At 65.1% G+C, this 112673-nt stretch carries 112 protein-coding genes and 1 pseudogene (1 of these 113 cut by a window edge); 65 read left to right on the forward strand and 48 right to left on the reverse strand.

Annotation, left to right across the window (positions count from 1 at the left end):
- Nucleotides 1–97 precede the first annotated feature (97 nt).
- From EI171_RS40080 to EI171_RS40120, 10 genes are all read left to right on the forward strand, one after another.
- Nucleotides 98–304 carry a hypothetical protein gene (locus tag EI171_RS40080; protein WP_028173097.1) on the forward strand — a complete coding sequence of 69 codons (207 nt, stop codon included), beginning with the start codon at nt 98–100 and terminating at the stop codon, nt 302–304.
- Nucleotides 301–459, forward strand: a complete 159-nt coding sequence (locus EI171_RS45150) for a hypothetical protein (RefSeq protein ID WP_202633070.1) — start codon at nt 301–303, stop codon at nt 457–459. Before EI171_RS40080 ends, EI171_RS45150 begins: the two co-directional genes overlap by 4 nt.
- 18 nt (nt 460–477) lie before the next feature.
- Nucleotides 478–696: a hypothetical protein gene (locus EI171_RS40085; protein ID WP_028173096.1), complete on the forward strand. Its 219-nt coding sequence runs from the start codon at nt 478–480 to the stop codon at nt 694–696.
- A gap of 37 nt (nt 697–733) precedes the next feature.
- The gene (locus EI171_RS40090) at nt 734–1273 is read left to right on the forward strand and encodes a hypothetical protein (RefSeq protein WP_161536500.1); all 540 of its coding nucleotides are present in this window, start codon (nt 734–736) and stop codon (nt 1271–1273) included.
- 37 nt (nt 1274–1310) lie between these two features.
- On the forward strand, nt 1311–1910 hold the full coding sequence (locus EI171_RS40095; protein WP_060910308.1) for a PepSY domain-containing protein: 600 nt from the start codon (nt 1311–1313) through the stop codon (nt 1908–1910).
- A 156-nt stretch (nt 1911–2066) separates the two neighbouring features.
- Nucleotides 2067–3236 carry a DUF3734 domain-containing protein gene (locus EI171_RS40100; protein WP_161536501.1) on the forward strand — a complete coding sequence of 390 codons (1170 nt, stop codon included), beginning with the start codon at nt 2067–2069 and terminating at the stop codon, nt 3234–3236.
- Nucleotides 3237–3264: 28 nt separating this feature from the next.
- Nucleotides 3265–4056 carry an acetoacetate decarboxylase gene (locus EI171_RS40105; RefSeq protein ID WP_011089765.1) on the forward strand — a complete coding sequence of 264 codons (792 nt, stop codon included), beginning with the start codon at nt 3265–3267 and terminating at the stop codon, nt 4054–4056.
- Nucleotides 4057–4135: 79 nt separating this feature from the next.
- Nucleotides 4136–4921, forward strand: a complete 786-nt coding sequence (locus EI171_RS40110; RefSeq protein WP_039186968.1) for a 3-hydroxybutyrate dehydrogenase — start codon at nt 4136–4138, stop codon at nt 4919–4921.
- 72 nt (nt 4922–4993) lie between these two features.
- A complete protein-coding gene (locus EI171_RS40115; RefSeq protein ID WP_161536502.1) occupies nt 4994–5323 on the forward strand; it encodes a hypothetical protein in 330 nt (109 codons plus the stop codon).
- Between the two features lie 114 nt (nt 5324–5437).
- Nucleotides 5438–6046, forward strand: a complete 609-nt coding sequence (locus tag EI171_RS40120) for a hypothetical protein (RefSeq protein WP_161536503.1) — start codon at nt 5438–5440, stop codon at nt 6044–6046.
- 181 nt (nt 6047–6227) lie between these two features.
- Here the strand turns inward: EI171_RS40120 and EI171_RS40125 are convergent, their stop codons facing one another.
- The 4 genes from EI171_RS40125 to EI171_RS40140 form a co-directional block, all read right to left on the reverse strand.
- A complete protein-coding gene (locus tag EI171_RS40125) occupies nt 6228–7052 on the reverse strand; it encodes a Crp/Fnr family transcriptional regulator (RefSeq protein ID WP_028173088.1) in 825 nt (274 codons plus the stop codon).
- A gap of 301 nt (nt 7053–7353) precedes the next feature.
- Nucleotides 7354–8562: an LLM class flavin-dependent oxidoreductase gene (locus EI171_RS40130; protein WP_028173087.1), complete on the reverse strand. Its 1209-nt coding sequence runs from the start codon at nt 8560–8562 to the stop codon at nt 7354–7356.
- A 115-nt stretch (nt 8563–8677) separates the two neighbouring features.
- The gene (locus tag EI171_RS40135; RefSeq protein ID WP_161536504.1) at nt 8678–9925 is read right to left on the reverse strand and encodes an acyltransferase family protein; all 1248 of its coding nucleotides are present in this window, start codon (nt 9923–9925) and stop codon (nt 8678–8680) included.
- An 87-nt stretch (nt 9926–10012) separates the two neighbouring features.
- Nucleotides 10013–11152, reverse strand: coding sequence for a helix-turn-helix domain-containing protein (locus tag EI171_RS40140; RefSeq protein ID WP_371740352.1), 1140 nt, complete (start codon nt 11150–11152; stop codon nt 10013–10015).
- Between the two features lie 199 nt (nt 11153–11351).
- Here EI171_RS40140 and napE point away from each other — a divergent pair, with 199 nt between their 5' ends.
- From napE to EI171_RS40170, 6 genes are all read left to right on the forward strand, one after another.
- Nucleotides 11352–11537 carry a periplasmic nitrate reductase, NapE protein gene (gene napE, locus EI171_RS40145; protein ID WP_011089773.1) on the forward strand — a complete coding sequence of 62 codons (186 nt, stop codon included), beginning with the start codon at nt 11352–11354 and terminating at the stop codon, nt 11535–11537.
- Between the two features lie 35 nt (nt 11538–11572).
- A complete protein-coding gene (locus EI171_RS40150) occupies nt 11573–11905 on the forward strand; it encodes a chaperone NapD (protein WP_161536505.1) in 333 nt (110 codons plus the stop codon).
- A 16-nt stretch (nt 11906–11921) separates the two neighbouring features.
- Nucleotides 11922–14435, forward strand: coding sequence for a nitrate reductase catalytic subunit NapA (gene napA / locus EI171_RS40155; protein ID WP_011089775.1), 2514 nt, complete (start codon nt 11922–11924; stop codon nt 14433–14435).
- A complete protein-coding gene (locus tag EI171_RS40160) occupies nt 14432–14902 on the forward strand; it encodes a nitrate reductase cytochrome c-type subunit (protein WP_028173083.1) in 471 nt (156 codons plus the stop codon). The genes napA and EI171_RS40160 overlap by 4 nt, the downstream gene beginning before the upstream one ends.
- Nucleotides 14899–15540, forward strand: a complete 642-nt coding sequence (locus EI171_RS40165; protein WP_028173082.1) for a NapC/NirT family cytochrome c — start codon at nt 14899–14901, stop codon at nt 15538–15540. The genes EI171_RS40160 and EI171_RS40165 overlap by 4 nt, the downstream gene beginning before the upstream one ends.
- A gap of 88 nt (nt 15541–15628) precedes the next feature.
- Nucleotides 15629–16744 carry an ATP-dependent RecD-like DNA helicase gene (locus tag EI171_RS40170; protein WP_028173081.1) on the forward strand — a complete coding sequence of 372 codons (1116 nt, stop codon included), beginning with the start codon at nt 15629–15631 and terminating at the stop codon, nt 16742–16744.
- A gap of 214 nt (nt 16745–16958) precedes the next feature.
- Here the strand turns inward: EI171_RS40170 and EI171_RS40175 are convergent, their stop codons facing one another.
- Nucleotides 16959–18644 (reverse strand): tetratricopeptide repeat protein, encoded by a 1686-nt coding sequence (locus EI171_RS40175; RefSeq protein ID WP_161536506.1) that lies wholly within the window; start codon nt 18642–18644, stop codon nt 16959–16961.
- Nucleotides 18645–18893: 249 nt separating this feature from the next.
- Here EI171_RS40175 and msrA point away from each other — a divergent pair, with 249 nt between their 5' ends.
- From msrA to EI171_RS40195, 4 genes are all read left to right on the forward strand, one after another.
- A complete protein-coding gene (gene msrA / locus EI171_RS40180) occupies nt 18894–19598 on the forward strand; it encodes a peptide-methionine (S)-S-oxide reductase MsrA (protein WP_011089780.1) in 705 nt (234 codons plus the stop codon).
- A gap of 29 nt (nt 19599–19627) precedes the next feature.
- Nucleotides 19628–20047 carry a peptide-methionine (R)-S-oxide reductase MsrB gene (gene msrB, locus EI171_RS40185; RefSeq protein ID WP_028173078.1) on the forward strand — a complete coding sequence of 140 codons (420 nt, stop codon included), beginning with the start codon at nt 19628–19630 and terminating at the stop codon, nt 20045–20047.
- A gap of 108 nt (nt 20048–20155) precedes the next feature.
- Complete coding sequence (locus tag EI171_RS40190) at nt 20156–20320, forward strand: DUF3309 family protein (RefSeq protein WP_053815155.1); 165 nt, start codon at nt 20156–20158, stop codon at nt 20318–20320.
- A 212-nt stretch (nt 20321–20532) separates the two neighbouring features.
- Nucleotides 20533–20826, forward strand: coding sequence for a hypothetical protein (locus EI171_RS40195; RefSeq protein WP_028173077.1), 294 nt, complete (start codon nt 20533–20535; stop codon nt 20824–20826).
- 243 nt (nt 20827–21069) lie between these two features.
- On the opposite strand, the gene EI171_RS40200 is transcribed toward EI171_RS40195, so the two are convergent.
- Nucleotides 21070–21627, reverse strand: a complete 558-nt coding sequence (locus tag EI171_RS40200) for a DUF4112 domain-containing protein (RefSeq protein ID WP_161536507.1) — start codon at nt 21625–21627, stop codon at nt 21070–21072.
- Nucleotides 21628–21689: 62 nt separating this feature from the next.
- Nucleotides 21690–22115 (reverse strand): DUF5413 family protein, encoded by a 426-nt coding sequence (locus EI171_RS40205; protein ID WP_011089784.1) that lies wholly within the window; start codon nt 22113–22115, stop codon nt 21690–21692.
- Between the two features lie 143 nt (nt 22116–22258).
- On the opposite strand from EI171_RS40205, the gene EI171_RS40210 reads away from it, so the two are divergent.
- The 3 genes from EI171_RS40210 to EI171_RS40220 all read left to right on the forward strand — a co-directional run bounded on the left by EI171_RS40210 (nt 22259) and on the right by EI171_RS40220 (nt 23298).
- Nucleotides 22259–22501 (forward strand): hypothetical protein, encoded by a 243-nt coding sequence (locus EI171_RS40210; protein WP_028173075.1) that lies wholly within the window; start codon nt 22259–22261, stop codon nt 22499–22501.
- A 38-nt stretch (nt 22502–22539) separates the two neighbouring features.
- Complete coding sequence (locus EI171_RS40215; protein WP_028173074.1) at nt 22540–22764, forward strand: hypothetical protein; 225 nt, start codon at nt 22540–22542, stop codon at nt 22762–22764.
- A gap of 171 nt (nt 22765–22935) precedes the next feature.
- Nucleotides 22936–23298 (forward strand): hypothetical protein, encoded by a 363-nt coding sequence (locus EI171_RS40220; protein ID WP_161537174.1) that lies wholly within the window; start codon nt 22936–22938, stop codon nt 23296–23298.
- 47 nt (nt 23299–23345) lie between these two features.
- On the opposite strand, the gene EI171_RS40225 is transcribed toward EI171_RS40220, so the two are convergent.
- A complete protein-coding gene (locus EI171_RS40225; protein ID WP_011089788.1) occupies nt 23346–24971 on the reverse strand; it encodes a hypothetical protein in 1626 nt (541 codons plus the stop codon).
- A gap of 37 nt (nt 24972–25008) precedes the next feature.
- Nucleotides 25009–26301 carry an adenylosuccinate synthase gene (locus tag EI171_RS40230; RefSeq protein WP_028173071.1) on the reverse strand — a complete coding sequence of 431 codons (1293 nt, stop codon included), beginning with the start codon at nt 26299–26301 and terminating at the stop codon, nt 25009–25011.
- 360 nt (nt 26302–26661) lie between these two features.
- On the opposite strand from EI171_RS40230, the gene mgtA reads away from it, so the two are divergent.
- From mgtA to EI171_RS40245, 3 genes are all read left to right on the forward strand, one after another.
- Nucleotides 26662–29160, forward strand: coding sequence for a magnesium-translocating P-type ATPase (mgtA, locus tag EI171_RS40235; RefSeq protein WP_161536508.1), 2499 nt, complete (start codon nt 26662–26664; stop codon nt 29158–29160).
- Nucleotides 29161–29327: 167 nt separating this feature from the next.
- Nucleotides 29328–30890 carry an NAD(P)/FAD-dependent oxidoreductase gene (locus EI171_RS40240; protein ID WP_051000248.1) on the forward strand — a complete coding sequence of 521 codons (1563 nt, stop codon included), beginning with the start codon at nt 29328–29330 and terminating at the stop codon, nt 30888–30890.
- 155 nt (nt 30891–31045) lie between these two features.
- Nucleotides 31046–31978 carry a DMT family transporter gene (locus EI171_RS40245; RefSeq protein ID WP_011089792.1) on the forward strand — a complete coding sequence of 311 codons (933 nt, stop codon included), beginning with the start codon at nt 31046–31048 and terminating at the stop codon, nt 31976–31978.
- Nucleotides 31979–32013: 35 nt separating this feature from the next.
- Here the strand turns inward: EI171_RS40245 and EI171_RS40250 are convergent, their stop codons facing one another.
- Nucleotides 32014–32418, reverse strand: coding sequence for a VOC family protein (locus EI171_RS40250; protein ID WP_011089793.1), 405 nt, complete (start codon nt 32416–32418; stop codon nt 32014–32016).
- Between the two features lie 123 nt (nt 32419–32541).
- A complete protein-coding gene (locus EI171_RS40255; RefSeq protein ID WP_011089794.1) occupies nt 32542–32946 on the reverse strand; it encodes a hypothetical protein in 405 nt (134 codons plus the stop codon).
- A gap of 73 nt (nt 32947–33019) precedes the next feature.
- Between EI171_RS40255 and EI171_RS40260 the strand changes: the two genes are divergently transcribed.
- The gene (locus tag EI171_RS40260) at nt 33020–33652 is read left to right on the forward strand and encodes a TetR/AcrR family transcriptional regulator (protein WP_028173067.1); all 633 of its coding nucleotides are present in this window, start codon (nt 33020–33022) and stop codon (nt 33650–33652) included.
- A 46-nt stretch (nt 33653–33698) separates the two neighbouring features.
- Here EI171_RS40260 and EI171_RS40265 read toward each other — a convergent pair whose 3' ends face one another.
- A complete protein-coding gene (locus EI171_RS40265) occupies nt 33699–34088 on the reverse strand; it encodes a DUF1330 domain-containing protein (RefSeq protein WP_202633228.1) in 390 nt (129 codons plus the stop codon).
- Between the two features lie 105 nt (nt 34089–34193).
- Between EI171_RS40265 and EI171_RS40270 the strand changes: the two genes are divergently transcribed.
- Together EI171_RS40270 and EI171_RS40275 are read left to right on the forward strand one after the other, a co-directional pair.
- On the forward strand, nt 34194–35129 hold the full coding sequence (locus tag EI171_RS40270) for a DMT family transporter (RefSeq protein ID WP_028173065.1): 936 nt from the start codon (nt 34194–34196) through the stop codon (nt 35127–35129).
- Nucleotides 35130–35227: 98 nt separating this feature from the next.
- Complete coding sequence (locus tag EI171_RS40275) at nt 35228–36205, forward strand: tripartite tricarboxylate transporter substrate binding protein (RefSeq protein ID WP_161536510.1); 978 nt, start codon at nt 35228–35230, stop codon at nt 36203–36205.
- A 123-nt stretch (nt 36206–36328) separates the two neighbouring features.
- Here the strand turns inward: EI171_RS40275 and EI171_RS40280 are convergent, their stop codons facing one another.
- Nucleotides 36329–38014: a methyl-accepting chemotaxis protein gene (locus tag EI171_RS40280; RefSeq protein ID WP_161536511.1), complete on the reverse strand. Its 1686-nt coding sequence runs from the start codon at nt 38012–38014 to the stop codon at nt 36329–36331.
- A gap of 251 nt (nt 38015–38265) precedes the next feature.
- Between EI171_RS40280 and EI171_RS40285 the strand changes: the two genes are divergently transcribed.
- From EI171_RS40285 to EI171_RS40325, 9 genes are all read left to right on the forward strand, one after another.
- Nucleotides 38266–39309 (forward strand): C-terminal binding protein, encoded by a 1044-nt coding sequence (locus EI171_RS40285; RefSeq protein ID WP_161536512.1) that lies wholly within the window; start codon nt 38266–38268, stop codon nt 39307–39309.
- Between the two features lie 84 nt (nt 39310–39393).
- On the forward strand, nt 39394–40740 hold the full coding sequence (locus EI171_RS40290) for an ABC transporter substrate-binding protein (RefSeq protein ID WP_011089801.1): 1347 nt from the start codon (nt 39394–39396) through the stop codon (nt 40738–40740).
- Nucleotides 40741–40907: 167 nt separating this feature from the next.
- Complete coding sequence (locus EI171_RS40295) at nt 40908–41864, forward strand: carbohydrate ABC transporter permease (RefSeq protein WP_011089802.1); 957 nt, start codon at nt 40908–40910, stop codon at nt 41862–41864.
- Complete coding sequence (locus tag EI171_RS40300) at nt 41857–42753, forward strand: carbohydrate ABC transporter permease (RefSeq protein WP_161536513.1); 897 nt, start codon at nt 41857–41859, stop codon at nt 42751–42753. The genes EI171_RS40295 and EI171_RS40300 overlap by 8 nt, the downstream gene beginning before the upstream one ends.
- Nucleotides 42754–42880: 127 nt before the next feature.
- The gene (locus EI171_RS40305) at nt 42881–43846 is read left to right on the forward strand and encodes an MBL fold metallo-hydrolase (protein WP_161536514.1); all 966 of its coding nucleotides are present in this window, start codon (nt 42881–42883) and stop codon (nt 43844–43846) included.
- A 48-nt stretch (nt 43847–43894) separates the two neighbouring features.
- A complete protein-coding gene (locus tag EI171_RS40310; protein WP_011089805.1) occupies nt 43895–44896 on the forward strand; it encodes an alpha/beta fold hydrolase in 1002 nt (333 codons plus the stop codon).
- A 20-nt stretch (nt 44897–44916) separates the two neighbouring features.
- Nucleotides 44917–45381, forward strand: a complete 465-nt coding sequence (locus EI171_RS40315; protein ID WP_060910289.1) for a DUF6130 family protein — start codon at nt 44917–44919, stop codon at nt 45379–45381.
- Nucleotides 45382–45512: 131 nt separating this feature from the next.
- Nucleotides 45513–45695 carry a hypothetical protein gene (locus EI171_RS40320; RefSeq protein ID WP_028173058.1) on the forward strand — a complete coding sequence of 61 codons (183 nt, stop codon included), beginning with the start codon at nt 45513–45515 and terminating at the stop codon, nt 45693–45695.
- A gap of 125 nt (nt 45696–45820) precedes the next feature.
- Entirely contained in the window at nt 45821–47176 is a 1356-nt protein-coding gene (locus EI171_RS40325; protein WP_161536515.1) for an esterase-like activity of phytase family protein, read from the forward strand.
- Nucleotides 47177–47304: 128 nt separating this feature from the next.
- Here EI171_RS40325 and EI171_RS40330 read toward each other — a convergent pair whose 3' ends face one another.
- The 6 genes from EI171_RS40330 to EI171_RS40355 form a co-directional block, all read right to left on the reverse strand.
- Nucleotides 47305–48135 (reverse strand): energy transducer TonB, encoded by an 831-nt coding sequence (locus tag EI171_RS40330; RefSeq protein ID WP_161536516.1) that lies wholly within the window; start codon nt 48133–48135, stop codon nt 47305–47307.
- On the reverse strand, nt 48135–48581 hold the full coding sequence (gene exbD / locus EI171_RS40335) for a TonB system transport protein ExbD (protein WP_161536517.1): 447 nt from the start codon (nt 48579–48581) through the stop codon (nt 48135–48137). Before exbD ends, EI171_RS40330 begins: the two co-directional genes overlap by 1 nt.
- Before the next feature lie 3 nt (nt 48582–48584).
- On the reverse strand, nt 48585–49361 hold the full coding sequence (exbB, locus tag EI171_RS40340; protein ID WP_161536518.1) for a tonB-system energizer ExbB: 777 nt from the start codon (nt 49359–49361) through the stop codon (nt 48585–48587).
- A gap of 27 nt (nt 49362–49388) precedes the next feature.
- Entirely contained in the window at nt 49389–49892 is a 504-nt protein-coding gene (hutX, locus tag EI171_RS40345) for a heme utilization cystosolic carrier protein HutX (protein WP_161536519.1), read from the reverse strand.
- Between the two features lie 27 nt (nt 49893–49919).
- A complete protein-coding gene (locus tag EI171_RS40350) occupies nt 49920–50252 on the reverse strand; it encodes an antibiotic biosynthesis monooxygenase (RefSeq protein ID WP_161536520.1) in 333 nt (110 codons plus the stop codon).
- A 99-nt stretch (nt 50253–50351) separates the two neighbouring features.
- On the reverse strand, nt 50352–52691 hold the full coding sequence (locus EI171_RS40355; protein WP_202633071.1) for a TonB-dependent hemoglobin/transferrin/lactoferrin family receptor: 2340 nt from the start codon (nt 52689–52691) through the stop codon (nt 50352–50354).
- Nucleotides 52692–52953: 262 nt separating this feature from the next.
- Between EI171_RS40355 and EI171_RS46265 the strand changes: the two genes are divergently transcribed.
- Genes EI171_RS46265 through EI171_RS40375 form a run of 4 tightly spaced genes read left to right on the forward strand, consistent with a single transcriptional unit; the run spans nt 52954 to nt 56017 of the window.
- Entirely contained in the window at nt 52954–53160 is a 207-nt protein-coding gene (locus EI171_RS46265; protein WP_246740395.1) for a hemin uptake protein HemP, read from the forward strand.
- Nucleotides 53161–53166: 6 nt separating this feature from the next.
- Complete coding sequence (locus tag EI171_RS40365; RefSeq protein ID WP_161536522.1) at nt 53167–54120, forward strand: hemin ABC transporter substrate-binding protein; 954 nt, start codon at nt 53167–53169, stop codon at nt 54118–54120.
- Entirely contained in the window at nt 54117–55214 is a 1098-nt protein-coding gene (locus EI171_RS40370) for an iron ABC transporter permease (protein ID WP_161536523.1), read from the forward strand. Before EI171_RS40365 ends, EI171_RS40370 begins: the two co-directional genes overlap by 4 nt.
- Nucleotides 55211–56017, forward strand: a complete 807-nt coding sequence (locus tag EI171_RS40375; RefSeq protein WP_161536524.1) for a heme ABC transporter ATP-binding protein — start codon at nt 55211–55213, stop codon at nt 56015–56017. Before EI171_RS40370 ends, EI171_RS40375 begins: the two co-directional genes overlap by 4 nt.
- Here the strand turns inward: EI171_RS40375 and EI171_RS40380 are convergent.
- Nucleotides 56014–57696: a mucoidy inhibitor MuiA family protein gene (locus tag EI171_RS40380; RefSeq protein WP_161536525.1), complete on the reverse strand. Its 1683-nt coding sequence runs from the start codon at nt 57694–57696 to the stop codon at nt 56014–56016. The genes EI171_RS40375 and EI171_RS40380 overlap by 4 nt on opposite strands.
- Before the next feature lie 162 nt (nt 57697–57858).
- On the reverse strand, nt 57859–58479 hold the full coding sequence (locus EI171_RS40385; protein WP_161536526.1) for a response regulator transcription factor: 621 nt from the start codon (nt 58477–58479) through the stop codon (nt 57859–57861).
- Between the two features lie 199 nt (nt 58480–58678).
- Between EI171_RS40385 and EI171_RS40390 the strand changes: the two genes are divergently transcribed.
- Complete coding sequence (locus EI171_RS40390) at nt 58679–59716, forward strand: AraC family transcriptional regulator (RefSeq protein ID WP_060910280.1); 1038 nt, start codon at nt 58679–58681, stop codon at nt 59714–59716.
- Between the two features lie 2 nt (nt 59717–59718).
- Here EI171_RS40390 and EI171_RS40395 read toward each other — a convergent pair whose 3' ends face one another.
- A complete protein-coding gene (locus EI171_RS40395; RefSeq protein WP_161536527.1) occupies nt 59719–60930 on the reverse strand; it encodes an NnrS family protein in 1212 nt (403 codons plus the stop codon).
- Between the two features lie 130 nt (nt 60931–61060).
- Between EI171_RS40395 and EI171_RS40400 the strand changes: the two genes are divergently transcribed.
- A complete protein-coding gene (locus tag EI171_RS40400; protein WP_011089821.1) occupies nt 61061–61771 on the forward strand; it encodes a Crp/Fnr family transcriptional regulator in 711 nt (236 codons plus the stop codon).
- Nucleotides 61772–61891: 120 nt separating this feature from the next.
- Here the strand turns inward: EI171_RS40400 and EI171_RS40405 are convergent, their stop codons facing one another.
- Nucleotides 61892–62089, reverse strand: coding sequence for a DUF1858 domain-containing protein (locus EI171_RS40405; protein ID WP_011089822.1), 198 nt, complete (start codon nt 62087–62089; stop codon nt 61892–61894).
- Between the two features lie 257 nt (nt 62090–62346).
- Nucleotides 62347–63699, reverse strand: a complete 1353-nt coding sequence (hemN, locus tag EI171_RS40410) for an oxygen-independent coproporphyrinogen III oxidase (protein ID WP_028173044.1) — start codon at nt 63697–63699, stop codon at nt 62347–62349.
- A gap of 203 nt (nt 63700–63902) precedes the next feature.
- Between hemN and EI171_RS40415 the strand changes: the two genes are divergently transcribed.
- The 4 genes and pseudogenes from EI171_RS40415 (at nt 63903) to EI171_RS40430 (ending at nt 67154) form a co-directional block, all read left to right on the forward strand.
- Nucleotides 63903–64103 (forward strand): hypothetical protein, encoded by a 201-nt coding sequence (locus EI171_RS40415; protein ID WP_161536528.1) that lies wholly within the window; start codon nt 63903–63905, stop codon nt 64101–64103.
- 25 nt (nt 64104–64128) lie between these two features.
- A pseudogene (locus EI171_RS46270) lies at nt 64129–64593 on the forward strand (copper chaperone PCu(A)C); the annotation flags it as partial.
- 534 nt (nt 64594–65127) lie between these two features.
- Nucleotides 65128–66222: a copper-containing nitrite reductase gene (nirK, locus tag EI171_RS40425; protein ID WP_028173042.1), complete on the forward strand. Its 1095-nt coding sequence runs from the start codon at nt 65128–65130 to the stop codon at nt 66220–66222.
- Between the two features lie 53 nt (nt 66223–66275).
- Nucleotides 66276–67154, forward strand: coding sequence for an SUMF1/EgtB/PvdO family nonheme iron enzyme (locus EI171_RS40430; RefSeq protein ID WP_161536530.1), 879 nt, complete (start codon nt 66276–66278; stop codon nt 67152–67154).
- 141 nt (nt 67155–67295) lie between these two features.
- On the opposite strand, the gene EI171_RS40435 is transcribed toward EI171_RS40430, so the two are convergent.
- From EI171_RS40435 to EI171_RS40445, 3 genes are read right to left on the reverse strand one after another with little or no spacing between them, the layout of a single operon-like run.
- Nucleotides 67296–67931: a GNAT family N-acetyltransferase gene (locus EI171_RS40435; RefSeq protein ID WP_161536531.1), complete on the reverse strand. Its 636-nt coding sequence runs from the start codon at nt 67929–67931 to the stop codon at nt 67296–67298.
- Between the two features lie 22 nt (nt 67932–67953).
- Complete coding sequence (locus EI171_RS40440) at nt 67954–68604, reverse strand: 3-oxoacid CoA-transferase subunit B (RefSeq protein ID WP_011089829.1); 651 nt, start codon at nt 68602–68604, stop codon at nt 67954–67956.
- A 16-nt stretch (nt 68605–68620) separates the two neighbouring features.
- On the reverse strand, nt 68621–69328 hold the full coding sequence (locus EI171_RS40445) for a CoA transferase subunit A (RefSeq protein WP_011089830.1): 708 nt from the start codon (nt 69326–69328) through the stop codon (nt 68621–68623).
- Nucleotides 69329–69631: 303 nt separating this feature from the next.
- Between EI171_RS40445 and EI171_RS40450 the strand changes: the two genes are divergently transcribed.
- Nucleotides 69632–71560 carry an AsmA family protein gene (locus tag EI171_RS40450; RefSeq protein ID WP_161537175.1) on the forward strand — a complete coding sequence of 643 codons (1929 nt, stop codon included), beginning with the start codon at nt 69632–69634 and terminating at the stop codon, nt 71558–71560.
- Between the two features lie 26 nt (nt 71561–71586).
- Here EI171_RS40450 and dctA read toward each other — a convergent pair whose 3' ends face one another.
- Both dctA and EI171_RS40460 read right to left on the reverse strand, forming a co-directional pair.
- Nucleotides 71587–72966, reverse strand: a complete 1380-nt coding sequence (dctA, locus tag EI171_RS40455; protein WP_129557651.1) for a C4-dicarboxylate transporter DctA — start codon at nt 72964–72966, stop codon at nt 71587–71589.
- 54 nt (nt 72967–73020) lie between these two features.
- On the reverse strand, nt 73021–74094 hold the full coding sequence (locus EI171_RS40460; RefSeq protein ID WP_028173037.1) for a 4-oxalomesaconate tautomerase: 1074 nt from the start codon (nt 74092–74094) through the stop codon (nt 73021–73023).
- A gap of 116 nt (nt 74095–74210) precedes the next feature.
- Between EI171_RS40460 and EI171_RS40465 the strand changes: the two genes are divergently transcribed.
- The 5 genes from EI171_RS40465 (at nt 74211) to EI171_RS40485 (ending at nt 79889) form a co-directional block, all read left to right on the forward strand.
- Nucleotides 74211–75170, forward strand: a complete 960-nt coding sequence (locus EI171_RS40465) for a LysR family transcriptional regulator (protein ID WP_246740396.1) — start codon at nt 74211–74213, stop codon at nt 75168–75170.
- Between the two features lie 412 nt (nt 75171–75582).
- Nucleotides 75583–76968 carry an ABC transporter substrate-binding protein gene (locus EI171_RS40470; protein WP_011089836.1) on the forward strand — a complete coding sequence of 462 codons (1386 nt, stop codon included), beginning with the start codon at nt 75583–75585 and terminating at the stop codon, nt 76966–76968.
- A 95-nt stretch (nt 76969–77063) separates the two neighbouring features.
- Complete coding sequence (locus EI171_RS40475; RefSeq protein WP_092186871.1) at nt 77064–77936, forward strand: carbohydrate ABC transporter permease; 873 nt, start codon at nt 77064–77066, stop codon at nt 77934–77936.
- Nucleotides 77933–78784 carry a carbohydrate ABC transporter permease gene (locus EI171_RS40480; protein ID WP_011089838.1) on the forward strand — a complete coding sequence of 284 codons (852 nt, stop codon included), beginning with the start codon at nt 77933–77935 and terminating at the stop codon, nt 78782–78784. The genes EI171_RS40475 and EI171_RS40480 overlap by 4 nt, the downstream gene beginning before the upstream one ends.
- 64 nt (nt 78785–78848) lie before the next feature.
- Complete coding sequence (locus EI171_RS40485; protein WP_236842130.1) at nt 78849–79889, forward strand: hypothetical protein; 1041 nt, start codon at nt 78849–78851, stop codon at nt 79887–79889.
- Here EI171_RS40485 and EI171_RS40490 read toward each other — a convergent pair.
- From EI171_RS40490 to EI171_RS40510, 5 genes are read right to left on the reverse strand one after another with little or no spacing between them, the layout of a single operon-like run.
- Nucleotides 79822–80634, reverse strand: a complete 813-nt coding sequence (locus EI171_RS40490) for an ABC transporter permease (RefSeq protein ID WP_161536533.1) — start codon at nt 80632–80634, stop codon at nt 79822–79824. The genes EI171_RS40485 and EI171_RS40490 overlap by 68 nt on opposite strands.
- A gap of 4 nt (nt 80635–80638) precedes the next feature.
- Nucleotides 80639–81553 carry an ABC transporter permease gene (locus EI171_RS40495; RefSeq protein ID WP_028173032.1) on the reverse strand — a complete coding sequence of 305 codons (915 nt, stop codon included), beginning with the start codon at nt 81551–81553 and terminating at the stop codon, nt 80639–80641.
- Entirely contained in the window at nt 81550–82722 is a 1173-nt protein-coding gene (locus tag EI171_RS40500) for an ABC transporter ATP-binding protein (RefSeq protein WP_060910269.1), read from the reverse strand. Before EI171_RS40500 ends, EI171_RS40495 begins: the two co-directional genes overlap by 4 nt.
- 30 nt (nt 82723–82752) lie before the next feature.
- Nucleotides 82753–84252 (reverse strand): glycerol-3-phosphate dehydrogenase, encoded by a 1500-nt coding sequence (locus tag EI171_RS40505; RefSeq protein ID WP_161536534.1) that lies wholly within the window; start codon nt 84250–84252, stop codon nt 82753–82755.
- Nucleotides 84253–84291: 39 nt separating this feature from the next.
- Entirely contained in the window at nt 84292–86979 is a 2688-nt protein-coding gene (locus EI171_RS40510; protein ID WP_011089844.1) for an EAL domain-containing protein, read from the reverse strand.
- Nucleotides 86980–87181: 202 nt separating this feature from the next.
- On the opposite strand from EI171_RS40510, the gene EI171_RS40515 reads away from it, so the two are divergent.
- Nucleotides 87182–88285 (forward strand): NAD(P)/FAD-dependent oxidoreductase, encoded by a 1104-nt coding sequence (locus tag EI171_RS40515; protein WP_028173029.1) that lies wholly within the window; start codon nt 87182–87184, stop codon nt 88283–88285.
- A gap of 222 nt (nt 88286–88507) precedes the next feature.
- On the opposite strand, the gene EI171_RS40520 is transcribed toward EI171_RS40515, so the two are convergent.
- Nucleotides 88508–88690, reverse strand: a complete 183-nt coding sequence (locus tag EI171_RS40520; protein WP_008131172.1) for a YdcH family protein — start codon at nt 88688–88690, stop codon at nt 88508–88510.
- A gap of 328 nt (nt 88691–89018) precedes the next feature.
- Here EI171_RS40520 and EI171_RS40525 point away from each other — a divergent pair, with 328 nt between their 5' ends.
- The 3 genes from EI171_RS40525 to EI171_RS40535 all read left to right on the forward strand — a co-directional run bounded on the left by EI171_RS40525 (nt 89019) and on the right by EI171_RS40535 (nt 89853).
- Entirely contained in the window at nt 89019–89225 is a 207-nt protein-coding gene (locus EI171_RS40525) for a YdcH family protein (RefSeq protein WP_011089847.1), read from the forward strand.
- A gap of 141 nt (nt 89226–89366) precedes the next feature.
- A complete protein-coding gene (locus EI171_RS40530) occupies nt 89367–89579 on the forward strand; it encodes a hypothetical protein (protein WP_027545542.1) in 213 nt (70 codons plus the stop codon).
- Nucleotides 89580–89601: 22 nt separating this feature from the next.
- A complete protein-coding gene (locus EI171_RS40535; protein ID WP_161536535.1) occupies nt 89602–89853 on the forward strand; it encodes a hypothetical protein in 252 nt (83 codons plus the stop codon).
- A 108-nt stretch (nt 89854–89961) separates the two neighbouring features.
- On the opposite strand, the gene EI171_RS40540 is transcribed toward EI171_RS40535, so the two are convergent.
- Nucleotides 89962–90669, reverse strand: a complete 708-nt coding sequence (locus EI171_RS40540; RefSeq protein WP_161536536.1) for a GGDEF domain-containing protein — start codon at nt 90667–90669, stop codon at nt 89962–89964.
- A gap of 142 nt (nt 90670–90811) precedes the next feature.
- Between EI171_RS40540 and purE the strand changes: the two genes are divergently transcribed.
- Together purE and EI171_RS40550 are read left to right on the forward strand one after the other, a co-directional pair.
- Complete coding sequence (purE, locus tag EI171_RS40545; protein ID WP_011089851.1) at nt 90812–91300, forward strand: 5-(carboxyamino)imidazole ribonucleotide mutase; 489 nt, start codon at nt 90812–90814, stop codon at nt 91298–91300.
- Nucleotides 91297–92403 (forward strand): 5-(carboxyamino)imidazole ribonucleotide synthase, encoded by a 1107-nt coding sequence (locus tag EI171_RS40550; protein ID WP_011089852.1) that lies wholly within the window; start codon nt 91297–91299, stop codon nt 92401–92403. Before purE ends, EI171_RS40550 begins: the two co-directional genes overlap by 4 nt.
- A gap of 96 nt (nt 92404–92499) precedes the next feature.
- Here the strand turns inward: EI171_RS40550 and aqpZ are convergent, their stop codons facing one another.
- Complete coding sequence (gene aqpZ / locus EI171_RS40555; RefSeq protein ID WP_011089853.1) at nt 92500–93222, reverse strand: aquaporin Z; 723 nt, start codon at nt 93220–93222, stop codon at nt 92500–92502.
- A gap of 261 nt (nt 93223–93483) precedes the next feature.
- Between aqpZ and rpsU the strand changes: the two genes are divergently transcribed.
- Complete coding sequence (rpsU, locus tag EI171_RS40560; RefSeq protein ID WP_011089854.1) at nt 93484–93780, forward strand: 30S ribosomal protein S21; 297 nt, start codon at nt 93484–93486, stop codon at nt 93778–93780.
- 237 nt (nt 93781–94017) lie between these two features.
- On the forward strand, nt 94018–94668 hold the full coding sequence (locus tag EI171_RS40565) for a tetratricopeptide repeat protein (protein ID WP_028173026.1): 651 nt from the start codon (nt 94018–94020) through the stop codon (nt 94666–94668).
- 21 nt (nt 94669–94689) lie between these two features.
- On the opposite strand, the gene EI171_RS40570 is transcribed toward EI171_RS40565, so the two are convergent.
- The 11 genes from EI171_RS40570 to EI171_RS40620 form a co-directional block, all read right to left on the reverse strand.
- On the reverse strand, nt 94690–95604 hold the full coding sequence (locus EI171_RS40570; RefSeq protein ID WP_161536537.1) for a hypothetical protein: 915 nt from the start codon (nt 95602–95604) through the stop codon (nt 94690–94692).
- Nucleotides 95605–95698: 94 nt separating this feature from the next.
- Nucleotides 95699–95983 (reverse strand): cupin domain-containing protein, encoded by a 285-nt coding sequence (locus tag EI171_RS40575; protein WP_028173024.1) that lies wholly within the window; start codon nt 95981–95983, stop codon nt 95699–95701.
- A gap of 90 nt (nt 95984–96073) precedes the next feature.
- On the reverse strand, nt 96074–97171 hold the full coding sequence (locus EI171_RS40580; RefSeq protein ID WP_011089858.1) for a calcium:proton antiporter: 1098 nt from the start codon (nt 97169–97171) through the stop codon (nt 96074–96076).
- A gap of 49 nt (nt 97172–97220) precedes the next feature.
- Nucleotides 97221–98642, reverse strand: a complete 1422-nt coding sequence (locus EI171_RS40585) for a sodium:proton antiporter (RefSeq protein WP_371740356.1) — start codon at nt 98640–98642, stop codon at nt 97221–97223.
- 10 nt (nt 98643–98652) lie between these two features.
- The gene (locus EI171_RS40590) at nt 98653–99450 is read right to left on the reverse strand and encodes an alpha/beta hydrolase (RefSeq protein ID WP_161536539.1); all 798 of its coding nucleotides are present in this window, start codon (nt 99448–99450) and stop codon (nt 98653–98655) included.
- Between the two features lie 212 nt (nt 99451–99662).
- Nucleotides 99663–101060 (reverse strand): NAD(P)(+) transhydrogenase (Re/Si-specific) subunit beta, encoded by a 1398-nt coding sequence (locus tag EI171_RS40595; RefSeq protein WP_011089861.1) that lies wholly within the window; start codon nt 101058–101060, stop codon nt 99663–99665.
- Between the two features lie 39 nt (nt 101061–101099).
- On the reverse strand, nt 101100–101417 hold the full coding sequence (locus EI171_RS40600) for a proton-translocating transhydrogenase family protein (protein WP_011089862.1): 318 nt from the start codon (nt 101415–101417) through the stop codon (nt 101100–101102).
- An 11-nt stretch (nt 101418–101428) separates the two neighbouring features.
- Nucleotides 101429–102556, reverse strand: a complete 1128-nt coding sequence (locus EI171_RS40605) for a Re/Si-specific NAD(P)(+) transhydrogenase subunit alpha (protein WP_161536540.1) — start codon at nt 102554–102556, stop codon at nt 101429–101431.
- Between the two features lie 137 nt (nt 102557–102693).
- Nucleotides 102694–102846, reverse strand: coding sequence for an aa3-type cytochrome c oxidase subunit IV (locus EI171_RS40610; protein WP_008136857.1), 153 nt, complete (start codon nt 102844–102846; stop codon nt 102694–102696).
- 141 nt (nt 102847–102987) lie between these two features.
- A complete protein-coding gene (locus EI171_RS40615; RefSeq protein ID WP_161536541.1) occupies nt 102988–105954 on the reverse strand; it encodes a cell division protein in 2967 nt (988 codons plus the stop codon).
- 149 nt (nt 105955–106103) lie between these two features.
- Nucleotides 106104–108071, reverse strand: coding sequence for a M3 family oligoendopeptidase (locus tag EI171_RS40620; RefSeq protein ID WP_161536542.1), 1968 nt, complete (start codon nt 108069–108071; stop codon nt 106104–106106).
- Nucleotides 108072–108198: 127 nt separating this feature from the next.
- Here EI171_RS40620 and EI171_RS40625 point away from each other — a divergent pair, with 127 nt between their 5' ends.
- The 3 genes from EI171_RS40625 to EI171_RS40635 form a co-directional block, all read left to right on the forward strand.
- Complete coding sequence (locus EI171_RS40625) at nt 108199–109698, forward strand: sigma-54 dependent transcriptional regulator (protein WP_011089866.1); 1500 nt, start codon at nt 108199–108201, stop codon at nt 109696–109698.
- A gap of 347 nt (nt 109699–110045) precedes the next feature.
- Complete coding sequence (locus EI171_RS40630; RefSeq protein ID WP_161536543.1) at nt 110046–112253, forward strand: murein L,D-transpeptidase; 2208 nt, start codon at nt 110046–110048, stop codon at nt 112251–112253.
- 272 nt (nt 112254–112525) lie between these two features.
- A protein-coding gene (locus EI171_RS40635; RefSeq protein WP_161536544.1) for a DUF882 domain-containing protein crosses the window boundary here: on the forward strand, nt 112526–112673 show its 5' portion. It continues 1469 nt past the right edge of the window; the window shows 148 of its 1617 coding nt (coding positions 1–148); the start codon lies at nt 112526–112528; the stop codon falls past the right edge of the window.

Here is a 112673-nt window from a genome sequence, read left to right on the forward strand (position 1 = left end):
CAGGACGAACACGGGCTTGTGAGTCTCGGCTCTTGACACATCCCGCGATCCGCGCTGTATATGAAATATACGGTGTAGTTTATTTAGGAGACCGAAGATGTCAAGCCTGTTCCTGGCGCTCGTGCGGGAAAATCCCTGGCCCGGGATTGCCGTCGCCTCGCTCAATCTGATGGTGGCCGTGTCGCTCGTGGGCGTGAGCCTGCTGCTGGGTCTCACCATTTCGGTGCTCGCCTGGGTGCACGCGCTCGCCGTCGGCGAACCCGCGCCGGTGCGGCATGCGGCCAGCCGGAGGGGCCGCGCATGACGTCAGGGCTGTTGCTTGCTCGCGATTGCATCATCTGCTGGGTCACGGTGGGGCTCGCGCCGGTCGAGTCCATCTTCGACGCGATCGAATCCGAACTCGTCCGCAGAGGCGTCGCGCTTGAAGGCGTCGAGCCCCCTTCCCCGCCCGCCGCGTGAGCATCCTGGACGTTCGACATGCTCAACTTCATCGAAGTGTTCGACGTCATGGACGTGGAGCCGGCCACCGGCTCTTCGGTCTGGAGCGGACGCACCGGCACGCGAGCGGCCCTCAAGCGCGACGGGCACGTGATCGACCCGAAGGCGATGGCCTACTGCCCGATCGAATGGCTCGACGAGCGCGGCTATCTCGACGCCGAACGCGCGTGCCGGCACCCGCGGCCCACGAGCTTCTGAAAACGAGACGGAATCATTTCATGTCTGGGAACAGGCCGTGAGCAGGAAGTCTGTCCTTTCGCGACGTGCGAGCGCCGCCGTCGAGCCCGAGATGCCCCTGCGGGCGTATTTTCTCTCCGCTGGAGGGGCGCTGCTCCTGCTGCTTCTGGCGGCCGACTGGGGGTTGCCCGCACCTTCGCCGAGCCGGCTCACGGAGCAGCATTCTGCGTTGCCGCCGATCCGGATCCACTCGGAGCGGAGGGGACCCGAAGCGGCCGTCATCGACACCAACGGGTTCGGACTGCGTCCCGCGCCCGCCGAGCACGATATCGCCCAGGCTCCACCGCAGTTGCCCGAAACTGAAGTCGGCGGCGCCGTTGTGCGCGACGATGACGGTAACGCGGCGGCGGCCGATCTACGCGTTCGCGAGAGCCTGGCCCAGTTACAGCCCGCCCTTCATGACCAAGCAGGGCGGGGGAGCCCGCATCGGATCGCGGCGCGACGGCACAAGCTCGCTCCGGCGCGGCCTCGAAAGTTGTGGCGATCGGCTCGGCATCCGGGCTTCCAGATCAGCCGGTACGCCTTCGTGCCGAACTAGACCACCGATCATGAAGAACACCACAGGATTATGCGCGATGCCAAAGAAGCAGCTGTTTGCCCTCATCGTTTGTTCCGCGGCCCTCGCCGGCACCGGTGCTCTGGCCGGCGTCACGCAGGTCCCTACCGACGCCGAACAGCAAAGCGCGACCGCGCAGGGCAACGTCGAGGAGGCGGCCATTCGCCGCGTGTTGGAGCAGTTCCACACCACGAAGGTCCCGATCGGACAGGCCATGGCGATTGCGGAGGGTCTGCACGATGGGTCGAGGACCGCAGACATCAGCTTCGAGATATCCGGTCCGCCGGTCTACCGCGTGCGCACGATCAAGAACGAGCGGGTCTTTGAGAATGTCATAGATGCGAACACCGGAAGGGTATCGCAAAGGGAGATCGCGTCATCGCTCAAGGAGCTCGATCGCGCGGATCTCGCCAACATCATAGCCCTGAAGTGGATCAAGCAGGAGTTGTCGGACGCGGTGCGGGTCGCGGAAAGCGCGGCGGACGGACAGGCGCTCGCTGGCGGGTTGATGAAACAGGATGGCAAGCTCAACTTCGTGGTCGTCATCGCTACCGGCGATCACCTGAAGGAAGTGATGCTCGAGCCACCCAAGGTCGGACAGCGGTCAACTCAGCGCTAGCCACGAACGTGACAGCGCGCCACTGAAGCACGATCTCGTGAGTTGCACATTAACGCGCAATATATACACTATACCGTATAGTTTGTTTTAGCGAACGGTCATCGCGGCTTCCGCAACGCCGGCTCGATCATCCCACACCCGAGAGCAAGACCAGTCATGAATTTCCAGCCCCGATCACACCTGCCGGCCACCCAACGGCGGCTGCCATTCGATTGCATAGCCCTGCTGTTGCAAGGCGGCGGCGCTCTCGGCGCCTACCAGGCAGGGGTGTACGAGGCGCTGGCGGAAGCTGGCATCCACCCCGATTGGGTTGCCGGCATTTCCATCGGCGCGATCAATGCCGCGATCATCGCGGGCAACCCGGCCGAGTCACGTGTTGATCGGCTGCGCGATTTCTGGACGCAGGTAACTTCGACTGCACCTTGGGACTGGACCGGAAACCCGTTTCTCGATGCGCGCAACGAGAATGCGCGCAATATCCTCAACCAGATGAGCGCGGGCCTTGCCGCGGCATGCGGCGCAAACGGGTTCTTCTCCGCGCGCCCCCTCCTGCCATGGCTCCACGCCGGCGGCACGACCGAAGCAACCAGCTTCTACGACACCGGCGCGTTGAAGAGCACGCTGGAGCGCCTGATTGACTTCGATCGCATCAACGCGGGGATGACGCGGTTCAGTGCAGGAGCAGTCAACGTGAGAACGGGCAATTTCGTCTATTTCGACAACAGCACCCACACGATTCGCCCAGAGCACATCATGGCAAGCGGCGCGCTGCCACCGGGCTTTCCCGCCGTGGAGATCGAGGGCGAGCATTACTGGGACGGCGGCCTTGTCTCCAATACGCCGCTGCAATGGGTGATCGATGGGGGTGTGCCGCAGGACATGTTGGCGTTTCAGGTCGATCTCTGGAGCGCGAAGGGGCAGCTTCCGGGCAATCTGCCCGAGGTCGTCACGCGTCAGAAGGAAATTCAATATTCCAGTCGCACGCGCGCGAGCACCGACCAGTTCAAGCACGTGCAGCGCCTGCGACGTGCGCTCACGACGCTCCTGGACCGGATTCCCGAAGAACTCAGGGAGCACGAGGATGTGAAGCTCCTGAACACCGCGGTGTCTCCCAACGTCTACAACATCGTTCACCTGATCTATCGGGCGCGCAACCACGAAGGCCACTCCAAGGACTACGAGTTCTCCCGCCTTTCGATGCAAGACCATTGGCGCGCCGGCTACCACGATGCGCTTCGCACCTTGCGTCATCCCGAGGTGCTCGCACGCCCGGTCACCCCGGACGGAGTTTTCACATTCGATCTAGAGCACGATGGCCGTGAATAGAGCGCTGATTTGATGCACGGAGAACCCCATGCGTGAGAACGATGTGCGCAAGCGCGCCTTTGCGATGCCGCTCACCAGCCCGGCCTATCCGCCGGGCCCTTACCGGTTTGTGGATCGCGAGTACCTGATCATCACCTATCGCACCGACCCGGCAAGGCTGCGCGCTGTGGTGCCCGAACCGCTGGAACTCGATGACCGCAACCCGCTCGTCAAGTATGAATTCATCCGCATGCCAGATTCGAATGGCTTCGGCGACTACACGGAAAGCGGCCAGGTCATTCCGGTCTCGTTCCGTGGCCACACGGGCGGCTACAACCACTGCATGTTCCTCAACGACGAAGGACCGATTGCCGGGGGACGCGAGCTCTGGGGCTTTCCGAAAAAGCTCGGCCAGCCGACATTGCGGACCGAGATCGACACGCTGATCGGTACGCTCGACTACGGGCCCTTGCGGGTGGCGACGGGCACGATGGGCTACAAGCACCGCGAAGCCGATCTTGGCCAGGTCAAGGCCGCGCTCGAGGAGCCGAATTTTCTGCTCAAGATCATCCCGCATGTCGATGGCAGCCCGCGCATCTGCGAGCTCGTTGAATATCGCCTCGAGCAGATCGCGTTGAAGGGCGCCTGGACCGGACCCGCGGCTCTCTCCCTGACACCGCACGCCTTGGCGCCGGTCGCTGATCTGCCCGTTCTGGAGATCGTCTCGGCGCTTCACATCCGTGCAGACCTCACGCTGGGACTGGGCAGAGTGGCCCATGACTATCTGCAAGAGCCAGCGCGGCGTCCGTTCCGGGCTTCAGAACGAAGTCTGGTCACCTGATCGGAAATCCACAAACCAACTCGCGCCTGAACCGCGAGGCTTCGCCAGCTGGCGCAACACACGGAGCAAAGTGACTGAGATGGTTATTAAGGGCAAAACTGCGATCGTGACCGGCTCGACGAGCGGCATCGGCCTCGCATGTGCGCGTGCCTTCGCAGGTGCCGGCGCAAACATCGTGCTAAACGGAATGGGCGAGGCGGCCGATGTCGAGAAGGAGCGCTTGGCAATCGAAAGCGAGTTCGCCGTCAAGGCGATCTATTCGCCCGCGGACATGGCGAAGCCAAGCGAAATCGCCGGGCTGATCGCGCTGGGTGAAGCGACGTTCGGGGCCGTGGATATCCTCGTCAACAATGCCGGCGTCCAGCACGTCTCTCCAATCGAAGAGTTTCCGCTCGAGAAATGGGATGCGGTCATCGCCATCAATCTATCCGCCGCATTCCATGCAATCCGTGCGGCGGTGCCGGGCATGAAGAAGCGTGGCTGGGGCCGGATCATCACGACGGCTTCGGCGCATTCGCGTGTAGCTTCGCCGTTCAAGTCAGCCTACGTCGCAGCCAAGCACGGGATCGCCGGCCTGACCAAGACCGTCGCGCTGGAGCTTGCGCGTTCGAAGATCACCTGCAACTGCATCAGCCCCGGGTATGTTTGGACCCCGCTGGTGGAAAAGCAGATCCCGAACACGATGAATGCACGCAAGATGAGAAGAGATGAGGTCATCAGCGACGTGCTGCTCGCGGCCCAACCCACCAAGGAATTTGTCACTGTCGAACAGGTGGCTTCGCTCGCACTTTTTCTGTGCAGTAACGAGGCCGCGCAGATCACCGGCGCCAATCTCGCGATCGATGGCGGCTGGACGGCGGCGTAGGCCTGCGGCGGTCGACTCATCGCTGTCCGCGCAGTGAGGCGATCCGCGCGCGCAACACGGAAAGTGCACGACATGGCATCAGACGCAATCGACGGTGACATCGACGAATCCAGCGGCCTGGCCGTCCAGCATATCGGCGTGCGCGGACGCACTCTGCAGCATGGTATGAGAAATGGCAGGCCACTTGATCTTGGCGGAGACCGGAAAATGTCCGTCGCTCTGCGCAAGTGCGAGCACGCGTTCAACGAGGACGTATTGCCGCCTCATGCCAAGGTGGCAGAGCCACTCGAGTTCTACGCGGCGTCCAAGTTGGATAACCCGTCCCGCAGTCTCAGGGACGCGATAGGCAAGAAATCAGCTTCATCTGGAACGTCAATGCTCCTTCCTCATGTCGCTGCTTGAGATGACGTCGCTTCGGACGCAGACGCAACGAGTCGCTTGACGCAGGTTCAAAGTCGAGAACGATGAAGCCATGTGATGATCGCCAGCGCATCCGCTAATCAATGGAGATGGGTCATGTCAGAGCACAGCAGCATGCATTTTTACCTCAATTCGGCCAAGGAGCGAATCGACGAGATGGATGCCGCATTGGCTTCGTTTGAGGTGAAGGCGACGGAGGCCAAGGCGGAGTCCAAGGTGAAGGCAGAGCAGCTCATCGTCGATCTCAAAAAGAGGCGGGATGAATTTCAGGCGCACCTCAAGACGCAAGCGGAAGCCGGCGAAGCAGCCTGGGCGCGCACCAAACCCGATCTCGAAGAGCACTGGATCGGCTTCGAAGCGCAGATGAAGACCTATTTTGAGAGCGCCGGCAAGCAGATCGAGCAGCAGCAGGCCACGTTCAAAGACATCGCAGCGGCGCAGGGCAAGGCGTGGCACGAGGCCGCGAATCGATTCCGTGAGGCGGCCGGCAAAGTGGCCGGAGCGCGGATCACCGATCTCGATGCCGCGCTCAAGCAGCTGAAGTCTGACGCGTCCCAAGCGGAAGCACGTCTCCAGAAGCTGAAGCAGGCGGGCAGCGAGTCCTGGTCCGTGCTAAGCGCGGCGTTGGCAGAGTCCCGCAAGTCGTTCGATCAAGCAAGTCGGGCCGCGTGGGACACCCTGAGGGGCTCTGGCGCGAAGGGCTGATTCCATCCGGTCACAAGAAACCGCAGAAAGGCGCAGATTGCGTGTAAATCGGCACGGGGTCTGGCCCAGTTGCAGCCCGCCGTTCATGGTCAACTAGGCCGGGGGAGCCCGCATGAGATCGCCGCGCGACGGCGCAAGCTCGCTCCGGCGTGGTAGACGCCGAACCGTCCAGAGCGTGTCCTCATTGACGGGGCGCAGCGGACCTCATCTGCGCCTTGACTGCCGCGGTTGTTTCCGGGAATGGCGCAAGGGCAGGCTGCGGCGCCGCCAATTCCTGGCAATACATCCGATCGATCTTGTCCTGCATCAGCGCATAACAATCGCATGCAACGCGCTCGAGCCGCGCCCGGTCGATCTCTACAAACCCGCGCCGGTCGGACGGGACGGCGCCGGCCGCGCGCAGCTTGCTCATCGTCAGCGTCGCCGTCGTCCGCCGCACCCCGAGCAACTGCGCGAGCGCCTCCTGCGTCACCGGGAGGAGGTCACTGGGAACGCGATCGTGGAGCTGCAGGAGCCACCGCGCCATGCGGCCATCCACCAGGTGCAGCGCATTGCAGGCCGCGACGTGCTGGAGCTGCAACAGCAACGCGCGGACGTGGACCTGCACGACATTCCTGATGGCCTCGCTTCGCGCATAGGCAGCCCGAAACCTGGCGGCGGAGATCTGCGATGCCGTGCCGGCCACACGAGCAACCGCGGTCACCGATGACAGCGACGGGCCGAGCGCAGAGAACGAGGCCAAGGCGCCTTCCCGTCCGATCAACGTGGTTGCAACCGTTTGCCCGTCCGGCATGTCGAGCATGAAGGCGATTGCACCGCTATGGGGAAAGAAAACCGGGTCGAGCTCATCGCCCGACCGCACCAGGACGGTATCGGGTTCGAACGAGACCTTCTGGAAGTGAGGCGTGAGCAAGCCGAGATCCGCCGGCGGCAACGCCGCCAGCAACCGATTGCCGACGCCAGCGCGGTGGACGGTCGCGATGCTTTCCGGTGAACGAGCCGTCATGAGCAACGGTATCCATTTCTCAGCTTCACTACGATGACCCGAAATTCGAATTGGCCAACGAAAATATCCAAACAGAGCCCTTGAGGGAGATCAAGCACGGACTATTGCGGTCCCAACCGGCAGATCCTCCCGCGCAAACAGGATCTTGAACCCATCATACGGTTAACGATCGTCTGCATCCTAAGGGTTTCGATGAGATGATCGACCAGCAAAGGTTGCGACAGCGCAGGAGTGGGCGATTGGCCCCATGCGGAGGCCCCGCCCCGCCAATAAGGGCATGGCCGACGTCAAACGTGCCCCCCTATCCGGCGGCCGCCGCTCTCGCCGGGGCGACGTTCACGGCGAGCTTGCCGTAACGGTCGGTGAAGGCCTGGGTGTCGATCTCTTCCAGCTTGATTTCGCCGCTCATGACGCTCCTCTTCCAGGCGGCCTGGGCGGGATCGTTCTGGAACTCCGGCATCACCTCCCGGCCGAACAATTCGAGCGATTCGCAGATGTGCTCGTGGCTGTTCTTGCCGGCCTGGTTGAGCAGGATGACCTGGTCGATATGCGAGCTCTGGAAGCGCCTGAGCTTCTTGCGGATCGTCTCCGGCGAGCCGATCAGGCCGCCGCGCAGCGCCGCCTCCTGGGCCTCGGGATTGTCGCGCTTCCACTTGTTGTACTCGTCCCACATGTTGACGGTGTAGGGCGCGGGCCGCTGGCGGTTCTGCGCGGCGCCGTAGAAGCGTAGCGCGAACTGGAAGAAGGTGGCGCCGTCGGCGCGGGCGCGCGCCTCCTCGTCGGTCTTCGCGCACATGAAGAACGACACCAGCGCCATGTTCGGGTTGATCTCGTAGTCCGCAAGCTTGTGCAGCCGCTTGGTCATGGCGTTGTAATAGGCGTGCACCCAGGCATGGGCGGCGTCGGCGCTGACGAACTGGAAGCCGAGCGCGCCGAAGCCATGACGGCCGGCGCGCTCGATGGTCGGAAGCTGCGAGCAGGCCATCCACAGCGGCGGATGCGGCTTCTGCACCGGCTTCGGCACCACGTTGCGCAAGGGGATGTCGAAATACTTGCCGTGATGCTCGCTGCCCGCGTCCCTGAACATCGGGAAGATCGCGGCTACGGCCTCCTCGAACACCTCCTTCTTGGTCTCCATGTCGCGGCCGAACGGCTCCAGCTCGGTGATCGAGGCGCTCTCGCCCATGCCGAATTCGCAGCGGCCGTTGGAGAGCAGGTCGAGCACCGCGACACGCTCGGCGACGCGCGCCGGGTGATTGGTGGTGAGCTGGAGGATGCCGTGGCCGAGCCGGATCTTTTGCGTGCGCTGGCTCGCCGCCGCCAGGAACGATTCCGGTGACGGCGAGTGCGAATATTCCTCGAGGAAGTGATGCTCGACGACCCAGGCATGGTCGTAGCCGAGCTTGTCGGCGAGTTCCATCTGCGAGAGCGCGTTCTGATAGAGCTTCAGCTCGTCCCCGGCGACCCATGGCCGCGGCAGTTGCAACTCGTAGAAGATGCCGAACTTCATGGCGCCCCTCTCCCGCATTATTCTTTGTTGCGCTCATCTTAGTGAGCGGGGCGGCGCTGTCTACGGAGCAGCAATTCCGCCGTGCGGGAGAACGGTCCCCTCAACGCATCCGGCGTTATTGCGCGGCGGAGCCTTCCACCGCAACGACAGCCGCCGCTTCGCGTGGTGCGCGGCGGCCGTTCAGGACCACACCGATGAAGGTGAAGCGCACCAGCAGATGATAGCTCGCCAGCATCGGAGGAAGCGCGACGGCGAGAATGATGGCGAACTTGATCGGCCCGGACCAGTCGAGCTGCGACACCGCAACTTGTAGCGCCATCACGATCGGCATGTGGATCAGATAGAGCCAGTAGGACGCATCGGCGAGGTAACGCCAGGTCGGGCTGAAGCCGGGCATGAAGCGGAGCGCGAGACCGAGGACCGCGAAGGTCGAGATCCATATCGCCGGGGCATACAGGGTGGCGGAGACAAGCCTGAGCGTGGCGAAGCTGACCTGCAGTTTCGGCGCACCCGGCGCGGATAGCATCACACCTGAGAGCACGAAGCTGATCAGGATCAGGCCGACCGCGAGCAGGAGGTGCGGGAGCCAGCGCCGCTCGAAAAGCCGCAGCAGATCGACCTGCCGATGCAGCAGCCAGCCGACGCCGAATGCGGTGCCGAAGCCGATCCAGGCCTGAACGTTGGTGACGAGCGATTGATCCGGCGTTCTCACACCCATCACGTTGATCCATCGTTGGTCGAGGCAGAACGCGATGCCGATCGGGATCGCCAGAACCAGCGGAGCCAGTGGATTTCGCATGATCCCTGCAAAGAGGCGGTCGATGACCGTTCGCAGCGTGCCGGAGGCATCAAGCCGGACAATTGCGCCGCGCAGCAGCAGCATGGCGACATACAGCTCCAGCAGCACATAGAGAAACCAGAGATGGGCCAGGGGGAAATTCGGCAGCACCGGCGGCCAGCCACGCGCGCCGGGAGTCGGACCGCCATTGGGAAAGCCGGAGGCCCAGATGACCACCAGAGCCATCGGCGTGAATATGATCGGCCAGCCGATCACGAGCGGCAGCCCGATCCGCTGCAACCTGTCCCTGACAAAGCCCCAGCTCCCCCGGCGATGGAAACTCATGCGGGCAAAGAAACCGGCCATCAGGAAGAAGGCCGTCATCCGGAAGACGTGGATGGTGAAGGTCAGCAGGCCCAGGAGGAGGCTTGGATGGGTGTCCTGGATGAACCAGAACCGGGGTGTGGCGGGCACGAATGACATTGCCGCGTGCAGGACGATACCGAGCAGCAAGGCGCCGCCCCTGAGCGCATCGAGAGCGTGGAGCCGTTCCGATGTGGGGGTGGCGGCGGTCGAAGGAGACATGGGTGGGCTCATTCCGGCTGGCGAGAAGCTTCTGCCGGACAGTCTGCCCAATCGGGGCGCGGCCCTCTTGCCCAATCCAAAAATCGGCTAGCCGATTTCTCGACGCAGTTCGCTGATGTCGGTCCTACCCGGCCGGCTCAGCGCCTCGCGCCGGAATTCGGTCGGGGTCACGCCGGTTTCGGCCTTGAAGGAGCGATTGAAAGGTCCGATCGACTGGAAGCCCGCGTCCATGGCGATGGTCAGCACCGGGACTTCCCGCTGCGTCACGTCGGACAGCGCCAGCTTGGCATCCTCGATCCGATAGCGATTCAGGAACGCATTGAAGTTGCGATAGCCCAGCCCTTCGTTGATCGCCTGGCGCAGCCGATGCTCGGGAACGTCGAGCCGCGCCGCGAGCGTCCCGATCGCAAGACCTTCCTGCCGGTAGGTTCGTTCCACGGTCATCAGATGGTCGAGGCGCCGGAGCAGGAGCGGATCGACGATGACCCTCCCCGCGGCGGCGCGATCGGCGACCCGGGCCTGTCTCCCCGCCTCGCCGGATGCGATCGCAGCCGTGGCGTCGTCGACGGCCACCGCCGCCGGTGCGCTGAACAGGCCCAGGCCGGCAAGCATGGCCACCACGAACAGGCTGAGCGCGGTCGGAAGACTGCCGGACGCGCCGGGCGCGGCAACCGGAATATCGGCGAAGCCCGCGACGGCGACGAGCCCGATCATCGCGACATTGATGGCGAGCATCGCCAGCCGCAGCCGGCGCCGCCGCATCACCAGATCCACGCGCCAGGTCTTGACCGTCTGGACCGCGGCCGCGAGCGCCAGCACCAGGGCCACGATCGCAAGGACCTTGCCGCCGCCCTTGGCCAGAGTCGGCCATCGCGGCCAACCGAGCGACAGCGCAAATCCAAAGGCGACGATGGCCAGCCACAAGGCGCCATGCCACCGCCTGAGCACGAAATCGTCGTCAAACGCCGCGCGGGCCCACAACCAGAACACGGCAGGCATCGCGGACAGGATCGGCAACGTCCACCACCATGACGCCTTGGGAAAGAACGGCGCGGTGACGATCGCATAGAACACGCCCCCGGCGGACATGGCCATGCCCAGCAAAGCGTTCTGATTTGGAACGCGGCGCTGGAGCGCCACGAGGACGATCAACAGGAACACGCCGCTCGCCGCGCCGCGAAACCCGAGATCGATGGCCGTGAGCCCCATCTGGTTCACAATTCGCATTGCCCCGTTCGAGAGCTAAGTTTCGCATCGCGCCGGCCCGGGCACAACCCAAACTTGCGGTTGTGGTCACGGCCCAACCATCCTCGCAAATCGACGGATTGATCCAGATCAACGCGTTGACGCCGCGGTTGCAGCACAAGCAAGGCAAGGTAACGGCCCGGATGCCGTCCCAATTCCCAAAATTTCAGAGAGACCGAATATGTCGGCCCCTGACGACACGACCTCGCGCGTGCGCCGTAGGCGCATGGAGATTTTCGCCTTCCTGTTCCTGACCGCGGTCGTGATGCCCGTCCTCGCCGTCGGAACGGTCGGCTCCTACGGGCTTGGCGTCTGGATCTACCAGATGTTTGCCGGTCCTCCCGGCCCACCAGCCTCCCCGCATTGATCCCCAAGGATCCCCAAGAGCGAAAGACAGGCATCATGGCCCAACCCTCACTCAATAATAAAGTCACGCTCAACCGCCGCGCCTTGATCACCGGCCGGGTGCTCAGCGCCGACCGTATCGTGCCGCCGCCGGGCTACGAAATCGCCAGCATCATCGTGCAGGCGCGCCCCGAGCGCCTCGCCGAGGTCGAAGCCGAGATCATTGCGCTTGCCGGCTGCGAGATCCACGGCCGCGACCCGCGCGGCAAGCTCGTCGTCGTGACCGAAGCGCCGGATGCCGGCAGCCTCGGCACCATGCTCAACACCATCCAGTCGCTGCCGCACGTCTATTCCGCGGCGCTGGTCTTCCACGCCATCGAAACCGCCTGAGTCAGGAAGAGCCATCATGACATCGCCGAAGCTCGACCGCCGCCAGATGCTGAAGCTCGAGGCGGCCGCGATCGCGGCCGCCGCCGCTGGCCTCCCGGTGCCGGCGCTCGCCGCCAACCTCGCCACCGAGCGCGAGGTGAGCGAACTGAAATGGGACAAGGCCGCCTGCCGCTTCTGCGGCACCGGCTGCTCCGTGATGGTCGCCACCAAGGAGAACCGCGTCGTCGCGACACACGGCGACATCAAGGCCGAGGTCAATCGCGGCCTCAACTGCGTCAAGGGCTACTTCCTCTCCAAGATCATGTACGGCCACGACCGCCTGACGCAGCCGATGCTGCGCAAGGCGAACGGCAAATACGACAAGAACGGCGACTTCACGCCCGTGTCCTGGACCGAAGCCTTCGACATCATGGAGGTGAAGTGGAAGGAGGCGATGAAGAAGCGCGGCCCCAACGGCGTCGCCATGTTCGGCTCCGGCCAGTGGACGATCTGGGAGGGCTATGCCGCCTCGAAGCTGTTCAAGGCCGGCTTCCGCACCAACAACATCGACCCCAACGCGCGGCACTGCATGGCCTCGGCCGTCGCCGGCATGATGCGCACCTTCGGCATCGACGAGCCGCCCGGCTGCTATGACGACATCGAGGCCACCGACGCCTTCGTGCTGTGGGGCTCCAACATGGCGGAGATGCACCCCATCCTGTGGACGCGCCTGACCGACCGCCGGCTGTCCGCGCCGCATGTCCGCGTCGCCGTGCTCTCGACCTTCGAGCACCGCTCGTTCGACCTCGCCGACATCGGCATGGTGTTCAAGCCGCAGACCGATCTCTATTTGCTGAACGCCATCGCCAACCACATCATCAAGACCGGCCGCGTCAACAAGGACTTCGTCGCGGCACACACCGTGTTCAGGCGCGGCCAGACCGATATCGGCTACGGCCTGCGGCCCGAGCATCCGCTGCAGAAGAAGGCGACGGGCGCGGCGAAGGCCAACGACTCCACGGACATGAGCTACGACGAGTACGTCAAGTTCGTGTCGGAGTACACGCTGGAGAAGGCGGCCGAGATGTCCGGCGTGCCGCTCAACCGCCTGGAGGCGCTGGCCGAGCTCTATGCCGATCCCAAGACCAAGGTGGTCTCGTTCTGGACCATGGGCTTCAACCAGCACACCCGCGGCGTCTGGTGCAACAACCTCGTCTACAACATCCATCTTCTGACCGGAAAGATCTCCTCGCCCGGCAACAGCCCGTTCTCGCTGACCGGCCAGCCCTCGGCCTGCGGCACCGCGCGCGAGGTCGGCACCTTCTCGCACCGCCTGCCCGCGGACATGGTCGTCACCAACAAGGAACACCGCACCAAGGCCGAGCACATCTGGCAGCTGCCCGAAGGCACCATTCCCGACAAGCCCGGCGCGCATGCCGTGCTGCAAAGCCGGATGCTGAAGGACGGCCTGATCAACGCCTACTGGGTGCAGGTCAACAACAACCTCCAGGCCGGCCCCAACGCCAACGAGGAGACCTATCCGGGCTTCCGCAATCCCGACAATTTCATCGTGGTCTCGGATGCCTATCCGTCGGTCACCGCACTCGCGGCCGACTTGATCCTGCCCACCGCGATGTGGGTCGAGAAGGAAGGCGCCTATGGCAATGCCGAGCGGCGGACGCAGTTCTGGCATCAGCTCGTCCCTGCCCCGGGCGAGTCGAAGTCCGATCTCTGGCAGCTCATGGAATTCTCCAAGCGCTTCAAGATCGAGGAGGTCTGGCCCGAGGAGCTGATCGCCAAGAAGCCGGAGGTGCGCGGCAAGACGCTGTTCGACGTGCTCTACAAGAACGGCCAGGTCGACAAGTTCCCGGTCTCCGACATCGAGCAGGGCTATCTCAACGACGAGTCCAAGGCGTTCGGCTTCTACGTGCACAAGGGCCTGTTCGAGGAATATGCCTCGTTCGGCCGCGGCCACGGCCATGACCTCGCGCCGTTCGACGCCTATCACAAAGAGCGCGGCCTGCGCTGGCCTGTCGTCAACGGCCAGGAAACGAGATGGCGTTTCCGCGAGGGCAGCGATCCCTACGTCAAGCAGGGCACCGACGTGCAGTTCTACGGCTATCCGGACGGCAAGGCGCGCATCTTCGCGCTGCCTTACGAGCCGGCGGCGGAATCGCCCGACGGCGAATATCCGTTCTGGCTCTCGACCGGCCGCGTGCTGGAGCACTGGCATTCCGGCACCATGACGCGCCGCGTGCCGGAGCTCTACAAGGCCTTCCCCGAGGCCGTCTGCTTCATGCATCCGGACGATGCGCAGGAGGCGAAGATCCGGCGCGGCGACGAGGTGAAGGTGGTGTCCCGCCGCGGCTTCATCCGCGTCCGCGTCGAGACGCGCGGCCGCGACCGGCCGCCGCGCGGCCTCGTCTTCGTGCCGTGGTTCGACGAATCCAAGCTGATCAACAAGGTGACGCTGGACGCCACCGATCCGATCTCGCTGCAAACCGACTTCAAGAAATGCGCCGTGCGCATCGAGCGGGTGAACGTGTCATGATGAAACGATTTGGAATCGCATTGCTTGCGGTCGCGATCGCCGCGGGCGCGAGCTCGCTGACCGCGCAGACGGTGACGTCGGGCCTGCGCGGCCCGGCCCCGCTCAATGACGAGGGGCCCGCGCCGCCGATGCTGCCGAACCGCAACACCTCCGAGCGGGAGGTTCGCAATTATCCGGAGCAGCCGCCGGTGATCCCGCACACGATCGACGGCTACCAGGTCGACCTCAACGGCAACAAATGCCTGTCGTGCCACGCGCGGGCGCGCACCGCGGAATCGCAGGCGCCGATGGTCTCGATCACGCATTTCATGGACCGCGACGGCCAGTTCCTGGCCTCGATCTCGCCGCGGCGCTTCTTCTGCACGGAATGCCACGTGCCGCAGAACACCGCGACCCCGCCCGTCAGCAACGATTTCACCGACATCGACACGCTGCTGTCGCGCGCAAGCCCCGGTGGCCGCCGATGACGACGACCGCTGACGAGGCAAAAGCCAAGCGCGGCTTCGTCGCGCGAAGCTGGGATTTCGCGCGCGAGCTCTGGCAGGTGCTGATCCGGCCGAGCTCGGTGTTCGGACTCGGCGTGCTGGTGCTGGCGGGCTTTGCGGCCGGCGTGATCTTCTGGGGCGGCTTCAACACCGCGCTGGAATTGACCAACACCGAGAAGTTCTGCACCGGCTGCCACGAGATGAAGGACAACGTCTTCGCCGAGCTGAAGTCGACCATCCACTTCAGCAACCGCTCCGGCGTGCGCGCGACCTGTCCGGACTGCCACGTGCCGCACAACTGGACCGACAAGATCGCGCGCAAGATGCAGGCCTCCAAGGAGGTCTGGGGCAAGATCTTCGGCACGATCGACACCCGCGAGAAATTCCTGGACCACCGGCTCGAGCTGGCGGCGCATGAATGGGCGCGCTTCAAGGCAAACGATTCGCTCGAGTGCCGCAACTGCCACAGCGCCGATTCCATGGACATCACCAAGCAGTCGCCGCGGGCCTCGGTGGCGCACCAGCGCTTCCTGTTCACGGGGGAAAAGACCTGCATCGACTGCCACAAGGGCATCGCCCACCATCTGCCCGACATGCGCGGCGTTCCCGGCTGGCAATAGGGGGATCTGCGCCGCTTGAACCGGCGGGCCGAATGGTTAGTTTTGGGGGATGGCGAATCGCTTCGGCTCGCCCCTCCTCAAGACAGACATGGCCACTTTCACCCCGCATCAGGATGCCGCTCTCAAGGCCGTCGGCGACTGGCTCAAGGCCAAGCCCGGCCGGGGCGGCACGCCGCCGGTGTTCCGCCTGTTCGGCTTTGCCGGCACAGGCAAGACCACGCTGGCGCGGCACATCGCCGAGGGCGTCGACGGCGAGGTGAAGTTCGCCGCCTTCACCGGCAAGGCCGCGCTGGTGATGCGCAACAAGGGCTGCGACGAGGCCTCCACCATCCACTCGCTGATCTACCGCGCCCGCGAATCCGGCGAGGAGCAGCCGAGCTTCGAATTGTGGGACGACGCGCCCGCGTCCAAGGCCAAGCTGATCGTGATCGACGAATGCTCGATGGTCGATGCCGAACTGGGGCGCGACCTGATGTCGTTCGACTGTCCGCTGCTGGTGCTAGGGGATCCCGCGCAGCTGCCGCCGATCCAGGGCGGCGGCTTCTTCACCAACACCGAGCCCGACGCGATGCTGACCGAGGTGCACCGCCAGGCCCAGGACGATCCGATCGTGCGGATGTCGATGGACGTCCGCGAAGGCCGCGAGCTCGACATCGGCCGCTACGGCGAGAGCGAGGTGGTGTCGCGCAAGGAGCTCGATCCCGACCGCGTCATGGGCGCCGACCAGGTCCTGGTCGGCCGCAACAACACCCGCCGCGCCTACAACATGCGGGTGCGCCAGCGTCAGAACATCGAGGACGCCTTTCCGGTCGCCGGCGACAAGCTGGTGTGCCTGCGCAACAACCGCAAGAAAGGCCTGTTCAACGGCGGCCTGTGGCGCGTGAAGTCGCGCAACACTTCGCGCTCGAAATCGCGCATCCTGTCCATGCGGCTGTCGCCGGACGAGGATCTTGGCCACAAGGTGACGAAGGTCTCGGTGCGCGCCGACTGCTTCGAGGGCGGCGTCGAGCAGATCGCCTGGGAGCAGCGCAAGCCCTATGACGAGTTCGACTACGGCTACGTGCTGACCGTGCACAAGTCGCAGGGCTCGCAATGGGACGACGTCGTGCTGTTCGACGAGAGTTTTGCGTTTCAGGACTCGAGGGCCAGGTGGCTGTACACGGGGATCACGCGCGCGGCGAAAAGGTTGAGCATCGTTGTTTAAGCGTCGATGCTTTGGCAACGCCGCGGCCTCAACCTCCGCTCGTCGTCCCGGACTAGCGAAGCGCAGATCCGGGACCCATACCCACAGGGAGAAGTTGGGCGAAGACCCGGAGTGGGCGCCTTGCCCGACACTTCTCCCTGGGGTTATGGGTCCCCGCCTTCGCGGGGACGACACCGGTTATGAGGCTCCGCCGTCGCATCCCACACGCAGCCCCTCACTTCCCCGCGGCGAAATAGAAATCCTCGCGCCCCGGGGGCGAGCCGTAGGTGAACGGCTGCTGCTCGTGCCTGGTGGCGGACCAGACGTCGTCGCGGACGATGTCGAACAGCTTTCTGATCTCGACGCGCGGCTCCTTGATCTCGCGGGCGAGCGCGGTGGCGAACGGGCTGTCGGTGCCGCCATCGCCGTCCATCGCGGTCTCACCGTGCTTGGCGGCGTAGACCACCATGAAGCCCGCGCCGGGCTCGATGTTGGAAAAGCCCTTGTCGACCAGCTTGAGCGACAGCGTCCGCTGCATGGTCGGCGCGAACGGATTGTCGCGGCATGCATCCAGCATCACCAGACGCACCTTTCGCGCGGCGCCGACGGCGGCGATCACCTGCTCGAGGGCGACGGCCTGGGCCTCGGCATCCCTGTCGGCGGCCAGCTTGGCGTCGACGGGAACGAGGTAGTTCACCCCGCCGATCTCGAATCCGTGGCCGGCGTAATAGACCACCGCCCAGTCGGCCTTCTCCGCTTCGGCGGCGAACGTCTGCAGCGCTTCGAAGAACTTGTCGCGGGTCAGGTCGCTGACCGATATCACGGTCTGGAAGCCGACGTCGCGCAGCGCGTTTGCGATCAACTTCGAGTCGCGCGGCGGGTTGGGCAGGGCGTGCACGTTCTTGTAGGCGCCGTTGCCGATCACCAGCGCGACGCGGCGCCCGGTCGCCCCGGCCGGCGCCTGCGGCGTCAGCGCGGCGAGCCGCTCCTGCGCGACGGCGCGGGCGCGCGCGACGTCGAGTTCGTCGAATTTCGTCAGCGAATAGGCCGCCGCGCGGTAGTCGGCGCGGGCCTGGGCGAGATCTTTCCTGCGCTCGTAGATCTGGCCGCGGCCTGAATGTGCCCGGACATTGTTCGGGTTGATCTGGATGGCCGTGTTGTAGTCCTTCAACGCGGCGTCGAGGTCGCCCTTCATCATGCTGACATCGGCGCGGTTGTTGATTGCGTAGACGTTCTTCGGCTGCTTCTCGATCAGGCCGTTGCAATCGGCAAAGGCCTGGTCGTACTTGCCCATCATGCCCCAGGTGATGCAGCGGTTGCCTGCGATCTGCGGCGCGGCCGGATCGATCTTCTCGGCCTCCGCGAAATCGGCGATCGCGCCGTCGAAATCCTTCATCAGCGTGCGCACGCGGGCGCGATTGGTCCAGCCGAGCAGGAATTTTGGCGTGTACTTGATCGACAGGTTGAAGTCGTCGAGCGCGCTTTGCAGCGCGCCCCTGCGCAGCTGGATGACGCCGCGGTTGTTGTAGGGGACGCCGTAGGTCGGGCGCTTCTGGAGCGCGAGGTTGTAGTCCGCCATCGCGAGGTCGTCCTTGCCCGAGCGTTCATAGGCAAGGCCGCGCAGGTTGAGAACGATGACGTTGTCCGGATCGAGGTCGACGGCCATGGACAGGGTCTCGATCGCGCGGGCGTAATCGCGCTTGTTGATCAGGGTGTTGCCGCGCACGGACAGCGCGATCGCCTTGTCCTTGCCGGCGAGGCGGTCAGCGTTGAGCAGATTGTCGCAGGCCTGCGCCCTCGCCTGGAGCTCCGCCTGGCGGTCACGGCAGATGGCGAGATCGTCGCCGGCCTGCGGCTCGGCCGCGGCGGCGGCGACGGCGGAGATCAGGGTGACGAGGGTCAGGGAAACGACGCGCAGCATGTTGTCAGGCCAGCTCCAGCCACCACTTTTTTAAGTCGATCGTCGATCGCGCGGGTTCATCTAGCGCGGAGTTCCTCACCTCGCCAAGCCGGGCTGCCTCGGGCCGCGTTTTCTCACAGAGTCGTGTCCGCCGCGGCGTAACAATCGGCACCTGTCCCCGTATCTCAGGTGACTGAAATGCCGCCGGGCAGGCTGTTCGCCCGGCGCCAACCGACCTAGAATATCCACCTTCCGGAAAGAGGATCCGCCATGCGCCGTCCCGCCCTCCTGTCCCTGCTGGCTGCTACGACCGCCCTGACGCTGGCCTTTGCCGTGCCGTCCCGGGCCGCCGAGGATGCGGTCGTGATCCCCGCCCCGACCATGGACGCGGCGCCGGCGAGCGGCATCCAGACCGCCGTGATCGCCGGCGGCTGCTTCTGGGGCGTGCAGGGCGTGTTCCAGCACACTGCGGGCGTCGTCAACGCGGTCTCCGGCTATGCCGGCGGCACCAAGGCGACCGCCGACTACCAGACCGTCTCGAGCGGCCGGACCGGCCACGCGGAATCGGTCGAGATCAAGTACGACCCGAAGAAGATCAGTTACGGAAAGATCCTCCAGATCTACTTCTCGGTGGCGCACGACCCAACCCAGCTCAACCGCCAGGGGCCAGACACCGGCACGCAATATCGCTCGGCGATCTTCACCACCTCCGAGGAGCAGAAGAAGGTGGCCGAGGCCTATATCGCCCAGCTCAACGGCGCCAAGGTGTTCAGCAAGCCGATCGTGACCAAGGTCGGCGCGCTGGAGGCGTTCTATCCGGCGGAAGCCTATCATCAGGACTATCTGACGCTGCATCCGAACCAGCCCTACATCGCCTATAACGACCTGCCCAAGGTCGAGAACCTGAAAAAGCTGTTCGCGGATAACTACATTGAGAAGCCGACGCTGGTGAATGCCAGCAAGGCCACCAACTGATCGCGAGATCACCAAGAAACGGGAGACCCATGCCCGACGCCAAGACGAAGACCACGGACGACAAAGTCATCAAGAGCGAAGAGCAGTGGCGGCGCGAGCTGTCGCCGATGCAGTACGCGGTGCTGCGCGAGAAGGCGACCGAGCGTCCCTTCTCCGGCGAATATGAGCACGACCACCGTGCCGGCACCTATGTCTGCGCCGGCTGCGGCAACGTGCTGTTCGAGTCCGACGCCAAGTTCGATTCCGGCTGCGGCTGGCCGAGCTTCACCCAGCCCGCCGTCGAGAGCCATGTCGACGAGGAAAGGGACGTGAGCCACGGCATGATCCGCACCGAAGTGCTCTGCGCCAAGTGCAGCGGCCATCTCGGCCATGTCTTCCCCGACGGCCCCGGGCCGACGGGCCTGCGCTACTGCATCAACTCGGCGGCGCTGAAGCTCGAGCCGAAATAAACGTTGCGCGCCGTTGGGTTCCGTCATGGAACCCGGCGGCGCGATGTGCTTTTCTTCTTTGGCGGTGCGGCCGGTCATCGCGATTTGGCGGCCGCCAGGGAGGATGCCATGTCGCTCGGGACCATCCTGATCATCCTGGTGATCATCTACCTGCTCGGCGGCCTGTCCGGCCGCGTCGGCGGTTACGGCTACGGCATGGGCCATTCCGGCATGGGGATCGGTGGCGTCGTGCTCGTGGTGCTGGTCGTACTGTTGCTTCTTGGCAAACTATAAACCATCCAACTAATTGAAATTACTTGGTTTATAGCCCTTGCGGGGCTGCCATGCGCGGATTCATCATCTCCCATCGCAGGGGTCGCAATTTTGTCAAAACGGCCTATATTAGAGGGCGAAAATGACATGTGCGGCGGGCCCACGCGATTGGCCTCCGCCCTCCCAAACCCCACGCGCTTAAAGCCCCAGAGAAGATCACGAGGTCTTTGACCATGCGTCCACTGCGTCCGTTCAACTTCAACACCTCCGCCGAGCTCTTCCCCGCCGCGATCCGCAAGAAGAAGCGTGCCGGCTTCACCTATCGCCGGTTCGGCACCGCGGCCGAAGCCGTGCAGTTCGCGATGGAGCAGTTGCCGACGGATTCGCTGAACGGCGCCTATCTCCAGGTCGAGGAAGCGCGCTTCGACCAGAATGGCATCCGCTCGCTCTATGAGAGCGAAGCCTTCCCGCTGCCCCGTCGCCGCAAGCCCGAACCGGCTGCCGAGGCCGACGCCGACGCGGCGTAAGTTTTTTCGCCAAACCCGATGTGCGCAGAAGGCGCGATGGCCGAAAGGCTATCGCGCTTTTTGCGTTTTTTTAGTTCTCCCTCTCCCGCTTGCGGGAGAGGGCTGGGGTGAGGGTGTCTACACAATCGAGGACTCTCAAGAGGCGAAAGCCCTCACCCGGCGCTACGCGCCGACCTCTCCCGCAAGCGGGAGAGGTGCACCGAGCCTGCCGCTCGCTCACCTCAATCGAGATACTTCCAGCTCCTAAATCCGCGGCTGCTTGTCGAGCCAGCGGCGGAGCAGGCGCATGTTGCGCATGTTGGCGCGGAACATGACGTCGAAGGCGTCGCCCGCAAGCGGCACCATGCCGACCACGCCGTCGACCGCGACATTGCCGAGCATGCGCGCGGTGAGGTACCAGGGCGCGCCCAGCGCGCGGGCCTCGCGCACCAGCCACAGCGAGATCGCGGCCGTGATGATGTCGCCGACGACGGGGATCAGTCCGATCAGGCCGTCGATGCCGTAGCGGATGTTGGTGCCGGGCAGGATGAAGGCGACGTCGAGCAGCCTGGCGATCGCCTCGAGCCGCGCGATGCGCTGCTCGCGCGTCAGGTTGCCGAACGGATTGCCTCCCAGCGGATTGCCCTGACCGAACTCAAAACGAAACTCGCGAAATCCCTGCTCCAGCGTCTCGGGCCGGATCTCGCGGCCGTCCTGGTCGATGATCGGCCCGCGTGGTTCCGTGCCTGAGAAGGTGGCGCGCGAACGGCTCCCGGAACGGGATTTGCGCGGAGCAAGAATATCGTCGTCGGACATGGTCATGGCCCAGGGGAAACTCGCGAGCGCGGCGGAGGTTGCTGCACCGCGCCCGAACGTCGCGCGGGTCAGGTCGGCGCCGCCGCCGCTTGCGGCTCCTCGACATATCTATGCACGAGCCAGGAGGAAAGCACCGACGGCACGAAGCCGACCAGGCCGTACAGGATGAACTGAACCGCACCCGAATCCGGCCCGCGCGAGCTGTAGGTCAGCGAGGCCAGGACGAAAGCGAACAGGCCGACCAGCAGCATCCGCAGCACCGGGCCGACCCGGCGGATGTGGAGCAGGATGTCATCGACCGCGCCGATCATCAGCGACGGCAGGAAGCCGAACAGATAGCTGTATTGCAGGGTCTTGAAGAATACTGCGAACAGCTTGCCGACCTCGCCAAGATTGGTCTGGGTCCAGTAACCGGACTGGTAGGTCGTCGTCAGCAGCAGCAGGAACCCGCCGACAAACGGCCCGACCAGCGCAAACACCAGATAGCGTTTCATCAAAGACCCTCACACTTTGGCCCTGTTATAGCAGCGCCTCGGGAACCTTGAATAGCGGGCGCCGACTCCTCCCCGGGGGAACAAGTGGCAAGGCGACGAGTTCAGACAGGACCTGAATGACCCCTCTCGGACCGGAGCCGCCGATGTCCCGCAAATTTCTTCTGGCGACGATCACGCTTGCAACCCTCGGTGGCCTGTCGAGCGCGCCGGCTCTCGCGCAAGGCCACATGGGCACACCGCAGGAGCAGAACGCCTGCTCGCGCGATGCCTCGCGGCTGTGCCGCAAGGACCTCGGCAATGACGGCGCGGTGCAGAGCTGCCTGCAGGCCAACCGGGCCAAGCTGTCGAAATCGTGCAGCAAGGTGTTCGCCAGTCACGGCATGTGAAGATCGGAAACAGTCCCTGCGAACGGAGAGGTGAAGCCATGCTGCGCGACGAACAGCTCTCGATCCTCAGGGACATCAGTCAATCCATTGCCTTTGCCGACGACCGGCAAGGCAAGATGGGACAGTTGATCGCCGACGGCTACGTGATGAAGGACGGCGATCTGTTCGAGCTCACGGCGAAGGGCGTCACCGCCGTCGAGGAACACGCCGCCGCACTCGGCGAGAGCGACGCCACAAGCACGCCATCCTATCGCCTCATCTGACGCAACGCGTCGCTTTCTGCGTGACGTGCGCGCAACAATTGCGAATTCGTTCGCGCGGACCATTGCAGCCATACGACAATGGCGCATACTTGGCTCGGGCGGCGCAGCACTTTTCGATTCGAACATCACGAGAGATCGAGCAACCACATGCGGGATGAGGTTCCCGGCGTGATGGCTGAGACATGCGGCAGGTCAAGCCGCGTGAGGCGCCCCAAAACCAAGTGGCTCAAGCCCACGGAACTCGGGGACACATTCAGCATGACACGCAACCGGACCATCGCAACTCTCTTCGCCCTCGCCACCACCGCCGTCGCATTCCAGACATCGCCCGGCTTCGCCTTCTCGTCCGAAGCGCAGCAGATGTGCTCGGGCGATGCGATGCGGCTGTGCTCCAGTGAAATTCCCGACATCCCGCGGATCACCGCGTGCATGGTGCGGAACAAGGCGCAGGTCAGTCCCGGCTGCCGCGCCGTGATGGACCGCGAGCACGCCGCCGCCGCGGCATCGCGCAAGCGGGAAGCGGCCGCGCAGTAGTCATCCATCCAGGATGTCATTCCGGTTCGGTGCGCAGCACCAGTGGTCTAATCGCCCCACTGCGCGAACGCGTCGTTGAAGGCGCGCTCGCCGGGGGCGCCCTTCTCGATCGCGATGATGGCGCGGCGCTGGTTGGCGTAGACCAGGGGCACGTCGAACCAGGAACGCTCCTTCAGGAGCTGGACGTTGCGGGCGCGGTCGGCGTCGACGTTGGACAGGCCGACCAGGAAGAAGCCGTCGGTGACCTTGACCGCGAGCCCTGCGAGCGGCGTGCCGCGCGCCTGCTCGTTCGACTTCATCAGGATGCCCGGCACGTTGGAGACGCTGCCGCCCGGGAAATCCTGCGGCAGGATGAAGGTCAATTCCGCGGTGTGGCTCGCCGGCAGCGAGGAGTCAGTGTTGCGGCGGAACGACATCGTCATCTTGAACTTGCGGTCGGGAATCTCGATGTCGGCGCGCACGGCGACGTCGGCCTTCTGGTTGCCCGACGCCTTGATCGGCTCGAGCCGCCACACCACCGAGCCGACATATTGCTTGCCCTTCGGATCGGACGGATCCTCGTCGTAGAGCACGACCTTTTGCGCCACCGGCGCGACCGGCTGGTCGCTGGCCGAGGGCTGGCCGACGCGATCGGGGATCTTCGGCTTGCTCTGCGGCTGGGACGCATCCTTCGGCGCCTCCACCACCTGGGTCGGCGAGGACTTGAACAGGCCGCTCACGGTCTGGAGCAGCGGCTTGCCCCAGAGAATGCCGGCGCCGACCAGGATCAACACGATGCCGACGGCGATCGCACTCTTGAACGGGAAGACGGAGCGCGCGCGCTTGGGCTTCTTGGCGTCGCGGTCGAGGACGGGGATGTGCGGGCGCCCCGACGGCTGCCGCGGCGCATAGCGCTCGGCCTCCTCGACCGACTCGTCATAGGAATAGGGCGCATCGCCCTCGCCTGCGCGGTTCTCCAGGCTCGGCTCCAGCCGGTCGAATTCCGGCGAGGGCGAGGGCACGTTGGCGTAGGTGCGGCGCGCGGCGCGATTGGCCTGCGCGGCGGCGCCGCCGAGATCGTTGACGTCGGCGGTGATGTCGCGGAAGCCGCGCACGCCAGGTGCGGGCGGCAGCGGCGGCGGAGGTCCGATGTCCGGCGGACGGCGCCCACCCGCGCGCTCGCGTCCGGCAGGCGGCGGGACCGGCGGCTCGGGCGGCGGCGGCGCCGGCGGACCGGGCTGGCGCGGCGCATCGAAACGGGGCGCGCGCGGCGGACGCTGGGCCTCGCCCTGGTCATCGACGTTGAAGGACGGGCGGTCGGCGCGCGGCGGCGGCGGTGCCGGACGGGCGCGCGGCGGAGCAGCCGGTGGGGCTGCGGCCGGATTGCCTTCGGTGGCACGGGTGCTGGCGCGGCGGAAGGCATCGCCGCTGCCGCTGCTGCGGGTGCCGCCACCACCGGGGCGCGAGGCCTCGCGGGCACGCTGGGCGGCCTCCGATTCGACCTTGCGGACAGCCTCTTCCAGCGACAGCCGTTCGCGGGTGATCTCGGATTCGGAGAGCGGCGGCTGCACGCTGCGCAGCTGTGCGATCAGCGCCGTGCGCGCCCGCTCATAGAGCGCGCGACGGCTTTCGCCGGGAGCGTTGGGATCCAAGGCGGCAATAGCGCGGGCGATCAGCGGATAGTAATCAGCCATTTCTACTCAACTATACGCGCGTCCCGGTAAGAGATCGTTAAGCCTCAAACGGATTTTGCACCAGGATAGTATCTTCGCGTTCGGGGCTGGTGGAAAGCAGCGCGACCGGGCACCCCACCAATTCCTCGATCCGGCGGACATATTTGATGGCCTGGGCCGGCAGATCGGCCCAGGACCGTGCACTGGCGGTCGGCTCCTTCCAGCCCTCGATGGTCTCGTAGATCGGCTCGACCCGGGCCTGGGCGCCCTCGCCGGCCGGGAAGTGGTCGATCTCCTTGCCGTCAAGCTTGTAGCCGGTGCAGACCTCGATCGAGTCGAAGCCGTCGAGGATGTCGAGCTTGGTCAGCGCGAGGCCATTGATGCCGCAGGTGCGGACCGCCTGGCGGACCAGCACGGCGTCGAACCAGCCGCAGCGGCGGGGCCGCCCGGTATTGGTTCCGAACTCACGGCCGCGCTCGCCGATCTTGCGGCCGATCTCGTTGTCCTGCTCGGTCGGGAACGGGCCCTGGCCGACGCGGGTCGTATAGGCCTTGCACAGGCCGAGCACGTAGCCGACCGCGCCGGGGCCGAGGCCCGAGCCGGTCGCAGCCTGCGCCGCCACCGTGTTGGACGAGGTGACGTAGGGGTAGGTGCCGTGGTCGACGTCGAGCAGCGCGCCTTGCGCGCCCTCGAACAGCATGCGCTTGCCTTCGCGGCGCTTGATGTCGAGCAGCCGCCACACCGTCTCGGCATAAGGCAGCAGTTGCGGCGCCAGCGCGGTCAATTCCTTCAGGATATCCTTGCCGTCGAACTCCGGCAGATTGAGGCCGCGGCGCAAGGCGTTGTGGTGAGCCAGCAGCCGGTCGATCTTGTGCGGCAGCGTGTCGAGGTCGGCGAGGTCCATCAGGCGGATGGCACGGCGGCCGACCTTGTCTTCATAGGCCGGTCCAATGCCGCGGCGCGTGGTGCCGATCGCGGTCGCCGCATTGGCGGATTCGCGGTGCGCGTCGAGCTCGCGGTGCAGCGGCAGGATCAGGGTGACGTTCTCGGCCACGCGCAGATTTTCCGGAGAGACGGCGACGCCCTGCGAGCGCAGCTTGGTGACCTCGTCGAGGAACGCGGTGGGGTCGAACACCACGCCGTTGCCGATCACCGACAGCTTGTGTTCGCGCAGCACGCCCGAGGGCAGCAGCGCGAGCTTGTAGGTCTTGCCGTTGATCACCAGCGTGTGGCCGGCGTTATGGCCGCCCTGGAAACGGACGACGATGTCCGCCTGCTCCGACAACCAGTCGACGATCTTGCCCTTCCCTTCGTCGCCCCACTGGGCGCCGACGACGACAACATTGGCCATTCGCGGGTAATCCCTATTCAATCTGTCTCTAGGAGGCATGATCCTCGCGGAAAACCGGTGCCCACTTTTCCGGGATCATGCCTGCGCCAAGCCCTCTCCGCGGCCCAAGGCCGCTCGCACGCAAGGCAGCCAACCGGATAAAGGAAGCGGCCCCTCTAGGCAAGCAAGAACGGGGCTTTTTCGAGGTCGGAAAGGCACCCCAAGCCTTTGATATAACCTTAAAATCCTGAAAGATTCGCGGCCCCGCGACATCGGAATTGACACGCATCAACCGTTCCGGCCCGCGATTGCGCCAAGGGATGGCTGTCACCTCCACCGCTTACCCCTCCCGGGCCTAGAAGCCTCCATGCCGGATATGCCGTGACCAAGCCACCGAACAGCCAGGCGAGTCAGTTCTGGCGCCTCCCGACGGATGCGCTCTGCACCCAGCTCGGCTGCTCCTTGCAGGGCCTGACCGCGACCGAGGCCGCCAAGCGCCTCGGCCGGTTCGGGCCGAACAGCGATGCACCGCCGCGCATCGAGGGCGCGATGCGCGCGATCCTGCGCCGGCTGCTGGAGCCGCTGTCGCTGATCCTGCTGGTCGCCGGCATCGTCTCGATGCTGACCGGTGACGACATCGGCGGGCTCATCATCGTGCTGATTCTCGCCGGCTCGATCGGGCTCGACACCATCCAGGAGGGCCACGCAGTCCGCGCCGCCGAGATCCTCCGCCGTTCGGTGGCGCTCAAGGCCGAGGTCAGGCGCGACGGCGCCTTCCGCGAGATCGACGTCGACCACGTCGTTCCGGGCGACCTCCTGCGCGTCCGCGCCGGCGACATCATCCCGGCGGATGCGCTGATCCTGGAGAGCACCGCCTTCACGGCCGGGGAGGCCGCGCTCACCGGCGAGCCCTATCCAGTGCAGAAGCGCCCAGGCGCTGCCACCGATCCCGACGACACGTCGAACGCACTGTTCCGCGGCGCCGTGGCGCAAACGGGCGAGGCGATCGCGCTCGTCGTCAGGACCGGCCGCGACACCGTGTTCGGCGCGGCCGCATCCGCGCTCGCCGAGGCGCAGGCTCCCTCCCCGTTCGAGCGCGATTTGCGCGAGTTCGGCCTCGTGATCGCGCGGGCCACGCTCGCGCTGGTGCTGGTCGTGCTCACCGTCCGCGTCGTGTTCGGCCGGCCTGTGCTCGATTCGCTGCTGTTCGCGGTCGCGCTCGCGGTCGGGCTGACGCCGGAGCTGCTGCCGATGATCACCACGGTGACGCTGTCGCGCGGCGCGCTGCGCATGGCCGGCCGCAAGGTGATCGTGAAGCGGCTGGCCGCGATCCACGATCTCGGCGCCATGACCGTCCTGTGTACCGACAAGACGGGCACGCTGACCTCGGCCGAGATCACGCTCGCCGGAAGTCTCGACGGCGAGGGCAAGGACAACGCCCGTGCTGCGCAGCTCGGCGCCATCGCAGCATCGCTCGGCGGCGATCGCGGCTCGCTCGATGCCGCGCTCGTCGCCGGCCGGCCCGACGCCGCGCAGGGCTGGACGCTGGCCGGGCGGCAGGCCTTCGACTTCTCGCGCCGGCTGGGATCGGTGCTCGCGACCGGCCCCGAAGGCACGCTACTCATCGTCAAGGGCGCGCCGGAAGCCGTGCTCGCATTGTGCACGATGGACGAGAGCGCGCGCATTGCTGCGCTGGCGCGCGTGCGTGAGCTCGCGAGCGAGGGCCTGCGCACCGTGGCGATCGCCTCGCGGGCGTGGAGCGGCGTGCTGCGCGAGGTCGAGACGGAGGACGAGACCGATCTCGCCTTCGAGGGCTTTTGCGCCTTCGCAGATCCGCCGAAGCCGACGGCCGCGGCCGCAATCGCGCAGCTCGCGGCGCGCGGCGTGGGCCTGAAGATCCTCTCGGGCGACGACCCCGTGGTGGTGAAGCGGCTCGCGAGCCTGGTCGGACTGAACCCCGAGCGCGTACTGTCGGGGACCGACGTTGCGGCGCTCAGCGACGCGGCGCTCGCCGTGCAGGTGCGCTCCACGGACGCGTTCGGCCGCCTCGCGCCGGACCAGAAGTCGCGCATCGTGAGGGCGCTTCAGGCGGGCGGCGAAGTGGTCGGCTTCCTCGGCGACGGCATCAACGACGCACCGGCCCTGAAGGTCGCCGACGTCGGATTGTCGGTCGACGGCGCGACCGGTGTGGCGCAGGCCGCCGCCGACATGATCCTGCTGGCTTCGGATCTCGAGGTCGTCGCCGACGGCGTCGCGGAAGGACGGCGCACCTTCGCCAACATCCTCAAATATGTCCGCATGGGCGCAAGCTCGAATTTCGGCAACATGCTGTCGATGGCGATCGCCTCGATGGTGCTGCCGTTCCTGCCGATGCTGCCGACGCAGATCCTGCTCAACAACCTGCTGTACGATCTCTCGGAGCTCGGCATTCCCTTCGACCGGGTCTCGGCGCAGGCAACGGCGCAGCCGCAGGTGTGGAGCATGTCGAACCTGGCGCGCTTCGCCGCGATCATGGGACCGCTGTCGTCGGTGTTCGACTTCCTGACCTTCGGCGCCCTCATCATGCTGTTTCACGCATCGCCCGGCGAGTTCCGCACCGCCTGGTTCATCGAATCCATGGCGACGCAGATCCTGGTGATCTTCGTCATCCGCACCAACGGCCGACCGTGGCGCAATTGGCCCGATCCAGTGCTGTCGGCCTCGTCGCTGATCGCCTTGCTGGTCGCGATGGTCGTGCCGTTCACCCCGGTCGGCACCTGGTTCGGCTTTGTCGCGCCGCCGCCGTTGATGATGGCCGGCATCGCGCTGCTCGTCGTCGTCTATCTCGCCTGCGCCGAGCTGCTGAAGCCCTTCGCGATCCGCAGCAAACGCAAGCGATAGAGATTTGTGACCGCGATATTTCAGATCATTTCGGACCCGCACAAATTTCCACCGACAGCGATTGACGCAGGTCAATCGCGCCCCCTGCTGCGCGCTCCTAGTATGGAACCGGGAGCCATGGAGGCGGACCAGGCGTCTGCCTCAATGTTGCAGCGAGGTCACCCGAGATGTCACGCAGCTTTGACGCCATCACCATCGGATCGGGGCTCGGCGGCCTGACCGCGGCGGCCCTGCTCGCCCGCGCAGGCCACGAGGTTCTGGTACTCGAGCGCAACCAGAATTTCGGGGGAGCGGCCACGGTCTATCGTCACGGCCAGCTCGCGATCGAGGCCTCGCTGCACGAGATCGACGGCCTGGACGCCTCCGATCCCAAGCTTCCGATCCTGCGCGCGCTCGGCATCGATCGCGATCTGCCCTTCGTGGATGTCGGCGCGCTGCACGAGGTGCGGAGCCCTCTGTTCGAGCGCCCCTTCGTGATGCCGCACGGCCTCGAAGCCGCCTCGGCCGCGGCGAAGGCGCAGTTTCCGGCGCACGCCAAGGGCATCGCCCAATATTTCGAGCGCATCGACGCCGTCCGGCAGGCGGTGGCGCTGATGAGCGAGCATCAGGACGACCGCGACTGGTGGCTCTGGAACGCGCCGACATTGCCGTGGCGCCTGTGGCCGCTGATCCGCGACCGGCACGCGACCTTGAGCGAAGTGCTCACCCGCCTGTTCGGTGACAGCGAGGCGATCAAGCTCGCGCTTGCCTCCAACCTCAGCTACTACACCGACGATCCCGACACGATGCCTTTCATCCAGTTTGCGATTCCGCAGGCCTCCTATCTCGTCGGCGGCGGACACTATGTCCGCGGCGGGTCGCAGGCGCTCAGCGATCGCCTGATCGCGATCATTCGCGACGCGGGCGGTGCGGTAGAGGCGGGACGCGAGGTCGAGACCATTCTGGTCGACGGCGCCCGCGCCCGCGGCGTGCGTCATCGCGCGACGAGGGCCGATGATGTGCGCGAGGAGCTGGCGCCGATTCTGCTCGGCAACGCGGCGCCCTCCGTGCTGGCCTCGATGCTGCCGCAGGACAAGCGCGCCGCGTTCCTGTCGCGCTACGAAGACCGGCAACCATCGATCTCACTTTGGAGCATAGCGATCGGTCTCAGCCGGCCGTCCGACGATTTCGGCGTCAGGCACTATTCGACCAGCGTGCTGCCGGGGTGGTTGACGAAACTCTCCGGTTTCCGCGAGGCCGGCGCACTGCTGGGCGAGGATCCACCGGCACGTCTCCCCCCCTACGGCTTCGTCGCCTACGATCAGATCGATACGGGCTTGAACGAGAGACCGCCTTATCTCGGCGCGCTCGTCGGCGTCGACCGGCTCGCGAACTGGACCGGTCTGTCCGCCGAAGCAAAGCGCTCCCGCAAGGAGCGTTGGATGGATCTCGTCATTGCCGATCTCGACCGGAATTATCCCGGAATCGCCGGCGCGATCACGCAGCGCGAGATGTCGACGTCCGAAACCTTCGCGCATTACCTCAACACGCCCGGCGGCGCGATCTACGGCTTCGCACCGCAAACGCGCGGATTCAAGCCAATGCCGGCGACCGCCATCAACGGCCTTTATCTCGCCTCGGCGTTCACGGGCGGCGGCGGCTTTACCGGCGCGATTCTCGGCGGAGGTTGGGCCGCACGGGCAGCGATGCACCCGAATGCGGGGCCAAGCGGCGCACAGGCGGCTTCCTGAAGTTTCGCCGTTCCGCGCGGCGCATGATGGCGATGCATCTGCGCCATTGATATCAGGCATATTTCCGTGTCTTTGGACGGTGCCGGGCCATGAGCCGGCCCGGACATCGCCGGGCCGGGGGCTTCGGCGCATGACGCGGGGCCATAACAATCACGATGTCCGCCACCGGCCAGACCACGAGCACCGAAACATCCGGTCACAACTGGGTCGCGAACCAGCCTTACCTGCTGCTCAGCATCACCGCGTTGTGCTGGGCCGGCAACGCCATCGTCGGGCGGCTTGCCGCCGGCCACATCCCGCCGGTGACGCTGTCGTTCCTGCGCTGGTCCTTCGCGTTCCTCCTGGTGCTGCCGTTCGCCTGGAAACATCTCGCACAGGACTGGCCGGCGATCCGCGGCAAGCTCGGCCTGATGGTGACGCTCTCGATCACCGGCATCGGCGCCTTCAACACCCTGCAATACTGGGCGCTGGAGCACACCCAGGCGCTCAACACGCTGCTGCTCCAGTCGGCCGCGCCGCTGCTCGTGGCGCTGTGGTCGCTGGCGATCCTCGGCATCAGGCTCACCGCGGCGCAGGCCTTCGGCGTACTGCTGTCGATGTGCGGCGTGCTGACCATCCTGCTGCATGGCGATTTCACCACGCTGTCGAACATCGAGTTCAACAAGGGCGACCTCATCTTCCTCCTCGCGCTGCTGATCTTCGCGCTCTATTCGGTGCTGAGCCTGAAGCGGCCGGCGATGCACGGCCTGTCGTTCCTCGCCTTCACCTTCGGCGCCGGCGCCGCCTGCCTCATTCCGCTGGAGATCTGGGAATTGTCCGCGCGGCCCGTGATGAAGTTCGACGCGCCGAACCTGCTGACCCTATTCTATGTCGCGGTCTTCCCCTCCACCCTCGCCTATCTCTGCTTCAATCGCGGGGTGCGCCTGATCGGCGCCAACCGCGCCGCGCCGTTCTTCCACGTCGTGCCGGTGTTCGGTTCGATCATGGCGATGGTTTTCCTGGGCGAACGCCCGCAGGCGTTCCACTTCATCGGTTTCGCGCTGGTGCTGTCGGGCGTGTTCGCGGCGTCAAGGAAGCAGGCGAGCTAGCCCGCCTTGTCAGCTCGCCGCGCAGCGTTCTGCGGTCAGGTGCTCGCTGATGGGTTCATCCATACGATTTCCCAAACATAGCCGTCCGGATCTTCGATGTGGCGGTTATACATGAAGCCGAGATCCTGTGCCGGGTTGGGATCGGCGCGACCACCCGCCGCCACCGCGCGAGTCAGCGTTGCATCGACGGCGTCGCGGTCATCGACCGTGAGGGCGATCAAGACCTGACTGTCGCGGCGCGGGTCACCAATCGGGCGTTTGGTGAATTGGCGATAGTGGTCGTGGGTCAGCAGCATCACGCCAATCGCGTCCGTGACCATGAGCGAGGTCGAACTCTCGCCCGAGAACTGAGGGTTCACCGTACCGCCGAGCGCCACATAGAACGCCGTCGATGCGGCGAGATCGCGCACGGGCAGGTTCAGCAGAATCATCCTGGACATTGCTTTTCCTTCTTCAGCGGCGGGATGCCGCGCTATTGCAAAGTTCTGCTTGCGAGAGTGCCTGCCGGCCTCGGGGCCGTTGTGGCGCCTCGCCGTCGGCTGTTACCTTGGATGAACGAGCCCCTAGATGTAGCGCGCCGCGCCCATGCAGAGGGCGGTGATGGCGAGCAGAGCGGCGGCCACGCGCTGGGCGGTCGCGATGCGCGAACGCACATTGGTCGCCTCGCTCGTGCCACGACGCAAGCTCAGCAGCGCACGAGGACCGGTTGCGGCCTGAACGCCGGCTGCGATCAGCGCGCAAACCGCACCAAGCGCGAGCACTTGCTCGGCCGCGCCAAAACTGCCGGAATGAACGAGATGCCCGAGATAGCCGCCGGTGAGGATCGCAATCATCGCCGCGCCGAGTTGCGGACCGACGAGCTGCTCGCCCCCGGCTGCTCCGGTTCGCGCCAGCGCAAAGCTTGATCCGGCCCAGAACACGGACGACAACACATGAAGCGACAGTGCGATTACGAGGGCAGTCTGCATGGCAAGCTCCAAACCGGCTCCTAAATTGGATATACATTATGTATAATCAATACGTCAAGACAATGGCAGGGCGATGCCGAAGCGCAGCTATGTGAGCTCGGTCCGCGCCTCCGCGGCCGCGGAGACGCGCGAACGCATCATCGCGGCCGGCGCGCGCCTGCTGCGCAAGGATGCGAGCATCGCGAACTTCTCGCTCGACGTGGTGGCGAAGGCGGCCGGCGTCACGCGGCTGACCGTCTACAACCAGTTCGGATCCCGGCGCGGACTGCTGGAGGCCGTGTTCGACGACATCGCACGGCAGGGCGGGCTGTTCGAACTGGCCGACGTGATGGCGCTGCCGGATCCACGCGCCGCGCTCGATCGCGTCGTCGCGATCTTCTGCACCTTCTGGGCGCACGACCCCGCGATCGGCGGCCTCAACCAGGCGATCGCAACCGATCCCGAATTCGGCAATGCGCTGGTCGCGCGCAACGAACGGCGGCGTGAGCTTGTGACGGGACTGGTGACACGCATCACCGAGAGCCGTGCCGCAAAGCGGGCCATGCAGGATGCCGTCGACCTGATCTTCGTACTGACGAGCTATCCGACCTTCGCAGCGCTGAGCCCGCAGCGGTCGACGGAGGAGGTCTGCCGCCTGTTGCAGACGGCGTGCCACGCCGCTGTGGATGCGTCGATGCCGGATGCGCGCGCGGAGCGGAAGAAATAGGCCGGCGGCTCTGCCTTCGCGAAAGGCTCACATGCAAGAGCGCGCGCTACTTCAACTTGAACTTGCTGTACGCCTCGCTCGTCGCGATGATGACGTGCTCGGCGCAGCCGTTGACGCGGTGGGGGTCGGCTTCACGCTCGTAGGCCTCCGACGTCATCATGTCGAGAAAGGCTGCGACGGTGGGGTAGTGGACCAGCGCGACGAAATCCCAGTCATTGCCCGGTTGCGGGCCGAGCGCGACCGCCTTGGCCTCGCCGGTCCAGAGCAGTGTGCCGCCGCGTGCCTTGATCATGGGAACGGTGATCGCGCTGTAGCGCAAATAGGCGTCCCAGCCCGAACCGTCACCGTCGCGCGAGCGCGCGTGGAAGCGCATCAGGTTCAGCATCACCACCGGCGCATGCCGGTCGAGCCCTTCCAGGCCCTTGATGTTCAACATATTGACCGCCAACGGCACCTCCTCAGGTCATGCGTGCATTGTAGCATTGCGGCGGCGTGACTTGTGTCGCGACGGCAATCCGGCGCAAGGTTGTATCTGACCCCAATGACGACCGCTTCGCCCGCGCCACCAGCCTCGAATCCGGCCAGTTGGCTCAACAACCAGCCCTATCTGCTGCTCAGCCTGAGCTCGTTGTTCTGGGCCGGCAACATCGTGCTCGCGCGCCATGTCGGCGCGCATGTGCCGCCGCTGACGGTGACCACGATCCGCTGGTTCGGCGTGTTCCTCATCCTGCTGCCGTTCGCCTGGCCGCATCTGAAGCGCGACTGGCGGGCTCTGCGCAAGAGCCTGCCCCTGATGCTGTTCCTGTCGCTGGTGGGTTTTGCCTTCAACAACGCGATCTCGTACTGGGCGCTGCAATACACCGAAGCGCTGAACGCGCTGCTGATTCAGTCGGCCGGACCGCTGTTCGTCGCGCTGTGGTCGCTGGCGCTGTTCGGCGTGCGGCTGACGGCTGCGCAGCTCGCCGGCATCGCGATCTCGCTTCTCGGCGTGCTGACCATCATCCTGCGCGGCGATCTCTCCGCCCTTGCCAGCATCAGCTTCAACAGGGGCGACATCATGTTCGCGTCCTCGCTGGTGGCATTCGGACTCTACTCCGCCTTCATCCCGCGCCGGCCGAAGGTCCATCAGCTCTCCTTCCTGTCCTTCACGACCTGCTGTGGCGCGATCATGCTGCTGCCCACCGCCGTCTGGGAGGCCTGGAGCGGCAACGTCATGCAATTCGATGGGGTGACGCTGGCAACGTTCGGCTACATCCTGATCTTCCCCTCGACGCTCGCCTATCTCTTCTTCAACCGCGGCGTGGCGCTGATCGGGCCGAACCGGGCCGCGCCGTTCTTCCATCTCGTGCCGGTGTTCGGCTCGGCGATGGCGATCCTGCTGCTCGGCGAAAAGCTCCAGCCGTTTCACCTGATCGGCTACGCGCTGGTGCTCGCCGGCGTCGTGATCGCCTCGCGCCAGGGCGCGGCGGTGAAATAATTCCGCGACGCGGAGACAAGGCGACAAACTCGAGCCTTCCGATTCCAGCAAAGAGAAGCTAGGTTCCCCGCCAACGAAAAAAGAGGGAACGACCAGACATGTTTTCCGCGTTGATTCGAAACCTGCGCGCCATCGGCACGGCCGCGCTCTGCCTCGCCGCCTCGACCGCTGCACAGGCCGACAATTACCCCAGCCGCAACATCACGCTGGTGCTGCCGTTCGCCGCCGGCAGCGGCACCGACACCACGACCCGGCTGATCTCGCAGCATCTGTCGCAGGCGCTGGGCGTCGGCATCGTGATCGAGAACAAGGCGGGTGCCAACGGCATGATCGCGGCGACTTTTGTCGCGCGCGCCGCCCCCGACGGCTACACGCTGCTGGTGACGACCAACACGACGCATTCGGCCAATCCCTACCTGCTCAAGAGCCTCACTTACGATCCGGTCAAGGATTTCACCCCGATCGCGCGCACCGGCGATTTGCCCTTCATGCTGGTCATTCACCCCGAGGTGCCGGCCAAGACCGTCGGCGAGCTGGTCGCCTACGGCAAGGCCAATCCGGGCAAGCTGAGCTACGCTTCGGGCTCGTCGTCGGCGATCGTGTCGGGGGCGACCTTCGCGCACAATGCCGGGCTCGACCTGCTGCACGTGCCCTACAAGAGCTCGCCGCCGGCGCTCAACGACGTCATGGGCGGCCGCGTCTCGATGATGTTCGTGGACATCCTGACCGGCCTGCCGCACGTCAACGGCAACGCGCTGCGCGCGCTCGCCGTCACCACCAAGGACCGCTCTCCGCTGGTGCCGAACCTGCCCTCGATGCAGGAGGCCGGCGTGCCGGACTTCGACATCTCCTCGTGGCAGGGCTATTTCGGTCCGGCCGGCATGCCGAAGGAGATCGTGACGCGGCTCAACGCCGAGATCAGGAAGATCGTCGAGAAGCCAGAGATCAAGGCGCAGCTCGCCACCCTCGGCATGGATGCCTTCTCGGGCACGCCGGAACAGCTCGGCACCTTCGTGAACGAGCAGCTGGTGCTGTGGGAAAAGCTGATCACCAACGCGAAGATCGAGAAGCAGTAAGACGGTCTCGTAGGGTGGGCAAAGTGTAACGTGCCCACCGAGACGTCACAGCGAACTCAAAAAGAAAGGTGGGCACGACGCTTACGCGTCTTTGCCCACCCTACGAATTCCGTGCGCTTGAGCTTACGCCGCGCGCACCTTGGCGAGGAAGCCGTCTACCGCGCTGCGCAGCGCGCCGGACTGGCTGTCCAGCTCGCGTGCGTTGGTGAGCACGTCGGTGGCCGCGGTGCCTGTCGCTTCCGCGGCCGAGGTGACGCTGCCGATATTCGCGTTGATCTCGCTCGAGCCGGCCGCGACCGACTGGATGTTGCGGGCGATCTCGCGCGTCGCCTCGCCCTGCTGCTCGATCGAGGCGGAAATGCCCGCCGTGATCTCGCTCATCTCGGCAATCGTCTGGGTGATGCCGCCGATCGCCGCGACCGCATCGCTGGTCGAGGTCTGCATCGCCGCGACCTGGGCGGAGATTTCCTCGGTGGCCTTCGCGGTCTGGTTGGCGAGCGCCTTGACCTCGGAGGCGACGACGGCGAAGCCGCGGCCGGACTCGCCGGCGCGCGCCGCCTCGATGGTGGCGTTGAGCGCGAGCAGGTTGGTCTGCGCCGCGATCGAATGAATGAGCTTGACCACCTCGCCGATCTTCTCCGCGCCGGTGGAGAGCTCCTGCACCGTGGCGTTGGTGCGCTCGGCGTCGTTGACCGCCCGGCTCGCCACTTCGGTCGAACGCGTCACCTGGCGGGAGATTTCCGCAACCGAGCTCGACAGCTCTTCGGCGGCGGCGGCAACCGTGCCGACATTGCCGGAGGCATTCTGCGAAGCCGCGCCGACTGTCGCCGCGCGCGAGGAGGCGTCGCTCGCGGTCGCCGTCATCGACTGCGCCGTGCTCTGCATGCCGGCCGCGGCCGAGGAGACCGAGCGAACGATGCCGTTGACGCTGCGTTCGAAGTCGTTGGCGATCTCTTCCATCGCGCTGCGACGATCCGCCGCGGCGCGTTCCTTGGCGTCCGCCTCGGTCTTCTCGAGGTCACGAATACGGACCGCATTGTCCTTGAAGATCTGAACGGTCGAGGCCATTGCGCCGACCTCGTCGCCGCGGCCGACGCCGGGAATGTCACCCTCGAGCTTGCCGTCGGCGAGATCCTTCATGCGGGCGCCGAGCAGCGCCAGCGGACGGCTGATGCTGCGTCCGATCATCCAGGCGACGCTGCCGGCGACGATGACGATGCCGAGCATGGCGAGGCCGAGCAGCCAGTAGACCGGCCCCATCTTGGCGTCGATATCCTCGAGATAGGCGCCGGTGCCGAGATACATGTCGAAGCCGGGGACGGCGACCGCGTAGCCGAGCTTGCGGATCGGCTTCTCCTGGCCGGGCTTCATGTATTCATAATACAGCAGGATCGAACCATTGGCCTTGACGCCATCCATCAGCTCGACGGACAGCCTGCGGCCGTTGGTCACCACATCCATGCGGTTGGCGCCGATCTGCTTCGGATCGGGGGCAAGCTGCGTGATGCCGTCATAGGACGTGCCGAACAGGTAGCCCGCACCGTTGTCGTAGGTCATCGCATTGCCGTAGCGGCGAAGCTCGGCCATGGCCGCGTCCTTCGTCATCTCGCCGGCATCGACGCGCTTCTTCAGCGCAGCGGCGTAGTTGCGCCCCAACTCGACGATCGCCTTGGCCTGGTCGATGCGCGCATTCACCATCTCCTGCTTCATCAGGTAACCGGCGAGAACTCCGGAGATGCACAGGCCGAACAGGGTAACACCGACAAGGATGCCAAGCTTGGGGGCGATCTTCAGATTGCTCAACTTCACGATGGGCTCCTCGGGTGACGCGGGCTCGCGCAGACCTTTTTATTTGAATCAACTTTTAGTGTGTGACCCCTTAGCAAGTTACTTACGTGCCTCCGTAGAAGCCCTGACGATGCCGCGAAAACCGGCAAATAATGGTCAAGCCGGCAACCGGCGATTGTACGCACGCACCCCGATTTCGCGTAAAAGACGCAAAGGCCCGCCGAGAAGGCCGGGCCGCAACAAGAACCGACAAACCAAATCGGGAGCAGGAAATGCCGAAATACAGGGTGGTGACGCCGAAGGGCGCGAGCTTCACGGTCGCGGGCAGCGATTATTCCTACGAGCGCGAGGCGCTCGATCCGATCGACGCCGAGATCGTCGAAGCTCCGGCCAACGAGGCCGAGTTCATTGCCGCCGCGAAAAACGCCGACGCCATCTATGCCAAGGGCATCCCGATCACCAAGTCGATCATCGACGCATTGGAGAGCTGCAAGGTCATCACGCTCGGCTCGGTCGGCGTGGACAGCGTCGACGTGAAGGCCGCCACCGCGCGCGGCATTCCCGTCACCAACATCCCCGACACCTTCATCGAGGAGGTCGCCGACCACGCCATGATGCTGCTGCTCGCCGGCTTCCGCCGCCTGGTCGAGCAGGACAGGATGGTGCGCAGCGGCCGCTGGGCCGAGGGCCGGCCGGCGCTGCTGAAGATCCCGCGGCTGATGGGCCAGACGCTCGGCTTCATCTCGTTCGGACGCGTCGCGCGCGCAGTTGCGAAGCGCGCCGCGCCCTTCGGCCTGCGCATGATGGCCTACGACCCCTTCATCCAGGAGACGCTGATGTACGACCACGGCGTCATCCCCGCGACGCTGAACGAAGTGCTCTCGCAATCCGACTTCGTCTCGATGCACGCGCCCGCGCGGCCCGAAGTGCACCACATGCTGACCGAGAAGCACTTCCGGCAGATGAAGAAGGGCTCGATCTTCATCAATACCGGTCGCGGCGCCACGGTGGACGAGGAGAGCCTGATCAAGGCGCTGCAAGAGGGCTGGATCGCGCACGCCGCCCTCGACGTGCTGGAGAAGGAGCCGCCCTCGCACAACAATCCCATCCTCAGCATGGAGAACGTGACCCTGACCGCCCATGTCGCCTCGGCCTCGGCACGGTTCGACGAGGCACGCAAGCGCCGCGTGGGCTACGAATTGTCACTGGTGCTTCAGGGCATGTGGCCGGTAAGCTGCGTCAATCCGTCGGTACTGCAAAGCACCGCGCTCCGCCGTTGGCAGCCTGTCAGCATGGATCGCGGACCGAACAGCTAGGCGGCCGGCCGCACGACGCGCCGGAAACCGGAAGACCCTTCACCGGCGATCAACGCCGGGAAGGGAGACAACAGGGAGGAACTGATGAGGAACGACCTGACACGTCGTGACGCCTTGGCGCTGGGCCTGTCCGCTGCGACGTTCGCGGCAACCGGTGCTGCGGCGCAAACACCACCATCACAGATCAAGGCCGCCGATGTGCCGGCCCCCAAGCTCGCGATCGAGAAGGGCGCGAGCCTGCGCATGCTGCGGCCGGTGCGGTTCGTCCAGGCCGACGAGGACGTGTTTCGCGCCAATGCGGCCAAGTTCACCAAGGAGACCGGGGTCGAGGTCAAGGTCGACTTCGTCGGCTGGGAGGACATCAACCAGCAGACCGCGGTGACGGCCAATTCCGGTGCCGGCCCCGACATCATCATCGGCTTCTCCGATGCTCCGCACATCTACATCGACAAGCTGATCGAGCTGACCGACGTCGCCGACTATGTCGGCAAGCGTTACGGCGGCTGGCTGCCGCTGGCGCAGCGCTACGGCAAGAGGAACAAGAGCGACGCCTGGATCGGACTGCCGTTCGGCGCCACCGCGGGTCCGCTGATCTACCGCAAGTCGATCCTGCAATCGGTCGGCTTCGACAAGGTGCCGGAGGACCACGCCGGCATCGTCGACCTCTGCCAGAAGCTGCAGAAGGCCGGCAAGCCGGCCGGCTTCGCGCTCGGCAACGCCAAGGGCGACGGCAACGGTTTTGCGAACTGGGCACTGTGGTCACACAACGCCGCCCTGCTCGACGAAGAGGGTAACGTCACCATCAACAGCAAGGAGACGATTGCCGCGCTGAACTGGGTCAAGCAGCTCTACCCGACCTTCATCGCCGGCACGACCTCGTGGAACGACGTCAGCAACAACCGCGCCTACTCCTCGCAGGAGATCGCGCTGACCGCCAACGGCGTCTCGCTGTACTTCTCGCTGAAGAACGATCCGGCGACCAAGGCGATCGCCGACGACAGCGAGCATCAGTTGCTGCCGAAGGGCGTCGCCAAGATCTCGCCGATGGCGGGCCTGACGTTGAACGCCATGGTGTTCAAGCACAGCCAGTATCCCAACGCCGCAAAGGCCTTCCTGCAATACATGCTGGAAAAGGACCAGTACGAGCCGTGGCTCAATGCCAACTCCGGCTACTGGGCCCAGCCGCTGGCCGCCTATGCCGATGCCGCCGTGTGGTCGCAGGACCCCAAGGTGAAGCTGTTCAAGGACACCATGAACAGCACCTATTATGACGGCTACAGGGGCCCGATCTCGACGGCGACCGGCGCCGTCAGCGCCGACTACGTGCTGATTCAGATGTGCGCGTCGGTCGCGACCGGCGCTGCCACGCCGGAAGCCGCAGCCGCGGAAGCCGAACAGCGCTGCAAGCGGTACTTCCGGCGGCAGAAGTAACGGCCGGCGGCGCGGCCGTCATTGCGAGCGAAGCGAAGCAATCCGGAGCGTGTCCGCGGAGGCAGTCTGGATTGCTTCGTCGCTACAGCGCAAAGTTGCTACGCAATTTTGTCGCGAGCTCCTCGCAATGACGGCGGGGTGACCTTCAACGACAGGACAACGACACGATGTCCGTGACCACACTTCCCCCTCTCGCCCTGGCCCAGCGGCAGCCGTCCTGGCTGGTGCGCCTGTTCGACTACAAGCCGTTCCTGATCGTGATGTGCCTTGCGCCCGCGATCGGGCTGCTGGCGGTCTTCCTGACCTATCCGCTCGGCCTCGGCATCTGGCTCGCCTTCACCGACACCACGATCGGCCGCAAGGGCGACTATGTCGGCCTGGAAAACTTCCAGTATCTGCTCACCGACCCCCTGTGGTGGAACGCGGTATTCTACAGCGTGGTCTACACGGGCATAGCGACCTTCGGGAAGTTCGCGCTCGGCTTCTGGCTGGCGCTCCTGCTCAACAACCATTTTCCGTTCAAGAGCCTGCTGCGTGCGATCATCCTCCTGCCCTGGATCGTGCCGACCGTGCTCTCGGCGCTGGCGTTCTGGTGGATCTACGATCCGCAATTCTCGATCATCTCCTATCTCCTGGTCGACGTGCTGCACTGGCGGTCGAGCAACATCGACTTCCTCGGCTCGCCCTGGCCGGCGCGCTTCTCGCTGATCGTCGCCAATATCTGGCGCGGCATTCCCTTCGTCGCGATCTCGCTGCTGGCGGGCCTGCAGACCATCTCGCCCTCGCTCTACGAGGCCGCGATGCTCGACGGCGCCAGCGCCTGGCAGCGCTTCCGCTACATCACCTTCCCGATGATGATGCCGATCCTCGCCATCGTGATGACGTTCTCGATCATCTTCACCTTCACCGACTTCCAGCTCGTCTACGCCATCACCCGCGGCGGCCCCGGCAACTCCACCCATTTGCTGGCAACGCTGGCCTTCCAGCGCGGCATTGCCGGCGGCGAGCTCGGCGAAGGCGCCGCCATCGCGGTGTCGATGATCCCGTTCCTGGTGTTCGCGACGCTGTTCTCCTATTTCGGCCTGGCGCGCCGCAAATGGCAGCAGGGAGAGAGCAATGACTGATACCGTCGCGCAAGCCACACCCGACACCAAGGCGGCGCCCGACATCATGGCCTGGGATTCCGGGCTGCGGCGGCTGATGATGATCTACCTGCCGCTCGGCTGCTTCGTGCTGATCCTGCTGTTTCCGTTCTACTGGATGGCGATCACCTCGTTCAAGCCGAACGCCGAGCTGATGAACTACAAGGCGCACAATCCGTTCTGGATCTCCTCGCCGACGCTGGCGCACATCAAGCATCTCCTGTTCGACACCGCCTATCCGCGCTGGCTGTGGACGACGATGCTGGTCGCGATCGGCTCGACCACGCTGTCGCTGATCGCGAGCACGCTTGCCGCCTATGCGATCGAACGCCTGCGCTTCCGCGGCAGCCCCTATGTCGGCCTCGGCATCTATCTCGCCTACCTCGTGCCGCCGTCGATCCTGTTCATTCCGCTCGCCACCGTCGTGGTGCAGTTCGGCCTGTTCGACTCACCGATGGCGCTGATCCTGGTCTACCCGACCTTCCTGGTGCCATTCTGCACCTGGCTCCTGATCGGCTATTTCAAGTCGATCCCCTACGAGCTCGAGGAATGCGCGCTGGTCGACGGCGCGACGCGGCTCCAGATCCTGCGCAGGATCACGCTGCCGCTCGCCGTGCCCGGCCTGATCTCCGCCGGCATCTTCTCCTTCACGCTGTCCTGGAACGAGTTCATCTATGCGCTCGCCTTCATCCAGAGCGGCGCCAACAAGACCGTGCCGGTCGCGATCCTGACCGAGCTCGTCACCGGCGACGTCTACCAGTGGGGCGCGCTGATGGCGGGCTCGCTGCTCGGCTCGCTGCCGGTTGCGATCTTCTACTCGCTGTTCGTGGATTACTACGTGTCCTCGCTGACCGGCGCGGTAAAGGAGTAATCGGCGGTTGCACGCGACGATCGTGCAATCGCGATAGACTGCTCACTTCTTCCGTCCCATCATGTCACGGTGATGGCGGGTCGATCGCTGGCGCCGTCAATTTATCGCTCGAGAAAGCGAGAATTGCATGGGATCGCCAAATTCGTTATCGCGGCGCGGCTTTTGCCTGTGTTGCGTCGGCGGCGCCACGTTCGCCGCCTCCGCCGGATGGCTCACACCGCGCGAGGCCTACGCCGAGGCGCGCGGCCTCGTCAGCCTGATCAAGGACAGTGCGGCAATTTCTCCGATCACGGCCTCCAGGCTTCGCAACAATATCAGCGTGCTCGAAGGCTCCGGCGGCAACATCGCCGTCCTGACCGGGTCCGACGGCAAGCTCCTGGTCGATGCCGGCATCCGCGTGTCGCGCGCCCAGCTCACCAATGCGCTGGCCGGTCTCGGCACCGATCCCGTCACCCATCTCGTCAACACCCACTGGCATTTCGACCATGCCGACGGCAATGAGTGGCTGCATTCGGCCGGCGCGAAGATCATCGCACACGAGAACACCCGGAAGCACCTCCTCGGCGTTCAGCGCGTCGAAGACTGGGACTACAATTTCCTTCCGCTCGGACCCGGCGGGATTCCGAGCGAAGTGTTTGCCGGCAGCCACAAGCTCGGTCTCAACGGCGCCTCGATCAGCCTGAAATATTTCGGGCCCGCACACACCGACAGCGACGTCTCCGTCACCTTCGTGGAAGCCAACATCGTCCACGTCGGCGACACATTCTGGAACGGCATCTATCCGTTCATCGACTATTCGACCGGCGGCAGCATCGACGGGATGATCGCGGCATGCGACGCCAATCTCGCGGCGACCGACAAGGATACGATCATCATTCCCGGTCATGGCAAGCCGGTCAGCAACAAGGCCGAGCTTCAGGCGTTCCGCGACATGCTGGTCGCGATCCGCGACAACGTCGCCCGGCTGAAGGCGCAGGGACGCACCCGGGACGAAACCGTCGCGGCGAAGCCAACCGCGGCCTTCGACGCGCAATGGGGGCAGTTCGTGATCGACCCCGGCTTCTTCACCAGGCTGGTCTACCAAGGCGTTTGAGGAGCGGACGACTGACGTCCGACCACCGAGTTTAACGGGGAGACCGACATGAGCATCGCAGAATTCACACCGGCGCCAGCCCGGCTCGATCGGCGGCGCCTGATTCTCGGATTGTCCGGGATGGCTGTTGCCGCGGCTCCGCAGGCTGCATCGGCCAAGTCGCAAGCCGGCGCGCAAGGCGGCGGCTATCCGGTCGTCCATCATCGAACCACGACCGTCGACGGCATCAGGATCTTCTATCGCGAGGCGGGTCCGAAGGACGCACCTGCGGTACTGCTGTTGCACGGCTTCCCGACCTCGTCGCACATGTTTCGCAACCTGATCCCGGCACTGGCCGACCGCTACCACGTGATCGCTCCCGACTACCCCGGCTACGGCCAGAGCGACATGCCGCCGCGCGCGTCGTTCAAGTACACGTTCGACCGTTTCGGTGAGCTCGTCGACGGCCTGCTCGATCAGCTCGGCGTGACCCGCTATGCGATGTATGTCATGGATTACGGCGCTCCCGTGGGCTGGCGGCTGGCGCTCAAGCATCCCGAGCGCGTCAGCGGCCTGATCGTGCAGAACGGCAACGCCTATGACGAAGGGCTGAAGAAGTTCTGGGATCCGATCAAGCAATACTGGGCCGACGGATCCGATGCGAGCCGGCAGGCGTTGATGAAGCTCGTCACGCTGGAGACCACGAAATTCCAGTACACCGACGGCATGTCCGACGTCAGCCGGATTTCACCGGACAACTGGGTGCACGATCAGGCGCTGCTCGACCGTCCCGGCAACAGCGAAATCCAGATGGACCTGTTCTACGACTACCGGACCAATCTGCCGCTGTATCCCGCGGTGCAGGCCTACTTCCGCAAGCACAAGCCGCCGACACTGATCGTCTGGGGCAAGAACGATTTCATCTTTCCCGCCGACGGCGCCCATCCCTACAAACGCGACCTGCCCCAGGTGGAATTTCACCTCATCAACACCGGCCATTTCGCGCTCGAGGACAAGTTCGACGAAATGGTCCCGCTGATCCGCGACTTCCTCGCCCGCAAGATCGCCTGATCCTTTCGGAAGGAACGGCCATGTACGCCCCCCTCGACTGCATGGCCGTTCTGGCGGCCTCCACATTGTTTGCAGCGACTGCCGTCGCCCAGACCGCCAGAGACGTGCGTGGCCCCTCCCCGCTGGTTGCGATCGAAAACGAGGCGCCCGCCCGGCTGATCGTCGATCCGCCGCTCGCCGAGCAGTTGGCGCGAGGCCTCGTCTTCATCCAGTATGCGACGGAAAACCTGCGCGTGGTGCCGGTGTTCGGTAAGGGCGCGCTCGACGTATCGCCACGCATCGGCCACGTCCACGTTACGGTCGACGACGCGCCGTGGCATTTTGTCGATGCCAGTGGCGAGACCGTGATCGTGGTCGGACTGAAGCCGGGCCCGCACAAGGTGCTGTTCGAGCTGGCCGATCCCACACACCGCGTGATCGACAGCAAGACGGTCAGCTTCGAGATTCCACCACAGCCAAAGCCGGCGCCCTCGCCGGCGCGGTAAAGGAGTAGGACGAATTCAAGCCTGTGAGGCGCACGAAACGCGCCCGGATCGCGTTCTCGGGCGCCTTTACAGACGACGATCTGCTGCATAGGCTCCAGAACATTATTTTTTGATTTTTTGGAGCATTTGACATGAAGACATTGGTGTTGACCGTCATCGCTGTTCTGTTTCTCGTCCCCGTTGCGTCGAGCGCGCAGGCCCAAACCGGAACGTCGACTGCAACCAAGAAGAGCAGCAAGCAACCACAGACCAAAAATCTGCCGCGGTGCAGCCGCGCAAATCAGATGGCCGGCAAACCGTGTTACGGCGGGTAGCGCCGAGCAAGGAGTGACAAAACCCCGGCAACGCGCCGGGGCTTTGGCTGCGGCCTTTGGCCCGCTTTCACAAAACTGAAACAAGGGATCCGCATAAGGCATGCGTCCGCCAACAGGAGACGCACATGCGCGCGAGTTTTCTTGCCACCGTCGCTACGATCATTCTCACCGCGAGCACGGCGCTCGCGCAGAGCGAAGGTGAATTCCCGGCGAAGCTCGCCGGCCACGTGGTGATGCCGGCCGAATCGTTCATCGACGCGCCGGCGGATGCGCCCGCCGATCTCAAGACCTCCGGAAAGTACACCACCGGCAAGCGCGTCGACGCGCTCGGCACCGTGATGGGCAAGTCCTATGAGCGGGCGACCGGCGTATCGCTGCCGTTCAAGGGCCAGCCGCTCCAGGGCCATTCCGGCATCAAGACCATGCCCGACGGCAGCTTCTGGGTCATCACCGACAACGGCATGGGCGCGCGCGCCAACTCGCCGGACTCGATGCTGTATCTCAACCGCTACAAGATGGATTGGGCGAGCGGCAAGATCGAGCGGCAGGAGACGATCTTCCTGCACGATCCCGACAGACGCGTGCCGTTCCGCATCGTCCATGAGGACACGCAGAAGCGCTACCTCACCGGCTCCGACTTCGACACCGAAGGTTTCCAGATCATCGGCGATACTTTCTGGATCGGCGACGAGTTCGGCCCCTACATCCTCAAGGCCGACAAGACCGGCAAGATCCTCGGTGTGTTCGAGACGGTTGCCGACGGCAAGCCGGTGCGTTCGCCCGATCATTGGGCAGTGGCGACGCCGGGCGCGCCGGGCGCGACCTACACCAACGTCAACCTGCGCCGCTCCAAGGGGTTTGAGGGCTTTGCCTCGTCCAAGGACGGCAAATTCCTCTACGGCCTGCTCGAGGGGCCGCTGTGGGATTCCGACAAGAAGGACTGGGAGAAGGTCGACGGCAAGGAAGCTTCCCGCATCCTCGAATTCGACGTCGCCGCGGAAAAGTTCACCGGCCGCTACTGGCAATATGTGTTCGAGCAGAACGGCAACGCCATCGGCGACTTCAACATGATCGATCAGGCCTCCGGCCTCATCATCGAGCGCGACAATGGCGAAGGCACGGCCGACAAGGCCTGCCCGCAGGGCACTCGCGGCGACAACTGCTTCCCTGATCTCGCCAAATTCAAGCGCGTCTACAAGATCGAGCTCACCGAGGCCAACGTCGGCAAGCCCGTGCGCAAGATCGGCTATATCGACCTGTTGAAGATCCGGGATCCCGACAAGAAGGCGCGCAAGCCGCTGAACGACGGCGTCTACACCTTCCCGTTCTTCACCATCGAGAACGTCGATCGCGTCGACGACACCCACATCATCGTCGGCAACGACAACAACCTGCCGTTCTCGTCCAGCCGCGATCCCAACAAGGCCGACGACGACGAGTTCATGTTGCTCGAGGTCGCGGATTTTCTGAAGGCGAAGTAAGGCCCTTCTCTCTCAACACGGTCATCGCCCGGCTTGACCGGGCGATCCAGTACTCCGTGACAGGAGTACTTGAATCGAGAGGCCGCGGAGTACTGGATGCCCCGCCTTCGCGGGGCATGACAACGGAGCTACCTCACCGTAAACTCCACCGGGATCGAAAAGCTCATCGCGCCGTTCTTGATCTCGTCGGGAAACGGAGGGAACGGTGAGGCTTGGCGGATCATCGACATGGCCTGGGCGTCGAAGGCGGCAACGCCGGAGGAGCCGCCGAGACGGCTCGACGTGACCTGCCCGCTGCGGCCGAGGGTGAAGCTCAGCCGGGCCACGCCGCGCTGACCGCCGCCACCGGACGGATATTGGTGGAAACGCATCAGATGCGCGCGGACGCGTTGATTGTAGGACGCGATCGCCGAGGCCACCGCGCCCGCGCTCATCGCGGACGCCATGGGCGCCTCGCGCTCGGCGCGCGGCGGCGCGCTGGTGCGCGGCGCGGGCGTCGCCTCCGAGGGCTTTTTTGACTCGCGGCGAACGATCTTCGGCTTCTCCGGCACAGGCTTTTCAACCGGCACGATCTTCGCGGGCTCCGGCCTGGCTGGTGTCGGCTCCAGCTTCTGCTCAGGCGGCGCCACCACGTCAGGCTTGTCCTGCGGCGGTGTCGGCGCGATGGTCTCTTCGACGGCTTGCCGCTGCGCGGGCTCCGGCGGCGAAGCGTCGGCCTCCTGCATCACCGGCCCGGGCGCGACGTCGTCCGGCATTAGCTGCGGTGCCGAGGTCACCGACGCCATGTCGACCATGATCGCCGGGAGGCTGACACCATGCTCCGGTTGCGACTTAAGCCAGCTCATCGCAAGCAGCGCGGCAGCGACATGCAACGCCACGATCACCGCGGCGGAGACGCCCCAGCGGGCGCCCTCGCACTCGCCGAGCGGCTCGTGCAGGGCAAAGGCGCTCGCGGCCATCAGCCGCGTCCGTCGAGGCCGACCAGGGCGACCTTCAAGTAGCCGGCATTGCGCAAGCTGTTCATCACCTCCATCAGATCGCCATAGGAGACGGCCTTGTCGGCGCGGAGATAGATGCGCTCGTCCTTGCGGCCCCTGGTGGCGACGTCGAGCGAGGAACTGAGCGCCTCGCGAGCCACGACGTCTTCGCCGACGGCAATCGAGAGGTCCGGCTTCACGGTGACGAACACCGGCTTGTCCGGCCGCGGCGCCGGCTCGGCGGCGGTTGCCGGCAACTCGACGCCGATGTCGACGGTGGCGAGCGGTGCGGCCACCATGAAGATGATCAGCAGCACCAGCATCACGTCGATGAACGGCGTGACGTTGATCTCATGGATGACGTCGAGATCATCGGGGTCGGCGCGCTTGAGCGGCGATCCCGAACCTGCGCCGAGCTTCGCGGCCATGGCCTACTCCGCCGCCCGCGACAGGCGAAAATCGCGGTGGTCGCGCTCGCGACTCACCAGCAGCATCAGTTGTGCCGAGGCATCGCCAAGCAGCGCGCGGTAATTGGCGATGCCGCGGACGAGATGATTGTAGATCACGACCGCCGGGATCGCGGCCACGAGGCCGAGCGCGGTGGCGAGCAGCGCCTCCGCAATGCCGGGCGCAACCACCGCAAGGCTGGTGGTGTGGCTCTCGGAGATGCCGATGAAGGCGTTCATGATGCCCCACACCGTGCCGAACAGGCCGACAAACGGCGCGGTGGCGCCGATGGTCGCGAGCACGCCGGTGCCGCGCGCGATCTGCCGCGACATCGCCGCCTCGACCCGCTCCAGCCGCAGCGCCACGCGCTCCTGAAGACCGTCGTCGACAATGCCGCCGGAGAGCTCGGCCTCCTTCGCGCAGGACTGGATGAGCTGGGCAACCGCGTCATGCGCGTCCCCGGTCCGCGCCGCCGCCTCCGCCAGCTTCATCCGGCCCTCGAGCGCGCGCGTCCGCTGCACGGCAAGCACGCTCTTGCGGCGCAGCTCGACGGTCTTGGCGAGCCACACCGTCCACGTCACCAGCGAGGCGACGGCCAGCCCGATCATCACCGCCTTCACGATGATGTCGGCACCGAGGAACATGCCCCAGGGCGACAGATTACGCGGCAACAGCGCTTCGTCGATCGCGAAGGCCGGAGCCGGCGCGAGCGCCAGCGCGATGGTTAGGATCACGTGCCGAAGCCTGGAATTGCCTTGCATCCTGATCACCCGACAGACAGAAGGAAGCTATGCCGCGATCCGGCCCGAAAGCTGGCGAAACCGCACGAGCTGATCCGCACGCAGCGCCCGGGTCTCGTCGCGGCCGACGAAGACCTTGAACATGATGCCGCCGTCGGCATTGACGAAGGCGATGAAGGCCGAATTCTTGCCCATGAAGGGACGCTCGACGAAGGCGATGCCTGCGCAACGCTCATGGCGCAGATGGCCATGCAGGCCCTTCGGCTGCATCAGGTTGAAATAGCCGCGGCCGATCTCGCCCGCGGGAATTGATCCGGTGAATTCGAAGATCGCGTCATCCGTGTGCACGATCAGCGTGACCTCGCCCCATTGTGCGATGTCCTGCATGGCGGCGGCAAAATGCTCGCCGCCTCCCATGCGCACCATCGACGAGGGCAGCGCCTCGATCACCGCACGCGAGGTGACCTTGCGATCGCGCGCGACGTCCTCGATCACCGCGCCGGGATTGTCGGCCATGTACGCCTTGAGATCGGCGAGATCGGTGCTCAACATGTCCAGCTCCTCTCCTGCGTCGCGGCCTCAAGCGGCCGCGGCCTTGCCTTCGCTCTGGATCACCTCGAAGCCCTCGAACTTGGGATGGCCCAGATAGAGGCTCTCGCCGGTCCGATTGTCGGCGCGGGCATGGGCGCGGCGGAATTCCTCGGAGCGCGTCCAGGCCTCGAACGCCGCCTTGTCGACCCAGGTGGTGTGCGACGAGTAGAGCGTGTGGTCCTCGGCCTCGGGGCCCTTCAGGAGATGAAACTCGACGAAGCCCGACATGCTGCCGAGATAGGATTCGCGCGTGGCCCAGACCGTTTCGAACGCGGTCTCCGCGCCCTTCTTCACCTGGAAACGATTCATGGCGATGAACATAAAAGTCTCTCCTTCTGATCAAGATGACAACGCGCCGAAACCGCGCTGGAACATCAGCGCGGCCCGGCAGAGATTGCTGGCGTTGCGACGCCTGTCGGCTCACGCACCTCCAAAGTGGATCTTCATGCCGGCCTTGTAGACCCTGCCCGGTCCCGGGCTCGACCACAGCACGTCGTTCTGCGTGGTGCCGTCGGTCGAGCTGCCGGGAATGGCGTAAGGCCGGTAGTACTGGTTCAAGAGGTTGTCGATCGAGGCCGACAACACGATGTCCCTGGTCGCGTTGTAAGTCAGGTACAGGTTGACCAGCTCGTAGCCGGTCGCGGGCAGATAGCCGGCGGGCACGTCGTTGTTGGGACCGTACGAGGCCCACTGCGCCGTCAGGATCAGCGTACGATCGAGCAGGCGGACGCCGCCGGTCGTGACGACCTTGCGCGGGGTGATGGTCGCAAGCCCGATATTGGTCGCGACGTTCTTGCCCTGGATGTAGTGACCGGCAACACCGATGAACCAGTCGCCGGCATCGTACATCGTCTCCGCCTCGAAGCCCTGGATGCGAGCATTGGCGATGTTCTGGTACTGATAGAACTGGCTGAACGAGCCGAATGGCGGCACCGCGACCGGCGCCGAAGCAACGAGGTCGATGTAATCGCTGACATCGTTGCGGAACAGATTGATCTTGCCGCGGAACGAATCGTTGGCGCTGAAGATGTTGTCGTACTTCAGGTTGATGCCGACTTCCTTGTTCTTGCCGACCTCGGGGCGAAGGTTCGGGTTCGGCAGGAAGCAGAACAGGCCGCTGGTGCCGTCGGGACAGGGAAAGAAGGCCGGTCCGCCGCCGGTCGCATGCGCGCCGGAGATCACGGTCTCGGTGATCGAAGGGGCACGATAGCCCTCGGCATAGCTGACATAAGGCTGGAAGCCCGGGACCGGCGTCACGCCCAGGGTGATCTTCGGCGAGAAGCGGTCGCCGCCGCCGCTGGTCTTGCCGGAATCCAGGTCATAGCGATCGTAGCGAATCGCGCTCACCGCCTCGAACCAGGTGCTGTAATTCTGCTTCAACTGGAGGAAGCCGCCCGACACGGTGCGGATGCCGCTCGGCGTGGTGATGTTGGAATTGCCGCGGCTGTCGGTCGTGATCACGTCGTCCTGGAATGCGTCGACGCCCCAGGTGAGCGCATTGCGCCAGTCGCCGACATTGAAGCGTGTGGTGTTGTTGACGTCGATGCCATAGGTGTTGAGGACGTAGCCGCGCTTGTCGCCGACGCAGCCCGAGACGTTGTTGCCGAAGCCGCCGTTGCAATAGGTCGATGTGGTTGTGCCGTAGTGATAAGTCTTGGTCTGGTCGTTGTCGGTGCGATTGCCGTAGACCGACATATGCCAATCGAACAGATTGTCGCTCGGAAGCGAGTAGTTCCAGGTGATGGTCCCGGTGTAGTTCTTGGCATCGGACGCGTAGACCGACGACCCGCGATTCAACGCAATCAATGCCTGGGTGGTCGTCGGACCGCGATTGAACTGGCCGATGTCGTATTGATAATCCTGGAACACGGCGCCGAACTTGACCTCGTGACCGAGGGCCGGCCGCACCGTGAGCTTCATCAGCCCGCTCTCGACCTGGTTGCCGGTGTTGCCGATCTCGGTGCCGTTGCCGTCCTTGTAATTGCCCTGCGTGCGGTAGACCGCGCCGCCGAAGATATCGACATCGGGCGTGGCGCGCACGCCGCCGAACACCGAGCCGAGGCCGCGATTGTTGTTGGAGCCGTAGAATCCGGAGAGATCGACACCCCAGCGCTCGCCGGGACGCAGCACGTCGTTGATGTCCTTGGTGCGGAACGAGACCAGGCCGCCGATCGCGCCGGAGCCGTAGATATTGGCGGTCGGTCCCCGCACGACGTCGACGCCGCCGATCAATTCAGGATCGAGAAAGAAGGAGCCGTTGGCATTGTGGCCGGTGCGCTGATAGTTCTGCCGCGCGCCGTCGACGACGACCGCGACGCGGCCGAAATCCTGCAAGCCGCGAATGTTGATGACGGTCGCGGGATCGTCGCCGCGCTCCTGGAACGAAACACCGGGAACCGCATAGAAGATGTCCGACAGCCGGTTCGGCTGAAGACCCTGGATCTGGTCGAGCGAAATGGAGCTTACGGGCGCGAGCGCATCGATCGCGCGCTCCCTGGTCTTGGTTGCGGCGACCGTGATGGTGTCGAGCGTCTGCACCGGCGCGGCGCTGCCCGCCTGCGCACGGGCGTTCAAGACGTCAGGCGTTGCCTGCTGAGCGGCTAGCGGCTTGCGCTTGGCCTGCTTCGGCCGATCCGGCGACGCATGTTCGGCCTGCGGCGATGCGATCTGCGCGAGACCGCTCCCCGTCGTCACTGCCGCGATTGAAACCACCGACGCGCCCAAAATCAAGGCGCGCGAATACCTAGCCCCGTCAGCCATATCAGCCCCAGCCTGCACTTCACTTTAGTTTTTGGAGTCGTTTGGCTGGCGTGCGTTCGCAAAGCGAACGACTGGCTGGCTGATCTTCTTAAGACGCGGGCATGTTGCCCGCTGTCATGATTGGTAACGTGGCAACACTCTGACGGTCAATGACGTCTGGTTGCAGTTTATATCGATTGTAAATTTCCGCCGTTGGAATGCGCCCGATGCCGCCTATACAAACAGGCAGCATCTGAAATTTCGAAGGCGCATCACACGGGCAATGTCAGCAACATCCGGAGACAGCGGCAGCGGCGCGGCAGGGCCGGCAGAAAGTCCTTCCGCGACAACGAGAACCCTCACCGTGCGAGGGAGCCGGATCGACAGCCGCGAGCTCTTTGCGCACGAGCGCGAGATCACCATCGCGCATGGCGAGGACGCCTATCGCCTGCGTTTGACCTCGCAGAACAAGCTGATCTTGACGAAGTAACCTGCAATGACATTTTGCCGCACCCTCACACAGATCCTGCTGACCGGTACGATCGCAGTCGCATCCGCCGCACACGCCGCTGGGATCACCGTGCATGACGCCCGCAATCGCGACGTCGCTGTTGCCGACGTCGCACGCACGGTCTCGATCGGCGGCGCCATCACCGAGATCCTCTATGCGCTCGGGCTCGAGAGCCGGCTGGTCGGCGTGGACACCACGAGCCTTTATCCGGCGGCGGCGCTGCACGACAAACCCAACGTCGGCTACATGCGCCAGATCTCGGCCGAGGGCGTGCTCGGCCTCAATCCCACGCTGATCCTGGCGATCCAGGGATCGGGCCCGCGCGAGACCATGGACATCCTGGAGACGGCGAAGGTGCCGCTGGTGCTGGTGCCCAAAACCTTCTCCGAGGACGGCCTGATCGAGAAGATCAAGCTGGTCGGTCACGCCATGGGCGTGGATGCACGCGCCGAATGCCTCAGCGCCGCAGTCGGCGCCGATCTCGCCCAGCTCCGCGCGCTGCGCGCCAAGGTGAAAAAGCCGGTGCGCGTGATGTTCGTGATGTCGCTGCAGAACGGGCGTGCCATGGTCGCCGGCCACAAGACCGCAGCCGACGAGATCATCCAGCTCGCCGGCGCGGCGAACGCCGTCGACGATTACGACGGCTACAAGATCATCGGCGACGAGGCGATCGTGGCGGCAAAACCCGACGTGGTGCTGTCGATCGAGCGCGGCAACGAGTCGCTCCAGGCCGGCGCGGTCTATGCCCATCCCGGCTTCGCGCTGACGCCGGTCGCGGCCAACAAGAGCTTCATTACCATGGACGGGCTTTATCTGCTCGGCTTCGGGCCGCGCACGGCGGCGGCCGCGCGCGATCTCTCCGTAAAACTCTATCCGGCATTGGCCGACCAGGGCGGCGCGTTCACGTCGGCTCTGTCAGCGGCAAATTGCCGGCAATGAGCGTCGCGATCGGGGCCGAGGCGCGACGCCCGCAGCGCCACGCCGGCGCGAGACGGCGGTCCGCATCGTTCGCGATTCCTCTTCTGCTCGCGGTGCTCGCGGCCACCGCGGTCGTCGCACTGACCGTGGGCGCGGCCGGCATTCCCCTTTCCCGTCTACCTGCTGCGCTCGGCGTCATGAGCAGCACGACCGCCGATGCGATGACGGCGCGCGACCAGCTCGTGCTGTGGTCGATCCGCATTCCCCGGATTGCGGCGACCGCGATGGTCGGCGGGCTGCTCGCCGCGGCCGGCGCGATCATGCAGGGCCTGTTCCGCAATCCTCTCGCCGATCCGGCCCTGGTCGGCGTCTCCAGCGGCGGCGCGCTGGCCGCTGCAAGCGCGATCGTCTTCACGGACTCGCGTTTCGGCGAGACGTTGCGCGTCCTCCAGACCGAGCTGCTGCCGCTCGCCGCCTTCGCGGGCTCGCTGGCGACCACCGCGATCCTCTACGGCATCTCCAGCCGCTCGGGGCGGACCTCAATTGCGATCTTCCTGCTCGCCGGCGTCGCCATCACCGCCATCACCAATGCCGGCATTGGCTTGCTGGTGTTCATCGCCGACGACCGCCAGCTTCGCGACATCACATTTTGGCTGCTCGGCTCGATGAGCGGCGCGACCTGGACCAAGGCCGCGGTGCTCGCGCCGATCCTCGCCATCGGGCTTGCCGCCTGCGCCTTCATCGGACGCGGCCTCGATCTGCTGGTGCTTGGCGAGGCTGACGCCTTTCACGGCGGCGTCGACGTCGAGCGCCTCAAGCGGATCTCGATCGTCATGGTTTCCGCCATGACCGGGGTTGCGGTGTCGATCAGCGGCGTCATCGGCTTCGTCGGCATCGTCGTGCCGCATCTCCTTCGCCTCGTCATCGGACCGGCGCATCGCCTGCTGCTGCCGGCTTCGGTGCTGCTCGGCGCCATCCTGATGGTCGGCGCCGACACGCTGGCGCGCACCATCGTGGCGCCGGCGGAGATGCCGATCGGCATTCTGACCGCGGCGGTCGGCGCCCCGGTCTTCTTGGGGATCCTGCTGCGGCAACGCGGGCTCGCCTCGCTATGAGCACGGTGATCGAGGCGCGACACTTAAGCAAGCGCGCCGGCCGCGCGAAGCTGCTGGATGGCGTCGGCCTCACGGTTGCGGCCGGCGAGATGGTCGCCATCATCGGCCCGAACGGCGCCGGCAAGTCCACGCTGCTGCGGCTGCTCTCCGGCGACCTCCGTCCGAGCCAGGGCGAGGTACGGCTGAAGGAGCGCGACATCGGCAGCTACACGCCGCGCGAGCTTGCCGCGCGACGCGCGATGCTGTCCCAGCACATCAACGTCACCTTCCCCTTCACCGTCGAGGAGATCGTGCTGATGGGTGCGGGCGAGCGCAGCGCGCGCGAGGCAGGCAAGCTCGTCGATGCCGCGCTGGACGAGGTGGGGCTGGCGCATTTCCGCGAACGGCAATTGCCGACGCTGTCGGGCGGCGAGCAGCAGCGCACCCATTTCGCCCGCGTGCTGGTGCAGCTCGCCTGCGGCGAGGCCGAGCATGGACCGGGGCTTCTGTTGCTGGACGAGCCAACCTCGAGCCTGGATCTGCGCCACCAGATCGACCTCGTCCAGGCCGCGCGCCGCCGCGCTGGCACCGGCACCGCCGTGATCGCGATCCTGCACGATCTCAACCTGGCGATCCGCTTCGCCGACCGGCTGGTCGTGCTGAGCGGCGGCAAGCTCGCCGCCGACGGCCCGCGCACCGAGGTCGTCACGCGCGAGACCATCCGCGACATCTTCGAGATCGACGCCGTCGTCCACCAGGCCGACGGCGTTCCTTACGTGCTGCCGCAATCGATGCGGGCGGCTGCGTCTGCGGCGAGGATTTAACCCGCCGGCACGATCACCATGCCCTTGTCCTTCGGCCAGCGGATGCGCCAGGCGAAGTTGACGTCCCTGACCTCGCCGGGCTTGGCGTCGAACGACCATTCCAGCACGCCGCGCTTGTCGCGAATGTTGCTCGCGGTCGGCGGCGTGGTCGAGGGCAGCATCTCGACGACGATGTCCTCGTTCTCGCTGACCGGCAGCTGATCCTCGATCGCGACACGAATCGGAAAGTCGTGACCGTTGCGAACGGTGGTCTTGAACGAACGCTCGTCGGTCTTCGACGTCGTGACGAGCAAGCCGGCCGAGCCTTCGTTGCGCTTCAGCACAGCGCGCTCGATCTTGACCTTGTCGTCGGCGCCGAAGCCCAGCCGCACGATGTCGTCCTTGGCCGAGGCCGAGATCTTGCCGCGGCCGACGAAGACGCCGTCGCGATAGATCGCGACCTTGCCCGGCAGCAATGTCGCCTCATCGGTCTGCTTGAAGCTGGCTTCGAGGAACGCGGTCGGGTCCATCACAGGTGCCGCGCGCACGGCGAGGTCGGCCGGCACACTCATGGACGCGATACGCAGGCTCTTCGCGCCCTCGGCAGCGCCGAGGCTGACGCGGCCGGGAATCCTGAACGTGGCCTGGAAGTCGCCGATCTCGGCGACCGCCTGCTGCTCGTCGGCACGCTCACGCGGTTCAGGCGCTTCGGCGAGCTTGGACATGGGCTCGAACTGCGCCGAGCGCTGGCGGACAGTTGGCGCGGGCCGCGCCAGATCGGAGGCCGCACCGAGCGCCATTGGTTTCGGCGGTTGCGGATATTGCGCGACCAGCGAGCCCAGCTCCGGCGCACTGCCGCCGCGGCTGACGCGGACCGTGGAGACGCCAAGCGTGACGTTCGACCAGTCCTCGCCGGTCGACTGCGTGATTTCGGCACGGCGGACCAGCTCCAGCTGCGGCTTGCGGTCCTTGGCGCCGGTGTCGAGCCGGGCGTCGTAAAGCGGCAGCCAGCGCGCGTTACGCACATTGTAAGTGACCCGCAACGTCGCCTTGGCCGCGGCCGGCGCGGCGATGTCCATACGGACTTCGAGCTTGCTCGGCGGTTTGGCCTTGCGCTCGACTTCGAGCTGGGCGATCTGCCGATCGATCTCGCGCATCTTGCGCGTGGTGTCGCGAACGGCGGTATCGGCGCTCGCAATTTCCTCGCCGACCGCGGCGAAGGCCGTGCGCCATTCGGCGATCGGCCGCGCCTCGCCCTTGTCGCCGATGCCCGCGGGGGACGCTTCCGCAAAGTGCTCCGCAAATTTGCGCCGGGCATTGGCTGAGTCGATCGCGCCTTGCAGGTCGGCGCGCTGGTCGTTCAGGGCCTCGATGCGCTTGTCCAGCTCGGGCAGGTTGACCGGCGCCGCACGCGGCGTTCGCGCATCGATCGTGCCGATGGTGAGCTTTGCACCACCCTCACCCTCCACCCGGATGGAGGAGGTATCGAGACCAAGCGGGAAGTCCTTGGCAACGAGCGTCGAGTCACCGGACGGCAGGTCGACCGTGATGATGCGAGTGACGGTGGCACCATCCGGGTAAACCGTGACGGTATCGATGGCCGATGTGGCGTCCACATCGGCGGCCCATGACGGCAACGCGAATGCCGTGGTCACCAGAACCAGGCTCGTCGTCGCCAGACATTTCGCGGTGATGCGCATGAAGTCCCTCCTGCCGGTATCGCCGCGCCGCCAGCCGGACGCGCGATCAAATGCCTCGCCATCGTGGTGAGACGCGGCAGGGAAGGAACTGGTTCGATTGGGGTTTCCGTGGGGCGCCGCTGCGGCGGCACCATGGCCGCGGAACGCGTCGCGCGCCGAGCTTCACATTTGGGTCGGCGAACCCTGGCCGAAGATGCGGCGGAGCAGATCGGTCACGTTGCGGGCGCCGGCCTTCTTCAGAATGCTGGCACGGTAGCCCTCCACCGTCCGGGCGCTCAGATGCATGCGCCGGGCGATCTCCTTGTTGGTGAGGCCGACCGCAAGGTGCTCGAGCACGTCGCCTTCGCGCGCCGTCAGGGGCTCGCAGCCGGACAACCAGCGCTGGCGGTTTGAGTTGGGCTGCCCGAACTCGTCGATGGCGGCATCGATCCGGTTGACGACGTCGCGGGTGCGGAACGGCTTTTCGATGAAGTCGGCCGCGCCGCTCTTGATCGCGTCGACTGCCATGGCGATGCTGCCGTTCGCCGAAGTCACCAGGACCGGCGCCATGCAATTCTCCTCGCGCAGCCGCCTGAGCACGTCGAGGGCGGAGCGATCCGGCGGCATCTCGAGCAGCACGCAGGCCGGCATCCGCGCCCTCGCTTCCGAGAGCAGGGACGCGCCGTCGGCGAAGCAGATCACGTCATAGGCGCTCTGTTGGAGCGCGGCGGAAAGTTGTTCGCGGGAGGCGGCGTCGGTGTCGATGACGAATACCTCGCCCTTGGAAAGCATGTTCCCCGGCATAATCCCGATCCAGCAATGTCTTGGTCAAATGATCCGAGACGGCCGGGGCCTCATCGCGCCCGGCGTCATGAGCACGGCATTCACGCCCGTGCTTCGGTTTCCCTTATGTATGTTCCGTCATGTTCCCGGATTTGACGGAACGGGACAGAAACTTTACATTTCGGGACATCTGCGGGAATGGCTGGCAGGAACGGTTTGCATGACCGACCTCATTCGCAGCGCAGGCTTGAGCTATTACCCGGAGGTCGCCCGGTCGGTCGGGCTCGACCCCAAACAGATGATGCGCAAGGTCAGGCTGCCGCTGACCTGCCTCGACAAGCCGGATACCCCCATTGCCGTGACCGGCCTGCGCCGCCTGCTCGAACTATCGGCACAGATGTCCGGCGCCGAAGATTTCGGCTTGCGCCTCGCCGAACGCGGCGGCCTGACCAACTTCGGCGCGGTCGGCCTGATCGTGCGCGAACAGGCGACCGTCGGCGAAGCGATCGAGGCGTTTTCGCGTTTCATCCATATCCATCATGACGGCATGCGGCTTGACGTTGCACGCAACAAGCAGACCGTGACCGTCGCACTGCATCTGCGCGGACGGCAGCCGAGCGCGCCGCGCCAGTCGATCGACATGGCGCTCGGCAGCGTCCACCGCATCATCCAGTCGCTGTTCGGTCATGACTGGCGGCCGCAGGAGGTGCATCTGCATTATCCGCCGCCGCACGACCGCAAGCGCTACCGCGACTTCTTCGGCTGCCGCGTGACGTTCAACGCCGAGGACGACGCGATCCTGCTGTCGGTGCACGACATGGAGCGCCGGATCCCGAGCGCGCATCCGCTGATCGCGAGCTATCTGCGCAAGCGGATCGAGGCGATCGAGACGCGTCCGGCAAGCTGGGAGGAGAAGGTCGACGAGGTCGTGCGCCTGCTGCTCGCCAGCGGCGACTGCACGGTCGAGCGCGTGGCCGAGCATCTCGCCTGCACCCGCCGCACTATCCACCGCCACCTCGCCGCGTCAGGCACCAGCTTCTCGGCCATCCTCGACGCGCAGCGCGCCGATCTCGTCGTCAAATTGATCGACGACCCCGGCCGGCCGCTGGCCGATATCGCCGCGCAGCTCGGCTTCTCCGCGCAAAGCGCGATGGCCCGCTGGTTCCGCGGCCGCTTCGGCTGCACCATCACCGCATGGCGCAAGGGCGTGCGCCCGTTGGCCAAGCCGGCCGACGTGCCTTCGGCATCCGCGGCTTAGCTCTATCGTGCCGGAGCGGGCAGGCCCATGATGGCCAGTGCGCGCCGGCTGTTGCCGGCGAGCAGCGGGCCGAACGCAATCGCAAAGCCGAGGAACGCGACGACCCAGCCGCAGGCGGCAATGTGCAGCAGTGCATCGGCATGCGCAGGCCACACCACGGCAGCAACCCGCGCCAGCGCCGCGGCGATGATCGCGACGTAGATACCTTGTGTCGCCGGCGAGGCCGTCAGGGTCTGTCCGGTGTGGCCGAGGCTCGCACGCGTCATCACCGCGAGCGTCATCGTTCCGGCGGCGCCCGCCATCCAGGCGTGAATCCCCGCGCTCGGCGGCAACGCACCGAACACGGCCAACGCATGCAGGAGGAAACCGAGCGGCACGAAGACATAGCCGACATGCAGGATCAGGAGCAGCCGCTCGCGCGAGGTGCGGTCGCCAGCCCAGCGCGCAAGCCGCACCAGATGCAGCACGCCGACGAGCGCCATCGCGGCACCGGTCACCACATTCAACGGCGCCACGATCCACGAGATCAGCGCCAACGCGCTCAATGCGATCACCGCGCCATCGAAGCGGCCGAACGGGACCGGCAGGCGGCCGGGATTGAACTTGACCAGCCAGTTGCGGGTGAAGCTCGGAATGATGCGGCCTCCGATCAGCGCGATCAGCAGCACGACCACGCCGATGCCGACGCGGATGCTGATATCGGCCGCGCCCGCGTAGTGCGCTTCGAGATGAAAGCCGACATTGCCGGTGAGCAGCACGAGCACCAGGATCACCACGGGAAGGTTGCGCCAATTGCCGCCCGCGATGATCTCGCGCGTCGCGGCGGCGACGACCAGCGCCAGGAACGCGGCATCGACGACAAGCGCGAACGCCCAGCCGACCTCGGCGGACAGCGTCACCGCGAGGCGGCCGGCCAGCCACACCGCCAGCAACGCGCCCAGCGACGTGCCCTGGATCGGCAGCCGCCCGGTCCAGTTCGGGATCGCCGTGAACAGGAACCCGGTGATGACCGCCGGCAGGAAGCCATAGAGCATCTCGTGGACGTGCCAGTCGCGCGGCGCGAAGGCTGACGTCACCGACAATTCGCCGTAGAACATCGGCAGCCAGGCCAGGATCGAGAGCCCTGCCTGGATGGCGGCGAGCAGGAAAAAGGGCCGAAAGCTGTTCGCGAACAGCGGCCAGCCCGCAAAGTTGCGGGATCGGGCGCCAGCCATGGGGGCAACTCCTGTAAATTCAGACCGTTGCTTGGAAAAATACTGCCGCCCCGGCCGGCGGGTTTTGCGCTATCGCAAACTACCGGACGATTGCAGGTGCCATCACACTCCAGAGCGCCAAGGAGGCAGAATGGCCAAGGTCGACACATCGCTGGTTGCGCATTTGCCGCTGTTTGCCGGGGTCACGCCGGAAGCCCTGGACGAGATCCTGCGCGAGGCCCGCTCGGCGCGCTATCCCAAGAACAGCGCCATCTTCGAGCAGGGCGCAGACGCGCAGTCCTTCTTCCTGCTGCTGCACGGCCATGTCCGCGCGGCCAAGACCACGCCGACCGGCGAGCAGATCGTGGTGCGCTACGTCGCGCCCGGCGAGACTTTCGGGCTCGCGATGGCGATCGGAGCCGGGCGCTACCCCGCGACTGCGATGGCTGTCGACGACAGCGTGGTGCTGATCTGGCCGACCTCGGCCTGGCCGCGGCTGGTCGAGCGGTTTCCGGCGCTCGCCGCCAACACGCTCCAGACCGTCGGCACGCGGCTCCAGGAGAGCCACACCCGCATCCTGGAAATGTCGACCCAGCAAGTCGAACAACGCATCGCGCATGCGCTGCTGCGCCTCGCCAAGCAATCCGGCAAGAAGCTCGACCACGGCATCGAGATCGACTTCCCGATCAGCCGCCAGGACATCGCGCAGATGACCGGCACCACGCTGCACACCGTGAGCCGCATCCTGAGCGGCTGGGAACAGCAGGGCCTCGTCGAGAGCGGCCGCCAGCGCATCATCCTGCGCGAACCGCACAGGATCGTCGTGCTGGCGGAGCGGAGTCCCGACAGCGGCGCGCCATGAGGGCTGCGCCGGCAGGTTCACCCTGCTCCCGAAGATTGGGGTGAGAGCCGCTTTCGCTTACGGCGAAAGCGCTCCCTCACCCGGGAATCCGCACGCGGCCCGCGCGAATTCCAGACCGTCTCACGCCGGCACGCAGTCGCAGAGCGCGGCGAGGAATTTGTCGCGGTCGATGCCGTGCTCGCGGCAGGCGTCTTCCACCGTGTGGAAGGTTGCGATCGGGCAGCCGACGCAGGCCAGCCTGAAAGCAAGAAACACGCGGATCGTGTGCGGCGCCGTGCGCATGATGTCATCGACCAGATCGTCGGATCCAAAAGGCATGGACAACTCCGTTCCGAAACGACGATAGCGGAGCGGGCTGTGGTTTCTTTGTTGGAGCGCAAGCTGTTGCCAGTTCCTCGGCTCGTCATTCCGGGGCGCGCCACCGAACCCGGGTTTACCCGAGTTCGGAAGACTCTAAGATCCAAGTCGGCAACAGCCGACTTGGATGGCGCGAACCCGGAATCCATCGGGCAGCAAGCTGTGCGGTGAAATGGATTCCGGGTTCGCGCCAAGCGGCGCGCCCCGGAATGACGCAGCTACACCGCCCGGCTATGCAGCTGCTTGCCGGGATCCAGATGCGCGTCGAACGCGGCGGCGACGCTGCGGACCAGGAAGCGCGAGTCGTTCGCGACCGCGAGCCGGTCGCCGTCCAGCCTCACGACGCCGTCAGAAATCAGCGGTTTCAGACGCGACGCCGATTTGAGCATCGCCTCGGGCTCTGCGCCGTGGCGCGCGCAGATATCACCGAGATCGGCGCTGAACTCGCACATGATGCGCTCGATGATGTCGGCGCGCAGCCGGTCGTCGTCGGTGAGCCCATAGCCCTTCGCGGTGGCGAGGCGGCCGGCGCCGATGCTCTGCGCATAGGCGCCGATCTGCACCTCGTTCTGGACGTAACCCTGCGGCAGATGTCCGATGGCGCTCGCGCCGAAGCCGAGCAGGACCTCGCCTTGGTCGGTGGTATAGCCCTGGAAATTGCGCCGCAGCGTCCGCTCCTCGAAAGCCACGGCCATGGAATCGTCGGGTCGCGCGAAATGATCGAGCCCGATCTGCACGTAACCGGCCTCCTTCAGCGCATTCGCGATCGCACAGGCCTGGTCGTGACGCGCCGGGCCGTCGGGCAGCGCGCCCTGGTTGATCATGCGCTGGTGCTTCTTGAAATCAGGCACGTGAGCGTAGCCGAACACCGAGAAGCGATCGGGCGCGAGCAAGAGGCTGCGCCGCACCGTGTCCAGGCACGAGGCGACGGTCTGATGCGGCAGCCCGTAGATCAGGTCGAAATTGATTCCCGCGATGCCGGCATGCCGGAGCATGTCGACGACGGCAGCCGTCTGCTCGAAGCTCTGGATGCGGTTGATCGCACGCTGCACGATGGGGTCGAAACTCTGCACCCCCAGGCTGGCGCGATTGACGCCGGACAGCCGCATGGCCTCGACCATGTCGGCGGTCAGCGTGCGGGGATCGATCTCGACGGCAATCTCGGCCGATGGCAGTACGAAGAACGCCTGGCGCATCGCCGCCATCAACTCGGCAAAAGCCTCGGGCGCCATGATCGTCGGCGTACCGCCGCCGAAATGGATATGCTCGACCTTGATGCGGCGGCCGATGGTCTCGGCGACCAGCGCGATCTCACTGCGCAGCGTCCGCTGGTAGGCCGCAATCAGATCGTCGCGCCGGACGATCTGGGTATGGCAGCCGCAATACCAGCACATCTCGCGGCAGAACGGCACGTGCAGATAGAGTGACGCGCTGGCACCGGCCGGGAGCTCGGACAGCCAGCGGGCGTAGGTACCGGCGTCGATGACCGGCGAGAAGTGCGGCGCGGTCGGATAGCTCGTGTAGCGAGGCAGTCTTTCTTCGCCGTAGCTCACTGCGAGATCAGCTCTCATATCTTACCCATTCGTAAATTTCGGCCGCTTGCGCAGCCGCGGCAAATCACGGAATGTATTCAGCTAACCCGGATTTGCGGAAGCGACCTTGCGCTCGCGCAAAGTCGGACCGGGGCACCGCAAACATTGCGCTCGCGCAAAGCGCAGCGGACGGTTCCGCGCAATGATCACGGGCAATTCGCACGGCATCCGGAGCGTTTGCCATGAGGCTTCTCGCACTCGAATTGATTTTCTCCCTGCTCGACGTCCGCGGCCATATCCCGCGTTTCGACGACTTCCGGCCGGTTCCGGCCTCGCCGGCCCCGACCGGTATCGTGCACACTCTGGCCGCCGTAATCGCCGTCCTCGCCGTCCTGTCGCTGGCGATCTGGGCCGCGGTCTGGGTTGCCATTCATTTGCTTTAGCCGCGTCTTCGCGAAGGCCTCGATCATGATCTCATCCAAGCGCGCATTTGCCGGCGCGGTCGCCCTGACATGCCTTGTCTGGCCGCCCGCCTTCGCCGCCGACACGACCAGCGGCGATCTCGTCATCACCAGGGCCTGGAGCCGGGCGACGCCCGGGGGAGCCAAGGTCGCCGGCGGCTATCTGACGATCGAGAACAGGGGCCACGCGCCGGAGCGGTTGCAGACCGCATCGGCCGCCCATGCGCTTCGAACCGAAATCCACGAAATGGCCGTCAACAACGGCGTCATGACCATGCGCCCCCTCATCGACGGCCTCGTCATCGCCCCCGGACAAATCGTTGAACTTGCCCCCGGCGGCGGACACCTGATGTTCGTCGGCCTCGATGCTCCACTTCGTGTCGGCGACCAGGTACCGGTGACGCTGTCGTTCGAGCATGCCGGCGAAGTGAAAGTGACGCTCGACGTACAGGCTATCGGCGCGCAGGCGCCGGAGAAAACAGAGCGCACGGAGATCGCGCAGCCCGCGCCCCCCCCGGAGCCGGCGGCGGCCACTCCGCCCGCGATGGTTTCCGAGGCCGACGAAAGTTTCTTCACCCATCTTCATGCCGAGAAGGCCATGGCGAACGTCACGGTCTCGCCCGGTCGTGCCGGTCCGGTCGAGATCGCAATCCAGCTCGAAGATGCGAACGAGTTGCCGCTGAGCGCCGACGCCGTTGCGGTCACGCTCGGCAACCCCGAGCACGGCGTGGCGCCGATGACGGCAAACGCCGAACGCGTCGGCAACGATCAGTGGAGAGTCAGGATGTCGGCGCCGCTGTCTGGCCGATGGTCGCTGGGCCTCGACATCCGCATCACGCCGTCGGACGCGGTCAACGTGGTGTCGCCGATCCTGCTCCGTTGAAGGATCTAAGTACTGTTGCGGAGGCGAATCCGGCGAAAGCTTGTTGCAGCGCAAACACTCTTGCCGTAACAGGCGCACACTGCATCCCGTCATCAAAACCATTTCAGATGAAGGATGCTTCCGATGTTCACCCGCAGAGCCGCATTGATCAGCGCCGCCGCGACCGCCCTGATGCTGGCGACACCCGCCCTGGCCGCCGACGATCTCAAACTGCCGCGCCAGAAAGTGGAGCTGGTGGCCCCGCCGTTCGTGCATGCGCACGAGCAGGCGACCAAGCAGGGCCCCAAGATCGTGGAGTTCAAGCTCACGATCGAGGAGAAGAAGGTCGTCATCGACGAGAAGGGTACCACCTTCCAGGCGATGACCTTCAACGGCTCGATGCCGGGCCCGCTGATGGTGGTGCATGAAGGCGACTACGTCGAAACGACGCTGGTCAATCCCGCGACCAACACCATGCCGCACAACATCGACTTTCACTCCGCGACCGGCGCGCTCGGCGGCGGCGCGCTCACCCTGATCAATCCCGGCGAGCAGGTCGTGCTGCGCTGGAAGGCGACCAAGACCGGCGTGTTCGTCTATCACTGCGCGCCGGGCGGCCCGATGATCCCCTGGCACGTCGTCTCCGGCATGAACGGCGCCGTGATGGTGCTGCCGCGCGACGGACTGAACGACGGCAAGGGCCACGCGCTGAAATACGACAAGGTCTACTATGTCGGCGAGCAGGACATGTACGTGCCGCGCGACGAGAAGGGCAATTTCAAGTCCTATGACTCGCCGGGCGAAGCCTTCACCGACACCGAAGAGGTGATGAAGAAGCTGATCCCATCCCATGTCGTGTTCAACGGCAAGGTCGGCGCGCTTACCGGCAAGAATGCGCTCACCGCCAATGTCGGCGAGAACGTGCTCATCGTGCACTCGCAGGCCAATCGCGACAGCCGCCCGCATCTGATCGGCGGCCATGGCGACTATGTCTGGGAGACCGGCAAATTCGGCAATGCACCCGAGGTCGGGCTGGAGACCTGGTTCATCCGCGGCGGCTCGGCAGGGGCTGCGATGTACAAGTTCATGCAGCCCGGCATCTACGCCTATGTCACACACAACCTGATCGAGGCCGCCGACCTCGGCGCCACCGCGCACTTCAAGGTCGAAGGCAAGTGGAACGACGATCTGATGACCCAGGTGAAGGCGCCTGCGGAAATCCCGGCCAACACCAACTAGACGCGACAAGGGGCCGGTGGATCACCGGCCCCTTCTTCCTTTCGGGGGACAACATGCTGATCGCATTCAAGCTGAAACTGGTCCTGGCTTGCGCGGCCGGACTCGCAGGACCGATCGCGGTGGCGCCGCTGGTCTCGGACATGGCGGTCCGCGGCACGGCGACGGAGCCCGCGATCGTCAAGATCGCGCCGGGCAATCTGTCCTATCGCGAGGCGGGCGATTTCACGCGGGGCGGGCAGCAGGCGGAAGCGCCGCTGCGCGCGATGCGGTTCACGAGGCCGCTGCACGTCATGCGGCATCAGGTTTCGTCATCCGACTACCAGCTTTGCGTGCAGGACGGCGCTTGCCGCGCTCTCGATCGTGACGTGGCGATCGCCACAGATCGCCCCGCGGTGCAGGTGAGCTGGCACGACGCACAGGCCTATGCGGGCTGGCTCTCGCACCGGACCGGCAAGACGTGGCGCCTGCCGAGCGATGCGGAATGGGCGTTCGCGGCGGGCTCGCGCTTCAAGGACGATGGCGCGCCGGTGGACGCGGACAATCCTTCGAAGCGCTGGATCAGCCGCTATGAGCGGGAATCCGAACGGGACCTTTCCGACACGACGGCCTATGCGTTCGGCAAATTCGGCGCGAACGAGCACGGCATCGAAGATCTCGCCGGCAACGTCTGGGAGTGGACCTCGACCTGCTTCGTGCGCTCGCGGACCGACGCGGCCGGCAATGCCGGCCGGGCGACCGTGAATTGCGGCGTGCGCATCGCGGAAGGCGCCCACCGCGCCTATGTCACCGATTTCATCCGCGACGCCCGCGCTGGCGGCTGCGCGCAGGGCGTGCCGCCCGCCAATCTCGGCTTCCGCCTGGTGCGCGAGGAGCCGTCGTGGGTCGCGAGCGTGTCGGCGCGGTGGACCAAGACGTGGGCGGCGAGGTCGTAGCCGCCCTCCTGGCGTCATTGCCCGCGAAGGCGGGCAATCCGGTATTCCAGAGACGACAGTGATGGAATCGAAAGGCCGCGGCATACTGGATGCCCCGCCTTCGCGGAGCATGACAGTGTCGAATGCGGAGACCAAGCGCGCTTAAATCGCGCGCGCAAACATGCGAAATCCCGGTGCGCCGATGATCGCCTCGAAAGCGGTATCACGCTTCTCCTCCGCAAGGACAAAGCCGGCCTTGGCGTAGGCGCGTTCAGCGGGCACGTTGCCGATCAGGAACGAGATCGTCGCCCGTCGAAACCCAGCCGCGCGCCCCTGATCCAGCGCATGCGCGATCAGTGCCTGCACGAGGCCGCGGCCGCCATATGCAGGATCGGTTGCGACATGCTCGATCATCCAATCGCCCTCGCCGCCTTGAACCCAGCAGCCGCGCGCATAGCCACCGCGCTGGCGGATCGCTTCCAGCTCCGACGCGGTGAGCCCGATCGCGGCTGCGACTTCCTCGATCGCGCGCCAGGCCGCAGGACCGGTGCCGGCCGCTGGCACGGCGCATAGCGCCGCACCCGGCGCACCATCAATCTCGGCAATCCAATACTGCGAGACATGCCACATCGACACCGCGCGCGTGGCCGCGACGCGCGCGATGAAATCGAGGCATTCCGCTTCCGGCCAGCCGAGCGCGACGTCGAACCAGCCGCGCGGCCGGTAGCCACGCATCGATCGCAGGATGGTTTGTGCGATGAAACCGGCGTCTTCGGGACGCGCAGACCGTATCGTCATGCGCGCCCTCTCTGCGACGACCTTATGTGTTCTTCAGCGCGACGCGGAATTCGGCCTCGGTCTTGGCCTTGACCTCGTCGAGCGAGACGCCGTCGGCGAGCTCGATCAGCGCCATGCCGCCGTCGCCGTGCTTGTCGATGGTGAAGACGGCGAGATCAGTGACGACCATGTCGACCACGCGCTCGCCGGTCAGCGGCAAATTGCACTTCTTCAGGAGCTTCGAGCCGTCCTTGGCGGAATGCTCCATCACAACGACGACGCGCTTGACGCCGGCGACGAGATCCATCGCGCCGCCCATGCCCTTGACCATCTTGCCGGGGATCATCCAGTTGGCGAGATCGCCGTTCTGGGCCACCTGCATGGCGCCGAGGATCGACAGATCCATGTGGCCGCCGCGGATCATGCCGAAGGAATCCGCGCTCGAGAAATACGAGGTCGAGGGCAGCTCGCTCACGGTCTGCTTGCCGGCATTGATGAGGTCGGCATCCACCTCGTCCTCATAGGGGAACGGGCCCATGCCGAGCATGCCGTTCTCGCTCTGGAGGCTGACGTCGACACCATCAGGGATGAAGTTCGAGACCAGCGTCGGGATGCCGATGCCGAGATTGACGTAGTAGCCGTCACGCAGTTCCTTGGCGGCGCGCGCAGCCATCTGTTCACGGGTCCAGGCCATGTGAGTCTCCTGACGCTTAAGCGGCGGTGCGCGGGCGGGTGTTGCGGAATTCGATGCGCTTCTTGGCCGTACCGACCTCGACGATGCGCTTCACGAAAATGCCGGGCGTGTGGATGTGGTCGGGATTGAGTTCACCGGCCGGAACCAGATGCTCGACCTCGGCCACCGTGATCTTGGCGGCGGTCGCCATCATCGGGTTAAAGTTGCGCGCGGTCTTGCGGTAAATGAGGTTGCCGGCGGTATCGCCCTTCCAGGCGTGCACGATGGCGAGGTCGGCGAACAGGCCGCGCTCCATCAGATACTTCTCGCCGTCGAACTCCTTCACTTCCTTGCCTTCGGCGATCAGCGTGCCGACGCCGGTCTTGGTGTAGAAGGCCGGGATTCCGGCGCCGCCGGCGCGGATGCGCTCGGCCAGCGTGCCCTGCGGGTTGAATTCGAGTTCCAGCTCACCGGCGAGGAACTGCTGGGCGAACAGCTTGTTCTCGCCGACATAGGACGAGATCATCTTCTTGATCTGCCGGGTTTCCAGGAGGCGGCTGAGCCCGATGCCGTCGACGCCGGCATTGTTGGAGACGACCGTCAGCCCCTTGACGCCGGACTCGCGGATCGCGTCCGACAGCTCCTCGGCGATGCCGCAGAGGCCGAAGCCGCCCGACATGATCATCATGTTGTCTTTCAAAATGCCGTCGAGAGCCGACTTGGCGTCGGGATAGACCTTGTTCATGCAAAAACCTCGACTGAACCTTCGGCTTGCGGGCGTCGCGCCTTATTGGCGGCGATTATTAGGCGAAATCGTCCGAAGCCGTCAATGATACGGGGTTCTCCGCTCCGCGGGGCGGTGGTAGAAGCTGCCCACGCCGTGGGCAGGATCGCCCCCGGCCTTGAAAGCGACAAGAAAACCCATCAAGTTGCGGCACTTAACATAACAGGACTTGTGACGTAACAAGGCTTGGGCGTGGGGCGCGCGGGTTTCCCGGCCCGCCCCTTTGGCTCCAACGACCAACCCGATCAGGACACGCCATTGACCATGGCCCAAGGAATGAAGCGCCTCGGGACGCCGATCGCGGCGCTGCTCGGCGTCGCGCTGATCGCCCTGATCGCGACCTCCTGGCTCATCAACCGCGACGCGCTGCGCAAGGCCGTGGAAGCGCAGATCCGCGACGTCACCGGGCTCGAGCTCAGTGTCGCAGGCCCCATCGACATCTCGGTGCTGCCGGCGAGCTACATCTCCTTCCATGACGTCGGCCTGAAGGGCGGCGGCACCAGCGACCCCGCGCTCCGTGTCGACGTGCTCACCGCCAATCTGCGGCTGCTGCCGCTGCTGCTGCAACGGTTCGAGATCGCCGACCTGACGCTGCTGCGGCCGCGCATCCATGTCAGCCTGAAGCCGGACGGCGAGAGCAACTGGACGCCCTTCATCCAGACCATTGCGCGCACCATGAAGCCCGGCGCCGAAAATCAGGTCTCGTTCTCCGAGATCCGGATCCAGGACGGCGTGCTCAATTACGAGGACGCCGCCACGCACGCCACCGAGCAGTTCGACGACATCGACCTGTCGCTGGCCTGGCCCTCGATCTCGCGCTCCTTCGCCGCGACCGGCCAGTTCGACTGGCGCGGCGAACGCGTCGACGGCTCGATCAGCTTCGCCGACTTCGTCGCCGCCCTCTCCGGCGACCGTTCCGGCGTGAAGGCGCGGATCGCCAGCGCCCCGCTCAAGCTCGCCTTCGACGGCAGCGTCGCCAACCGCACCAGCCCGATGATGGAAGGCACGCTCACGATCGACAGCCCGTCCTTGCGCAACGCGCTGCGCTGGACCGGCCAGCCGCAGCCCGGCAGCGGCGGCTTCGGCCGTTTCGCGCTGAAGGCACGCGCCAATGTCGTCGGCGCCTCGATCGCGCTTACCAACGTCAATGTCGAGCTCGACGGCAACGCCGCCGAGGGCGTCATGACCTACGCCAACAACGGCCGGCAGACGCTCCAGGCGACGCTCGCCGCCGACGCGCTCGACTTCACGCCTTATATCTCGACCTTCCGCCTGCTCGCGAGCGGCGCGCGCGACTGGAACAGGCAGCTGTTCGATCTCAACGGGCTCTCGACCACCGACCTCGACATGCGCCTGTCGGCGGCGCGGCTGACGGTCGGGCCGTCGAAGCTCGGCCGCACCGCGATCGGCGCCAATTTGCGCAACGGCACGCTGGCGCTCTCGGTGGGCGAGGCCCAGGTCTATGGCGGTATCGCCAAGGGCTCGTTCGGCATCGCGCGCGCCGACACCGTCGCCGACATCAAGGCGCAATTCCAGTTCACCGACGTCGACCTCCAGGCCTGCGCCTCCGAACTGTTCGGCCTCAACAAGCTGTCCGGCCGCGGCAACATCAACGTCTCCCTCGTTGCCTCCGGCTCGAGCCCGTTCGGCCTCGTGCAGTCGCTCGACGGCAGCGCCACCGTCACCGGGCATGACGGCGCGATCTCGGGCTTCAATGCCGAACAGCTCCTGAAGCGGCTGGAGCGCCGGCCGCTGTCCGGTGGCGGCAATTTCCGCAACGGCTCGACGCCTTACGACAATCTCACCATCGCGGTGAAATTCTCCGACGGGGTCGCTACCGCCGAGGACATCCGCGTCGAAGGACCGGCGGCGAAGATCACGATGACCGGCACCGCCTCGGTGCCGACGCGCGAATACGACATGAAGGGCGTGGCGAGCCTCAACAGCGCCTCGGGCTTCGAATTGCCCTTCGTGGTGCAGGGCCCCTGGGATGATCCCCTGATCTTTCCCGATCCGGAAAGCCTGATCCGCCGCTCGCCCGCGTCCGCGCCCCTGCTCGACATGCTCAAGGACCGCAAGGCGGGCGACGCCGTGCGCTCCGCGATCGAGCGCATCACCGGCACCGGCAAGCGTCCCGCCCCGGCAGACTCGCCGACGGCGGAGAACGCCAAGGAAAACGCCAAGTCCAACTAGAGTGATCGGCGTCGCTCTCTTCGGGTTCAAGCGGCCGATTGCGTCGTCGAAATCCAGCTCTCGTTCTCCTGCACCACGGTTGCTCCGCCGATCGCCGTCCCCGCCGCGACCTCGCGCGTGACGCTCTGCCCCAGTTCACGGGCCAATACTTCGCGATCACAGGCATCCTCCCACAGCGAAATAGTGATGGCCGCGACACAGTTGCTGATCATGCTGGTCAGCGCCCGCGCTTCCGACATGAAGCGGTCGATGCCGACGAGCAGCGCCACGCCGGTCACGGGCAGATCCGGCATGACGGAGAGGGTCGCGACAAGCGCAACGAAGCCGCTGCCGGTGACACCTGCCGCCCCTTTGGACGTCAGCAGCATCAGGCCGAGCATCGCCGCGATCTGCCCCCACGACAGATGAATGTCGCAGGCTTGCGCGATGAAGATGGACGCCAGGGTGAGGTAAATGGCGCTGCCGTCCAGATTGAAGGAATAGCCCAACGGCAACACGAGCCCTGACACGCCTTTCCGGCATCCGAGCTGCTCCAGCTTGCGCAGCGCGCCCGGCAGCGCCGGCTCCGACGACGACGTGCCGAGCACGATCAGCAGCTCTTCTTTGAAGTAGCGGATCGTCTTCCACAGGCTGAAGCCGTTCAGCCGCGCCAGCGTCCCAAGCACGACGACCACGAAGACAGAGCAGGCGATATAGAAGGTCAGAATCAGCAGTCCGAGCGAGCCGATCGATCGGATGCCGTAGCGCCCCACGGTGAACGCCATGGCCCCAAAGGCACCGAGCGGAGCGAGCTTCATGATGAAGCCGAAGGACACAAACAGCACTTGTGAGAACGACTCGACCGCTTTCGTCACCACAACGCCGCCATCGCCGGCACGGCTCAGGCCAAAGGCGATCAGGATGGAGACGAGCAACACCGGCAGCACTTCGCCATCGGCGAACGCTCCAAAGAAGGAGTGCGGGATGATGTGCAGCATGAAGTCCGCAAATCCGGTCGCACCTGCCTGCTTGGTAAATTTCGCGGCCACCGACGGATCCAGCGTATTGACGGACACATGCATGCCAACGCCCGGCTGGATCTGTGACACGGCGATCAGCCCGGCCAGCAACGCGAGCACGGTCAGCAGGTAGAACAGCGCCATGGATTTCACCAGCGCGCGGCCGACCTCGCGGGAATCGCTGATGCTGTTGATGCCGCTCACGATGGTGCAGAATACGATCGGCGCGATCATCATCTTGACCAGCTTGACGAAGCCGTCGCCAAAGGGCTTCAGCGCGGCGCCGAATTCGGGCCAGAAATGGCCCGTGAAGACACCCAGCATGAGACCGATCAGCACCTGGACGTAGAGAATCCGGTAGAACGGCTTTCGCGGCTCGCTGCTCGCGGACCCAGCCGGCGCTCGCATCTGCATTCTCGTTTCTCCCTTGTGTTATTCTTGAGGTTTAAAAGCAGTCCGGCTTCAGGCCGCCAGCACCAAATGAGGTACGTGCGATCGACGGGCGAAGACGTGGCCCTCGAAGATTCGCCGGGCCGTCCGCAGCACCCGGGCAACCGGGCCGGGCTCCAGCCGAACCACGAGCTGGCCGGAGGGATGGGCGAGGGTGATCGGCACCGGCGGCGCCAATGGTCCGACCATCTCTGCCGCGATCGTCCCGGGCGTGACGCATGCCGTCGCGATCGCGACAGCGCCGGTCACCGCCAGCGCGTTATGGCAGTCATGCGGCATGAAATACCTGGTGCTCAACGTCGCCTCGCCTCCGCGCGCAATCAGAACCGGCTTCGGAATCACCATTGTCGCGGAATTTGGAAAGCCCATCCGGCATCCGGCCTCGATGCGCAAAGTTTCGAGGCGCGCGCGAAAGCCGCCGTCGGCGAAGTCCGAGGGAGCCTCACGGCCGGTCCACCCCAGATCCGCCGCGCGGACCAGCATAACGGGCATCGCCGCGTCGATGCAGGTCACATCGATCCCTTCGATGCGATCGACCGGTCGTCCGGTGGGCAGGAGACGACCAGTGCTTGCGCCGGCCGCGTCGGGGAACGACAGCTCGATCGGCGCGGCCGTTCCCGGTACGCCGTCGATCCGCGCCTCGCCGTCGTAAGTCACGCGCCCTGCGGGGGTCGGAACGGTCGCGTCAATCAGCTTGCCGGTGTTAACATTGTGGATCCGCACATGGGTGCGATCCGCGGCGGCGGCGACCAGGCCGGCTTCGATTGCGAATGGCCCCACCCCCGCGAGCATGTTTCCGCAGTTCGGGGAGGTATCGACGATGCCTTCACGAACACGCACCTGGGCGAACAGGTAGTCGACATCGGCGCCTGGCACCGATGCCGGTCCAACGATCGCGACCTTGTTGATAACGGCATTGCCGCCGCCGATCCCGTCGATTCCAAGATCGTGCCCCCCTCCCATCACAGATAGCAGGATCGCGTCGCGCAGTTTGGGGTCGGCCGGAAGATCGCGGGCCAGGAAGAACGGCCCGCGCGAGGTGCCCCCGCGCATGACCACACAGGGAATGGCAATCTGATCGTTCATGGAGCTGTTCCGTTCGCGACAACTTCGCTCGATCCGGAGCATCCCTCGACAGAACTCTTTTGTGAAATGCAAATATCTGATGTATTATTCCGATTATCGATACAATGGAGCTTGCCATGAACGCAGAACTTCTCGACCTCAAGGCGTTCATCACCGTGGCGGAGACGGGAAGCTTCGTGCGCACCGCCAGGGCGCTGAACCTGTCGCAGCCGGCGCTGAGCCGACGCATTCAGAAGCTGGAAGAAAGCCTCGGTGCGCCGCTGCTCGAACGCTCGACGCGTCACGTCAATCTCACCATGACCGGCCGTGATTTCCTGCCGAAGGTGCGCCGCCTCATCGACGAGTTCGAGACCTCGGTGCTCGCCATCCACGATATCGGCGCGCGAAGTTCGGGCCTGGTCTCGGTGGCTGCGGTGCCGACAGCGGTGTTCTATTTCCTGCCGCGTGCGATCGGCCGGTTTGCCGAAACGTATCCACGCATTCGCATCCGGATTCTGGACATCGGTGCCAATGAAGGATTGGAAGCGGTCGCGCGCGGAGAAGCCGACTTCGGCATCAATTTCATCGGTGCTTCGCATGCCGAGATCGAATTCGAGAAACTGGTTGAGGACCCCTTCGTCCTGGCCTGCCGTCATGACCATCCGTTGGCATCGCGCAAACGGGTCAGCTGGTCAGAGATTGTGTCACACCGGGTCATCACCGTCGGTCGCAACAGCGGCAATCGCGCGCTGATCGACAATGCGCTCGCGCGACACGGCCTGCAGCTGAACTGGTCCTATGAGGTCGCTCACCTCTCCGGTTCGCTTGGCCTCGTCGAAGCGGGACTCGGCATCGCGGTGCTGCCGAAGCTTGCGACGCCCGCCGCCGGTCACCCCATCATTCACACCGTTCGATTGATCGAGCCGGAGGTGTCGCGGACGATCGGAATCGTGCGCAGGCACGGGACCACACTATCTCCTCACGCGAGCCAGTTTCTCAAGATGCTTCTCGAGGCGTGGCACACGCCTTCCGGGACGCGCGGGCAAGACAAGCCGAAGCCCCGATCCGCTCAGGCAAACTCGATTCGGCGGGCCTGAAGAGGAAACGCTAATAGGTCGGCAGCGCAGCGCTGCAAGACCGTTCCCCTGTCGAACCGGAAGTTCCTCGGATCAGCCCCGCCGTGTTTTCAGAGGCATTTTGCGTCCTCCGGCCGCAGCACCATAGTGTGGCCAGCCGACTGCGTTGCGTTCAGTCCTCATACCGCTTACAAGGCCGGGCTTCGCCAGTCGCGAGCAGGTACGGATGCACATGGTCAGGCGATCAGAACGCAGAACCCGAATTGATTGCCGCTAATTGATGCGGCGATTGGATCGATGCGCACGTTAATCATCTCCACAGGCGCCGTCCCCACGACCTAGGTCTGACAACATGCCGCTAGATCGGCTGACGGCCATGCGCTAGTGTTTTATACGACCGGTTAAAAACACCGGCCGTTTGAGGGAGAAAAACGTGAGATCCAAGGTTATTGGCGCAGTCACACTGGCGGTCGCTGCGGCCGGGCTGTTCGCAGCCGCTGCACCCGCATTTGCGCAGCAGAAGACGATTACGGTCTGGTGGGGCAAGGGCTTCTACCGCTCCGAAGACGACGCGCTGATCGAGACGATCAAGAAGTTCGAAGCCAAGACCGGCATCAAGGTCGAATTGTCGCAGTACGCGATTCAGGACATGATTCCGAAGACGGTCGCCGCGCTCGATGCCGGCACCGTGCCCGATGTTGCCTATTCCGACTCTTATGACGTGCAGGCGCAGGGCAAGTGGGCCTATGAGGGCAAGCTCGAGGACCTCACCGATGTCATGGAGCCGATCAAGGATCGGTTCGTGCAGAACACGCTGGATGCGTCGATCCTCTATAACGACGTCACCAAGAAGAAGGCCTATTACGGCTTCCCGCTGAAGCAGCAGAGCATGCACGTCCAGATCTGGAACGACATGCTGGAGAAGGCCGGCTTCAAGCTCGCCGACATCCCGACCGACTGGGAAGGCTACTGGTCGTTCTGGTGCGACAAGGTGCAGCCGGGGATCCGCAAGGCCACCGGCCAGCGCATCTACGCCGTCGGCCAGCCGATGGGCGTGGAATCCACCGACGCCTTCCAGTCGTTCTACACCTTCATGGACGCCTACCACGTCAAGCTGGTCGACGACGATGGCAAGCTGCTCGTCGACGATCCCAAGGTCCGCGAGAACCTGATCAAGGCGATGAAGGACTACACCGACACCTACATCAAGGGCTGCACCCCGCCCTCGTCCACGACCTGGAAGGACCCGGACAACAACGTCGCCTTCCACAACAAGACCATCGTGATGACCCACAACTTCACGATCTCGATCGCGGCGAAGTGGTACGAGGACTCCCAGAACCAGGCGCTCACGCCCGAGCAGCGCGAGGCCGGCAAGAAGGCCTATGAGCAGGACATCGTCACGGCGTCCTTCCCGAAGGCGCCTGACGGGTCGACCATCCGCTACCGCTCCGACGTCAAGACCGGGCTGGTCTTCACTGCGGCCAAGAACAAGGCCGAGGCCAAGCAGTTCATCAGCTTCCTGCTCCAGGAAGACAACGTCCGTCCCTATATCGAGGGCGCGCTCGGCCGCTGGTTCCCGGTGACCAAGGAAAGCCAGGCCAGCCCGTTCTGGCAGGCCGACAAGCACCGCAAGGCGGTCTACGCCCAGTTCACCGGCGGCACCGCCGCGTTCGACTTCACCAAGAACTGGAAGTTCACGATCCTCAACAACGAGAACGTGTGGGCCAAGGCGATGAACCGGGTCGTCAGCGAGAAGGTCCCGGTCGACAAGGCCGTCGACGAACTGATCGCCCGCATCAAGCAGGTCGCGGGTTAATTCATCCTTTCCCTCTCCCCGCTTTGCGGGGAGAGGTATAAGAACAACACCGGCCGCGTTTCGCGGCCGGCATCTCTTTGAAGAGTCCGAAAAGAATGGCGATCACGCTCTCTGGCGATCAGGCAATCCCCGCGCCGCCCTTGTCGTCGCGGCTGACCCCGGCGCAGGTCTGGGGCATCGCGCTGCTCGCGCCCTATCTGCTGGTTTTCCTCGCCTTCGTCGTCTATCCCGTCTGCTACGGGCTGTGGCTGGCGCGGGCGCCGGCGAACTATGTCGCGCTCTACAACGACCCGATCTTCGCGCGCGCCGCGGTCAACACGCTGATCTTCCTGGTCATCGGCATCAACATCAAGATGCTGATCGCGCTGTTCCTGTCCGGCTTCTTCGCCCAGCAGCGCACCTGGATCAAATGGCTCTCGGTGATCTTCATCCTGCCCTGGGCGGTGCCGTCGATCCCGACCATCCTGTCCGTGCGCTTCATGCTCAATCCCGAATGGGGCGTGATCAACCACCTCATCTTCTCGTTCACCGGTGACGACGGCCCGAACTGGCTGAACGACCCGACGGTGGCGCTGACCATGGCGATCGGCGTCCACATCTGGAAGTCGCTGCCGTTCTGGACGCTGATCCTGATCACCGGACGCCTTGCGATACCGCACGATCTGTTCGAGGCCGCCGAGGTGGATGGCGCGAGCTGGTGGCAGAAGTTCCGCTTCATCACCTGGCCGTCGATGCAGACGCTCTACATCACCTGCACGCTGCTCTCGATGATCTGGACACTCGGCGATTTCAACAGCGTCTACCTCCTCACCGGCGGTGGCCCGGCCGACCTCACGCATGTGCTGGCGACGCTCGGCATCCGCTATCTCCGGCTCGACCAGCTCTCGCTGGCAATGGCATCGATCGTCTGTGCGATGCCGTTCGTCCTGCCGCTCGTGTACTTCATGATGAAACGGTTGTCGCGATGAAGCTTCCCTCCTTACGCGAAGTCGCGACCGAAGCGCGGTTGCTGCTGATCGGCATTCCCGTCTTCATCTGGACGATGGTGCCGATCTATCACATGTTCCTGTTCGCGATCTCCCCGAAGGAGGACGCGTTCTCGGGCAAGCTCTGGCCCGACCATCCGACGCTGCACAACTTCGAGATCGTGTTCAAGCAGCAGCACTACTTCCTGCGCGACTTCTATGTGCAGTTCTGGAACTCGCTGGTGATCGCGGCGTCGGTCGGCGTGCTGACGCTGTTCATCGCCACCGCCGCCGCGTTCTCGATCTCGCGGCTGCGGGTGCCCGGTGGGCGCATCGTGATGAACCTGGCGCTCTTCACCTATTTCATCCCCGCGGCGTTCCTCGCCGTTCCGATGTACCGCACCATGGGTAATTACGGCCTCCTGAACAATCACTGGTCGCTGATCCTGGCCATGGTGACGATCGCCAGCCCTTACGCGATCTGGGTGCTGAAGCAGGCCTCCGACAAGCTGCCGGTCGAGCTGGATGAAGCCGCCGTGATGGACGGCGCGACGACGCTCCAGATCTTCCGGCTGGTCTATCTGCCGCTGATGATGCCCTCACTGGTCGCGATCGGCACCTATGCGGTGCTGCTCGCCTGGAACGAATATCTCTACGCGTTCCTGCTGCTCTCCAACGACCGCGAGATCACGCTGCCCGTCGCGCTCGGCAACTTCCTCGCCGCCGACGATTCGCCGTGGGAGCTGTTGATGACCACCGGCTTCATCTACGCGCTGCCACCGGCCGCGATCTACTACGCCTTCCGCCGCTACATGGTCGGCGGGCTCACCGCGGGTGCAGTGAAGTCCTGACGCGACAGGACGCATCCGGTCGCCGCAAGCAGTGCGTTCGAGCGACAACGTGGACAATTGAAGATTGTCCACGCCTGCTCTAACCTCGAAGCCCTGTCACGGGCTCGTCATCATGCGCGGCAACGACGCGATCCATCTCGGCCTGATGCTGCTCGCGCTCGCGGCAGCCTATCTGGTGCCGTTCGAGCTGTTGCTGCTGGCCTATGTCGTGCTCGGCCCGGCGCATTATTTCACCGAGATATCCTGGCTGCATGACCGCAGCTACTATCTGCCTCACCGCGGGATTGCCGTAGCCCTGGCAATCGTCGCCGTGGTCGCGGCGCTGATCGACAACGCCTCGTGGTTCGGCTTCGCGATGTGGGGCGCGCTGATCGTCTGCGCCATGCTGGCGGCGACCACATCCGCGGTCGAGAGCATGCTGCTGTTCATGGCGGCGATCGCCCTGTCCGCGATCATGTATTCGAGCGGATCGTCGCTCGCCGTGATCGGCATCCTGATCCCGACGCTCGTTCACGTCTCGCTGTTCACGCTGATCTTCATGGTGCTCGGCGCCTATCGGTCCGGCAGCCGCGTGCAGGCCACGCTGGTGGTCGTCTACCTCGCCGCAATTGCCACGATCCTGCTGCTGCCGCAGACCGCCGAAATCCGGATCGCGAGCTTTGCCCGGGTCGGCCAGGATTATTTCGGCAATGTCGGCCCGGCTCTCGGCCGGCTGTTCGGTGTGCCCGGCCTCGTCCTCGACACCAGGCTGACCAGCCTGCTCGCCTTCGTCTACACCTATCACTACCTCAACTGGTTCATCAAAGCCGACGTGATCCGCTGGACCGAGGTGCCGAAGGCCCGGCTGGCGGCGATGGCCGCCGCCAGCGCTGCATCCACCGCGCTTTATTTCTACGACTATGCGTTCGGCTTCACCTTCCTGCTGGCGCTGAGCCTGATCCACATCCTGCTCGAGTTTCCGCTCGACAGCCTCGCGCTGCGCCAGCTCGGCGCCGCAATACAAGGCTCGGCGCGTGGATGGCACGCTGCACGAACGGCTACAGCGGCGCCGCGCTCTCGCCCTGCGAGCTCGACAGCTTCGAAGCGAGCGAAGCAATCACGATGACGACCGCGATCAGGCCGATCACCAGCGTGCAGATCGCGTTGATCTCGGGCTTCACGCCAAGGCGCACCTCGGAATAGATCCGGATCGGCAAGGTGGCCGAGCCCGGACCGGTGGTGAAGCTCGCGATCACGAGATCATCGAGCGACAGCGTGAAGGCTAGCATCCAGCCGGCGACGATCGCGGGCGCGATCAACGGCAGCGTGACGGCCGCGAACGCGCGCACCGGATTGCAGCCGAGGTCCATCGCCGCCTCTTCCAGCGAGCGGTCCAGCGAGCCGAGGCGGGACTGCACGACCACGGCGACGAAGCACATCGTCAGCGTGGTATGGGCGATCGTCACCGTCCAGAAGCCGCGCTCGGCGTTCAGCGCGACGAACAAGAGCAGCAGCGACAGTCCGGTGATCACCTCCGGCATCACCAGCGGCGCATAAAGCATGCCGGAGAACAGTGTCCGGCCGCGGAACCTCTCGCCGCGCGACAGCGCCACTGCGGCGAGCGTGCCGAGCAGCGTGGCGATGCTCGCCGAGGAGACCGCGACCCGCAGGCTCATCCAGGCCGCCTCGATCATCGCGCGGTCATTGAAGAACTCGTGATACCAGCGCAGCGACCAGCCGCCCCACACCGTCACCAGCCGCGAGGCGTTGAAGGAATAGATGACGAGAATGAGGATCGGCAGATAGAGGAACGCCAGCCCCAGCGCGAGCGAGGCGATATTGAAGCGGGACAGGCGAGAGACCTTGCGCATCGGCTCACCGCCCCTGTTCCAGTTGTCGCTTCTGCAGCCGTTCGTACAGCAACAGCGGCACCAGCAGCACCACCAGCAGCACGATGGCCGCTGCGGAAGCGACCGGCCAGTCCTTGTTGGTGAAGAATTCGAGCCACAGGGTCTGGCCGATCATCAGCGAATTGGAGCCGGCCAGGAGGTCCGGAATCACGAACTCGCCGACGATGGGGATGAAGCACAAGAGCACGCCGGCGCCGACGCCGGGCAGCGACAGCGGGAAGGTGACGAGCCAGAACACCTGCCAGGGCGGCGCGCCGAGATCGGAGGCCGCCTCCTCCAGCGCCGGCTCCATCTTGGCGAGCGTGGCATAGAGCGGCAGGATCATGAATGGAAGATAAGAGTAGACGATGCCGATATACATCGCGGTATCGGTGGAGAGCCACACCACCGGCTCGCTGACCAGATGCAGCGCGAGCAGGATCTGGTTGAGCAGGCCGTCGTGCTGGAGGATGTTGATCCAGGCATAGATGCGGATCAGGAACGAGGTCCAGAACGGCACGATCACCAGCACCATCGCCACCGCCTGCCAGCGCTTCGGCAACCGCGCCATGCCATAGGCGATGGGATAGCCGATCAGAAGCAGCAGCGCCGTCGCCGTGACCGCGACGGTCAGGCTGCGCACATAGGCGTACACATAGATGTCGTCGGAACCGAGCAGCCTGAAATTGTCGAGCGACAGCGCGGCAAAGGCCGCCTTGAGCGATTCCCATCCCGCCGCCAGGTCAAACACCGGCTCGTAGGGCGGCTGCGCGATCGCGGTCTGCGACAGGCTGATCTTCAGCACGAAGGCGAACGGCACCAGGAAGAGCAGCACCATCCAGACATAGGGGGCGATCGCGGCGAAGCGCGCCGGTCGCGCGAAGATCCGGCGTCCGCTCATGACGGCAGCACCACGCAGTCGTCGGGCGTGAACCAGGCGACCACGTGCTGGTTCAGGCTGTAGGCGTCGACGTCGAGGCGCGCGCTGTTGGCGACGGACGCCTGCACCATCCCGCCGGTGTCGAGCTTCACCTTGTAGGTGGTGGTGCCGCCGAGATAGCAGATGTCGGCGATCACGCCGTCCAGCCGGTTGATCGCCGTTTCATGGCCGGCTTCGCTCACCGGGCCGCGGCGCGACAGCTTGACCTTCTCGGGACGGATCGCGACCGACAATTTTCCCGCGCCGACCGGCTCGCGCGGCTCGGCCACCACCAGCGTCCCCGCATCACGCGTGCCGATGACCAGACGATGGCCGTCGCGCAATCTGGACTCGGCGTCGAACAGATTGATGTCGCCGACGAACTCCGCGATCCAGCGCGAACGCGGCGCCTCGTAGAGCTCGCGGGGGCTCGCGACCTGGGCGAGCTTGCCGACCTTCATCACCCCGATCCGGCTCGCCATCGTCATCGCCTCTTCCTGATCGTGGGTGACGATGATGAAGGTCATGCCGAGCCGGCGCTGGAGCTCCATCAACTCGCCTTGCGTGCTCTCGCGCAGCTTCTTGTCCAGCGCGGCGAGCGGCTCGTCGAGCAGCAACAATTGCGGCCGGCGTGCCAAAGCGCGGGCCAGCGCCACGCGCTGGCGCTGGCCGCCGGAGAGCTGGTCGGGCTTGCGCTTCTCCAGGCCCTCGAGCTTCACCAATGCGAGCATCTCCGCAACGCGCGTGGCGATGTCGGCGCGCGCCAAGCCGGCGCGCTTCAGGCCGAAGGCGATGTTGTCGCGCACCGAGAGGTGCGGAAACAACGCGTAGTTCTGGAACATCATGTTGATCGGACGCTCATGCGGCAGCGCCTGCGCGATGTCCTTGCCGCCAAGCAGTATACGCCCCTCATCCGGCGCCTCGAAGCCGGCGAGCATGCGCAACAGCGTGGTCTTGCCGCAGCCGCTAGGCCCGAGCAGCGCGAAAAACTCGCCGGCCTTGATGTCGAGCGAGACACCGTCCACGGCCCGGAACGTCCCGAACGTCTTGGCGACGCCCTCGATGCGCAGCAACGGCTGACCCGCTACGGGAAATGCAGCTCCAGCGGCCGTATCCGCCGCGACGTCCGTTCCGGGCAACTCTTCCGCCATGGTCCCTGCCAACCCCGATTCCGCCGCACGCTAGCGGCCGATCGGCCTTTGCTCAACCGGTTCGGGGCGATCGTTCACATCCGCCATGAACGCGGCAAGCCGATCACGATCGGCCTTGGGCATGGTCAGACCGAGCTTGGAGCGACGCCACAAGACGTCCTCTGGAAAACGCGCCCATTCGTGGCTCATCAGATAACGCACCTCGGCGCCGGTCAGCTCAGGGCCAAAGGTTGGGCCAAGCTCATCGCGGCTCTTCACATCCCCCAGCACGACCGGCAGTCGCGAGCCGTAGGCCGCGACCAGGCGTTGGGCCTCCGGCTCCGAGAGAAAGCGCCAGCGATCGCGTGCGAGGTCGACTTCGGTGTCGAAACGGTCCCAGGCGAAATCGCCGCCGGGGAGTACCGTCCCGGCGGTCCAGGGCGGCGACATCGGATAGAACGGCGTCAGCCGCGTCACCCCCCGCTCCGCACGCAGGCGCGAAGTAGTGACATCGCCGCCAAACATCGTGATCAGCGGCGCCTTGCGCCGGCGCGCATGGAACAGCGCCGTGCCGTCGCGTCCTCGCGCGGACGCCAGCGTCAGGTTGACGCCCGAGACCGTCCGGACCACGTCGGTCGGGGCGACGCGCTCGCGGAAATAGCGGCTGGCCGCTTCGCAGAGATAGCTGACGTCGGCGCCCGGCATCGCGACGATCGCAGGATCGCCGGTGAAAGCGTGCGTGACCGTGCCGATCAGCGTGAAATCGCGCTCGAGGGGCCGGGCGAAGATCAGCCGTCCATCATTGTTCTGGAAGACGTAGACGTTCTCGGAATCGAACAGCCGCGGCACGATGATCTGGCTCATCTGCATCGCGGCCATGGCGGGCTGCGGCTCCCGCAGCACGGTATCCGCCACCATCGACGTCCAGCCACCGGTGGCGTTGGCCAGCGCCCGCGCCGTGATCGTGCGGCGGTGGCCGCGATCGACCACCGCGAGGCGCCATGTGTCGGTTCTGTCAGCGCGCACGCAGCGTGCCCCGGTATGGATCGCGGCGCCGCGTTCGGCGGCATCCAGCGCCGTGAGCACCACCAGGCGGGAATCGTCAACGACACAGTCCGAATATTCGAACGCCGTGCCGAACGGACGCTTCAGCGCGTTGCCGACCGGATGATGCGTAATGTCGAGGGTCGCTGATGGCGGCAGGCCACCCCGGTTCGTGAGGCCGTCATAAACATACAGGCCGGCCCGCAGCAGCCATGGCGGACGCTCCTCGGAATGGGCGGGAATCACGAAGCGCATCGGCCGGACCAGATGCGGCGCGATCCGGAGCCAGATCCGGCGCTCGGCGAGCGCCCGGCGCACCCGCCAGAACCCGCGGCGCTCCAGCACCGACAGATCGCCATGAATCAGCCGCGGCGTCGCCGACGAGGCGGCGCCGCCGAGATCGCCCTGTTCGAACAGAATGACCCGCAGGCCGCGGCCGGCCGCATCGCGCGCGAGGCTGACACCGTTCAGGCCGCCGCCGATGATCGCAAGGTCGTAATCCGCCATGAAGCCGTCGAGAGCGAGCGAAACGAAGCGCTCCCATCACTAGCCGGTCTTGAGCGCAAGCTCCATGGCTTCGGCGCGGCCGACGAGGCCGGCATACTTCCCGATCGGCAGTGGCTTGCCGAGCAGGTAGCCCTGCACGCCGTCGCAGCCCTCCTTGGCGAGGAAGGCGAGCTGGTCGAGCGTCTCGACGCCCTCGGCGATGATGGACATTTCGAGGCCGTGGCCGAGATCGATGACGGCGCGCACGATCGCCGCCGATTGCGGGTTGCGGCCGAGATTGATGATGAAGGCGCGGTCGATCTTGATCTTGTCGAACGGAAACGCCTGGAGATAGCTCAGCGAGGAATAGCCGCTGCCGAAATCGTCCATGGAGATGCGCACGCCGAGCGCCTTCAGCCGGCGCAGCAGCGCCAGGCCCCGGTCGAAATCCTCGATCAGCACGCCCTCGGTGATCTCGAGCTCGAGCCGGCCGGGCGCCAGGCCGGTTTCGATCAGGATCGAATGGACCAGCCCGACCACGTCGCCGTGCATGAACTGCGCCGGCGACAGATTGACCGCGACCTGGAGCGGCTTCGGCCAGGACGCCGCCTCGCGGCAGGCCTCGCGCAGGATCCACTCGCCCATCTCGACGATCAGGCCGCTCTCCTCGGCGATCGGGATGAATTCGGCCGGCGAGACCTGGCCACGCACCGGATGCTGCCAGCGCGCCAGCGCCTCGAAGCCGATGATCTCGCTCTCGGCGACGCTATGGCCGGCGGCCCCCTGCGGCTGGAAGGCGAGCGAGAGCTCGCCGTTCTTGATCGCCATCGACAGGTCCTGATGCAGCACGCGGCGATCGCGGATCTGCTGGTCCATCTCCGGCTGGTAGAGGCTGATCGTGCCGCGCGATTTCTGCTTGGCGCGGAACAGCGCCGCACCGGCATTGGCGAGCAACGAGGCGCCGTCGGCGCCATTGTGCGGGAAAATCGACATGCCGGTGGTGGCGCCGGCACGGACTGGCCGGCCGTCGATCTGGAATTCCCGCGCGACGGCTTCGCCGAGCTGCTGCGCCAGCGCAAGACCCGCCTCCGGCTGCTTGCCGTCGATGATCAGGCCGAACTCGTCGCCGGACAGGCGCGCCACCACGCCGCCGCGCGCGGAATCCTGGAGCCGCTGGGCCACCTCGATCAGGAGCTTGTCGCCGAGCGCATGGCCGAAGACGTCGTTGACCTCCTTGAGGCCGTCGAGATCAACGCAGAGGACGGCGAACTCCTCGCCGGTGCCTTCGCAGGCCTCGATCATCTGAGTCAGCGCCTGCAGGAAGGCGGCACGGTTCGGCAGATCGGTGAGGCCGTCGTGATAGGCCATGTGCGCCATGCGCGACTCGGTCTGCCGGCGGTCGGTGACGTCTTCGTGGGTCTTGATCAGGTATTGCGGCTCGCCGGCATCGCTGAGCACGGTGGCGCGCCGGGTCAGGAACAGCCGCAGGCCGTCCTTGGTGGAGATCGGGTGCTCCTCGGTGATCATCCCGCGCTTCTTGATCGCAGCCTCGTCGCGCGCGATGATCAGCTTGGCTTCCTTGGGATTGAAGATGTCGGACGCGGTCAGGCCCGTGGCTTCCTCGCGCCTGCGGTTGAGGATCGTCTCGGCGCTGCGGTTGGCGAGCAGATAGCGGCCGTCCTTGACCTGCTCGACGATCAGCGCCACCGGGATGTTGTCGACGACGAGCTCGAGGAATTTCTTGGTGCTCTCCAGCTCCTGCGACAGTGAGCGGCGGTCGGTGATGTCCTCGAACACGAGCATCAGGAATTCGGGCTTGTTGTTCTCGTTGCGGACCACGATCCGGATCGAGGCAACCATGCGCCGTTCACCGCCGCGGTCGACCTCGAACTCATTACGGAACTGGCCGTCCGGCGAATTGAGCGCCGCCCGGTCGGTCGCCTCGATGCTGGCCGCTGAGACGGGGGCAAACAGCTCGCGCGCGTTCTTGCCGACGACCTGGTCCCGCGTAAACCCCCAGAACCGCTCATAGGCGGTGTTGGCGAAGATGTAGCAGCCGTCCTCGATGTTCTTCGCGGCAACGCAGGCCGGCACGTTGTCGAGCACCGTTTCCAGGAACTGCTTGGTCGAGGCGAGCTGCCGCGACAGCCTGCGCTCCTCGCTGACGTCGAGATGCGTCGCCACCGAGCCGCCGTTCGGCAGCACGAAGTATTTTACCAGGATGGCCCGGCCGTCAGGCAGTTCGGTGATCAGACCGTTGCCGCTTGCCGCCTTCTCGTAGAATTCCTTATCGGAGACGCCACCAAGGACCCCGCGCTTGCGCCGCAGCTCGAGGATGTCGTGGCCGTTCATGTCGGCCCACAGATCCGACCGTGACAGGCCATAGATCTCGAGATAGCGGTCATTGCAGAAGATGACGCGCCGCTGCGCATCGGTCATCACCACGCCCTGGTTGAGATTGTTCATGGCGGAGGAGACGAAGGCGTTGCGCCGCAGCTGCAACCGCCTGGTCCGGCGCAGCGCGGAGTGGATCCACAACGCGATTGCCACCAGGAACGCACAGACGACGATGCCCCCGATCAGGGCTTCCCAGATCAGGTTGGGATCGAGGTTGTCGAGCGAGCTCGGCGGGGCGAAGCTGTCCGACAGCGCAAAGGCACGCGCAGGCGCGACCGTGCCGGCCAGGCACACGACGGCCTGCACAGCAATCAGAATCGTGCTGTCCGCGTGCCAGTTCTTCTCAGCCATCAGCCACCCGCGATTTCAACGTCGGATTGTCTGGCCTCACGGGTTTGGATCGGGTAAACGCCTGTACGCGCAACAGAAAAATGTCACGTTAAATACGGCAATTGCCCTGACATGATAAATGCTTCCTTAACGGAAAATGACCCCGCGCCCTCGTTCCCGGGCTTGATGCCACCGGCGCTTCCAGCGGACCTCCTGCACAACCATGGATAGGGTCGACTGCATCGTCATCGGAGCCGGCGTGGTCGGGCTCGCGGTGGCTCGAAAGCTGGCCCAGGCCGGGCGCGAGGTCATCGTGCTCGAGGAAGCCGAGGCCATCGGCACCATCACCTCCTCGCGCAACAGCGAGGTGATCCATGCCGGCATCTACTACCGCGCCGGAAGCTGGATGGCGCGCATGTGCGTCAACGGCAAGCACGCGCTCTACCGCTACTGCGGCGAGCGCGGCATCCCGCACAAGAATTGCGGCAAGCTGATCGTCGCGACCAATGCGAAGGAAACCGAGAAGCTGCAATCGATCAAGGCGCACGCCGAGGCCAATGGCGTGCTCGACATGCAGTTGCTCACGGGCGAGGCCGCACGCGCGCTGGAGCCGGCGCTCGCCTGCGACGCCGCGCTGCTCTCGCCCTCGACCGGCATCATCGACAGCCACGCCTACATGCTCTCGCTGCGCGGCGAGGCCGAGGAAGCCGGCGCGGCCTTCGCGTTTCACACCCCGCTGATCCGTGCCAAGGCGGCCGCCGGCGTGATCGAGGTCGAGGCCGGCGGCGCGGCACCGATGGCGCTGCAATGCAGCCTCCTCGTCAACGCTGCGGGCCTCGCGGCGACAACGGTGGCGCGCAATATCGACGGCATGCCGCTGGACCGGATTCCGCCGGCCTATCTGGCCAAGGGAAATTACTTCAGCTGCAACGCCAAGGCGCCGTTCTCGCACTTGATCTATCCGGTGCCCGAGCCCGGCGGCCTCGGCGTGCATCTGACGCTGGACATGGCGGGGCAGGCGCGTTTCGGCCCTGACGTCGAGTGGATCGAGACGATCAACTACGAGGTCGATCCGTCACGCGCCGAGCGCTTCTATCCGGCGATCCGGAGATACTGGCCGACGCTGCCTGACGGCGCGTTGATGCCGAGCTATTCGGGCATCCGCCCGAAGATCGTGCCGCCGGCGGTCGCCACGCAGGATTTCCTGATGCAGGGTCCGCGCGATCACGGCGTGGCAGGCCTGATCAACCTGTTCGGCATCGAATCGCCGGGACTGACGTCCTCGCTCGCGATCGCCGATCACGTCGCCGAGCTCGCAAATATCTGAAGCGTCTTCAAGCGAAGCGGATACCACTTCGCGCAAAGAAGAAAACGCGTCCAAACAAGAAGCCGGAGCTATTTCCGTTCCGATTCCGTCGGAACGGAAATAGCTCCGGAAGCCGCGCAAATGTCCTTGCGCGGCTTCGCATCTTCCAACAGGGATGAGCGCAACAGCACTCACCCCTGCCTGAAGGGGTACGATCAAACTCTACGCTGAATACGGGGTTTACTAGTGAAGCGTGTCGCCAGTGTGCTTCAGACGCTCGATCTGGTCCTTGACCATCAACTTCCGGCGCTTCAACTCAACAATTTGCAGGTCGTCTGTTGAAAGGTGCACGAGAGCTTCGTGCAATTCGTTTTCGAGAGTTTTATGCTTCCGTTCCAATTCAACCAGATGTGCCTGAATTGTCATTCGAAACCTCCTCGGTAGGGGTGACCTTGGATTCGATCCGGACGACGAAGTGTACATCACCGATTCGTTCTGTCGATGGATATCCGTCGTCGCCGTGTCATTTTTGAAAATTCATATGTAACGAAGCGTGAGTAAGGAACCGCGCTGGGAAAAATCCATGATATCAATGCGCTTGCGCAGCGCCGCAGCGAACCGTTGAAATATCTTGCGAGAGATCGGTGAGCGACGGCCCGAGATCGCTTGCGGTCACGGCGCGCAAGGACGATAATTTCCACAGGGCATCCACAGCCTTAATCTCACGACTATCGGTTTTTCGGCCACCGCAGACATGACCCATGAAGACGAGAGCGAACTCGAAGCCGAGCTCGCCCGGTTGCAGCAGGAACACCGAGATCTCGACGCGGCGATCGATGCACTGCATCAATCGCCTGCCCCCGACCTATTGCGGTTACAGCGGCTGAAGAAGCGCAAGCTGTTGTTGCGCGACCGCATCGCCTTCATCGAAGACCAGATCACGCCCGACATCATCGCCTGATCCCCAGCGGGCTTTTCGCGGCGGGGCGAGCCGGGTGAATCCTCTTGACTCCAAAAGAACAAAATAGGAACATTCAAGCGCCAGACGCCCCCAGGAAACGCCCCAGAGAAACGCCCAAGGAACCTAGCAAGGACAACGCAGATGTCGGCAACCGCCCTTTTGGACAACAGCCATTATGAACAGGCCTGCGATCAGGCGATCGCGATGTGCGACGGCAATCTGCGCAGCACCATCAAGGCGCTGATCATGGCCAACGAATATCTGGAGGCGGAGCTCGAGGAATTGCAGGCGGCGATTTCAGCCGGCTGCATTCCGGAGACCTCTCGCAGCAAGGCGCGGAGCAGCGCCGCCTGATGTTGATGATCGGAGCAACGCCATGTCGGACGTCACCTACTACGTTGCAATGCCCTTCCTGATCGATGACGACGGATCGCCGGTCGCGGGCGCCGCGGAGGAATGTCAGTCCTCGACGGCCGCACTGCGGCGCGCCGAAATTCTGGCGCGCGGTGCCGGCCACATCGGCGCGGTCGCATTTTGCCGCAGCGGCGATCCCATGACCGGCGAATTCGGCGACGCGACGCTGCTGCGCAAGTTCGGCACCGTGCCGGAAGATCTGGCCACGTTGTAGGGCATTTATTGTTTGAGCATGATCTCCGCGCAAACGCGTTTCGCATTTGTCGCGAGGAAGATCGCTGCACACTTTGCGCTAGCGCGGCCCTTCGGGTCCGGATCATGCTCAGTTGCTGACCAGCCTGATCCGCGGCTCGTGCCGCCGGCGCGCCTTGCGCACATACATTGCGGCATCCGCCTCCTCCAAGGCGCGGCCTGCGTCGGAATGCGCCCCCAGCAACGCGACGCCGGCGGAGGCGCCCGCGGTCACATTCTGGCTGCGGAAGACGAAGGATAATTCATCGATCGCCTGCTCGAAGGCCGCGGCCTTCGCCTTGGCATCGGTCTCGTTGAGATTCCACAGCAGCAGCGCAAACTCGTCGCCGCCGAGCCGGCCGACCACGTCGGAGGCGCGGACCTGCCGCGTCAGCGCGCCGACGATCGCCTTGAGCACCTCGTCGCCGGCGGCGTGGCCGAAGGAATCGTTGATCGGCTTCAGCCGATCGACATCGAGCACGATCAGCGCGCCGGTGGCGCGATAGCGCTTCATGTAGGCGATGGCGCGCGTGAGCTCGCGCTCGAAGCCGCGCCGGTTCGGAATCTCGAGCAGGAAATCGGTGTCGGCGGCAGCTTCCAGTTCCGCGACCCGCCGCTCCGCCGCCTTGAGCTTGCTCCGCAGCCCGCGGATGATCTTTGCACTATCCTTGGTGCCATCAAGCGACGCTCCGCGCCGCGGCGGCTTGGCCGGACGCTTGGTGGCAGGTTTGGACCGGCCGGCGCTGATTTTCCGGCCCTTTTTGGCCTTCGCAGCGCTCGCCCTTTTTGGTTTCTTCATGGGCATCCTGCTCAATGAAGGCTTGCGGGGATTCACCAAGACAGGATAGTGCATTCCCTTCTCCTTGCCACCGCCTTGCGAGCCGCCGGCCGGAACCGTTAATCTGGCCTATGTTTCTGTTTTCCCGAGCACAATTAACGTCATGACCGCGCCGATCGCCATCATCATGGGAAGCCAGTCGGACTGGGACACGATGCGGCATGCCGCCGACACGCTCGAGGCGCTCGGCGTTGCCGCCGAGACCCGCATCGTTTCGGCACACCGCACCCCCGACCGGCTGGTCGCTTTCGCCAAGGGCGCCAAGGCGGCGGGTTACAAGATCATCATCGCCGGCGCGGGCGGCGCTGCACATTTGCCGGGCATGGCGGCGGCACTGACGGAGCTCCCGGTCTTCGGTGTTCCCGTCGAATCGAAGACGCTCAAGGGCGTCGATTCGCTCTATTCGATCGTGCAGATGCCCGCGGGCATCCCGGTCGGCACCCTTGCCATCGGCAAGGCCGGCGCGATCAACGCGGCGCTGCTTGCTGCCGCCGTGCTGGCGCTGTCCGACCCAGCCTTGTCCGACCGCCTCGCCGCCTGGCGCAAGGCACAGACCGAGGCGGTCGCCGAGCGCCCGGAGGACAAGGCGTGACTGACGCAAAGCAGGTGAAGCTGAAGCCCGGCGACACCATCGGAATCCTCGGCGGCGGACAATTGGGGCGGATGCTGGCCATGGCCGCGGCACGGCTCGGACTGCGCTGCCAGGTGTTCTCGCCCGATCCGGACTCGCCGGCCTTCGACGTCGTGCTGAACGCGACCTGCGCCGAATATGCCGACGTCGAGGCGCTCGAGCTGTTCGCCAACGACGTCGACGTCATCACCTACGAATTCGAGAACGTCCCGGCGGCCGCCGCGATGGTGCTGGACGCGCGCCGCCCGGTGTTGCCCAACCGCAAGATCCTGGAGACCACCCAGGACCGGCTCGCCGAGAAGGATTTCGTGACGCGGCTCGGCATCGGCACCGCAGCCTATGCCGACGTCACCTCCGTCCCCTCGTTGCGCGAGGCGATTTTAAGGATCGGTCTTCCGGCCGTGCTGAAGACCCGCCGCTTCGGCTATGACGGCAAGGGCCAGGCCATCATCCGCGCGGGCGACGACATCGCCAAGGTCTGGACCAGCCTCGCCACCAAATCGGCGATCCTGGAGGCCTTCGTGCCGTACGAGCGCGAGATCTCCGTGATCGCCGCGCGCTCGGTCGCGGGCCAGGTGGAATGTTTCGACGTCACCGAGAACGAGCACCGCGACCACATCCTGAAGATATCGCGCGCGCCCGCGCCGATCCCGGACGCGCTCGCCGAAGAGGCGCGCAGCATCGCAAGCAAGATCGCAAGCGCACTCGACTATGTCGGCGTGCTGGCGGTGGAGATGTTCGTGCTCGCCAATGGCACCGGACCAAAGGTGTTGGTCAACGAGATCGCCCCGCGCGTGCACAATTCCGGACACTGGACACTCGACGGCGCCTCCGTCTCGCAATTCGAGCAGCACATCCGCGCCATTGCCGGCTGGCCGCTCGGCAAGCCGGTGCGCCACGGCGAGATCGTCACCATGACCAATCTGATCGGCGACGAGATCAACGATTACGAGAAGTGGCTGAGCGTTCCGGGCGCGACCATCCACATCTATGGCAAGGGCGCACCGCGCCCCGGCCGCAAGATGGGCCATGTCACCGAGGTCCGGCCGCCCCGGGACAAGTGACGGGACCGCGGCAACCGCCGCGATCCCTTGCCGATTGGATTTTGTTTTGACGCGTTGTCTTGACGCGAACCGGTATCCACTTCGCTCGAAAACGCTCTAGGCCGCCTTCGCGCCTGCGACGACGCCGGTGGGCTCCTCGCTGAGCCAGCGATAGATCACCCCGCCAAGCGCGCCGCCGATCAGTGGCGCGACCCAGAACAGCCAGAGCTGCGCCATCGCCCAGCCGCCGACGAACAGCGCGGGGCCCGTGCTGCGCGCCGGGTTCACCGACGTGTTGGTGACGGGAATGCTGACGAGATGGATCATCACCAGCGCAAGCCCGATCGCGAGCGGCGCGAAGCCCGCGGGCGCGCGGCCATGGGTGGCACCCATGATGATGAACAGGAACATCATGGTCATCACCACCTCGGTGAGGAAGCAGGCCATCATGCTGTACTGGCCGGGCGAATGCGCGTCGTACCCGTTCGACGCGAAGCCCTTGGTGACGTCGAAGCCTGGGGCGCCGCTGGCGATGATGTAGAGCAGTTCGGCGGCAACGATCGCACCGCAGACCTGCGCAATCACGTAAGGCAGGATCTGTCCGGCCGGAAAGCGCCCGCCGGCGGCAAGGCCGACCGTGACGGCCGGATTGAGATGACAGCCCGAGATGTGACCGATCGCGTAGGCCATGGTGACGACGCTTAAGCCGAAAGCCAGGGACACGCCGACCAGGCCGATTCCGACCTGCGGGAAACCGGCCGCGATCACCGCGCTGCCACAACCTGCGAATGTGAGCCAAAAGGTGCCGATGGCCTCGGCAGCATATTTCTTCATATCCATGTGTCGTCCCCTCATTTCAAAGTTTCCGGAACAAAGCTCCGGTCGCCGCCCCGCCAAAGGCACCAAATCTCCCAAATCGGGGCCGCACAGAGGTATTTTCGCCCCATTTAATGGCTGAACTTGGCCCGAAAACCCGCTTGGCTGGTGGACATCCAGGGTTTTGTCTGATACATTCGCGCGCTCAAGGCTAAGGGCTTGTGCGTTTTGCCATCCCCTTTGACTTACCAGAATTCAAATCCGATCCACTGAAGAGGATGCCGCGTGCAGGTTCTCGTTCGCGATAACAATGTCGATCAAGCCCTCAAGGCGCTGAAGAAGAAGATGCAGCGCGAGGGTATTTTCCGCGAGATGAAGCTCCGCGGTCACTACGAAAAGCCCTCTGAGAAGAAGGCCCGCGAAAAGGCCGAAGCCGTGCGCCGCGCGCGCAAGCTGGCCCGCAAGAAGCTCCAGCGTGAAGGCCTGCTGCCGATGAAGCCGAAGCCGGTGTTCGGCGCTGGCGCCGGTGGTGAGCGCGGCGGCCGTGGCGGCCCGGGTGCTGGTCCGCGCGGACCGCGCTGATTTGCCGAATTTGTAAGACCTCAGTTTTCGATAACGCGGGCCGCTGGCCCGCGTTATTGTTTGTGAGCGGTGCCTTTCTGGGACGGGGCACTACCGATGCGGCGCTAAAGCGCGACGAGGTTGGTCGTCGCGCTTTAGATTGTTGTTTGAGCATGATCTTTTCGGAAAACCGCGGCACACTTTGCGCTGACGCGGCCCTTCGGGTCCGGATCATGCTCTAGCGCGAGCGAACCGTAGATGGCCTCCCCTTTCCCCGAGCGTGGCTTGGCGCGACTGCGCCAGATCTGGCAGCAACCGTTCGCACTGGCCTTGATGGGGATCGCACTATGCGGCTGCTCCTTCGATCTGGGATCGCTGATGCCGGAGAAGGAAAAGCCGCAGGAGGCCCCCAAGGCGGCGGCCGCCACGGAGAGCGCGGTCAGCCCCGGCAACGTCACTGAGGCCCAGACCCACACCGCAAAGGCCCAAGCCCTGGCCAAGTCAGGCGAGACGGCAGCAGCGCTGGACGAATTCAATCGCGCGGTCGGGCTCGATCCCTACAACGCGCAGGCGCTGTATGGTCGCGCGCTGATCTACCAGGGCAACAACCAGCACGATTTCGCCGTCGCCGATTTCACCGCCGCGAGCGGGCTCAACCCGCAAAAGGCCGAGCCCCTGCTCGGCCGCGCCATCAGCCATCTCGCCCTAGGCAAGATCAAGGAGGCTACGGCCGATCTCGACGAGGCTTCCGAGGCCGATCCGCACAATGCCCAGGTCTGGACCGCGCGCGGGCAGGCCTATGAGCGGCTGGGTGACAAGGCCAAGGCGGCAGCGTCCTACACCAAGGCGGTCGCACTTCGTCCACGCGACGATACCGCCCGCAGCGGCCTCGCCCGCGTCGGCGGCTGACAGCGCGGCGCAAGGGCCGTCTTAGTCGGGGGTGGCGCTCTTCGGCAGAACGGCGTGGAACATCGACTTGACGCCGGACAGCATCTCGTCGGCGACATTGGTCTTCTTCGGCCGCGGCACGGACACACCGGCATCGGCACGCAGATCGAGCGGAGGCGCGATCACCGGCACGGGAATGTCAGCCGGCGGCGTGATCCGATTCGGGTCGTCATTGCCGACCGAGGCCGTGTAGGACGGCGACGAACCGCCATTGCCATACGGCTCGGGCGAGGGCGTGGACACCGTGATCGGCGGCGGCAGCGGACGGACCGCGGACGGCTCCGTCGTGACGACACGCGGGGCCTCGGGGACGCGGGTGGCCTCGCGCACCGCGGGCTCGGGGGTCCGCTCGACCGGCTTGGTCTCGGCGGCTTTGGCTTCGGCAGCCTTGCCCTCAGGCGACTTGCGAAGACGCTCGATGGCGGCACGCGCCAGATCGTTGGCGTCGGGGGCCGCAGCCGGGGACGCCGCGGCCGGCGCAGAATTGGCCTCCACCACCGGGGCGGTAGCTGCCGGGATCGACTTCGCGGCCGCTTTCTCGCGCGCCGGGGGGCGGCCATGCGAGGTGGTGTCGGCGGGAGCGACGTCCGCAGCCTTGGTCTCAGGCTTGTCGGCGGGCTTCTCGGCCGCAGCCTTGTCCGTCGCAGTCTTGTCCGTCGCAGTCTTCTCGGAAACGCTCTTTTCGGAGACACCCTTGGCCTTGACGCCGGGCGCCGGCAGGTTGGCGACGTCGGCGGGCTTGCCGTTCTTGCCAGCCTCGGCGGGTGCCACCACGGCCGTAGGGGTATCGGCCGCCGGCTTGGCGTTGATGTAGTGATTAACGATGTACGCCCCGATGATCGTCGCGAGCACCGAGGGGAAAATATCCATCGAGATTTTAGCGAGGTATTTCAGCATTTCTCGGCCACTCCCCGCGCGATCTGATGCGGGAACTTTGGGGCATTGTAAGGGATCAACTGCGACGGATCGATGGCAAACGGTAACGCCGGACTTACAGCTTCAGCTCGATCTCAAGGAACACGATCTCAGTTGAGGTTTCGTTAAGTACGTCGTGTTGGACGCCGGCTTTGCGGAAGTAGGATTTTCCGGCCGCAAGCTGCGCCTTGGAACGCTCGCCGCCGGGGGCCACGATGGTCATTTCGCCGGCGACGATGGGAACAATCACATAGTCCATCCCGTGGGTGTGATGCCCGGTCGCGCTGCCCGGGGCGAGCCGCCATTCGGTCACCCGGACCTCTTCGTTGTCGATCTGAACCTCGGACTTGGCGGCAAGCATCGGGAACTCCTTCAGGCATGATCCGGAAAAGTGTGGGGCGGTTTTCCGGAAAGACCATGCTCAAACAATAACCAGAAGCGCGACCGCGCTTCAGGGCACGAAAACCATGAACACGTAGACGGCAAATACCACCATATGGACCAGCCCGAACAGGACATTGGTCCTGCCCGTGCCGAAGGTCAGCATGCTCAAAAAGAAGGTCAGGAGCAAAAGGACGCTGCCCTGGGCGCTGAGGCCGAGTTCGAGCTCCTTGTCGAAGGCGTAGGTAGCGATGCCGACGGCCGGGATGGTGAGACCGATGGTCGCCAGCGAGGAGCCGAGGGCGAGGTTGATGCTCTTCTGGAGATCGTTCTTGCGGGCCGCCGCAATGGCCGAGACACCTTCGGGCATCAGGATCAGGAGCGCGACCAGAAGGCCGGCAAAGGCCGGCGGCGCGCCGATCCTGGCGGCGACGGCATCGACCACGAGCGAGAATTTCTTGGCCAGCAGCACGACTGCCAGGAGCGAGACCAGGAGCAGCCCCACGGTGAGCGCGAGCGCCCCGGCCGACGGGTGCGCCTCCCCGCCCTCGCCCTCCGCCCGTTCATGAACGAAGTAGTCCTTGTGCAGGACGGTCTGGGTGTAGAGAAACACCGCGTAGAGCGCGAGCGTCACCACGTCGACGAAGCCGAGCTGAACCGCCGAATAGACCGGGCCCGGCGTGGTGGTGGTGTAATTCGGCATGATCAGCGTGATGGTCGCGAGCGCGAACAGGACGCTGAGATAGACGTTGGCCCCGGAGAGCTGAAAACCCTGCTCGCGATAGCGCAGGCCGCCGATAAAGATGCAGAGCCCGACGAGGCCGTTGCAAACGATCATGACCACGGCGAACACGGTGTCGCGCGCCAGTTCCGGCGCCGGCTTGTCGCCCAGCATGATCGTGGTGATCAGGGCCACCTCGATGATGGTCACCGAGAGCGTCAGCACCAGCGTGCCATAGGGCTCGCCGACCCGTTCGGCGATCACTTCGGCATGATGAACGGCGGCGAACACCGTGCCGAACAGGATGACCAGAAGGACGATGGCGAAGACGAGCCCGCCCAGCGAGAGCGTGAAGACGTAGCCCGTCGCACTGACGGCCGCAAACAACAGCACGGCCAGCGCCGGGAAGATCCAGGCCGACCGTGGCATCGGATTATGCGCGCTCATCCACCAGCTCCAGTTGTAGATCCGAGCAGTAGCAAATCGGCCGGCAGATTCAATGCCAGTGCAGGAGCGGTGCGACCGGCAGGACGGTCAGCAGCAGGAACAGCGGGATCAGCACGGCGCCGGCGCGCAGGAGATAGCCGAAGAAGCTCGGCATCTCGACGCCGTTTTCGCGGGCGATGCTGGCGACCATGAAGTTCGGCGCATTGCCGATATAGGTGAGCGCCCCCATGTAGACCGCGCCCATGGAGATGGAGGCGAGCGTGCCCGAGAGCGCATGCATCAGCACCTGCGGGTCGCCGCCGGCGAGCTCGAAGAACAGCAGGTAGGTCGGCGCATTGTCGAGGAACGCCGACATCACACCCGTGAACCAGAAATAGGCGACCTCGCGCGGCGTTCCGTCCGGTGCCGTGACGGCGGACAAAAGCCAGGCGAAGGCGCCGTGGTGCCCGGCATCGAGCATGGCAATGACCGGGATGATGGCGACAAAGATGCCCGCGAACAGCTTTGCGACTTCGCGGATCGGCTCCCAGGTGAAGCCGTTGGCCTGCCTGTGCTCGTCCGGCGTCAGCCACACCGACAGCGCGACAATGGCCAGCAGCGCCACGTTGCGGGCGATGTCTTCCAGCTCCAGCCTGGTTCCGAGAATGTCGAAGGCAATGCCGGGCTTCCACATCGCCGAGGCCAGCAGGCTCGCGACGATGGCTGCAATCAGCACGAGGTTGACGAGGCCGCGGATCCGCACCGGCTTCACAGGACCCGTGTCGCCGGGCGGCGGCTCGCTCCTGAAACGCCAGACGTCGACGGCGACGAAGATGACGAGCAGCAGTCCGGCAACGATCGTCGTCTGCAGCCAGATGTTCCGCGTGGTCCAGAAGAAGTCGACGCCGTGCAGGAAGCCGACGAACAGCGGGGGATCGCCGAGCGGGCTCAGCGCGCCGCCGACATTGGCGACCAGGATGATGAAGAAGATGACGACATGAGCGTTGCGGCGCCGCGGCCGGTTGGCCCGGATCAGGGGGCGGATCAGGATCATCGCCGCCCCGGTGGTGCCGACGACGCTCGCCATCAGCGTGCCGAGCGCGAGGATGCCGGCATTCGCCGCCGGCGTGCCCCTGATGTCGCCCGTGATGAGAATGCCGCCGGCCACGACATAGAGCGAGAACAGCAGCACGATGAAGCCGAGATATTCGGCGAGCATGGCGTGGACGAGTGCGGCCAGCGTCGCCATGCCTCCTGCGAGCCAGACCAGCGAGCCGAGCGCCAGCAGTGACCAGGCCGCGGCGATCTTGCCGTAATGGTGGTGCCAGAACTTTGCAAACAGCAGCGGCCCGAGCGCGATCGACAGCAGGAGACCGGCAAAGGGCAGTGCATAGGGCCAGCGCATCGCCGCGCCGTCGAGTTCCGTCGCGGCCCATGCCTGCTGCGGCAACAGCGCGAGGATCGCAGCGACGGACAGGTCGCCGCGCAGCATCACGAGCTGTCTAGGAAGCAATGAAGCGCTTTGCTGTTTCGATCGCACCGAAAGCATCAAGATTGTCGTGTCCTCCGGCCGCAAAGCGAACGAACTGCTTCGGTTCATGCGCGAGCGCGAACAGACGCTCTCCGAACACGATCGGAATGGCAAGGTCATTGGTGCCATGCATCACCAATAGCGGCACCGTGACGCGCGCAATTCGCTCGTCGGAGCGAAACTGATCGCGCATCAGGAGGCGGACCGGAGCGAAGCGGAACAGCGAGGCGGCGACCTCGACCGTCGAGGTGTACGGCGCCTCCAGGACCAGCTTACGGACCGGATGTTCGGAGGCGATGGCGACCGCAACGCCCGTCCCGAGCGAGAAGCCCCAGGCGACGATTCGTTCCGCCGCGTAGCGCGCCATCGTGAAGGCGTAGGCGGCCGCGGCATCGCGCAGCAGACCCTCCTCGCTCGGCGCACCGGAGGAGCCGGCATAGCCGCGATAGGACAGCGCGACGAGGCCGGTGCCGTCGGCGGTCATCGCCTTGAAGCGGCTGACGCCGCCCGCGAGAAAATCGCCGTTGCCGGGAAAATACAGAATCACGGGGCGGCCGGGCCTGGCCGGCACGTGCCAGACGATGACCTTCTCGGCATCGGACGTGGTCAGGACGTGCTCTTCCGCCTCGGGCAGGCCGGCGGCATCAGGAGCGGTGCGACCGACCGGCGGGATCGGAAACAGCATCTCGCGCTGCCGGACATACAGCACGACGAGACCGGCGCAATAGACGGCCGCGAGCAGGATGGCGATCCACTTGACGATGGTCATGATGATGCGGCCGGTCTCCGGCTCTGGGCTTGCGCCGGCTCCGCAGCAATTTCATGACGTCGAGCCGGATGCTCGCGGGAACGTCGCGGCAGCCGCACGCCGCCGCATGCGCGGCGCGCCATTTGACGCGCTGCTCGCGCGTCGCTTTGGGTGGCATGCGATGGGACCGGTGCCATTCCTTGTTGATGGCCACGATCCGCTTCCCTCGCGGGCTACATCGCCTTGACGATGTTCTCGGTGACCTTCTTGGCGTCGCCGAGCAGCATCATGGTGTTGTCGCGGTAGAACAGCGGATTGTCGATGCCGGCATAGCCCGAGGCCAGCGAGCGCTTGATGAACATCACGGTGCCGGCCTTCCAGACCTGAAGCACGGGCATGCCGTAAATCGGGGAGGTCTTGTCCTCTTCGGCCGCCGGGTTGGTGACGTCGTTGGCGCCGATCACGAAGGCGATATCGGCCTGCGCGAACTCGGAGTTGATGTCCTCGAGCTCGAACACCTCGTCATAGGGCACGTTGGCTTCGGCCAGCAGCACGTTCATGTGGCCGGGCATGCGGCCGGCCACGGGGTGAATGGCGTATTTCACCTCGACGCCTTCCTTCTTCAGCATGTCGGCCATTTCGCGCAGCGCGTGCTGGGCCTGCGCCACCGCCATGCCGTAACCGGGCACGATGATGACCTTGGAGGCGTTCTTCATGATGAAGGCCGCGTCATCCGCCGAGCCGAGCTTGGCGGGCTTCTGCTCGCCGGTGCCGCCGCCGGCGGCAGCCGTCTCGCCGCCGAAGCCGCCGAGAATGACCGAGATGAAGGACCGGTTCATCGCGTGGCACATGATGTAGGACAGGATCGCACCGGAGGAGCCGACCAGCGCGCCGGTGATGATCAGCGCGGAGTTGCCGAGGGTGAAGCCGATACCAGCCGCGGCCCAACCGGAGTAGGAGTTCAGCATCGAGATCACGACCGGCATGTCGGCGCCGCCGATCGGGATGATCATGAGCACGCCGAGCGCCAACGCGAGGATAACGATCATCCAGAAGTCGAACGCGCTGCCGGTCAGCACGAGACCGACGATGAAGAACACCAGCGCCACGGCGAGCGCGATGTTGATGATGTGACGGAACGGCAGGATGATCGGCGCACCGCTCATCCGCGCGGACAGCTTCAGGAACGCGATCACCGAACCGGTGAAAGTCAGCGCGCCGATGGCGACGCCGAGCGACATTTCAACGAGGCTCTGGCCATGGATATTGCCGGGCGTGCCAATGTCGAACGCTTCAGGCGCGTAGAACGCGCCGGCAGCGACCAGCACCGCGGCCATGCCGACCAGCGAGTGGAAGGCAGCGACCAGTTCCGGCATCGAGGTCATCGGCACGCGGCGCGCGATGACCGCGCCGATGGCGCCGCCGATGGCGATGCCGACGATGACCAGCACCCAGGCCAGGCCGTCAGCCGGCGGATGGTTGGCGAGCGTGGTGGCGACCGCGATCGCCATGCCGATCATGCCGAACAAATTGCCCTGGCGCGAAGAGGCCGGGCTCGACAATCCCCGCAGCGACAGGATGAACAGCACCCCCGCCACGAGATACAAGAATGCAGAGAGATTGGCGTTCATCTCAGGTCCCCATTGATCCCTTCAGCCCGAGGTGGCCGCTTACTTCGACTTCTTCTTGTACATCGCCAGCATGCGCTGGGTGACAAGGAAGCCGCCGAAGATGTTCACGCAGGCGAAGATCAGCGCCACGAAGCCGAAGGCGCGTGCCCAGCCCGAGCCGCTCGAGACGTTCGCGACGCCGCCGGCGAGCAGCGCACCGACCACGATCACCGAGGAGATCGCGTTGGTCACGCTCATCAGCGGCGTATGCAATGCCGGCGTCACCGACCACACCACGAAATAGCCGACGAAGACGGCGAGAACGAAGATCGACAGCCGGAAGACGAAGGGGTCGACGACCTGTGCTGCATGCTCCATGGCGGCTCTCCTTAGACCTTCGGCTGGAAGTTCGGGTGGATGACAGCGCCGTCCTTGGTCAGCGCGGTCGCCTTGACGAGTTCGTCGTCCCAATTCACGGCGAGCTTCTTCTCCTTCTTGTCGACCATGGTCTCGATGAAGGAGAACAGATTGCGCGCGTAGAGGCTGGAGGCCGAGGCCGCGACGCGGCCTGCGACATTGGTGTAGCCGACGATCTTGATGCCATCGATGTCGACGACCTCGCCCGGCTTCGCGCCCTCGACATTGCCGCCGCGCTCGACGGCGAGATCGACCAGCACCGAACCCGGCTTCATCGACTTGACCATCTCGCCCGAGACGAGCATGGGCGCCGGCCGGCCCGGAATCAGCGCCGTGGTGATCACGATGTCCTGCTTCTTGATGTGCTCGGCGGTGAGCGCGGCCTGCTTGGCCTGATACTCTTTCGACATTTCCTTGGCGTAGCCGCCCGCGGTCTGCGCGTTCTTGAACTCCTCGTCCTCAACGGCGAGGAACTTGGCGCCGAGCGATTCGACCTGCTCTTTCGTCGCGGGCCGTACGTCGGTCGCAGTGACGATGGCGCCGAGGCGGCGCGCGGTCGCGATCGCCTGGAGACCGGCGACGCCGACGCCCATTACGAACACCTTTGCGGCGGGCACGGTGCCGGCCGCGGTCATCATCATCGGGAAGGCGCGGCCGAAGGCTTCGGCGCCCTCGATCACGGCACGGTAGCCGGCGAGGTTGGCCTGCGAGGACAGCACGTCCATCACCTGCGCGCGCGTGATGCGCGGCATCAATTCCATCGCGAATGCGGAAACGCCGGCATCGGCCATCGCCTTCAGCGCGGCATCGTTACCGTAAGGGTCCATGATGGCGATGACGAGCGCCCCACGCTTGTATTGCGCAAGCTCCGATGCCTCGGGGCGCTTCACCTTGATGATGATGTCGGCGTCCTTCAGCGCGTCAGTGCTGACGGTGGCACCCACGGCGGTGAATTCGGAGTCCGGCAGCCCCGACTTGAGGCCGGCGCCCGGCTCGACGGCGATCTCGGCGCCGAGCGCTTTGAACTTCTTCACCGTATCAGGCGAAGCGGCAACGCGCGGCTCCGACGGATCGATTTCCTTGGCAACGGCGATCTTCATAGGCCCTCCGGCGGCGCGGGAAAAAGCGCGCACGCAAACTTAGCGTCACTCCCGCAACGTTGGATACCGGTTTTGGCACCGGTTTGAATGCAAATTTTATGGGCACCGACGGCGCTGTCGGTGCGGCAGACGATGGATCAGGTGAGGAAGATCGCCATCAGGATCACGATGAGCGCGACCGAGGCCGTGCCGTATTTCACCAGCTTGATGAAGCCCTCATAGGTCTGCTCGTGGGCAACGTAGTCGTTGCCGTCGGCAGTGGTGTACGCCACTTCGCTATGGTCAGCCATGGATTGTCCCCAGTCGAAAGTCGAATTCTGGGGCTGGGATACCTTAATCTTTCGGGCAGGGCAACGGCAGGCAAGCGCGGTTTTCCCGCAAATCAGGTCATTTGGAATTCCGATTGCCGGGAATTCGGGCTCTCGCGCCGCTCAGCCCTGATCGATCATTGTGGCGGTGACACTCACGGTCGGTCGCCGGGGCTCCGGAAGACCGAGCGCCGCGCGGACCGCGTCGATCGCCTTCTCGCCCGCCTCGGTAAATCGCGCCATGCGCGGATCCGTACCGGGACCGACCGCCACGGAATGGTCGCCGGCCAGGAAGCCATGGGTCATGTGGAACCCCAGCGCGCGATAGACCTCGAACTGCTCCTCCGAGAAGAACTGATCGCCGGTGGTCTCGTGGGGGAAGGTGTCGTTCCGCCGCGCATAGTCGCGGATGTAGTCGTTCTCGTCGCTGGAGAGCGAGGACTTGATATAGACGAGATAGCCCTTGTCATCGCCGCCATAGTCGATGCTGCCGATCGCCACATGGACGTGCGGGGCCTCGTCCGCGGCGCCGGAGGACGCTTGTGCGGACTTCCTGTCGGCGTTCTCCGCCATGATGGCGCGGGTGCGGTCGCGGATCGGCGTCCAGGGCAGATCGATCCGGACCCCGAGGTCGATGCGGGCATAGCGCTGCAGCTTCATCAGCGAGGAGAAATTCATCGGCGCGTCGGCTTCCGCGTCGACCGCGACGATCACCTTGCAGCGCCGGCGCAGCAGCTCGTAGACGCCGAGATTTTCGATGTGGCCGCCGTCGGTGAGATAAACGCCGTCGCTGTTCTCGTAGAGACGGCCTGAGATTTCCGACCACAGGAACAGCGGCGTGGAGCGGCGCTGCGGCCGGGCTGTGGCCTCGACATAGCGCGGGTTGTTCAGCCAGTAGCCCAGCCGCACGTTCAACAGCGCGAGCGTCGGCGTCAGCGCCTTGATCGAGTTCGAGCCCATATTCGACGACGCCGCCGCCCCCGATATCGCCATGGCGGTGGCAAGGTCGAGGCTTTGCTCCAGACGCTCGACCGCCGGCGTCCTGGCGTACCGCGTCGCCTCGCTGCCGACATAGAGCGGCGAGAAGACGAAGAAGTCCGCATTGCGGCCGCGCCGGTTGGCGAAGTCCGACCCCTGGATGTTGAGCGCCGTGTTGATGAGATGATAGGGCGCCCGCAGCTTCGGCGCGGCCGGCCGATCGGTCGTCGTGGCACCGTCGTCCGCGACCACGAAGAGCTCGCTCAACTTCATGCGATCGAGCGGCTTGAAATCGCGCCCCTGGTCGAGGCTCGCCTCGGCGCGCGCGATATTGCCGTCTGCGGAGCGGCCGGGGTCGAACAGGAAAGCCTTGCTCAGCCGATCGCGGTACAGACGGTGCAGCGAATTCGCATTCGGTGTCAGGGACCAGGAGATCGCAAACAGCAGCATGCCGACGAGCGTGTACAGGATCACCACGGGCAGGCTGTGCGCGTAGCCGGAGCCTCGATCCGTCCAATCGAATTGTCTTGCGACATTGCCCGCGGCAAATGCGAGCCACGCCGGAACGTGGGATACCGGCGTCAACCAGTCCGTCGTCGCCGTCGCTGCGGCAGCTTTTGGCGTGATCTCAGCCGAGAGGGTGCCGGCAGCCGCGTCGAACTCGATCTTGCCCGACAGGTTTGCCGACGCGGGCACAGTCGATTTGTTGGCGGCGAGACAGCCCTTCTGCGCAATAACGGTCAGAGGCGCCTGGCATTTTTCGATCGGATCGTTGGCGATGCCCCAATAGGACAGATAGAGATAGGCGACCCAGATGATCAGCGGCAGCGCCAATCCCGCGATCCACAGCGCGACCTTGGCGATGATCGCGAGCACCAGCGAGCCCCATTGCGAGGATACGCTGTTGCCCTTCAGGAGTTCGGCGAACTGCTGCCTGAAGGCCGTGACGAATATGCCGATCGGCGCGGCAATCGCGGCGAGCGATTTGATCCAGGTGACGGCGACGCCGCCGACCGGCCCGCCGATCGTGTTGCTGTCGACGACATCGAACATCTGCAACAGCATGAAGGGCTGGAACTCGAAGAACGCGATCACGGCAAGCAGCACCAGGAAGGTCGCGCCGGCCGTCGGCCAATGCGAGCGAAACTCCTGGCGGTTCTCGGGACTTGCAAATGACTGCTTGAGCGCCCAGCCGAAGAACAGGCCGATGCCGATGATCGCCGTTGCCAGCGTCAGCGCGAAATTCCTGATCTGAAGGACGCGGGCGAAGTCGCACGCGATGCCAAGCAGGAACGCGATGCCCGCGGCATAGGTCAGGAAGACGGTTGGGCCGATGCCCCGTTCCGCGCGTGAGAGCAGATAGGCAATTCCGCCGCAGGCAAGCAGCACCAGCGCAACGATCGCGCCGATGGCGGCGAAACCGAAACGGTCCGCGATCCAGCCGAAATGGTGCAGCTCACATTGCGGCGAAGCGCCGTCGGCAAGATCGACACCGAAGAAGTTCGCGACCGTCAGGCAGCTCCGCAGCGGGGTCGACCAGATGGTAACGGCGGCGAGCAGCAGCACCGCCGGCAGCGTCAGCCCGATATTGGCGATCAGGCCGCGCGCCACGATCGCAATCCCGGTCAGGAGATCGCGGAAGCCGGCCGGGACCAGGTAGTTGGAATAATTCCTGATGTGCCCGACCGACGGCGTGTCGCTGATCTCGCTGGCGGTCACGGTTTCCCCGGTCGGCCGCTCGCCGAACACGAAACGGCCTGTCACCGTCATGGTCGTGCTGAGCGAGGTGCCGATGTAGCCGCCACCCGATACGGTGGAGAGATAGTCGATCCGTCCGATCAAATCGTGGTGGTTCAAGGCCTGGAGCACGCCGAGACACATGGCCGAGGAGCGGATGCCGCCGCCCGACAAGGCGAGCCCGACGACGTCGAGCATCTGGCAGGCGACGATACCGTCGGGGTCGATTTGCCGCGCCTCCTCGCGGCGCGTGTTGATGGCCTCGATCTCGTCGCGCACGATCTGCTGATGCTTCTCGCACCAGGGCGTTTCCTCCTCGAAGGCTGCGGCGTTCCGTGCTGCGCCAGGTCGCGGGACCTGTCCCTGGTCGGGCATGCGAGCCTCTCCCGAGCAACAAAAAGCGATCGGCAATCAAGAGTTGAAAAAATAAATCAAGTATCTACAGGATTAGTCTCGCCTCCGGCGCGAACGTTCAACGCGGGCGCGGGAACCCGAGGCGGCCAGGCGCCCGCGCGCCCGACGCCTCAGCCCATCGCCTCCAGCTCGTCGATCATCCCGGCAATGACCGAAAGGCCGCCGTCCCAGAATTTGGGATCCTTGGCATCGAGCCCGAACGGCCGCAGCAGCTCGGAATAGTGCTTGGTGCCGCCGGCGGCGAGCATATCGAGATAGCGCTCGGCAAAGCCCTCGGCCGCGTTCTCGTAGACCGCGTAGAGCGAGTTCACCAGACAATCGCCGAAGGCATAGGCATAGACGTAGAACGGCGAATGGATGAAGTGCGGGATGTACATCCAGTAGTTCTCGTAACCGGCCTTGATCTCGATCGCCGGCCCCAGGCTCTCGCCCTGCACCGACAGCCAGATCTCGCCGAGCCGCGTCGCGGTGAGCTCGCCGTTCTTGCGCTCGGTGTGGACCGCGCGCTCGAAGGAATAGAAGGCGATCTGCCGGACCACGGTGTTGATCATGTCCTCGACCTTGCCGGCGAGCAGCGCCTGGCGCTGCCTGGCGCTCTTGGTCTGCGCCAGGAGCCGCCTGAAGGTCAGCATCTCGCCGAACACGCTCGCGGTCTCCGCCAGCGTCAGCGGCGTCGGCGCCATCAGCGCGCCGTTCTTGGCCGCCAGCACCTGATGCACGCCATGACCGAGCTCGTGGGCGAGCGTCATCACGTCGCGCGGCTTGCCCTGGTAGTTCATCAGCACGTAGGGGTGCGCCGACGGCGTGGTCGGATGCGAGAACGCGCCCGGCGCCTTGCCCGGACGCACCGGCGCGTCGATCCAGCGGTCGGTGAAGAAGCGCTCGGCGATGTCGGCCATTTTGGGCGAGAAGCCGCGATAGGCCGTCAGCACCATGTTGCGCGCATCAGGCCAGCCGATGACGTCCGTCGCCGCAAACGGCAGCGGCGCGTTGCGGTCCCAATAGGCCAGCCGCTTCTTGCCGAACCACTTTGCCTTCAGCGCGTAATAGCGATGCGACAGCTTTGGATAGGCCGCGCGCACCGAGGCCACCAGCGCATCCACCACCTCGCGCTCGACGCGGTTGTTCAGGTGGCGGGAATCCGCGACGTCCTTGAAGCCGCGCCAGCGGTCGGAGATGTCCTTGTCCTTGGCCAGCGTGTTGGTGATCAGCGCGAAAGTGCGCTCATTGGCCTTGAAGGTCTTCGCCAGCGCCTCCGCCGCGGTTTTGCGCTTGGCGCCGTCGCGGTCCTGCAACAAATTGAGCGTGGGCTCGATCGCGAGCTCCTTAGGGCCGACCTTGAAGCGCAGGCCGGAGATGGTCTGGTCGAACAGCCGGTTGAAGGCGGAATAGCCGGTCTGCGCCTTCTCCAGGAAAAGCTGCTCGAGCTTGTCGTCGAGCTGATAGGGCTTCTCCTTGCGCAGATCCTCGATCCAGGGACGGTAATGTGCGAGCTCCGGCGCCTGCATCGCACGGGTCAAAATATCGTCATCGACACGATTGAGCTCGAGCGCGAAGAACAGAAGATGGGTGGACGCCGCCGTCAGCCGCTCGGAGACATCGCCGTAAAACTTTGAAATCTTGGGATCAACGCTGTCGCCGGCATGGACGAGACCGGCATAGGAGCCGAGACGGCCGGCGAGATCGTCGATCGCCTCATAGCGTCGCACGGCCTCGGCGAGCCATTTTCCGCCATCTTCATTTGCTGTCCCTGTCGCGAGCTTGCCTTTGTAGTCGGTCTCGAACGCGACGCAATCGGCATCCATCCTTTCGAGATCGCGCGCCACTTCCGGCGCGTCGATCCCGGAATAGAGATCGGCGAGGTTCCATTCCGGAAGCCTGCCGGTCTTGCTCGCAGGCTTGGCTAGTGAAGACTCGGCGACTGAAGACTTGGCGAGTGACGACTTGGAGGGCTTTGCCTTGACGATGGCTTTCTTGGCGGCGGATGTCCTGGTGTTCGGCTTGCGGAGAGCGGGTTTGCTGGGAGCGGGCTTCTTCAAGGCAGACTTTCCGAGAGCGGACTTGGAGCGCGAATTCATTGTGTGGGAAACCTGTGTTCAACAAGCGCGGCGGCGGGCCAGGGCATCAAGGTTTAAGAGTGCGTTAATCGGCTTCGGCCAGAGTGCCCCGATTCGAGACAGATAGTAGTAGCGTGCGGGGAACACCATGGCTGCCAGTATTTTGATCGCCGACGACGACGCTGTAGCCCGCCGGCTGATCGAGAACATGGTGCAGAAATGCGGCTATGAGACGGTCGTCGTGGACTCCGGCGACGCCGCGATCGCCGCCCTCACCGCCCCCGATGCACCTGCGATCGACGGCGTCATCCTCGACCTCGTGATGCCCGGCCTCGACGGCATGGGCGTACTGGCGAAGATCCGCGAAGCCGGCCTCAGCGTGCCTGTGATCGTGCAGACCGCCCATGGCGGCATCGACAACGTGATCTCGGCGATGCGCGCCGGTGCTGCCGATTTCGTGGTCAAGCCGGTCGGCATGGAGCGGCTCCAGGTCTCGCTTCGCAACGCGCTCAACGCCTCCGCGCTCAAGGGTGAACTACAGCGCATCCGTCACAGCCGCGAGGGCCGGCTGACCTTCTCCGACATCATCACCCGCGCCGAGGCGATGGCCGGCGTGATGCGCACCGCGCAGAAGGCGGCGAACTCCTCGATCCCGGTGCTGATCGAGGGCGAGTCCGGCGTCGGCAAGGAGATGTTCGCGCGCGCCATCCATGGCAGCGGCGAGCGCAAGGCCAAGCCGTTCGTCGCGGTCAATTGCGGCGCGATCCCCGACAACCTCGTCGAGTCCATCCTGTTCGGCCACGAGAAGGGCGCCTTCACCGGCGCCACCGAACGCCACACCGGCAAGTTCGTCGAGGCCCACGGCGGCACGCTGTTTCTGGACGAGGTCAGCGAGCTGCCGCTGGCTGCGCAGGTCAAGCTGCTGCGCGCGCTCCAGGAAGGCGCGGTCGAGGCCGTCGGCGGCCGCAAGCCGGTGAAGGTCGACGTCCGCATCATCTCGGCAACTAATCGCAGGCTGCTGGAACGGGTGAAGCAGGGACATTTCCGCGAAGACCTGTTCTATCGCCTGCACGTGCTGCCGCTGACGATCCCCTCGCTGCGGACCCGGCGCGAGGACATCCCGCATCTGCTCCGGCATTTCCTGGCGCGCTTTGCCGCCGAGGAGAACCGCACCATCACCGGCATCAGCGGCGAGGCCGTGGCGCATCTCGCCCAGCTCGACTGGCCGGGCAACATCCGCCAGCTCGAAAATGCGGTGTACCGCGCCGTGGTGATGAGCGAGGGCGACCAGCTTGGCCTTGGCGATTTCCCGCTGCTCGCCTCGCAGCCGTATCCCGCAACCGAGATTCCGACCGCGCCGCTGATGCTCGAACCGATCGCGGCGCCTTCCGTTGTGTCGTCGGGTAGCGAAATACCGATTGCGCCGCTCCCCTCGGTGGGAACTCTTCCCATGCTGACCGCGACCGGCGACGTCCGCCCTCTGGAGGACATGGAGAACGAGATCATCCGCTTCGCGATCTCGCATTACCGCGGGCAGATGTCCGAGGTCGCCCGCCGCCTCAAAATCGGCCGGTCCACGCTCTACCGAAAACTCGACGAGGCCGGGGTTCCCGGACATGGCGGGAAAAGCGGCGAGGAGACGCACTGAGCCTCATGCGAACGGAGGTTCGCGCGACGGCGCGAGGCGACTGTAAGCCGTTCGCATGACGACAGAATTCGACTGCGATTTGAACCGTGACCTGGAAGTGACAGACAGAGGGAAAAGCGCGCGGCAGAGGCGCACAATCCGTTGCCAAGAGGCTCCCTTGAAGTCAGTTTGTCGTGAGTTGTCCCGGGTAGCGCTGGCTGCAAAATCGGGGCCTGTATATCGTCTGCGTATGAATCGTTGCGTGCAGGCGTGCAACTTTCGAGAGGCCGGCGCGGTTTAGCCGAAGCTCAATTAGGCGATAACGAAGCTGTTCCACGAGGGACAGTTCACCCGAGGGGTGCGACACAATGCGTGACTGTTTGAACCACCGTGCAGGCTTTGACCGTGTCTTGATGACGGTCGCAGCAACCTTCCTCACGGTGTCGGCCAGCTCGGCCCTGGCGCAGGATCAGGCGCGCAGCAGCGCCGCCGAGCTCGCGATCGAAGCCGCGATCCCGCGCCCCGAGCCCGCCAACGTCCCGCCCCCGACTGCCTCCGACATCAAGCTCGACGCCACCGCCACGGTCCAGGACTCCGCGAAGGAGCCGGCCAAGGAACCCGTGAAGGCCGAAGCCGCTCCCGCGCCGGACAAGGTTGAGACCAAGCCGTCCGACGTCGCCACCACGCCCGCCACTGAGGCGCCGAAGAGCGAGACGGCTAAAACGGAGCCCGCGACGACCGAGCCCGCCAAATCTGAACCAGCAAAGGCCGACACTGCGACGACCGCGCCGGCCGCGCCTGCGGCTCCCGCCACCGCAGCGGCTCCTGCCGCCGAGCCGGTCAAGGCCGCGAGCAGCGTGCCCGCCGCCGACCAGCCGGTCGCCGACAAGCTGAAGGATATCATCGGCGCCAAGACCTCGCGCCATTTCGACCGCAAGAACGAACGCGCGGCGATCGAGAAGTTCTACGGCGCCCGCGACTTCGCGCCGGTGTGGACGCAAGCCGGCAGCCTGACCGCCGCGGCCAAGGGCGTGATCGCGCGGCTGAAGGATGCGGCCTCCGACGGCCTCAATCCGGCCGATTATCCGGTGCCGGATTTCGCCGCCGCCACGACCCCCGATGCGCTCGCCGACGCCGAGCTCAAGCTCACCGCCAGCATGTTCGACTATGCGCGCCAGGCCCAGAGCGGCCGCATGCACTGGTCGCAGGTCAGCGCCGACATCCTCTATCCCGAGCATCCGGTCGACCCGAGCGAGGTGCTCGCCAAGGTCACGACCGCGGCTGACGCCTCCGCGGCGCTCGACAGCTACAACCCGCCGCAGAAGCTCTACAAGGAACTGAAGGCGAAGCTCGCAGAGCTCCGCGGTCAGGGCAGCGGTCCGGTGATCGAGATCGCCGACGGTCCGGCGCTGAAATACACCCCCGCCGGCAAGAAGCAGGCTGAAATCGTCGTCGAGGATCCACGCGTGCCGCAGCTTCGCAGCAAGCTCGGCATCACCGAGAATGCGAGCGACACCCGCTATGACGCCACGGTCGCGGAAGCCGTGCGCAAATTCCAGAACAGCGCCGAGATCAAGGCGACCGGCATCCTCGACGACAAGACGGTCAAGGCGCTCAACACCCCGAAGCGCGACAAGCAGATCGACACGGTGCTGGTGAACATGGAGCGCTGGCGCTGGCTGCCGCGCGACCTCGGCGTGCCCTCGCTGGGCGATGCCTATGTCATCCTCAACATTCCCGACTACACGCTGAAGGTGATGCAGCGCGGCCAGCCGGTCTGGACCACCCGCGTCGTCACCGGCAAGCCGGGCCAGCACGCGACGCCCCTGCTCACCGAAACGATGAAGTACATCACGGTCAACCCGACCTGGAACGTGCCGCCGTCGATCGTCTACAACGAATACCTGCCGGCGCTTCAGCAGGACCCGACCGTGCTTCAGCGCATGGGACTCAAGCTCGAACAGAACCGCGACGGCTCCGTGCACATCTCGCAGCCGCCGGGTGAAGCCAACGCGCTCGGCCGCATCCGCTTCAACTTCCCGAACAAGTTCCTGGTCTATCAGCACGACACGCCGGACAAGAACCTGTTCGCCAAGGAAGACCGCGCCTTCAGCCACGGCTGCATGCGTGTGCAGAACCCGGATCAGTACGCCTCCGTTCTGCTCAACATCGCTATGCCGAACGAGAAGTACACGCCGGAGCGCGTGCGCAGCATGTACGGCAAGAGCGAGATCGATCTGAAATTCCCGACCCCGATTCCGGTCAACATCACCTATCAGACCGCGTTCGTGGACGATGCCGGCAAGCTGCAATTCCGCAAGGACGTCTACGGCCGCGACTCGACCATGATCAACATCCTGAAGAACAGTCGCGGCAAGGATCTCGAGAATATCGTCGCGCACTCCCAGCCGAGCTATTCGCGCCCGGCAACGACGCTGCCCTCGGGCGTGGCAGTGGCCAACAATGGCGGCGGCTTCGGCTCGTCCGGTCCGAACTTCTTCGAGCGGCTGTTCGGCGCCCCGACCCCGCCGCCGGCTCCGGTCGGCCGCAGGCCGCAGCGGGTGTTTACCCGCTGAGCCGGGCCCGGCCGCTCGTTTCCTGAAATTCTGCAATAAAATCAACGCCCCCGTCCCCTGGATGGGGGCGTTTCACGTTAATCATTCTCGACCCGGGCCCCGGGCAGCGGGCGTTTTTTTGCCACACTCAACCGGTTAGGTTTGTATTCTGACTTGGTTTGGGGGCGGGAAGGTCAACCTCGAATTAACCTTCTCGCTTTAGTAAAGCGTTCATCCTCTTTCTCGCGCTAACGGGGTTGGCGGGAGAGTCCATTTGAACGCTCGTCGACTGGGTGGGCTCATACGTGCTGACTGGTCTTGCACGCCAATTCGCTGTGCTGTCGTTGTCCCATGCGGGAGTGAAGGCCGGATCCCGGATCGGCCTTGCTGCCGTGTTGCTGCTTGCTGCCGCGGGTTCGGTCCATAATGCCGCCGCGCTGA

This window comes from Bradyrhizobium sp. LCT2 (assembly GCF_009931255.1).
Classification (GTDB): Bacteria; Pseudomonadota; Alphaproteobacteria; order Rhizobiales; family Xanthobacteraceae; genus Bradyrhizobium; species Bradyrhizobium diazoefficiens.

Bases quoted from the DNA above. Each gene is read 5' to 3' on its own strand.
- EI171_RS40080 (WP_028173097.1), top strand. From the start codon at position 98: ATGTCAAGCCTGTTCCTGGCGCTCGTGCGGGAAAATCCCTGGCCCGGG.
- EI171_RS45150 (WP_202633070.1), top strand. From the start codon at position 301: ATGACGTCAGGGCTGTTGCTTGCTCGCGATTGCATCATCTGCTGGGTC.
- EI171_RS40085 (WP_028173096.1), top strand. From the start codon at position 478: ATGCTCAACTTCATCGAAGTGTTCGACGTCATGGACGTGGAGCCGGCC.
- EI171_RS40095 (WP_060910308.1), top strand. From the start codon at position 1,311: ATGCCAAAGAAGCAGCTGTTTGCCCTCATCGTTTGTTCCGCGGCCCTC.
- EI171_RS40100 (WP_161536501.1), top strand. From the start codon at position 2,067: ATGAATTTCCAGCCCCGATCACACCTGCCGGCCACCCAACGGCGGCTG.
- EI171_RS40105 (WP_011089765.1), top strand. From the start codon at position 3,265: ATGCGTGAGAACGATGTGCGCAAGCGCGCCTTTGCGATGCCGCTCACC.
- EI171_RS40110 (WP_039186968.1), top strand. From the start codon at position 4,136: ATGGTTATTAAGGGCAAAACTGCGATCGTGACCGGCTCGACGAGCGGC.
- EI171_RS40115 (WP_161536502.1), top strand. From the start codon at position 4,994: ATGGCATCAGACGCAATCGACGGTGACATCGACGAATCCAGCGGCCTG.
- EI171_RS40120 (WP_161536503.1), top strand. From the start codon at position 5,438: ATGTCAGAGCACAGCAGCATGCATTTTTACCTCAATTCGGCCAAGGAG.
- EI171_RS40125 (WP_028173088.1), bottom strand. From the start codon at position 7,052: ATGACGGCTCGTTCACCGGAAAGCATCGCGACCGTCCACCGCGCTGGC.
- EI171_RS40130 (WP_028173087.1), bottom strand. From the start codon at position 8,562: ATGAAGTTCGGCATCTTCTACGAGTTGCAACTGCCGCGGCCATGGGTC.
- EI171_RS40135 (WP_161536504.1), bottom strand. From the start codon at position 9,925: ATGTCTCCTTCGACCGCCGCCACCCCCACATCGGAACGGCTCCACGCT.
- EI171_RS40140 (WP_371740352.1), bottom strand. From the start codon at position 11,152: ATGCGAATTGTGAACCAGATGGGGCTCACGGCCATCGATCTCGGGTTT.
- napE (WP_011089773.1), top strand. From the start codon at position 11,352: ATGTCGGCCCCTGACGACACGACCTCGCGCGTGCGCCGTAGGCGCATG.
- EI171_RS40150 (WP_161536505.1), top strand. From the start codon at position 11,573: ATGGCCCAACCCTCACTCAATAATAAAGTCACGCTCAACCGCCGCGCC.
- napA (WP_011089775.1), top strand. From the start codon at position 11,922: ATGACATCGCCGAAGCTCGACCGCCGCCAGATGCTGAAGCTCGAGGCG.
- EI171_RS40160 (WP_028173083.1), top strand. From the start codon at position 14,432: ATGATGAAACGATTTGGAATCGCATTGCTTGCGGTCGCGATCGCCGCG.
- EI171_RS40165 (WP_028173082.1), top strand. From the start codon at position 14,899: ATGACGACGACCGCTGACGAGGCAAAAGCCAAGCGCGGCTTCGTCGCG.
- EI171_RS40170 (WP_028173081.1), top strand. From the start codon at position 15,629: ATGGCCACTTTCACCCCGCATCAGGATGCCGCTCTCAAGGCCGTCGGC.
- EI171_RS40175 (WP_161536506.1), bottom strand. From the start codon at position 18,644: ATGCTGCGCGTCGTTTCCCTGACCCTCGTCACCCTGATCTCCGCCGTC.
- msrA (WP_011089780.1), top strand. From the start codon at position 18,894: ATGCGCCGTCCCGCCCTCCTGTCCCTGCTGGCTGCTACGACCGCCCTG.
- msrB (WP_028173078.1), top strand. From the start codon at position 19,628: ATGCCCGACGCCAAGACGAAGACCACGGACGACAAAGTCATCAAGAGC.
- EI171_RS40190 (WP_053815155.1), top strand. From the start codon at position 20,156: ATGTCGCTCGGGACCATCCTGATCATCCTGGTGATCATCTACCTGCTC.
- EI171_RS40195 (WP_028173077.1), top strand. From the start codon at position 20,533: ATGCGTCCACTGCGTCCGTTCAACTTCAACACCTCCGCCGAGCTCTTC.
- EI171_RS40200 (WP_161536507.1), bottom strand. From the start codon at position 21,627: ATGACCATGTCCGACGACGATATTCTTGCTCCGCGCAAATCCCGTTCC.
- EI171_RS40205 (WP_011089784.1), bottom strand. From the start codon at position 22,115: ATGAAACGCTATCTGGTGTTTGCGCTGGTCGGGCCGTTTGTCGGCGGG.
- EI171_RS40210 (WP_028173075.1), top strand. From the start codon at position 22,259: ATGTCCCGCAAATTTCTTCTGGCGACGATCACGCTTGCAACCCTCGGT.
- EI171_RS40215 (WP_028173074.1), top strand. From the start codon at position 22,540: ATGCTGCGCGACGAACAGCTCTCGATCCTCAGGGACATCAGTCAATCC.
- EI171_RS40220 (WP_161537174.1), top strand. From the start codon at position 22,936: ATGGCTGAGACATGCGGCAGGTCAAGCCGCGTGAGGCGCCCCAAAACC.
- EI171_RS40225 (WP_011089788.1), bottom strand. From the start codon at position 24,971: ATGGCTGATTACTATCCGCTGATCGCCCGCGCTATTGCCGCCTTGGAT.
- EI171_RS40230 (WP_028173071.1), bottom strand. From the start codon at position 26,301: ATGGCCAATGTTGTCGTCGTCGGCGCCCAGTGGGGCGACGAAGGGAAG.
- EI171_RS40240 (WP_051000248.1), top strand. From the start codon at position 29,328: ATGTCACGCAGCTTTGACGCCATCACCATCGGATCGGGGCTCGGCGGC.
- EI171_RS40245 (WP_011089792.1), top strand. From the start codon at position 31,046: ATGTCCGCCACCGGCCAGACCACGAGCACCGAAACATCCGGTCACAAC.
- EI171_RS40250 (WP_011089793.1), bottom strand. From the start codon at position 32,418: ATGTCCAGGATGATTCTGCTGAACCTGCCCGTGCGCGATCTCGCCGCA.
- EI171_RS40255 (WP_011089794.1), bottom strand. From the start codon at position 32,946: ATGCAGACTGCCCTCGTAATCGCACTGTCGCTTCATGTGTTGTCGTCC.
- EI171_RS40260 (WP_028173067.1), top strand. From the start codon at position 33,020: ATGCCGAAGCGCAGCTATGTGAGCTCGGTCCGCGCCTCCGCGGCCGCG.
- EI171_RS40265 (WP_202633228.1), bottom strand. From the start codon at position 34,088: ATGTTGAACATCAAGGGCCTGGAAGGGCTCGACCGGCATGCGCCGGTG.
- EI171_RS40270 (WP_028173065.1), top strand. From the start codon at position 34,194: ATGACGACCGCTTCGCCCGCGCCACCAGCCTCGAATCCGGCCAGTTGG.
- EI171_RS40275 (WP_161536510.1), top strand. From the start codon at position 35,228: ATGTTTTCCGCGTTGATTCGAAACCTGCGCGCCATCGGCACGGCCGCG.
- EI171_RS40285 (WP_161536512.1), top strand. From the start codon at position 38,266: ATGCCGAAATACAGGGTGGTGACGCCGAAGGGCGCGAGCTTCACGGTC.
- EI171_RS40290 (WP_011089801.1), top strand. From the start codon at position 39,394: ATGAGGAACGACCTGACACGTCGTGACGCCTTGGCGCTGGGCCTGTCC.
- EI171_RS40295 (WP_011089802.1), top strand. From the start codon at position 40,908: ATGTCCGTGACCACACTTCCCCCTCTCGCCCTGGCCCAGCGGCAGCCG.
- EI171_RS40300 (WP_161536513.1), top strand. From the start codon at position 41,857: ATGACTGATACCGTCGCGCAAGCCACACCCGACACCAAGGCGGCGCCC.
- EI171_RS40305 (WP_161536514.1), top strand. From the start codon at position 42,881: ATGGGATCGCCAAATTCGTTATCGCGGCGCGGCTTTTGCCTGTGTTGC.
- EI171_RS40310 (WP_011089805.1), top strand. From the start codon at position 43,895: ATGAGCATCGCAGAATTCACACCGGCGCCAGCCCGGCTCGATCGGCGG.
- EI171_RS40315 (WP_060910289.1), top strand. From the start codon at position 44,917: ATGTACGCCCCCCTCGACTGCATGGCCGTTCTGGCGGCCTCCACATTG.
- EI171_RS40320 (WP_028173058.1), top strand. From the start codon at position 45,513: ATGAAGACATTGGTGTTGACCGTCATCGCTGTTCTGTTTCTCGTCCCC.
- EI171_RS40325 (WP_161536515.1), top strand. From the start codon at position 45,821: ATGCGCGCGAGTTTTCTTGCCACCGTCGCTACGATCATTCTCACCGCG.
- EI171_RS40330 (WP_161536516.1), bottom strand. From the start codon at position 48,135: ATGGCCGCGAGCGCCTTTGCCCTGCACGAGCCGCTCGGCGAGTGCGAG.
- exbD (WP_161536517.1), bottom strand. From the start codon at position 48,581: ATGGCCGCGAAGCTCGGCGCAGGTTCGGGATCGCCGCTCAAGCGCGCC.
- exbB (WP_161536518.1), bottom strand. From the start codon at position 49,361: ATGCAAGGCAATTCCAGGCTTCGGCACGTGATCCTAACCATCGCGCTG.
- hutX (WP_161536519.1), bottom strand. From the start codon at position 49,892: ATGTTGAGCACCGATCTCGCCGATCTCAAGGCGTACATGGCCGACAAT.
- EI171_RS40350 (WP_161536520.1), bottom strand. From the start codon at position 50,252: ATGTTCATCGCCATGAATCGTTTCCAGGTGAAGAAGGGCGCGGAGACC.
- EI171_RS40355 (WP_202633071.1), bottom strand. From the start codon at position 52,691: ATGGCTGACGGGGCTAGGTATTCGCGCGCCTTGATTTTGGGCGCGTCG.
- EI171_RS46265 (WP_246740395.1), top strand. From the start codon at position 52,954: ATGTCAGCAACATCCGGAGACAGCGGCAGCGGCGCGGCAGGGCCGGCA.
- EI171_RS40365 (WP_161536522.1), top strand. From the start codon at position 53,167: ATGACATTTTGCCGCACCCTCACACAGATCCTGCTGACCGGTACGATC.
- EI171_RS40370 (WP_161536523.1), top strand. From the start codon at position 54,117: ATGAGCGTCGCGATCGGGGCCGAGGCGCGACGCCCGCAGCGCCACGCC.
- EI171_RS40375 (WP_161536524.1), top strand. From the start codon at position 55,211: ATGAGCACGGTGATCGAGGCGCGACACTTAAGCAAGCGCGCCGGCCGC.
- EI171_RS40380 (WP_161536525.1), bottom strand. From the start codon at position 57,696: ATGCGCATCACCGCGAAATGTCTGGCGACGACGAGCCTGGTTCTGGTG.
- EI171_RS40385 (WP_161536526.1), bottom strand. From the start codon at position 58,479: ATGCCGGGGAACATGCTTTCCAAGGGCGAGGTATTCGTCATCGACACC.
- EI171_RS40390 (WP_060910280.1), top strand. From the start codon at position 58,679: ATGACCGACCTCATTCGCAGCGCAGGCTTGAGCTATTACCCGGAGGTC.
- EI171_RS40395 (WP_161536527.1), bottom strand. From the start codon at position 60,930: ATGGCTGGCGCCCGATCCCGCAACTTTGCGGGCTGGCCGCTGTTCGCG.
- EI171_RS40400 (WP_011089821.1), top strand. From the start codon at position 61,061: ATGGCCAAGGTCGACACATCGCTGGTTGCGCATTTGCCGCTGTTTGCC.
- EI171_RS40405 (WP_011089822.1), bottom strand. From the start codon at position 62,089: ATGCCTTTTGGATCCGACGATCTGGTCGATGACATCATGCGCACGGCG.
- hemN (WP_028173044.1), bottom strand. From the start codon at position 63,699: ATGAGAGCTGATCTCGCAGTGAGCTACGGCGAAGAAAGACTGCCTCGC.
- EI171_RS40415 (WP_161536528.1), top strand. From the start codon at position 63,903: ATGAGGCTTCTCGCACTCGAATTGATTTTCTCCCTGCTCGACGTCCGC.
- nirK (WP_028173042.1), top strand. From the start codon at position 65,128: ATGTTCACCCGCAGAGCCGCATTGATCAGCGCCGCCGCGACCGCCCTG.
- EI171_RS40430 (WP_161536530.1), top strand. From the start codon at position 66,276: ATGCTGATCGCATTCAAGCTGAAACTGGTCCTGGCTTGCGCGGCCGGA.
- EI171_RS40435 (WP_161536531.1), bottom strand. From the start codon at position 67,931: ATGACGATACGGTCTGCGCGTCCCGAAGACGCCGGTTTCATCGCACAA.
- EI171_RS40440 (WP_011089829.1), bottom strand. From the start codon at position 68,604: ATGGCCTGGACCCGTGAACAGATGGCTGCGCGCGCCGCCAAGGAACTG.
- EI171_RS40445 (WP_011089830.1), bottom strand. From the start codon at position 69,328: ATGAACAAGGTCTATCCCGACGCCAAGTCGGCTCTCGACGGCATTTTG.
- EI171_RS40450 (WP_161537175.1), top strand. From the start codon at position 69,632: ATGGCCCAAGGAATGAAGCGCCTCGGGACGCCGATCGCGGCGCTGCTC.
- dctA (WP_129557651.1), bottom strand. From the start codon at position 72,966: ATGCGAGCGCCGGCTGGGTCCGCGAGCAGCGAGCCGCGAAAGCCGTTC.
- EI171_RS40460 (WP_028173037.1), bottom strand. From the start codon at position 74,094: ATGAACGATCAGATTGCCATTCCCTGTGTGGTCATGCGCGGGGGCACC.
- EI171_RS40465 (WP_246740396.1), top strand. From the start codon at position 74,211: ATGAACGCAGAACTTCTCGACCTCAAGGCGTTCATCACCGTGGCGGAG.
- EI171_RS40475 (WP_092186871.1), top strand. From the start codon at position 77,064: ATGGCGATCACGCTCTCTGGCGATCAGGCAATCCCCGCGCCGCCCTTG.
- EI171_RS40480 (WP_011089838.1), top strand. From the start codon at position 77,933: ATGAAGCTTCCCTCCTTACGCGAAGTCGCGACCGAAGCGCGGTTGCTG.
- EI171_RS40490 (WP_161536533.1), bottom strand. From the start codon at position 80,634: ATGCGCAAGGTCTCTCGCCTGTCCCGCTTCAATATCGCCTCGCTCGCG.
- EI171_RS40495 (WP_028173032.1), bottom strand. From the start codon at position 81,553: ATGAGCGGACGCCGGATCTTCGCGCGACCGGCGCGCTTCGCCGCGATC.
- EI171_RS40500 (WP_060910269.1), bottom strand. From the start codon at position 82,722: ATGGCGGAAGAGTTGCCCGGAACGGACGTCGCGGCGGATACGGCCGCT.
- EI171_RS40505 (WP_161536534.1), bottom strand. From the start codon at position 84,252: ATGGCGGATTACGACCTTGCGATCATCGGCGGCGGCCTGAACGGTGTC.
- EI171_RS40510 (WP_011089844.1), bottom strand. From the start codon at position 86,979: ATGGCTGAGAAGAACTGGCACGCGGACAGCACGATTCTGATTGCTGTG.
- EI171_RS40515 (WP_028173029.1), top strand. From the start codon at position 87,182: ATGGATAGGGTCGACTGCATCGTCATCGGAGCCGGCGTGGTCGGGCTC.
- EI171_RS40520 (WP_008131172.1), bottom strand. From the start codon at position 88,690: ATGACAATTCAGGCACATCTGGTTGAATTGGAACGGAAGCATAAAACT.
- EI171_RS40525 (WP_011089847.1), top strand. From the start codon at position 89,019: ATGACCCATGAAGACGAGAGCGAACTCGAAGCCGAGCTCGCCCGGTTG.
- EI171_RS40530 (WP_027545542.1), top strand. From the start codon at position 89,367: ATGTCGGCAACCGCCCTTTTGGACAACAGCCATTATGAACAGGCCTGC.
- EI171_RS40535 (WP_161536535.1), top strand. From the start codon at position 89,602: ATGTCGGACGTCACCTACTACGTTGCAATGCCCTTCCTGATCGATGAC.
- EI171_RS40540 (WP_161536536.1), bottom strand. From the start codon at position 90,669: ATGAAGAAACCAAAAAGGGCGAGCGCTGCGAAGGCCAAAAAGGGCCGG.
- purE (WP_011089851.1), top strand. From the start codon at position 90,812: ATGACCGCGCCGATCGCCATCATCATGGGAAGCCAGTCGGACTGGGAC.
- aqpZ (WP_011089853.1), bottom strand. From the start codon at position 93,222: ATGGATATGAAGAAATATGCTGCCGAGGCCATCGGCACCTTTTGGCTC.
- EI171_RS40565 (WP_028173026.1), top strand. From the start codon at position 94,018: ATGGCCTCCCCTTTCCCCGAGCGTGGCTTGGCGCGACTGCGCCAGATC.
- EI171_RS40570 (WP_161536537.1), bottom strand. From the start codon at position 95,604: ATGCTGAAATACCTCGCTAAAATCTCGATGGATATTTTCCCCTCGGTG.
- EI171_RS40575 (WP_028173024.1), bottom strand. From the start codon at position 95,983: ATGCTTGCCGCCAAGTCCGAGGTTCAGATCGACAACGAAGAGGTCCGG.
- EI171_RS40580 (WP_011089858.1), bottom strand. From the start codon at position 97,171: ATGAGCGCGCATAATCCGATGCCACGGTCGGCCTGGATCTTCCCGGCG.
- EI171_RS40585 (WP_371740356.1), bottom strand. From the start codon at position 98,642: ATGCTGCGCGGCGACCTGTCCGTCGCTGCGATCCTCGCGCTGTTGCCG.
- EI171_RS40590 (WP_161536539.1), bottom strand. From the start codon at position 99,450: ATGACCATCGTCAAGTGGATCGCCATCCTGCTCGCGGCCGTCTATTGC.
- EI171_RS40595 (WP_011089861.1), bottom strand. From the start codon at position 101,060: ATGAACGCCAATCTCTCTGCATTCTTGTATCTCGTGGCGGGGGTGCTG.
- EI171_RS40600 (WP_011089862.1), bottom strand. From the start codon at position 101,417: ATGGAGCATGCAGCACAGGTCGTCGACCCCTTCGTCTTCCGGCTGTCG.
- EI171_RS40605 (WP_161536540.1), bottom strand. From the start codon at position 102,556: ATGAAGATCGCCGTTGCCAAGGAAATCGATCCGTCGGAGCCGCGCGTT.
- EI171_RS40610 (WP_008136857.1), bottom strand. From the start codon at position 102,846: ATGGCTGACCATAGCGAAGTGGCGTACACCACTGCCGACGGCAACGAC.
- EI171_RS40615 (WP_161536541.1), bottom strand. From the start codon at position 105,954: ATGCCCGACCAGGGACAGGTCCCGCGACCTGGCGCAGCACGGAACGCC.
- EI171_RS40620 (WP_161536542.1), bottom strand. From the start codon at position 108,071: ATGAATTCGCGCTCCAAGTCCGCTCTCGGAAAGTCTGCCTTGAAGAAG.
- EI171_RS40625 (WP_011089866.1), top strand. From the start codon at position 108,199: ATGGCTGCCAGTATTTTGATCGCCGACGACGACGCTGTAGCCCGCCGG.
- EI171_RS40630 (WP_161536543.1), top strand. From the start codon at position 110,046: ATGCGTGACTGTTTGAACCACCGTGCAGGCTTTGACCGTGTCTTGATG.